This window comes from Colwellia meonggei (genome assembly GCF_057537295.1).
On the sequence record NZ_BAAJLZ010000001.1, the window covers coordinates 1 to 115,343 of the forward strand.

Annotated in this window: 114 protein-coding genes (1 of these 114 running past the window's edge); 74 read left to right on the forward strand and 40 right to left on the reverse strand. The window is 38.1% G+C overall.

Features of this window, described 5'->3' with window-relative positions; all coding sequences use genetic code 11:
• The first annotated feature begins 418 nt into the window (after window positions 1-418).
• Window positions 419-964: a gamma carbonic anhydrase family protein gene (locus AC27E9_RS00005; RefSeq protein WP_487126195.1), complete on the forward strand. Its 546-nt coding sequence runs from the start codon at window positions 419-421 to the stop codon at window positions 962-964.
• Between the two features lie 9 nt (window positions 965-973).
• On the opposite strand, the gene AC27E9_RS00010 is transcribed toward AC27E9_RS00005, so the two are convergent.
• From AC27E9_RS00010 to AC27E9_RS00035, 6 genes are all read right to left on the reverse strand, one after another.
• Window positions 974-1,207 carry a hypothetical protein gene (locus AC27E9_RS00010; protein WP_487126196.1) on the reverse strand — a complete coding sequence of 78 codons (234 nt, stop codon included), beginning with the start codon at window positions 1,205-1,207 and terminating at the stop codon, window positions 974-976.
• A 13-nt stretch (window positions 1,208-1,220) separates the two neighbouring features.
• The gene (aroE, locus tag AC27E9_RS00015) at window positions 1,221-2,039 is read right to left on the reverse strand and encodes a shikimate dehydrogenase (RefSeq protein WP_487126197.1); all 819 of its coding nucleotides are present in this window, start codon (window positions 2,037-2,039) and stop codon (window positions 1,221-1,223) included.
• Window positions 2,040-2,155: 116 nt separating this feature from the next.
• Window positions 2,156-2,833, reverse strand: coding sequence for an OmpW/AlkL family protein (locus tag AC27E9_RS00020; RefSeq protein ID WP_487126198.1), 678 nt, complete (start codon window positions 2,831-2,833; stop codon window positions 2,156-2,158).
• Window positions 2,834-3,077: 244 nt separating this feature from the next.
• Window positions 3,078-3,986 carry an oxygen-dependent coproporphyrinogen oxidase gene (hemF, locus tag AC27E9_RS00025; RefSeq protein WP_487126199.1) on the reverse strand — a complete coding sequence of 303 codons (909 nt, stop codon included), beginning with the start codon at window positions 3,984-3,986 and terminating at the stop codon, window positions 3,078-3,080.
• A complete protein-coding gene (tsaC, locus tag AC27E9_RS00030) occupies window positions 3,983-4,528 on the reverse strand; it encodes an L-threonylcarbamoyladenylate synthase type 1 TsaC (protein WP_487126200.1) in 546 nt (181 codons plus the stop codon). The genes hemF and tsaC overlap by 4 nt, the downstream gene beginning before the upstream one ends.
• 134 nt (window positions 4,529-4,662) lie before the next feature.
• Entirely contained in the window at window positions 4,663-6,294 is a 1,632-nt protein-coding gene (locus tag AC27E9_RS00035) for an acyl-CoA synthetase (protein ID WP_487126201.1), read from the reverse strand.
• 318 nt (window positions 6,295-6,612) lie between these two features.
• Here AC27E9_RS00035 and purE point away from each other — a divergent pair, with 318 nt between their 5' ends.
• Both purE and AC27E9_RS00045 read left to right on the forward strand, forming a co-directional pair.
• Window positions 6,613-7,095: a 5-(carboxyamino)imidazole ribonucleotide mutase gene (purE, locus tag AC27E9_RS00040; RefSeq protein WP_487128237.1), complete on the forward strand. Its 483-nt coding sequence runs from the start codon at window positions 6,613-6,615 to the stop codon at window positions 7,093-7,095.
• 13 nt (window positions 7,096-7,108) lie between these two features.
• Window positions 7,109-8,266 (forward strand): 5-(carboxyamino)imidazole ribonucleotide synthase, encoded by a 1,158-nt coding sequence (locus tag AC27E9_RS00045; RefSeq protein WP_487126202.1) that lies wholly within the window; start codon window positions 7,109-7,111, stop codon window positions 8,264-8,266.
• 48 nt (window positions 8,267-8,314) lie between these two features.
• Here AC27E9_RS00045 and AC27E9_RS00050 read toward each other — a convergent pair whose 3' ends face one another.
• The 4 genes from AC27E9_RS00050 to AC27E9_RS00065 form a co-directional block, all read right to left on the reverse strand.
• Entirely contained in the window at window positions 8,315-8,872 is a 558-nt protein-coding gene (locus tag AC27E9_RS00050) for a DNA topoisomerase family protein (protein WP_487126203.1), read from the reverse strand.
• A gap of 304 nt (window positions 8,873-9,176) precedes the next feature.
• Window positions 9,177-9,650 carry a DUF494 family protein gene (locus AC27E9_RS00055; protein ID WP_487126204.1) on the reverse strand — a complete coding sequence of 158 codons (474 nt, stop codon included), beginning with the start codon at window positions 9,648-9,650 and terminating at the stop codon, window positions 9,177-9,179.
• 11 nt (window positions 9,651-9,661) lie between these two features.
• Complete coding sequence (dprA, locus tag AC27E9_RS00060; protein ID WP_487126205.1) at window positions 9,662-10,783, reverse strand: DNA-processing protein DprA; 1,122 nt, start codon at window positions 10,781-10,783, stop codon at window positions 9,662-9,664.
• Between the two features lie 32 nt (window positions 10,784-10,815).
• Window positions 10,816-11,901, reverse strand: coding sequence for a LysM peptidoglycan-binding domain-containing protein (locus AC27E9_RS00065; RefSeq protein WP_487126206.1), 1,086 nt, complete (start codon window positions 11,899-11,901; stop codon window positions 10,816-10,818).
• A gap of 116 nt (window positions 11,902-12,017) precedes the next feature.
• Here AC27E9_RS00065 and def point away from each other — a divergent pair, with 116 nt between their 5' ends.
• The 4 genes from def to trkA are packed head-to-tail and all read left to right on the forward strand — an operon-like array spanning window position 12,018 to window position 16,273.
• Window positions 12,018-12,533 carry a peptide deformylase gene (gene def, locus AC27E9_RS00070; RefSeq protein WP_487126207.1) on the forward strand — a complete coding sequence of 172 codons (516 nt, stop codon included), beginning with the start codon at window positions 12,018-12,020 and terminating at the stop codon, window positions 12,531-12,533.
• Window positions 12,534-12,572: 39 nt separating this feature from the next.
• Window positions 12,573-13,574 carry a methionyl-tRNA formyltransferase gene (fmt, locus tag AC27E9_RS00075; protein ID WP_487126208.1) on the forward strand — a complete coding sequence of 334 codons (1,002 nt, stop codon included), beginning with the start codon at window positions 12,573-12,575 and terminating at the stop codon, window positions 13,572-13,574.
• A gap of 2 nt (window positions 13,575-13,576) precedes the next feature.
• Window positions 13,577-14,878, forward strand: a complete 1,302-nt coding sequence (gene rsmB / locus AC27E9_RS00080; protein WP_487126209.1) for a 16S rRNA (cytosine(967)-C(5))-methyltransferase RsmB — start codon at window positions 13,577-13,579, stop codon at window positions 14,876-14,878.
• A gap of 15 nt (window positions 14,879-14,893) precedes the next feature.
• A complete protein-coding gene (gene trkA, locus AC27E9_RS00085; protein ID WP_487126210.1) occupies window positions 14,894-16,273 on the forward strand; it encodes a Trk system potassium transporter TrkA in 1,380 nt (459 codons plus the stop codon).
• 25 nt (window positions 16,274-16,298) lie between these two features.
• On the opposite strand, the gene AC27E9_RS00090 is transcribed toward trkA, so the two are convergent.
• The 4 genes from AC27E9_RS00090 to AC27E9_RS00105 form a co-directional block, all read right to left on the reverse strand.
• A complete protein-coding gene (locus AC27E9_RS00090; protein ID WP_487126211.1) occupies window positions 16,299-17,765 on the reverse strand; it encodes a TrkH family potassium uptake protein in 1,467 nt (488 codons plus the stop codon).
• A 29-nt stretch (window positions 17,766-17,794) separates the two neighbouring features.
• On the reverse strand, window positions 17,795-18,412 hold the full coding sequence (locus tag AC27E9_RS00095; RefSeq protein WP_487126212.1) for a YigZ family protein: 618 nt from the start codon (window positions 18,410-18,412) through the stop codon (window positions 17,795-17,797).
• A gap of 11 nt (window positions 18,413-18,423) precedes the next feature.
• Window positions 18,424-19,743, reverse strand: coding sequence for a Xaa-Pro dipeptidase (gene pepQ, locus AC27E9_RS00100; protein WP_487126213.1), 1,320 nt, complete (start codon window positions 19,741-19,743; stop codon window positions 18,424-18,426).
• A 62-nt stretch (window positions 19,744-19,805) separates the two neighbouring features.
• Window positions 19,806-21,740, reverse strand: coding sequence for a transglycosylase SLT domain-containing protein (locus AC27E9_RS00105; RefSeq protein ID WP_487126214.1), 1,935 nt, complete (start codon window positions 21,738-21,740; stop codon window positions 19,806-19,808).
• Between the two features lie 252 nt (window positions 21,741-21,992).
• Between AC27E9_RS00105 and tusA the strand changes: the two genes are divergently transcribed.
• Window positions 21,993-22,241, forward strand: a complete 249-nt coding sequence (tusA, locus tag AC27E9_RS00110) for a sulfurtransferase TusA (protein ID WP_487126215.1) — start codon at window positions 21,993-21,995, stop codon at window positions 22,239-22,241.
• Between the two features lie 74 nt (window positions 22,242-22,315).
• Here tusA and glyS read toward each other — a convergent pair whose 3' ends face one another.
• From glyS to dnaA, 6 genes are all read right to left on the reverse strand, one after another.
• Entirely contained in the window at window positions 22,316-24,382 is a 2,067-nt protein-coding gene (gene glyS, locus AC27E9_RS00115) for a glycine--tRNA ligase subunit beta (protein WP_487126216.1), read from the reverse strand.
• Window positions 24,382-25,317 (reverse strand): glycine--tRNA ligase subunit alpha, encoded by a 936-nt coding sequence (gene glyQ, locus AC27E9_RS00120; protein WP_487126217.1) that lies wholly within the window; start codon window positions 25,315-25,317, stop codon window positions 24,382-24,384. The genes glyS and glyQ overlap by 1 nt, the downstream gene beginning before the upstream one ends.
• 175 nt (window positions 25,318-25,492) lie before the next feature.
• A complete protein-coding gene (gyrB, locus tag AC27E9_RS00125) occupies window positions 25,493-27,937 on the reverse strand; it encodes a DNA topoisomerase (ATP-hydrolyzing) subunit B (protein ID WP_487126218.1) in 2,445 nt (814 codons plus the stop codon).
• Between the two features lie 10 nt (window positions 27,938-27,947).
• The gene (gene recF, locus AC27E9_RS00130; RefSeq protein WP_487126219.1) at window positions 27,948-29,042 is read right to left on the reverse strand and encodes a DNA replication/repair protein RecF; all 1,095 of its coding nucleotides are present in this window, start codon (window positions 29,040-29,042) and stop codon (window positions 27,948-27,950) included.
• Complete coding sequence (dnaN, locus tag AC27E9_RS00135; RefSeq protein ID WP_487126220.1) at window positions 29,042-30,145, reverse strand: DNA polymerase III subunit beta; 1,104 nt, start codon at window positions 30,143-30,145, stop codon at window positions 29,042-29,044. Before dnaN ends, recF begins: the two co-directional genes overlap by 1 nt.
• A 28-nt stretch (window positions 30,146-30,173) precedes the next feature.
• Window positions 30,174-31,535 (reverse strand): chromosomal replication initiator protein DnaA, encoded by a 1,362-nt coding sequence (gene dnaA, locus AC27E9_RS00140; protein WP_487126221.1) that lies wholly within the window; start codon window positions 31,533-31,535, stop codon window positions 30,174-30,176.
• Between the two features lie 478 nt (window positions 31,536-32,013).
• Here dnaA and rpmH point away from each other — a divergent pair, with 478 nt between their 5' ends.
• From rpmH to AC27E9_RS00235, 19 genes are all read left to right on the forward strand, one after another.
• A complete protein-coding gene (gene rpmH, locus AC27E9_RS00145) occupies window positions 32,014-32,148 on the forward strand; it encodes a 50S ribosomal protein L34 (RefSeq protein WP_033080930.1) in 135 nt (44 codons plus the stop codon).
• A gap of 41 nt (window positions 32,149-32,189) precedes the next feature.
• Complete coding sequence (rnpA, locus tag AC27E9_RS00150) at window positions 32,190-32,546, forward strand: ribonuclease P protein component (protein WP_487126222.1); 357 nt, start codon at window positions 32,190-32,192, stop codon at window positions 32,544-32,546.
• Window positions 32,513-32,761 carry a membrane protein insertion efficiency factor YidD gene (gene yidD / locus AC27E9_RS00155; protein ID WP_487126223.1) on the forward strand — a complete coding sequence of 83 codons (249 nt, stop codon included), beginning with the start codon at window positions 32,513-32,515 and terminating at the stop codon, window positions 32,759-32,761. Before rnpA ends, yidD begins: the two co-directional genes overlap by 34 nt.
• Before the next feature lie 6 nt (window positions 32,762-32,767).
• Entirely contained in the window at window positions 32,768-34,396 is a 1,629-nt protein-coding gene (yidC, locus tag AC27E9_RS00160) for a membrane protein insertase YidC (protein WP_487126224.1), read from the forward strand.
• Window positions 34,397-34,649: 253 nt separating this feature from the next.
• Entirely contained in the window at window positions 34,650-36,035 is a 1,386-nt protein-coding gene (gene mnmE / locus AC27E9_RS00165; RefSeq protein WP_487126225.1) for a tRNA uridine-5-carboxymethylaminomethyl(34) synthesis GTPase MnmE, read from the forward strand.
• Between the two features lie 51 nt (window positions 36,036-36,086).
• Complete coding sequence (gene mioC, locus AC27E9_RS00170; RefSeq protein WP_487126226.1) at window positions 36,087-36,530, forward strand: FMN-binding protein MioC; 444 nt, start codon at window positions 36,087-36,089, stop codon at window positions 36,528-36,530.
• Window positions 36,531-36,941: 411 nt separating this feature from the next.
• The gene (gene mnmG / locus AC27E9_RS00175; protein ID WP_487126227.1) at window positions 36,942-38,831 is read left to right on the forward strand and encodes a tRNA uridine-5-carboxymethylaminomethyl(34) synthesis enzyme MnmG; all 1,890 of its coding nucleotides are present in this window, start codon (window positions 36,942-36,944) and stop codon (window positions 38,829-38,831) included.
• Window positions 38,832-38,862: 31 nt separating this feature from the next.
• Window positions 38,863-39,489, forward strand: coding sequence for a 16S rRNA (guanine(527)-N(7))-methyltransferase RsmG (gene rsmG / locus AC27E9_RS00180; RefSeq protein ID WP_487126228.1), 627 nt, complete (start codon window positions 38,863-38,865; stop codon window positions 39,487-39,489).
• Window positions 39,490-39,529: 40 nt separating this feature from the next.
• On the forward strand, window positions 39,530-40,348 hold the full coding sequence (locus AC27E9_RS00185) for a ParA family protein (protein ID WP_487126229.1): 819 nt from the start codon (window positions 39,530-39,532) through the stop codon (window positions 40,346-40,348).
• Window positions 40,345-41,235 carry a ParB/RepB/Spo0J family partition protein gene (locus tag AC27E9_RS00190; RefSeq protein WP_487126230.1) on the forward strand — a complete coding sequence of 297 codons (891 nt, stop codon included), beginning with the start codon at window positions 40,345-40,347 and terminating at the stop codon, window positions 41,233-41,235. Before AC27E9_RS00185 ends, AC27E9_RS00190 begins: the two co-directional genes overlap by 4 nt.
• A 326-nt stretch (window positions 41,236-41,561) precedes the next feature.
• Complete coding sequence (locus tag AC27E9_RS00195) at window positions 41,562-41,954, forward strand: ATP synthase subunit I (RefSeq protein ID WP_487126231.1); 393 nt, start codon at window positions 41,562-41,564, stop codon at window positions 41,952-41,954.
• Window positions 41,955-41,985: 31 nt separating this feature from the next.
• Complete coding sequence (gene atpB, locus AC27E9_RS00200; protein ID WP_487126232.1) at window positions 41,986-42,756, forward strand: F0F1 ATP synthase subunit A; 771 nt, start codon at window positions 41,986-41,988, stop codon at window positions 42,754-42,756.
• Window positions 42,757-42,865: 109 nt separating this feature from the next.
• On the forward strand, window positions 42,866-43,102 hold the full coding sequence (gene atpE, locus AC27E9_RS00205) for a F0F1 ATP synthase subunit C (protein WP_074496250.1): 237 nt from the start codon (window positions 42,866-42,868) through the stop codon (window positions 43,100-43,102).
• Between the two features lie 50 nt (window positions 43,103-43,152).
• A complete protein-coding gene (gene atpF / locus AC27E9_RS00210) occupies window positions 43,153-43,623 on the forward strand; it encodes a F0F1 ATP synthase subunit B (RefSeq protein ID WP_487078058.1) in 471 nt (156 codons plus the stop codon).
• Window positions 43,624-43,637: 14 nt separating this feature from the next.
• On the forward strand, window positions 43,638-44,171 hold the full coding sequence (gene atpH / locus AC27E9_RS00215; protein WP_487126233.1) for a F0F1 ATP synthase subunit delta: 534 nt from the start codon (window positions 43,638-43,640) through the stop codon (window positions 44,169-44,171).
• 13 nt (window positions 44,172-44,184) lie between these two features.
• Entirely contained in the window at window positions 44,185-45,726 is a 1,542-nt protein-coding gene (gene atpA / locus AC27E9_RS00220) for a F0F1 ATP synthase subunit alpha (RefSeq protein WP_487126234.1), read from the forward strand.
• Between the two features lie 28 nt (window positions 45,727-45,754).
• Window positions 45,755-46,615, forward strand: coding sequence for a F0F1 ATP synthase subunit gamma (gene atpG, locus AC27E9_RS00225; RefSeq protein ID WP_487126235.1), 861 nt, complete (start codon window positions 45,755-45,757; stop codon window positions 46,613-46,615).
• A 57-nt stretch (window positions 46,616-46,672) separates the two neighbouring features.
• Window positions 46,673-48,058 carry a F0F1 ATP synthase subunit beta gene (gene atpD, locus AC27E9_RS00230; protein ID WP_487126236.1) on the forward strand — a complete coding sequence of 462 codons (1,386 nt, stop codon included), beginning with the start codon at window positions 46,673-46,675 and terminating at the stop codon, window positions 48,056-48,058.
• Window positions 48,059-48,113: 55 nt separating this feature from the next.
• On the forward strand, window positions 48,114-48,533 hold the full coding sequence (locus AC27E9_RS00235) for a F0F1 ATP synthase subunit epsilon (RefSeq protein ID WP_487126237.1): 420 nt from the start codon (window positions 48,114-48,116) through the stop codon (window positions 48,531-48,533).
• A 93-nt stretch (window positions 48,534-48,626) separates the two neighbouring features.
• On the opposite strand, the gene AC27E9_RS00240 is transcribed toward AC27E9_RS00235, so the two are convergent.
• Window positions 48,627-48,875: an HP1242/YdcH family protein gene (locus AC27E9_RS00240; RefSeq protein ID WP_487126238.1), complete on the reverse strand. Its 249-nt coding sequence runs from the start codon at window positions 48,873-48,875 to the stop codon at window positions 48,627-48,629.
• An 11-nt stretch (window positions 48,876-48,886) separates the two neighbouring features.
• Window positions 48,887-49,198, reverse strand: a complete 312-nt coding sequence (locus tag AC27E9_RS00245; RefSeq protein ID WP_487126239.1) for a TraR/DksA family transcriptional regulator — start codon at window positions 49,196-49,198, stop codon at window positions 48,887-48,889.
• A gap of 202 nt (window positions 49,199-49,400) precedes the next feature.
• On the opposite strand from AC27E9_RS00245, the gene AC27E9_RS00250 reads away from it, so the two are divergent.
• The 5 genes from AC27E9_RS00250 (at window position 49,401) to AC27E9_RS00270 (ending at window position 53,013) form a co-directional block, all read left to right on the forward strand.
• Window positions 49,401-49,958 (forward strand): cytochrome b, encoded by a 558-nt coding sequence (locus AC27E9_RS00250; protein ID WP_487126240.1) that lies wholly within the window; start codon window positions 49,401-49,403, stop codon window positions 49,956-49,958.
• A 41-nt stretch (window positions 49,959-49,999) separates the two neighbouring features.
• Window positions 50,000-50,560, forward strand: coding sequence for a YceI family protein (locus AC27E9_RS00255; protein WP_487126241.1), 561 nt, complete (start codon window positions 50,000-50,002; stop codon window positions 50,558-50,560).
• Window positions 50,561-50,744: 184 nt separating this feature from the next.
• Complete coding sequence (locus AC27E9_RS00260; protein WP_487126242.1) at window positions 50,745-51,293, forward strand: RNA polymerase sigma factor; 549 nt, start codon at window positions 50,745-50,747, stop codon at window positions 51,291-51,293.
• Entirely contained in the window at window positions 51,290-52,135 is an 846-nt protein-coding gene (locus tag AC27E9_RS00265; RefSeq protein ID WP_487126243.1) for a hypothetical protein, read from the forward strand. The genes AC27E9_RS00260 and AC27E9_RS00265 overlap by 4 nt, the downstream gene beginning before the upstream one ends.
• Before the next feature lie 23 nt (window positions 52,136-52,158).
• Window positions 52,159-53,013 (forward strand): DUF4097 family beta strand repeat-containing protein, encoded by an 855-nt coding sequence (locus AC27E9_RS00270; RefSeq protein WP_487126244.1) that lies wholly within the window; start codon window positions 52,159-52,161, stop codon window positions 53,011-53,013.
• 121 nt (window positions 53,014-53,134) lie between these two features.
• Here AC27E9_RS00270 and AC27E9_RS00275 read toward each other — a convergent pair whose 3' ends face one another.
• Window positions 53,135-55,426: a S9 family peptidase gene (locus AC27E9_RS00275; protein ID WP_487126245.1), complete on the reverse strand. Its 2,292-nt coding sequence runs from the start codon at window positions 55,424-55,426 to the stop codon at window positions 53,135-53,137.
• 283 nt (window positions 55,427-55,709) lie between these two features.
• On the opposite strand from AC27E9_RS00275, the gene AC27E9_RS00280 reads away from it, so the two are divergent.
• Together AC27E9_RS00280 and AC27E9_RS00285 are read left to right on the forward strand one after the other, a co-directional pair.
• On the forward strand, window positions 55,710-56,213 hold the full coding sequence (locus tag AC27E9_RS00280; protein ID WP_487126246.1) for an AMP-binding enzyme: 504 nt from the start codon (window positions 55,710-55,712) through the stop codon (window positions 56,211-56,213).
• A 130-nt stretch (window positions 56,214-56,343) separates the two neighbouring features.
• Window positions 56,344-57,378 (forward strand): DcaP family trimeric outer membrane transporter, encoded by a 1,035-nt coding sequence (locus tag AC27E9_RS00285; protein WP_487126247.1) that lies wholly within the window; start codon window positions 56,344-56,346, stop codon window positions 57,376-57,378.
• Between the two features lie 228 nt (window positions 57,379-57,606).
• Here the strand turns inward: AC27E9_RS00285 and AC27E9_RS00290 are convergent, their stop codons facing one another.
• Together AC27E9_RS00290 and AC27E9_RS00295 are read right to left on the reverse strand one after the other, a co-directional pair.
• Window positions 57,607-58,221 (reverse strand): LysE family translocator, encoded by a 615-nt coding sequence (locus tag AC27E9_RS00290; protein WP_487126248.1) that lies wholly within the window; start codon window positions 58,219-58,221, stop codon window positions 57,607-57,609.
• 197 nt (window positions 58,222-58,418) lie between these two features.
• Complete coding sequence (locus AC27E9_RS00295) at window positions 58,419-60,743, reverse strand: Tex family protein (RefSeq protein ID WP_487126249.1); 2,325 nt, start codon at window positions 60,741-60,743, stop codon at window positions 58,419-58,421.
• Window positions 60,744-60,952: 209 nt separating this feature from the next.
• Between AC27E9_RS00295 and glmU the strand changes: the two genes are divergently transcribed.
• The 5 genes from glmU to AC27E9_RS00320 all read left to right on the forward strand — a co-directional run bounded on the left by glmU (window position 60,953) and on the right by AC27E9_RS00320 (window position 67,581).
• Window positions 60,953-62,314 carry a bifunctional UDP-N-acetylglucosamine diphosphorylase/glucosamine-1-phosphate N-acetyltransferase GlmU gene (gene glmU, locus AC27E9_RS00300; protein WP_487126250.1) on the forward strand — a complete coding sequence of 454 codons (1,362 nt, stop codon included), beginning with the start codon at window positions 60,953-60,955 and terminating at the stop codon, window positions 62,312-62,314.
• 218 nt (window positions 62,315-62,532) lie between these two features.
• The gene (locus AC27E9_RS00305; RefSeq protein WP_487126251.1) at window positions 62,533-63,294 is read left to right on the forward strand and encodes a DeoR/GlpR family DNA-binding transcription regulator; all 762 of its coding nucleotides are present in this window, start codon (window positions 62,533-62,535) and stop codon (window positions 63,292-63,294) included.
• 15 nt (window positions 63,295-63,309) lie between these two features.
• Window positions 63,310-65,142, forward strand: a complete 1,833-nt coding sequence (gene glmS / locus AC27E9_RS00310; protein ID WP_487126252.1) for a glutamine--fructose-6-phosphate transaminase (isomerizing) — start codon at window positions 63,310-63,312, stop codon at window positions 65,140-65,142.
• A gap of 335 nt (window positions 65,143-65,477) precedes the next feature.
• Complete coding sequence (locus tag AC27E9_RS00315) at window positions 65,478-66,863, forward strand: tetratricopeptide repeat protein (RefSeq protein ID WP_487126253.1); 1,386 nt, start codon at window positions 65,478-65,480, stop codon at window positions 66,861-66,863.
• Window positions 66,864-66,981: 118 nt separating this feature from the next.
• Window positions 66,982-67,581: a CCXG family PEP-CTERM protein gene (locus AC27E9_RS00320; RefSeq protein WP_487126254.1), complete on the forward strand. Its 600-nt coding sequence runs from the start codon at window positions 66,982-66,984 to the stop codon at window positions 67,579-67,581.
• Between the two features lie 100 nt (window positions 67,582-67,681).
• Here AC27E9_RS00320 and AC27E9_RS00325 read toward each other — a convergent pair whose 3' ends face one another.
• A complete protein-coding gene (locus tag AC27E9_RS00325) occupies window positions 67,682-68,575 on the reverse strand; it encodes a LysR family transcriptional regulator (protein WP_487126255.1) in 894 nt (297 codons plus the stop codon).
• 95 nt (window positions 68,576-68,670) lie between these two features.
• Here AC27E9_RS00325 and AC27E9_RS00330 point away from each other — a divergent pair, with 95 nt between their 5' ends.
• From AC27E9_RS00330 to AC27E9_RS00340, 3 genes are all read left to right on the forward strand, one after another.
• Complete coding sequence (locus AC27E9_RS00330) at window positions 68,671-69,270, forward strand: short chain dehydrogenase (protein WP_487126256.1); 600 nt, start codon at window positions 68,671-68,673, stop codon at window positions 69,268-69,270.
• Window positions 69,271-69,526: 256 nt separating this feature from the next.
• Entirely contained in the window at window positions 69,527-70,756 is a 1,230-nt protein-coding gene (locus AC27E9_RS00335; protein WP_487126257.1) for a hypothetical protein, read from the forward strand.
• Window positions 70,757-70,861: 105 nt separating this feature from the next.
• Window positions 70,862-71,662 (forward strand): hypothetical protein, encoded by an 801-nt coding sequence (locus tag AC27E9_RS00340; RefSeq protein ID WP_487126258.1) that lies wholly within the window; start codon window positions 70,862-70,864, stop codon window positions 71,660-71,662.
• A 109-nt stretch (window positions 71,663-71,771) separates the two neighbouring features.
• Here the strand turns inward: AC27E9_RS00340 and AC27E9_RS00345 are convergent, their stop codons facing one another.
• Entirely contained in the window at window positions 71,772-73,745 is a 1,974-nt protein-coding gene (locus AC27E9_RS00345) for an LTA synthase family protein (RefSeq protein WP_487126259.1), read from the reverse strand.
• Window positions 73,733-74,107: a diacylglycerol kinase gene (locus AC27E9_RS00350; RefSeq protein WP_487126260.1), complete on the reverse strand. Its 375-nt coding sequence runs from the start codon at window positions 74,105-74,107 to the stop codon at window positions 73,733-73,735. The genes AC27E9_RS00345 and AC27E9_RS00350 overlap by 13 nt, the downstream gene beginning before the upstream one ends.
• A gap of 217 nt (window positions 74,108-74,324) precedes the next feature.
• On the opposite strand from AC27E9_RS00350, the gene AC27E9_RS00355 reads away from it, so the two are divergent.
• From AC27E9_RS00355 to AC27E9_RS00370, 4 genes are all read left to right on the forward strand, one after another.
• Window positions 74,325-75,011, forward strand: coding sequence for a response regulator transcription factor (locus tag AC27E9_RS00355; protein ID WP_487126261.1), 687 nt, complete (start codon window positions 74,325-74,327; stop codon window positions 75,009-75,011).
• Complete coding sequence (locus tag AC27E9_RS00360) at window positions 75,004-76,368, forward strand: sensor histidine kinase (RefSeq protein WP_487126262.1); 1,365 nt, start codon at window positions 75,004-75,006, stop codon at window positions 76,366-76,368. Before AC27E9_RS00355 ends, AC27E9_RS00360 begins: the two co-directional genes overlap by 8 nt.
• A gap of 95 nt (window positions 76,369-76,463) precedes the next feature.
• Window positions 76,464-77,066 carry a hypothetical protein gene (locus AC27E9_RS00365; protein WP_487126263.1) on the forward strand — a complete coding sequence of 201 codons (603 nt, stop codon included), beginning with the start codon at window positions 76,464-76,466 and terminating at the stop codon, window positions 77,064-77,066.
• Window positions 77,067-77,098: 32 nt separating this feature from the next.
• Window positions 77,099-77,491: a hypothetical protein gene (locus AC27E9_RS00370; RefSeq protein WP_487126264.1), complete on the forward strand. Its 393-nt coding sequence runs from the start codon at window positions 77,099-77,101 to the stop codon at window positions 77,489-77,491.
• 153 nt (window positions 77,492-77,644) lie between these two features.
• On the opposite strand, the gene AC27E9_RS00375 is transcribed toward AC27E9_RS00370, so the two are convergent.
• The gene (locus AC27E9_RS00375) at window positions 77,645-78,463 is read right to left on the reverse strand and encodes a hypothetical protein (protein WP_487126265.1); all 819 of its coding nucleotides are present in this window, start codon (window positions 78,461-78,463) and stop codon (window positions 77,645-77,647) included.
• A complete protein-coding gene (locus AC27E9_RS00380; protein WP_487126266.1) occupies window positions 78,456-79,175 on the reverse strand; it encodes a 4'-phosphopantetheinyl transferase family protein in 720 nt (239 codons plus the stop codon). The genes AC27E9_RS00375 and AC27E9_RS00380 overlap by 8 nt, the downstream gene beginning before the upstream one ends.
• A 159-nt stretch (window positions 79,176-79,334) precedes the next feature.
• Here AC27E9_RS00380 and AC27E9_RS00385 point away from each other — a divergent pair, with 159 nt between their 5' ends.
• The 19 genes from AC27E9_RS00385 to AC27E9_RS00475 all read left to right on the forward strand — a co-directional run bounded on the left by AC27E9_RS00385 (window position 79,335) and on the right by AC27E9_RS00475 (window position 95,845).
• Complete coding sequence (locus AC27E9_RS00385) at window positions 79,335-80,069, forward strand: beta-ketoacyl synthase chain length factor (protein ID WP_487126267.1); 735 nt, start codon at window positions 79,335-79,337, stop codon at window positions 80,067-80,069.
• Entirely contained in the window at window positions 80,062-80,835 is a 774-nt protein-coding gene (locus AC27E9_RS00390; protein WP_487126268.1) for a lysophospholipid acyltransferase family protein, read from the forward strand. Before AC27E9_RS00385 ends, AC27E9_RS00390 begins: the two co-directional genes overlap by 8 nt.
• Complete coding sequence (locus AC27E9_RS00395; RefSeq protein ID WP_487126269.1) at window positions 80,828-81,085, forward strand: phosphopantetheine-binding protein; 258 nt, start codon at window positions 80,828-80,830, stop codon at window positions 81,083-81,085. Before AC27E9_RS00390 ends, AC27E9_RS00395 begins: the two co-directional genes overlap by 8 nt.
• A gap of 22 nt (window positions 81,086-81,107) precedes the next feature.
• Window positions 81,108-81,356: an acyl carrier protein gene (locus AC27E9_RS00400; protein WP_487126270.1), complete on the forward strand. Its 249-nt coding sequence runs from the start codon at window positions 81,108-81,110 to the stop codon at window positions 81,354-81,356.
• 41 nt (window positions 81,357-81,397) lie between these two features.
• Window positions 81,398-81,967 carry a COG4648 family protein gene (locus AC27E9_RS00405; protein WP_487128239.1) on the forward strand — a complete coding sequence of 190 codons (570 nt, stop codon included), beginning with the start codon at window positions 81,398-81,400 and terminating at the stop codon, window positions 81,965-81,967.
• Window positions 81,968-82,037: 70 nt separating this feature from the next.
• Window positions 82,038-83,330, forward strand: a complete 1,293-nt coding sequence (locus tag AC27E9_RS00410; RefSeq protein WP_487126271.1) for an AMP-binding protein — start codon at window positions 82,038-82,040, stop codon at window positions 83,328-83,330.
• On the forward strand, window positions 83,323-83,703 hold the full coding sequence (locus AC27E9_RS00415; RefSeq protein ID WP_487126272.1) for an ApeI family dehydratase: 381 nt from the start codon (window positions 83,323-83,325) through the stop codon (window positions 83,701-83,703). The genes AC27E9_RS00410 and AC27E9_RS00415 overlap by 8 nt, the downstream gene beginning before the upstream one ends.
• The gene (locus tag AC27E9_RS00420; RefSeq protein ID WP_487126273.1) at window positions 83,703-84,434 is read left to right on the forward strand and encodes a glycosyltransferase family 2 protein; all 732 of its coding nucleotides are present in this window, start codon (window positions 83,703-83,705) and stop codon (window positions 84,432-84,434) included. Before AC27E9_RS00415 ends, AC27E9_RS00420 begins: the two co-directional genes overlap by 1 nt.
• A gap of 4 nt (window positions 84,435-84,438) precedes the next feature.
• Window positions 84,439-85,416: a lysophospholipid acyltransferase family protein gene (locus AC27E9_RS00425; protein ID WP_487126274.1), complete on the forward strand. Its 978-nt coding sequence runs from the start codon at window positions 84,439-84,441 to the stop codon at window positions 85,414-85,416.
• A gap of 5 nt (window positions 85,417-85,421) precedes the next feature.
• Entirely contained in the window at window positions 85,422-86,969 is a 1,548-nt protein-coding gene (locus AC27E9_RS00430; RefSeq protein WP_487126275.1) for an HAL/PAL/TAL family ammonia-lyase, read from the forward strand.
• Entirely contained in the window at window positions 86,962-87,405 is a 444-nt protein-coding gene (locus AC27E9_RS00435) for an acyl-CoA thioesterase (protein ID WP_487126276.1), read from the forward strand. Before AC27E9_RS00430 ends, AC27E9_RS00435 begins: the two co-directional genes overlap by 8 nt.
• Window positions 87,392-88,030 (forward strand): LolA-like protein, encoded by a 639-nt coding sequence (locus AC27E9_RS00440; protein ID WP_487126277.1) that lies wholly within the window; start codon window positions 87,392-87,394, stop codon window positions 88,028-88,030. The genes AC27E9_RS00435 and AC27E9_RS00440 overlap by 14 nt, the downstream gene beginning before the upstream one ends.
• A complete protein-coding gene (locus AC27E9_RS00445) occupies window positions 88,014-90,317 on the forward strand; it encodes an MMPL family transporter (RefSeq protein WP_487126278.1) in 2,304 nt (767 codons plus the stop codon). The genes AC27E9_RS00440 and AC27E9_RS00445 overlap by 17 nt, the downstream gene beginning before the upstream one ends.
• A 38-nt stretch (window positions 90,318-90,355) precedes the next feature.
• Window positions 90,356-91,621, forward strand: coding sequence for an NAD(P)/FAD-dependent oxidoreductase (locus AC27E9_RS00450; RefSeq protein ID WP_487126279.1), 1,266 nt, complete (start codon window positions 90,356-90,358; stop codon window positions 91,619-91,621).
• Window positions 91,590-92,216 carry a DUF3261 domain-containing protein gene (locus tag AC27E9_RS00455; RefSeq protein WP_487126280.1) on the forward strand — a complete coding sequence of 209 codons (627 nt, stop codon included), beginning with the start codon at window positions 91,590-91,592 and terminating at the stop codon, window positions 92,214-92,216. The genes AC27E9_RS00450 and AC27E9_RS00455 overlap by 32 nt, the downstream gene beginning before the upstream one ends.
• Window positions 92,213-93,388 (forward strand): beta-ketoacyl-ACP synthase, encoded by a 1,176-nt coding sequence (locus AC27E9_RS00460; RefSeq protein WP_487126281.1) that lies wholly within the window; start codon window positions 92,213-92,215, stop codon window positions 93,386-93,388. Before AC27E9_RS00455 ends, AC27E9_RS00460 begins: the two co-directional genes overlap by 4 nt.
• Window positions 93,381-93,842, forward strand: a complete 462-nt coding sequence (locus AC27E9_RS00465; protein ID WP_487126282.1) for a hotdog family protein — start codon at window positions 93,381-93,383, stop codon at window positions 93,840-93,842. The genes AC27E9_RS00460 and AC27E9_RS00465 overlap by 8 nt, the downstream gene beginning before the upstream one ends.
• Before the next feature lie 36 nt (window positions 93,843-93,878).
• Window positions 93,879-94,619: a 3-oxoacyl-ACP reductase FabG gene (gene fabG, locus AC27E9_RS00470; RefSeq protein WP_487126283.1), complete on the forward strand. Its 741-nt coding sequence runs from the start codon at window positions 93,879-93,881 to the stop codon at window positions 94,617-94,619.
• Window positions 94,619-95,845, forward strand: a complete 1,227-nt coding sequence (locus AC27E9_RS00475; RefSeq protein WP_487126284.1) for a beta-ketoacyl-ACP synthase — start codon at window positions 94,619-94,621, stop codon at window positions 95,843-95,845. The genes fabG and AC27E9_RS00475 overlap by 1 nt, the downstream gene beginning before the upstream one ends.
• 1 nt (window position 95,846) lies before the next feature.
• On the opposite strand, the gene AC27E9_RS00480 is transcribed toward AC27E9_RS00475, so the two are convergent.
• The 8 genes from AC27E9_RS00480 to AC27E9_RS00515 all read right to left on the reverse strand — a co-directional run bounded on the left by AC27E9_RS00480 (window position 95,847) and on the right by AC27E9_RS00515 (window position 102,338).
• On the reverse strand, window positions 95,847-96,374 hold the full coding sequence (locus AC27E9_RS00480; protein WP_487126285.1) for a PepSY domain-containing protein: 528 nt from the start codon (window positions 96,372-96,374) through the stop codon (window positions 95,847-95,849).
• 50 nt (window positions 96,375-96,424) lie between these two features.
• Window positions 96,425-98,377 carry a TonB-dependent receptor plug domain-containing protein gene (locus tag AC27E9_RS00485; RefSeq protein WP_487126286.1) on the reverse strand — a complete coding sequence of 651 codons (1,953 nt, stop codon included), beginning with the start codon at window positions 98,375-98,377 and terminating at the stop codon, window positions 96,425-96,427.
• 10 nt (window positions 98,378-98,387) lie between these two features.
• A complete protein-coding gene (locus tag AC27E9_RS00490; protein ID WP_487126287.1) occupies window positions 98,388-98,786 on the reverse strand; it encodes a QcrA and Rieske domain-containing protein in 399 nt (132 codons plus the stop codon).
• Window positions 98,787-98,791: 5 nt separating this feature from the next.
• Complete coding sequence (locus AC27E9_RS00495; RefSeq protein WP_487126288.1) at window positions 98,792-99,277, reverse strand: hypothetical protein; 486 nt, start codon at window positions 99,275-99,277, stop codon at window positions 98,792-98,794.
• Between the two features lie 10 nt (window positions 99,278-99,287).
• A complete protein-coding gene (locus tag AC27E9_RS00500) occupies window positions 99,288-100,142 on the reverse strand; it encodes an FAD:protein FMN transferase (protein ID WP_487128241.1) in 855 nt (284 codons plus the stop codon).
• Window positions 100,143-100,162: 20 nt separating this feature from the next.
• Complete coding sequence (locus tag AC27E9_RS00505; RefSeq protein WP_487126289.1) at window positions 100,163-100,714, reverse strand: FMN-binding protein; 552 nt, start codon at window positions 100,712-100,714, stop codon at window positions 100,163-100,165.
• Window positions 100,715-100,813: 99 nt separating this feature from the next.
• Window positions 100,814-101,800, reverse strand: coding sequence for a DUF6662 family protein (locus AC27E9_RS00510; RefSeq protein WP_487126290.1), 987 nt, complete (start codon window positions 101,798-101,800; stop codon window positions 100,814-100,816).
• 187 nt (window positions 101,801-101,987) lie between these two features.
• On the reverse strand, window positions 101,988-102,338 hold the full coding sequence (locus AC27E9_RS00515) for a hypothetical protein (RefSeq protein WP_487126291.1): 351 nt from the start codon (window positions 102,336-102,338) through the stop codon (window positions 101,988-101,990).
• Between the two features lie 153 nt (window positions 102,339-102,491).
• Between AC27E9_RS00515 and AC27E9_RS00520 the strand changes: the two genes are divergently transcribed.
• From AC27E9_RS00520 to AC27E9_RS00545, 6 genes are all read left to right on the forward strand, one after another.
• Window positions 102,492-103,259: a SapC family protein gene (locus tag AC27E9_RS00520; protein WP_487126292.1), complete on the forward strand. Its 768-nt coding sequence runs from the start codon at window positions 102,492-102,494 to the stop codon at window positions 103,257-103,259.
• Between the two features lie 196 nt (window positions 103,260-103,455).
• Window positions 103,456-104,085 (forward strand): helix-turn-helix transcriptional regulator, encoded by a 630-nt coding sequence (locus AC27E9_RS00525; RefSeq protein ID WP_487126293.1) that lies wholly within the window; start codon window positions 103,456-103,458, stop codon window positions 104,083-104,085.
• A 109-nt stretch (window positions 104,086-104,194) separates the two neighbouring features.
• Entirely contained in the window at window positions 104,195-105,985 is a 1,791-nt protein-coding gene (locus AC27E9_RS00530; RefSeq protein ID WP_487126294.1) for a coiled-coil domain-containing protein, read from the forward strand.
• A 45-nt stretch (window positions 105,986-106,030) separates the two neighbouring features.
• Window positions 106,031-106,645 carry a YjaG family protein gene (locus AC27E9_RS00535; RefSeq protein ID WP_487126295.1) on the forward strand — a complete coding sequence of 205 codons (615 nt, stop codon included), beginning with the start codon at window positions 106,031-106,033 and terminating at the stop codon, window positions 106,643-106,645.
• A 38-nt stretch (window positions 106,646-106,683) separates the two neighbouring features.
• Window positions 106,684-107,931, forward strand: coding sequence for a sensor histidine kinase (locus tag AC27E9_RS00540; RefSeq protein WP_487126296.1), 1,248 nt, complete (start codon window positions 106,684-106,686; stop codon window positions 107,929-107,931).
• 8 nt (window positions 107,932-107,939) lie between these two features.
• A complete protein-coding gene (locus AC27E9_RS00545; RefSeq protein WP_487126297.1) occupies window positions 107,940-108,470 on the forward strand; it encodes a response regulator transcription factor in 531 nt (176 codons plus the stop codon).
• Window positions 108,471-108,531: 61 nt separating this feature from the next.
• Here AC27E9_RS00545 and AC27E9_RS00550 read toward each other — a convergent pair whose 3' ends face one another.
• Complete coding sequence (locus AC27E9_RS00550) at window positions 108,532-110,589, reverse strand: TonB-dependent receptor (RefSeq protein ID WP_487126298.1); 2,058 nt, start codon at window positions 110,587-110,589, stop codon at window positions 108,532-108,534.
• A gap of 426 nt (window positions 110,590-111,015) precedes the next feature.
• Here AC27E9_RS00550 and AC27E9_RS00555 point away from each other — a divergent pair, with 426 nt between their 5' ends.
• Window positions 111,016-111,978, forward strand: coding sequence for an adenosylmethionine decarboxylase (locus tag AC27E9_RS00555; protein WP_487126299.1), 963 nt, complete (start codon window positions 111,016-111,018; stop codon window positions 111,976-111,978).
• An 88-nt stretch (window positions 111,979-112,066) separates the two neighbouring features.
• Window positions 112,067-113,665, forward strand: coding sequence for a serine hydrolase (locus tag AC27E9_RS00560; RefSeq protein ID WP_487126300.1), 1,599 nt, complete (start codon window positions 112,067-112,069; stop codon window positions 113,663-113,665).
• Window positions 113,666-113,749: 84 nt separating this feature from the next.
• Here AC27E9_RS00560 and rsmD read toward each other — a convergent pair whose 3' ends face one another.
• Window positions 113,750-114,340: a 16S rRNA (guanine(966)-N(2))-methyltransferase RsmD gene (gene rsmD / locus AC27E9_RS00565; protein WP_487126301.1), complete on the reverse strand. Its 591-nt coding sequence runs from the start codon at window positions 114,338-114,340 to the stop codon at window positions 113,750-113,752.
• A gap of 150 nt (window positions 114,341-114,490) precedes the next feature.
• Here rsmD and ftsY point away from each other — a divergent pair, with 150 nt between their 5' ends.
• On the forward strand, window positions 114,491-115,343 hold the 5' portion of the coding sequence (gene ftsY / locus AC27E9_RS00570) for a signal recognition particle-docking protein FtsY (RefSeq protein ID WP_487126302.1). The gene runs 407 nt beyond the window's last position; only the first 853 of its 1,260 coding nucleotides appear in the window; its start codon is at window positions 114,491-114,493; its stop codon lies off the right edge, out of view.

The following is a 115,343-nucleotide window of genomic DNA, read 5'->3' on the forward strand; positions in this document are numbered from 1 at the left end:
ACCCGAAGCGAGATGCGCATTCTACGCAACCGTGTTTTAAAGTCAACATTTTTTTTCGTTTTTTTGAACTTTCTTTGCAGAAGGTTCAAAACCCTACTTTGAAACGTTAAGTTAACCAAACTGGCCAAAACCACCTGAGATAACCCTTTAAAACAAGCTTCTTGGGTTGCCCCGAAGAAGTGGAGCGCATTTTAGAGATTTTTGGCGTCCCGTCAACAGCTAAACGCATTTAATTTACAGAAAACTGTTTGTTTGAAGATTTATTAATCAAAGCGAGTACTATATGAGCTTTCGGATCATATATAACGATAATTAACGGCTATTTGATAGGTGAAACTATATTTTATTAGCAACAAGTTTTCTGCTTAAATTCAGTTTTGCTATTATACCAATATCATTTATCTATTATTTTACCTTTATGTATAAAAACGATTTACGTAGTTATCGCGGTATTACCCCTAAATTTACAAAAACTGTCTATATTGACGACTCTTCGGTATTAGTTGGTGACATTACGATTGGAGAACATTCAAGTATTTGGCCTCTTGTTGCTGCTAGAGGTGATGTCAACACTATTACTATAGGTGAAAATACTAACATTCAAGATGGCACAGTACTGCATGTTACAAGGAAGTCTACCAATAACCCTAAGGGTAACCCACTTATCATTGGGGATAATGTAACGATCGGGCATAAATGTATGTTACATGGCTGTGAACTCGGCAATAGGATTTTAGTTGGGATGAGCGCTATTATTATGGATGGTGCAATTATCGAAGATGACGTATTTATTGGTGCAGGTAGTTTAGTGCCGCCTAATAAAGTATTAAAGAGTGGATATTTATATGTCGGCAACCCTGTAAAACAAGTAAGAGAGTTAAAAGAGAGTGAGGCTAACTTCCTTCAACAGTCTGCAATTAATTATGTTGAATTGAAAGATGAGTATTTAGCGGAGAACTACTAATGAGTATTTTTATCTCATATTAATATGAATCTCATTTCCCTCTGGTTCGTTTTTTTCGAGCCAGAGCTCTGCCACCTCTTCTAAATCGTATTTTAAACAACTATCAATTGAAGCTAATTGCTTTAATTGCATTGAATGGAAATAAATGGTTATTCTTTGTCCTGAAATTTGACCAGTAAAAGACCAGGCTTCATGCTGTTGACTAAAAGTTAAATCATCATTAAATAAAATAGCTTGGTTCATAATGCAACTCTCTTTAGTTGTTATTTAGCTCTGCTCTTAACGTAGTTAAAACCGGTTCAACATCGGGACGTTCATTCGTCCATAAGTAAAAGCTTTCCGCCGCCTGCCCAACCAACATACCTAAGCCATCAAGTACATGCTCAACACCTAACTGCTTTGCCTGTTTTAAAAATGTTGTTGGTTCTTTACCATAAACCATATCATAACAGGTATTCGCACTTGCCAATGTTTGTGATGATATGGGTAAACTTGCACCTGAAAGCCCTGCTGATGTTGCATTAATTATAACATCAAAGCTTAAATATTCAGTTTCTTCAAAGGTAAGTGCCCTTACGTCGAACTTAGGATATTGGTCAGCAATATTCTTCGCTTTACTTAACGTTCTATTGGCAATGGTTAATGATTGCGGAGCTTGCTCAATTAGCGCTTGTACAACACCTTTAGCTGCACCACCAGCTCCCAATAGTAAAATTTTACTATCAGATAATTGAACATTATGCCTAAGTAAGTCGTTCACTAGGCCTAAACCATCAGTTGTATCACCGTAAATAACACCTTGAGAAAATATTAAGGTATTGACTGCCCCGGCAAGTTTAGCTTTTTTACTGAGCTGATCACACAAAGCAAAAGCTTGTTCTTTAAAAGGTGCTGTAACATTGGCACCTTTACCATTATTAGCAATTAAGTTTTGAACCGCTAAATCAAACTTATCTAATTCGACTAATTCACTTTGGTAATTCATTGATTGCCTCGTTTGTATAGCAAATTGTTGATGAATAGATGGGGATTTTGATTGGGTAATAGGATTACCGAAAACGCGAAATTGATCCATAAGTTTACTGGCTTGAATGTTTAAATGTAGACTAACTCAGTTATGAAAAGATGAAAACAAAAAAGCAGTAACTAAATTACTGCTTTTTATATCATTAATATCTGGCTAAGAATTTATTAAAATTTGTAGCCTAACATTAGTGAATAAACCATAGGGTCAACATTAACTTCCGCTTTACCTATATTGTTACCGCCAACATCGAATGTTGCGTCAGAGTCAATATCAATATAACGAATTGATGCATTTAACGACCATTTATCATCTAAGTGATAATCAGCGCCAACTTGCGCCGATAAGCCAAATGAACCGTCTAGTTCTAAGTTGCTTAAACCTAAAGACTTAGGTGCAGCAGCAAATTCTTCATCAAAGAAAACCGTATAGTTAATACCAACACCAACATAAGGCTTAAGTGCTGAGTTCGTGTCGAAATAATATAAAGCACTTAACGTAGGCGGTAAGTGAGATACCTCACCTAAATTTGCGCCATCAACACCTAAAACAGCATTAGGGTCTTGAATGGTAATATCGTGCGTAAAAGGTGTAGCAGCTAAAAGCTCTACTGCCCAGTTGCTATCGTAGAAATAAACAAAGTTCAAACCTAACTGAGTATTGTCATCAACAGTTAGTGTCATTGTTGAATCAGCACCCGCTAACATAATGTTAGATTTGCCACTATCAGGCGTGATGTTCGTTGCACCACCACGAACAATAAAATCGCCAGCTTGGTTAGCTAAAGCAAGTGGAGATAATGTAAGAGCGGAAAGAATTAATCCATTAATTACTGAAGTTTTCATGAGCGCATTACCTTTTGTTAAATATAAAGAATATTGGATTTCGTTAATGAGGTAATTTTACGCCTGCGAATTAATAGAGTAATTGATCTAGCGCAAGGTTTGTGAGAAACCGCAAAATAATTGTGGTTTTATATTGAAAATAATAAAAAACGCTTAGGTTTTGTGACTAAACGCACAAACAACAACTTAAAATAAAGGCTTTTTATTTTTTGCATTGCTTGTACGTTATAAGAATACAGCGAGGTTATGACAACCAATCTTGGGGCACTAGGTAATCTTGTAATTTCTCTTCTTCACTACCCGCTTGCGCTTGAAAGTTATACTCCCAACGTGCCAATGGTGGCATTGACATTAAAATTGACTCTGTTCTACCCCCTGACTGCAAGCCAAACAAGGTACCACGGTCAAACACTAAGTTAAATTCAACATAGCGACCGCGACGATATAACTGAAATTGGCGATGATTTTCAGTAAATGGCGTATCTTTACGTTTCTCAATTAAAGGCACATAGGCATCGATAAAACCGGTACCGACTGCTTTCATGTAAGAAAAACACTCATCAAATGACCATTTATTTAAATCATCGAAAAATAAGCCGCCAACACCACGAGTTTCGTTACGGTGCTTTAAGTAGAAATATTCATCACACCATGTTTTATGCGCTGGATAAACCTCATCACCAAATGGCTGGCAAATATCTTTAGCAGTTTGGTGCCAATGCACCACATCCTCTTTAAACGGATAAAAAGGTGTAAGGTCAAAACCACCGCCAAACCACCATACTGGAGCTTCACCTTCTTTTTCAGCGATGAAAAAGCGTACATTGGCGTGTGAAGTTGGAATAAATGGATTTTTTGGATGAATAACTAATGACACCCCACAAGCTTGCCATTTTCGCCCGGCTAATTCAGGACGATGCGCTGTAGCAGATGGTGGTAGCTTATCGCCTGAAACTACTGAAAAATTTACTCCACCTTGTTCGATAACATTACCATTTGTTAAAACACGTGTTCTGCCACCGCCACCTTCTGCACGTTGCCAATTATCTTCAACAAATTTACCACCGCCATCAGCAGCTTCAAGTGAGGTACAAATTTGATCTTGTAATGATTTCAGAAATTCGATGACAACGTTAATGTCTATAGTACTCATGAGCGAATGATTTCCCCGGAAAGTGCATCAATAATAGTTGAAGGCTGATCAAAGCCTAAGGTGTTACCTTTAATAATAAAATCAATCTTATCAGACAATTCACTCGAAATATCTTGCCACGCTTTAGCCGGCTCACCGCCACTTAAATTAGCGCTAGTGGAAACTATTGGCTTATTAGCCGCTTTACATAAAGCGACAACATCAGGCTGACTAGTAACACGAACAGCAATAGAATCAAACTTTCCAGATAATAAAGGAGATAACTGTGATGCTTTGCCAACTAGTTGAGTGATACCATCAGGCCAACGGGATAATATCAAAGCACGTTTATCTTGCGGTATTTTAGAGTCTTCAATATAAGGGAGTAATTGCGAATAATTTCCTGCCAGCAAAATCAAGCCTTTATCCACTGGGCGGTTTTTTATCGCCAAGAGCTTCTCTATCGCCTCATCATTATCAGGGTCACACCCTAAGCCAAATACGGCCTCTGTTGGATAGGCTAAAATACCACCTTGTTGGAATGCTTCTAACGCTGTTGTCATTGAATTCTATTTTCGCTAATAAGTAAAAAGATAACTTATCGGGGATTATACGTTTTTAAACGAAAAACAACATAATTAGTAAAAAAAAACGGTAACAGCTGTAAGCAATTACCGTTTTAATAAATGTTAAAGCTCTAAACTTCGAACAGCTCTTTAATTTTTTGTCGTAATACAAATTTTTGTACTTTACCTGTAGACGTTTTAGGTAATTCACTAAAGATAATAGTTTTAGGTACTTTAAAACCCGCCATATGCGCTCGACAATGTTCAATAACGTCTTGCTCTGATAACTGCTGATCTCTTTTTAGCCCAACAAATGCACAAGGAGTTTCTCCCCATTTTTCATCTTTTTTTGCAACCACTGCCGCTTCTAGAATTGCTGGATGTTTATATAGCACCCCTTCTACTTCTACAGAAGAAATATTCTCACCACCAGAAATAATGATATCTTTTGAGCGGTCGCGTATCTCAATATAGCCATCAGGGTGTTTAACTGCTAAGTCGCCAGAATGAAACCAACCATGGGCAAATGCTTCATAAGTTGCTTTATCATTTTTCAAATACCCTTTCATAGTGGTGTTACCGCGAAACATAATTTCCCCTATGGTTTCGCCATCAGCTCGCACAGGCTCCATGGTATCAGGGTTAAGTACATCGACCTCCTCTTGAGTTGGGTAGCGAACGCCTTGTCGAGCTTTTAGTGCTGCTCGTTCATCTGCACTCTTGTTGTCCCACTCATCTTTCCATTCGCTAACAACACAAGGTCCATAAACTTCTGTTAATCCATAACTTTGAGTGATTTCTATACCTAGCTTTTCTATTCCTTTTATTACCGCAGCAGGAGGTGGAGCACCAGCAGTCATCGCTTTAATATTGTTAGGTAATTGGCTTAGAAGTTGTTGCTCAGCATTAAGAATCATATTGAGTACAATTGGCGCACCACAAAAATGGGAAACCTTATTTTCAATCATCGAATTAACAATAGCCCCTACTTCGACCTGCCTTAAACAAACTTGTGTGCCGCCAACCGCCACTATCGTCCAAGGAAAACACCAACCGTTGCAATGAAATAAGGGTAATGTCCATAAATAAACGGTTTTATTATCCGTCGGCCAAATAAAGTTATGACCAATTGCATTCAAGTACGCACCGCGATGTGAGTACACCACACCTTTAGGATTTCCAGTTGTGCCCGAAGTATAATTAAGTGCTAATGCTTGCCATTCATCATGAATTAGTGAACCTTGGAAGTTTTCATCACCTTGGTTTAATAATTCTTGATACTCAATATCACCCAAATGTTCACCGCCCGGGCCTTCAACATCGTCAATATCAATCACTAACGGCTTTCGTTTTGATATCGCCAATGCTTGCTTAATAACACCAGAAAACGCTGTATCAGTAAGCAGAACATCACATTCTCCATGATCGAGAATAAATGCAATATTCTCTGCATCAAGACGGATGTTTATAGCATTTAGTACAGCACCCGTTAACGGCACTCCGTAATGAGCATCAAGAAAGGCTGGTATATTGGCCGCCATGATACTCACTGTTTGCCCGGGTTTTACACCATGTTTTATAAGGCCTGATGCTAAACGGCGTACATTTTTACGGTATTCATCGTAAGTAATTTTTTGTTTACCATGAATAATTGCAATTTTTTCAGGGTAAACATCAGCAGTTCGATTCAAAAAATTGATTGGTGTCAGTGGTTGGCTATTGGCAGCAACCTTATCTAAACCTTGGTTATATATATTATTCATCACTTTTCCTCATGGTAACAATGGCGCTTTTGGCTTATGTATTAATTGAGTTGCCGGCCACTTAAACCTTTATCTCTTGATGACGTAGCTTCAAGTGATACAGGTATATTCATACTGACAGTTTACCTAATTATTATTTTTAACCTATGCGTCTTTAGTCTATTATCGACTAAAGTATAAACAGCCGTGACAGCTGTTTTTTTAAACACATTTTTCAGAGAATGTTTCCGTATTGCGGGAAACATAGGTATAATGCGCGGCTTATTTTTTGAGGTTCAATGCCTCATATTTAGTAACTAATTATCAAGGTGAAAAATGATGAAAGTGGGTATTATCATGGGGTCAAAATCAGATTGGCCAACAATGAAGCATGCGACAGATATGCTAGATTTACTTAACGTTGCCTATGAAACAAAAGTTGTTTCAGCCCACCGCACTCCACACTTATTAGCTGAATATGCTGAAGGCGCAAAAGATCGCGGCATCAAAGTAATTATTGCTGGCGCAGGCGGCGCGGCGCACTTGCCTGGCATGGCTGCGGCTTTCACTCCATTACCTGTTTTAGGCGTTCCTGTGCAATCAAAAGCACTAAGTGGCCAAGACTCATTACTATCGATTGTACAAATGCCAAAAGGGATTGCTGTTGGTACATTGGCCATCGGCACAGCTGGTGCCGCTAATGCTGGCTTACTTGCCGCGCAAATACTAGCCACTCACGATCAAGAAATTATGACTAATATTGAGAAGTTTAGAAAAGAGCAAACTGAGAATATTTTAAATAACCCTAACCCAGCAGAGTAGGTGTAAATATTTCATGAAGAAAGTATTGGTATTAGGTGCAGGTCAATTAGCTCGCATGATGGATTTAGCGGGTTCACCACTAAATATGGATGTAAAAGCATTTGATGTGCGCACAAATAATGTTGTTCATCCAATTACACCTGAGCATAAATACGGTGATTTAGCTCAAGGCATAGCTAATGCTGACGTTATTACGGCTGAGTTTGAACATGTCGCACATGATGTTCTTGCGCAATGCCAAGCTTCAGGAAAATTACTACCAAATAGCCAAGCAATTAAAGTGGGTGGTGACCGTCGCTTAGAGAAAGCTTTACTTGAGTCAAGCAATGTTGCTAACGCCAAGCATGTCATCATTGAAAATAAAGCTGATTTTGAGCGTGCATTAACTCAGTTGGAATTGCCGCTTATTTTTAAAAGTGCGCTTGAAGGTTATGACGGTAAAGGCCAATGGCGCTTGAAGTCTACAGAACAAGCAGAAGCTATTTGGCAGGAAATGTCGGCATTTATTGACGCAGCAACATCTTCGGTACCGCAAGGTATTGTCGCGGAGCAAATGGTGCCTTTTGATCGCGAAGTATCTCTTGTCGGTGCTCGTAATATCCATGGTGAAATTTCTGTTTATCCGTTAACAGAAAATCATCATACCAATGGTGTATTAAGTGTTTCGGTGGCAGCACCAATTAATGACGCGCTACAAGCACAAGCGAGTCAAGCATTTAAGAAAATGGCTGAAGCGTTAGATTATGTAGGTATATTAGCGATTGAGTTTTTCCAAGTTGGCGAACAATTGCTGGTAAATGAAATAGCCCCTCGTGTTCATAACTCAGGCCATTGGACACAGCAAGGCGCTGATACCTGCCAGTTTGAAAATCACTTACGAGCGATTTCAGGCTTACCATTGGGCAGCACAAAACTCATTCGTCCAACCGCTATGGTTAATATTTTAGGTGAAGATACTTTACCTGTTGAAACATTAGCAATTCCAAGTTTAAGTGTTCATTGGTATGCCAAAGAGAAACGTGCTGGTAGAAAAATGGGCCACATAAACATTAGTGGTGATACTGAGTTGGTGCTGGCTCAACGATTAACTCAACTAGCACAACTATTAAATCAACAAGCTTTCCCAGATTTAGCCGAGTTTGCTAGTAAATACTTAGCAAAGGTGAGTTAATATCTCGACAAGTTATGATTTTAAAAAGCGAGTTTTATCTCGCTTTTTTTATGTTTGAAAATGACCGCACTTCTTTTGGGCGCATTGTAGTTTTTCGCCAGCAGCCATATTTCGCTTTAACAACAAGCCGAAGTTACATTTTTGACATTGTCCTTCAACGGGTTGGTGATTAACGGCATATTTGCATTTAGGGTAAGCGTCACAGGCATAAAAGCTTTTACCAAAACGGCTTTGTCGTTCAACTAACTGCCCAGTATTACAACTAGGACAAGTAATATCAGCGCTGGCATTTCCTTCTTCATGTTCGATATGATGGCACTCAGGAAAGTTAGTACAGCCAATAAACATACCATAACGCCCTTGTTTAACCGCCAGCTCATTACCACACTCAGGGCACTCACTGCCGACTAGCACTTTATCTTCAACGCGTTCATGTTCAACAACTGGGCGAGTATATTGGCAATTAGGATAATTTACACAGCCCCAAAAAGCGCCTGACTTACTATGCTTTATCGCTAGTTCGCTGCCACATTCAGGGCAAACTTCATAAGCTTTTTCTAGCGCGTGTTCATGGCGTGAAAATAAGGTTTTTTCCGAATTAGACATAGCGAATGCACCTAAACAATTAGGTGCATATTATGACATAGTTTAATCGGGTCTGTTGGCCTTTCGAGATTAGATTTTGTTCAAACTAAATATTTTTTATTCAAGGAGTGAGCAATGTAGCATGGTTATTCCATGTAAATTGCGAACAACGCAGAAGAAATGGCCTTTAGTTGAACCCAAAAGGCTGCGTTTTTTGTCATTTATATTTCGTTATTGCTTTATCATGTGGAATAACCACATATCAATCGCAATGCCTTACCTAAATACCAATAAGTTGCTGCAAACTTAGGCGCTATAAACCAGTTTAATGTAGAGGCCCATCTTGTTCATCAAAGATTAAATCTTCCATTTGTGAATAAGCGGTTTCTTGGCCAGGAACATTGAATAAAACCATCAGTACCACCCACTTTAAATCATCAATTGAGAAGAACTTGGTGTCTAATTCCATCACTCGATCAATCACCATTTCTCGGGTCGTAAAGTCGAGCAAATTAACTTGCTCTAAAAACATTAAAAAGCCTCGACATTCCACATCAAGAATTTGGTTCTCTTCCGCAGTATAAATACGAACTGAGCGGTTGCCAACACGGGTTAAATAAGGGTAAGTTTCGGTATCTTGCAAGGCAGCAAGCTTTTCTAACCAGGCTAATGCTTTATAAATTTCATCTTGGTGAAATCCAGCGCGGGTTAATTCATCAGTAAGCACATCATGATCAACCATGACTTCGGCTTCACTATGAATATAGTTTTCAAAAAGGTACATCAAGATATCAAACATAACTAGCCCCTCTATAATTTAAGGTAGCCTCCTGGCACCGCAGACACCAGACCTCTAAGCTCAAGTACTGTTAATCGAGTTAGCACTACATCTATGGGTAGTTTACTTCGAGAAACCACCATATCTACGGGAGTGGTTTCATATCCCACACTAGCTAACATTGGATCGTTACACAAGTCCTGTTTTTCACTTTTTACAGTTGAGTTATCTTTCTCTTTGTTTCTACTTAAGTTTAGACTATCTAAAGAAAAATTTTGCAGCTCTTCTACTATATCGTTAAATTCCTCAACAAGTTTAGCGCCTTGTTTAATTAACCAATGACACCCTTTCGCCTGTTGATTATAAATAGAACTTGGCACGGCAAACACTTCTCTGTCCTGCTCTAAAGCACATCGTGCAGTGATTAGAGAGCCACTTTTTAACGACGCTTCAACAACCAATACACCTAAACTTAAACCACTGATTAAGCGATTACGTTTTGGAAAATGACCAGGCTTCGGAGCAACACCTGGAAAAAACTCACTAAGAATAAGACCGTTATTTTGCAAAATATCTTTTTGTAATTTTTTATGTCGTGCTGGATATGTTATGTCTAATCCTGTCGCAACTACTGCTATTGTATAACCTCCTGATTGCAATGCACTACGATGTGCATAAGCATCAATTCCTAATGCCATACCACTGGTGATAACAAAATGTTCGGCCAGTTTTTCGCTAAGTTGTAGTGCTGATTCTCGCCCTGCCTTGCTCGCATTGCGACTGCCAACAATAGCAATTTGAGGCTGATTTAATAGCGCTAGATTACCACGGGCGAAGAGCACTAATGGCGGATCATAAATCTGCTTTAATAATTTGGGGTATTGCTCGTCATCAAATGGAATAGTCTCAATTTGATAACGAGCACTGTCAGCGATTATTTTATTAATTTTTTGCCAGTTTGGCTGGGTTATTGCGATAATTTGCGGTTTAGTTAAACCTGATGATGAGAAGTCAGCCGTTTTGTCAAATAAGTTTACTAAACCAAACTTATCAACTAAAAGTAGTTTTTTAGGAGTCGCTAGCCGTGGAATAAGCTTCACAGCTAGCCAATAATGAACAGGAGTTAACGCTTCTGCATTGTTTCTGTCGGCCACTTGCTTCTCCTTAAGAGTGGCTTAAAAATAAATTACGGTGCAGTTACTCCATCAAGCACGCGTAATGGCTTTTCTGAGCTTAAAATTAGCGCCATACTAACCTTGTCGTAAACCTTAAATACCATAACTCTCCCGATAGGTTCAGCAGGTATGTCATAGTCTAAATGGTTAGCACTCGACATACGATTCCAACGGGAACTATCGCTAGTATATTGAGGGCCATTATCAGTTTCAACTACCGAAGGGCCTTTACGATTTACCGTTAATACATCACCTGTTCGCACATTCTGCTCTTTGCCTTTATTGATCATAACAATATCGTATTTGGCAAACTCTCTTAGCTCAATGGCTGAGCTTACAATTAAACCTTGTGATGTATTGCCAGCGCGCATAGTAAAAATTGATGGATATTGTTGATCATTGTTAACAGGAGCAACATAAGCACCGGAACGAATTTCGCGTTTTGCACCATCCACATAAATAGTACCCGGCTGTTTTGCACTCATATTGCCACTACGTATTGCTTTACCTGTACCAACAAGCCTTACGTTATAACCTAAAACATCACTACTTTCTGGATCAACAATCGCAGAGCCTTTGTGATACATGGCATAGCTTTGCCCAACAACTAAATCACTATTTACATAAACTTTAAAGCCATCAATACTTGATTTATGACCTTCATCACTGCCAATAACATAAGGTAGCAAAGCTAGTTCTTCTTCATTTTTAACACTGTCGTAGTGAATAAATGGTGCAATAACTTCTAGCGGTATAGTACTAACAGGGTTTTGATCTTTTAATTGCTTACGAATTATTGGTGACCATTTCAATTCTGGTTTGCCTTTAACCAGCATTGGTTGGCCTTGGGCATCAAAAACCAAACGCAATTCATCACCCGGATAAATTAAATGAGGGTTATTAATTTCGGGGTTAAGGCGCCACAATTTCGGCCACAGCCATGGTTGTTTAAGGAAAATTCCAGAAATATCCCACAAAGTATCACCTTTCTTCACAATATAAGATTTCGGTGCATTGGGGTTTAAAGTTAGCTCATCGGCCAATAATGCTACTGACATAGCGAGGCCAAGTATTAATGAAATAGTTCTTATTAGCATGTTAATCTGCCTATTCTTATAGGTTTTATCCTAAACCACTATGATTAATTTTAATTAATGGCTAAAATTGAAACATAACACTCTATGCGACTTTTCGCGAATTCTTTTGAAAAATTATGGCTATTTTACCTGTATTACGATTTCCTGATGAGAGATTAAGAACAAAAGCACAACCTGTAACTGAAGTGAATGATGAAATTCGCACTATTATCAGTGACATGTTTGAAACTATGTATGCTGAAAACGGTGTCGGTTTGGCAGCAACCCAAGTTGATATTCATCAACGCATTGTGGTGATTGATGTTTCAGAAAACAAAGAACACCCATATGTATTAATTAACCCTGAAATTGTTCGCAAAAGCGATGACACCTTAATCAACGAAGAAGGTTGTTTATCAGTACCCGGTTGTTATGCGAAAGTTGATCGCAGTGTTGATGTTACAGTTAAAGCATTAGATGAGAACGGTAAAGAGTTTTCATTAGATGGTGAAGAGCTTCTAGCTATTTGTATTCAGCATGAACTCGATCATTTAAACGGTATTTTATTTGTTGATTACCTATCGCCACTGAAACGCCAACGCATTAAAAAGAAACTGGAAAAAGAAGCGCGCTTAGATAAAGCCAATGCTTAAACTCCATAACTAAGATTAACACGTATCCAGGAAATGCCCTTGTCGAACGCTTTAGCTACACCCTTAAATATTATTTTTGCCGGTACACCTGATTTTGCTGCCCAGCATTTAGCCGCATTAATTCAATCTCAGCACAACATTGTTGCCGTTTATTGCCCACCAGACAAACCTGCCGGTCGCGGCAAAAAGCTAACGGCATGCGCCACTAAAGTACTGGCCTTGGAGCATGGAATTCCAGTAGAGCAACCAGAAAACTTTAAAGCAGAAACCACGCAAGCAACACTAGCCAGCTATCAAGCCGATGTTATGGTGGTTGTAGCCTATGGTTTATTGTTGCCAACGGTAATTTTAGAAACACCACGATTAGGCTGTATTAATGTTCATGGCTCAATTTTGCCTAAATGGCGTGGCGCTGCTCCTATTCAGCGCTCGTTAGAAGCTGGCGACAAAGAAACGGGTGTCACCATTATGCAAATGGATAAAGGCTTAGACACCGGCGATATGATATTAACGTCGACATGTGAAATTACCATTAAAGACACTAGTGCCAGCTTATACGAAAAGCTTGCTAAATTAGGTCCTGTGGCCTTACTCGACACCTTAACCTTAATGGCTACAGGTGATTACCCACGCCAACCACAAGATAATCATTTAGCAACACACGCTGCTAAACTTGATAAAGCGGAAGCAGAACTTAATTGGCGATTACCTGCACAAGAGTTAGATCGTAAAGTTCGTGCCTACATCCCATGGCCTGTTGCACAATTTACTTTTAGTGAGAGCAACAAACAACATCGCATTCGAGTTTGGCAAGCAAGTGCGATTGAAATGAAACATAACCAAGCCCATGGTGAAATTATTAGTGCTGACAAGCAAGGTATTTTAGTGGCTACGACTGACGGCGCACTGCGTCTTGAAGTTATTCAGCTTCCGGGTAAAAAAGCTTTAGCTGTGGCTGATATTTTGAATGGTAAGGCACATTGGTTCGCCGCTGGCCTTTCTATTAATGGTGTTAATACCGAAACACAAGAGCAAAGCTAACTATGGCAGCAAACTTAAGAGCATTAGCAGCTCGTTGTACCTTTGCTGTTGTTGATAAAGGCCGCAGTTTAGCTGATGAGTTGCCACAACAGTTGGCAAAAATTGAAGGTAAAGACAAAGGCCTATTACAAGAACTATGCTACGGCGTACTGAGGCACTTGCCAGAACTTGAGAACGACGTACGCGAATTTATTAAAAAGCCACTAACCGGTAAGCAACGTGTTGGTCACTTTTTAATGTTAGTGGGCGTTTACCAAATAAAATATACCCGTATTCCTGATCATGCTGCGTTTAATGAAACTGTTTCCGCATGTAAGCCACTAAAGTGTGATCACTTAAAAGGACTTATCAATGGTGTATTAAGAAACTTTCAGCGCCAGCAAGCAAGCGATGACTCATCTACTAGTAAAGAACTACCCAACGCTATAACTTATAACCACCCTTCTTGGTTTATTAAAAAAGTAAAGACAGCGTATCCAGAAGCCTGGCAGAGTGTGTTAAACGCCAATATGCAGCGCCCGCCAATGTGGCTTAGAGTGAATCAGCTCCATCATACGTTGGAAGAATATTTAATATTACTGGCTGCAGAAAATATTGAATATACTTTAGTGGATAAAAAATCATCAGCAATTCGTTTAACTGAAGCTGTTGACGTTAATAAATTACCTGGTTTTCAACAAGGCTGGGTATCTATTCAAGATGGCGCAGCACAACAAGCTGCACGACTACTTGACTGCCAGCCTCAAGACAATGTGCTTGATTGCTGCGCTGCTCCGGGCGGAAAAACCTGTCATATTCTCGAGTACAGTCCCAAAATAAAAGCGATGACCGCAATCGATATTGAAGTATCAAGGCTAGTAAGAGTAAATGAGAATTTAGAACGTTTACAGTTAACAGCCAATGTTATTGCTGCTGATGCGGCAACACCTGAAAAGTGGTGGGACGGACAATTATATGATCGTATTTTGCTGGATGCCCCCTGTTCTGGCACCGGTGTAATTCGCCGACACCCTGACATTAAGTGGTTACGAAAAAGCCAAGATATCGATGTATTAACTGACTTACAGCAAGATATCTTAAAAAATATATGGTCATTATTAAAACCTGGTGGTACTTTGCTATATGCAACATGCAGTATATTACCGGAAGAAAATAGCCAACAAGTTCAGCGTTTTATTGAGAAAAATTCAGATGCCGAGTTAATTTCGATTACTGACAATGCAACAGAGATTGGCTGGCAGATATTACCGAATGATAATTCGATGGATGGGTTTTACTACGCAAAACTCATTAAAAAACAATAATAAAAGCTATTAAAAATGAAAATAATAATTATTGGTGCAGGACAAGTTGGTGGCACATTGGCGGAGAACTTAGTCGGTGAACAAAACGACATCACGCTAATCGACACGAACAGTGAAACCTTACGTGAACTGCAAGATAAAATGGACTTGCAAGTTGTCACGGGACAAGGCTCTCACCCTGACGTATTGAAACAAGCTGGCGCAGAAGACGCTGAGCTTGTTATTGCCGTAACAAGTGATGACGCAACCAATATGATCGCTTGCCAAATTTGTTATTCATTGTTTAATACCGCAAATAAAATTGCCCGTATTCGTTCAGGTAAAATTTTAAAATATCAAAAAGAATTATTTCAAAATAAAAATATTCCTGTCGATCACATTATTGCCCCTGAGCAACTAGTTACCCGAGATATTGCTCGTTTAATTGATTATCCAGGCGCACTACAGGTATTAGAGTTTGCTAAAGGCAAAGTCAGCTTAGTTGCGGTAAAAGCCTATTATGGTGGTTTATTAGTTGGTCATGCGCTATCAACGTTACGTGAACACATACCTAATATTGATACCCGGGTTGCCGCTATTTACCGTAACGGCCGACCTATTCGTCCTTTAGGCACGACGGTCATTGAAGCCGATGATGAAGTATTCTTTATTGCAGCAACTATACATATTCGTGCGGTAATGAATGAGTTACAAAAGCTAGAAGCGCCATATCAAAAAATCATGATCGCTGGTGGTGGTAATATAGGTGCTGGTTTAGCGCGTTTATTAGAAAAGAATCATCAAGTTAAACTTATTGAGCATTCTGCAAAACGTGCGGCATATTTAGCTTCAGAGCTAAATGATACCTTAGTATTTACTGGTGACTCTTCTGATCAAGAACTGTTGATGGAAGAACATATTGATCAATTTGATGTCTTTATTGCCGTAACCAACGACGATGAAGCCAATATTATGTCATCATTGCTCGCCAAACGCTTAGGTGTTCGCAAAGCTATGGTGTTAATACAGCGTAGTGCCTATATTGATTTAGTGCATGGTAGTAATATTGATATTGCAGTATCACCGCAGCATGCCACCATTTCAGCATTATTAACGCATGTTCGCCGAGGTAATATCGATAATGTTTATAGTTTACGTGGCGGCGCCGCAGAAGCGATAGAAATAGTCGCCAAAGGTGATGAAAAATCGTCTAAGGTCATTGGCAAAACCATTCAAGAAATAAAATTGCCACCGGGTACAACAATTGGCGCGATTGTTCGTAACGAAGAAGTGCTAATTGCTCATTCTAATACACGGATTGAAGCTGAAGACCATGTTGTGCTGTTTCTAGTCAATAAACGCTATATCAATGATGTAGAAAGTTTATTCCAATTAGACCCACTTGCCTTCTTCTAACATTAAAAAGCTTAAGTAAATACGTTTAAGTGCGCCAGAATGCTGGTGTGAATAACACCAGTAAAGTAAATATCTCTAAACGACCAAACAACATAGCAACAACCAATACCCATTTACTGAAATCATTTATGTCAGCAAAATTTGCGGCTACTTGCCCCAACCCTGGGCCTAAATTATTCAAACATGCTGCTACCGCAGTAAAGGCTGAGATATCTTCCATGCCTGCGGCAAGTAACAGCAACATACAAATAACAAAAACAGCAGCATACGCAGAAAAGAAACCCCAAATGGCTTCAACAACACGGTTAGGCAGTGCTTTTTTCCCTAACTTAATAGTAAACACAGCTTTTGGGTGTACAAGTTTATTAAGTTCTCGTATACCTTGTAAATAAAGTAACAGCACACGAATCACCTTCATACCGCCACCTGTACTGCCGGCACAACCACCAATAAAACTAGAAAATATCAATAAAATAGGTAACAAAGTTGGCCAATTAGAAAATGCCACTTCCCCTGACGAAGTTGCAGCAAAACCAGCGGTAGTACTGATTGATACTGCATGAAATATGGCTTGCTCAAAGTTATCAAAGCCAGATTGATAAACATTAAAGCTCATAAGCACGGTAAAACACACTAAAGTAAGTACTAACTGAATACCCAAAAAGGCCTTAAATTCAGAGTCATAAAAATAGCTACGCAAGGAACGGCTATTTACTACCGCAAAATGTAAAGCAAAGTTCACTCCGGCAACAATCAGGAAAAACACACAAATAAAGTTAATTAGTGGGCTATTAAAATACCCCATACTTAAGTCATGCGTTGAGAAACCACCGATGGCAATGGTTGAAAACGAATGACAAATAGCATCAAATAAATTCATCCCTGCCGCCCAGTAGCTTAGTGCGCAGGCAATAGTTAATGTCACATAAATTAACCATAAGTGTTTAGCCGTATCAGCAATCCGGGGCGTCATTTTCGAGTCTTTCACTGGACCAGGGGTTTCCGCTCGATACAATTGCATACCACCTATACCTAACATAGGTAATATTGCCACCGCGAGTACGATTATCCCCATACCACCAAGCCATTGCAGCTGTTGTCGATACCACAACACCGCATGCGGTAAGCCGTCTATTTGGGTAAGTATGGTGGCCCCCGTTGTTGTTAGGCCAGAAAATGATTCAAAAAAAGCATCAGCAACTGATAGATTTGGCTCGTCAAGCAATAAGAGCGGTACTGCTGAGAAGCTAGCCAATACCGTCCAAAATAATACAACAATTAGAAAACCTTCTCGTGCTCTTAAATCACCTTTCTCTGCTCGGTTTGGGTACCAAGATAACAAACCAGCAAAAAGGCAAAAAACAAAAGCCATTAAAAATGAAACGCCACCACCATCGCGGTAGATCATAGAAATAAATGCAGGCGGCAACATAGTCACGCTTAACAACGCAACTAACAGTCCAAGTATTCGAATTATATTTTTAATTTGCACAGCGGTTTATTATTATTTTCAGTTAATGATTATGGTGTAATCGCTTTTAATTGTAGTTGACCTGACGACAATGTTTGTAAATGCTGTTGAAAGTCTTCAAGCTTCTCTTCGGGTAACGCAAGCGTTAGATGTACATTTTCATTGTAGTCTTGCTGGATAACTTCTCCACCTAACTGCTCAAGAAAGTATAAAACATCATTCACTTGTGTATATTGACACGCTAAAGTTTTGCGCACCATAGGAATTTTCAGTTTTGTCGGTAAAAGCGCTAGTGCTTGCTTAACACTACCACCATAAGCACGCTGTAAGCCTCCAGGCCCTAACTTAGTACCACCAAAATAACGAACAACCACGGCACATAGCTCGCCAATACCACTACCCATCAACATAGTTAACATAGGTTTTCCAGCAGTACCTGATGGCTCACCATCATCAGAAAATCCATATAACTGGCTATTTTCTGATCGACCAGCAATAAAAGCATAACAATGATGATTTGCTTGTGGGTGTAAGGCTTGTAATTCTTTAATAAACGCCTTTGCATGTTCGGCACTACTACAAGGAGTTAAATAGCAGATAAAGCGACTGCGAGTCACTATCGATTCATCGATAATCTCGTCAGCCGCAATGATATATGGTGTTGCCACAGTGAAATAGTTTACGTTAATTCAAGATCGCGAGTCATGTTCTCGTTATGCGATTGATGAACAATAATATTATCTTCAATACGAATACCACCAAAGGCACGCATAGGTTCAATGTTTTGCCAGTTAACCATGTCAGCATGAGCTGATTGTTTTAAATCAGCAAGTAGTGAGTCGATAAAATATAAACCAGGTTCTATGGTAAATACTTGGTTTGCTTCAATAACACGTGAGGTCCTTAAAAAAGCATGTTGTTCTGGCGTATTAACATGTGTGCCACGTTCATCTGCCATAAAACCACCAACATCGTGAACCTGTAAACCAAGATGATGACCTAAACCATGTGGGAAGAAGGTAGAAATAATACCTGCTTCTACAGCCGTATCGGCATCAACATTAATAAAATCAAATTCACGTAACACTTTGCCTATTTCACGGTAAGTCGCAATATGTAAATCAACATAGCTAACACCTGGTTTTAAGCCATTCACAGCATTAAGCATGAGTTGGTCCATGCGGGCAATTAACTCAGCAAACTTATCACGCTTAAACGAATAGGTTCTGGTAATATCTGACGCATAACCATGGAAGTTGGCACCAGCATCAATTAAAAACGAATGATGAGCTTGAGGAACACCACGCTCTAAAGCGGTATAATGAAGTATCGAAGTATTTTCATTTAACGCAACAATATTGCCGTATGGCGTTTCACTTTCAACATGTTGAGTTGCTTTTAAATAAGCTTGTTGTATATCGTACTCAGAGGCACCGGCAAAAAATGCGGCTTTTGCTGCCTTATGGCCAGCAACGGCAATAATATTCGATTGGCGCATACACTCTTGCTCATACGATGTTTTATATGCACGATGAAAGTGTAAGTAATTAATTAATGGTTCTGGATTTATTTGTTCAAAACCTAACGCTTTCGCCACTTCAATATGAGCACCAATATAGGCAAAACCTTTTTTGTCGTATGGTAATAATTTATCGACTTCACTTGGGCTTTTCAGAATTTTAATATCAAAAAATTCATTCCAGTAATCTTCTGTTAATGGAATAACTTTATGCCAAAAATCTACTGGTTGATAATAAATTAAAGTGGGTTTGTCACTGCCATTAATGATTAACCAACAGTTAGGAATATCAACCAAAGGTAACCAAGCTTTAAAGTGAGGATTAACACGAAATGGATAGCTGTTATCATCTAAAAAGGCTTTAATTTCTTGGCCTGAATGAATAATTACGCCGTCTAAGTTATCTCTTGATAAAGCAGTTTTCGCTCTTGCTTGTAGCTCAGCTACGTGAGCTGGATAGTGTTTGGCTAACATGTTCATTTAATTTATCTCTGTATTTCTATTGCTATATTATAACGCTATTAGTGGCTTACTGATGATATTTATTTATTGCTGATATTCATGGCAATAATTTGATCAAATAATGACTCATCTAAACCAACCTTTTGTTGATATATCTGCTGATATGCTAAAACACTTTTGACATATTCACGTGTTTCTTTAAATGGAATAGTTTCTATCCAAACATCGGCAGGTAATGGCTTGCTGTCTTTTAACCAGTTCTTTACGCGATAAGGGCCTGCGTTATACGCGGCTGTTGCCAGAATTTGGTTACCGTCATGTCGGTCTAGTAAGTTACGTAGGTATTTAGTACCCAACTTAATATTACGTTTAGCATCGAATAACTCTCTGTTAGAAACTTTTTTGCGCGCTAATTGTTTTGCCGTGCCAGGCATAACTTGCATTAAACCTTTGGCACCCGCTGACGAGTTAGCATCAGACATAAACGAGCTTTCACGGCGAGTAATAGCAAATGCCCAAGCTGGATTAATTTTTTGGTGGCCGGCATAACGTTTAATTTCTTTTTCAAAGCCTAACGGAAAGCGCAAATTAACGTCATCAAGATAACCGACATTTGCTAAGGTAAAAATAGCGCGATCATACCAGTGCTGCTCATTCGCTACTTTGGATGCGACGAGCTTATCACGGTTATCTAATTTCGATAGCCAATAATTCCACTCTTTACGAGCATGATGGAAACGACCAATGGCAAATAACTCAAATGCCCTTTTCGCTGCCGGACTCTTTAGAATTAGTGCCTTTTCCTGCTCGGTTATTTTTAGCGGCTTATTTTGAAAGTTAGCTGGCTTCTTTAAATAACTTGCCGCTAGGAAACCATAATAGTGACGACTTTTTGCCAATTCATTTAATTGTTTGTTACCTGCTTCAACTTCATCAGTTTCCAGTAAACTGCGGCTATACCAATATTGCCATTGTAGACTTTCATGTGCCGTTTTCGGTAATTTTAACAACTTAGTCTTAATATTCTGCCAGTTTTGTTCTCGTAATAGGTCAGTAATATACCATTGCGTTAAATTACTGCTAAAAGACTTCTCGTCAACTTTATCTAACCAAGCATGAGCTTGAGGGTGATTCTTACTCGCTAAAGCTAAGGCAAATTTTTGTGTTATTTGTTGATGCTGCTTATCAGTAAAAGGTAATAAGGTTTTAGCAGCTTCATAGGTATCAAGCGCTTGCTTTGGTGAACGCCAAATTAAGCGTTTAAGGCCATAGGAGACAATAGTGGCAGCCTTCTCCGATTTATTCTTAAACTTTGATAGTTGCTTAACATAACTCGGGTCACGCCTTACTTTATGCCACAACTTAGCTAAATATTGCTCTTTTGCCGGTAATAGCTTAGTTAAATAAGGAATCAATGTATGTTTACCGCCGTCAGCAGCGAGTGCTATACGTTGCCAAACAAGATCTGAAGTTCGATAGCCGGCCTTTTGCCACTGTTTAAAAAGCGGATCACAAACTTTTGGCTGTGACTTTCCAGCTAGCCATAGTTGTGTAACCTTAGGTAAAACTCTTGACGGTGCTACGCCTGTTTGTAATTGAAAGCGATAATTAAGGCAAGTTAATTCAACATTACTTGTTGGCTTAAAGTAGCTTTGAAAAAGTATAGCTTTTTTACGTTTGGCTAAATAGTTAAGCCACTTTTTTCGTAGCGGCCAATCTAAAGGTGTTCCCTCGTACTCATTGAGAAACTCTGCTATCTCAGTTGCCGATGATAGCCTCATTTTGCTCATCAAACGTTTTTGATCTAAATAAGGCTGCAGTGGATAGTAATGTAGCTGGTTATATAAATTTTGATAAGTGGAAGATTTAGCGTTCCATATTTGTTTCTCAGCTTGTAAAAAGGTTTTTCGCTGCAAATTTTCGTCACTTGCTTGCGATAAAGAGCTAGTAAGAATACTACTGAGTAAAACGGCTTTTGCATATTTAGTGATATAAGCAAAACGGATTAGCGGCATTAGTTAACCTTGGAAAAAAGATGCATGCTTCAATTATTCATTCCTACCAAAACAAAGCAAGTTTAATCAAAAATAATTGTTAAAATAGTTGTAAATATTGATATTAATGAGTCAGCTGTTAATTAAGTACGAGAAATTACACAATTAAAGTTGCGTCATTTAAATGAACAGATAAACTTGGCGCAATATTACAGGCAGAAATAGCAATATAGCTTTCCACATAAAAGCAGTATTAGCTAAATTAGGTGAACAATGAACTCAACTTCATTACCCGAAACAGATCATGAATTAGACGCCATTGGCCTTCGCTGTCCAGAGCCAGTGATGATGCTACGACAAAAAATTAGAAAAATTGAAGCTGGAGAAACCTTATTGGTTACTGCCGATGATCCATCAACAGCGCGTGATATTCCAAGTTTTTGCCGCTTTATGGAGCATCAACTTATAGAACAGCAAACCAATGAAATGCCCTTTCAATACATTATTAAAAAAGGTTTGTAAGGTACGAGAGAGCTAGAAACAAAAAAGGAATGCAAATGCATTCCTTTTTACTTTTAAATCAAAATATTCACTTTTTATTGTAATAAAGAAATATCAGCAATGGCAAAAAAGCTATTACGAATTTCGCTTAACAAAGTTAAACGGTTAGTTTTTACTTGTTCATCGTCTGCCATAACCATTACATTATCAAAAAAGTTATCAATTGGCTGTTTAAGTGTCGCCAGCTCAGTTAATGCGCTTTGATAATCTTTATTTGCCATAAGTGGTAATACTTTAACTTTTACATCTGAAAAGATAGACGCGAGTTCTTTTTCCGCATCTTCTGTTGCTAATGTAACGTTAAATTCAGTGAATAATTCACCTTTAAATTTAACTAAAATATTACCAACACGCTTATTCGCTGCCGCCAATGTTGCCGACTCTTCTAGTGTTTTAAAGTGAGCTACCGCATGAATACGTTTATCAAAATCCAATGGCGCTGACGGCGCATTAGCCAACACAGCTAAAATAACATCAATAGCAATGTTTTGATCTTGATAATAAGCACGATAACGCCCTAGAACGAACTCTATAACTTGTTGTTCAACATTTTGGTTAGATAACTTATCTTGGTATAACTCAACACTTTTTGCAATTAGCTCAGCAATATCAAGGTTAAGTTGTTTCTCGATAATAATACGAATTAAACCAATAGCAGCGCGGCGAAGTGCAAATGGGTCTTTATCACCTTTTGGTGGCTGATTAATACCAAAAATCCCCACTAATGAGTCGATTTTATCAGCTATCGCCACTGCACAACCTATTGTTTGCTCTGGTAAAGCATCACCAGCATAACGAGGGCGATATTGGTCTTCTAATGCTTGCGCCACAGCTTCAGGTTCACCGTCATGTTGGGCGTAGTATTTACCCATAGTACCCTGTACTTGTGGAAACTCTAGCACCATATCAGACAGTAAATCTGTTTTACTTAATAAGCCAGCACGATACGCTAGCGCTTTATCATCACCAATTTTCTCAGCAACAAACTCACTTAAACTCGCAATTCGTTCCGACTTAGCTTTTACAGTTCCTAGCTGTTTTTGGAATAAAACTGACTCTAAGCTCGACAACCTAGACTCAAGTGATTGTTTTTTATCTGTTTTAAAGAAAAATTCAGCATCAGCTAAGCGTGGACGAATAACTTTTTCGTTGCCTTTTATAACCTGACTTGGATCTTTGCTGGCTATATTTGACACAAAAATGAATTTATTCAATAAGTTACCTTCAGTATCAGTAACAGGAAAGTACTTTTGGTGATCTTTCATTGAATAAATAAGCGGTTCTGCAGGTACATTAAGGAAATCTTCGTCAAAGCTGCCAACTAAAACAACTGGCCACTCTACAATAGATGTAACTTCATCAAGCAATTCTTCATCAGGTAAAGCAACGCCACCAAGCTCTTTGGCGGCTACGTTAATTTGTTCAAGAATGGTTTGCTTACGTTCTTGGTAATCAACAACAACATGAGCTTCACGCAAAATAGACTCATAATTGTCAGCATGATTAATTGCCACTAAACCATGGTGATGAAAACGATGCCCTGTTACTAAGTTATTAGCAGCAACATTCAATGTTTCACCGGCGATAATTTGACCGCCATAAAGCATAGTCAATGTATGCACAGGACGAATAAACTGTGTTCTACCTGTACCCCAGCGCATTGGTTTAGGCACAGGCAACTTACTAACTGCTTGGTTAACCATATCAGGAATAAGCTGTTCAATATGCTTACCTGTTTCAACAGTTTTGTGTAATAACCATTCACCTTTATCAGTAACTAAGCGTTCTGCGTCAGCAACGGTGATTCCGTTTGAGCGTGCCCAACCTTCAGCTGCTCTACTAGGATTACCGTCAGCATCAAAAGCTACGTTAACTGCTGGACCACGTTTTTCAATTGCTTTGTCAGCTTGACTAGCGACTAAACCTTCAACTTTAACAGCCAAACGTCTCGGTGTAGCAAACCATTGAATGTCACTATATGACAATTTAGCAGTATCTAGCTGTAGCTTAATTTGTTCAAAGAAAGTCGTTGCTAAAGTTTTAAGGGATTTTGGTGGTAACTCTTCAGTACCTAATTCAATTAATAACGTTTCAGTTGTCATTATGATTGTCCCTCTGCTGAACTACCATTAGCATTATTGTTTTTACAAAGAGGGAAACCAAGTTCTTCTCTTTTCGCATAATATGCTTCCGCACAAGCTTTCGATAACGCTCTTACTCGTAAGATATAACGTTGACGTTCGGTAACGGAAATAGCATGACGTGCATCTAATAAGTTAAATGCATGCGAAGCTTTCATTACTTGCTCGTATGCTGGCAATGCTAACCCTTCTGCAATTAATTTTTCACTCACCGCTTCACATTGGTCAAAGGTTTTAAATAAATCATCAACATCAGCATGTTCAAAGTTATATGTCGATTGCTCAACTTCATTTTGATGGAAAACATCGCGATATAAAACTTTACCCATAGGGCCATCAGTCCAAACGAGGTCGTAAATACTATCAACATTTTGGATATACATAGCTAAGCGCTCTAAACCGTATGTGATCTCACCAGTTACCGGAGCACATTCTAGTCCACCAACTTGCTGGAAATATGTAAATTGAGTAATTTCCATGCCGTTTAGCCAAATTTCCCAACCAAGACCCCAAGCACCTAATGTTGGTGATTCCCAGTTATCTTCAACAAAACGAATATCATGAACAAGCGGGTCAATGCCCATCTCTTTTAACGAGTTAAGGTATAACTCTTGGATATTGTCAGGTGATGGTTTTAACATAACCTGGAACTGATAGTAGTGTTGTAATCTATTTGGGTTCTCACCATAACGACCATCTGTCGGACGACGACATGGCTGAACATAAGCGCTGCTCATTGGCTCAGGACCAATAGAGCGTAAAAATGTCATAGGATGAAAGGTACCAGCCCCTACTTCTAAATCTAATGGCTGAACAATGACACAGCCCTGGCGTGACCAATAATCTTGCAATTGCAATATTAGTCCTTGAAAGGTCTTTATATTAAACGTACTCATGAGAATCCGAATCTTTAGTTATATTTGTCAAATAAGGCTAATTATACCTACTGTCACTTTATTAGCCTAGTGTCCTTGTCTAGATGTTTGAATTTTATTCAAAACTATTTACAAGGTTAGAAACAAAAAATGCCCGATTAGATGACCGGGCATTTTTTATTGATGCGTTTAGCAACTAAACATCTAAGTTAGCCACTTTAAGAGCATTGTCTTCAATGAAGTTTCTACGAGGCTCAACATGATCACCCATTAAGGTATTAAATAATTGATCAGCCGCAATAGCATCTTCGATAGTTACTTGTAGCATTCTACGTGTTTCAGGGTCCATTGTGGTTTCCCATAATTGATCAGGATTCATTTCACCTAACCCTTTATAGCGTTGAATGTATTGGCCACGTTTTGATTCTGCCATTAACCAATTTAATGCTTCTTCAAAGTCAGTTACAGGTTTAACTTTTTCACCACGTTTAACATAAGCCCCTTCTTCCATTAGGCCATTAATTGCTTTGTTTAAACCTTGAATTGATTCAAACTCTTTTGAATCAATAAATTCATAACCACAATCGTATACGGTATCAATACCATGCTTTCTAACATTAAAGCTTGGGTAATAGATATTACGCTCTTGATCATGAATAACATTAACAGTGTAAATAGAACCATTACCATCTTGCTCTTCTAACTGCTTAAGTATGCTTGCAGTCCAAGACTCTACATTTTCTTTCTTAGCAAAGTCGGCAGCATCTATAGTTTCACCGTAAATCATTTTCTCTAAAATATCAGCAGGAATTAAACGTGAAACACGCTTAATAGTTTCATGCGTCTTACGGAATTGATTTACTAATTGCTCTAATGGTACACCAGATAAAGCAGGTGCTGATTCATTAACATGAACTTCAGCATTCTCTAATGCCAATGTAGTTAAGTATTCTGTTAGGCCTTCATCATCTTTAATATATCTCTCTTGCTTACCTTTTTTCACTTTATATAGTGGTGGTTGTGCAATGTAGATATAGCCGCGTTCCATAATTTCTGGCATTTGACGATAAAAGAAAGTTAGTAATAAAGTACGGATATGAGAACCATCGACATCGGCATCGGTCATGATGATGATGCTGTGGTAACGTAATTTTTCTGGATTATATTCGTCTCGACCAATGCCACAACCTAATGCTGTAATTAAAGTGCCAACTTCTTGAGAAGATATCATCTTGTCAAAGCGTGCTTTTTCAACATTAAGAATTTTACCTTTTAATGGTAAAATAGCTTGGTTTTTACGGTTTCGCCCCTGCTTGGCTGAGCCGCCAGCTGAGTCCCCTTCCACAATATATAGTTCAGATAGTGCAGGATCTTTTTCCTGACAATCAGCAAGTTTACCCGGTAAACCAGCGATATCTAAAGCGCCTTTACGTCGAGTCATTTCTCTTGCTTTACGAGCCGCTTCACGGGCACGAGCAGCGTCGACTATTTTCATTATAATAGTACGAGCTACCGCAGGCTTTTCTAATAAGTACTCACCTAACTTTTCACCCATAGCTTGTTCTACAGCAGTTTTAACTTCAGAAGAAACAAGTTTATCTTTTGTTTGTGAAGAGAATTTTGGATCAGGTACTTTAACTGATATTACTGCTGTTAAGCCTTCACGCGCATCATCACCTGAAGCACTCGTTTCAGTATTACCACCTTTCTTAGTTTTGTTCAGCCCTTCTTTAACCATGTAACTATTTAGTGTACGAGTTAACGCCGTTCTAAAACCACTTAAGTGAGTACCACCATCACGCTGTGGAATGTTATTAGTAAAACAATGAATGCTTTCTTGGAAACCATCGTTCCATTGCATTGCAACTTCAACCACAATGCCATCTTCACGCTCTAAATCGAAATAGAATATCTCTTCATTAACCGGTGTTTTATTGGTATTAAGGTAATCAACAAATGCTTGAATACCACCTTCAAAATGGAAGTGATCTTCTTTTCCTTCTTCGCGCTCATCAATAAGTCTAATTGAAACACCTGAGTTTAAGAATGATAACTCACGAATACGCTTAACAAGTAAATCATAGTGAAATAAAACATCAGAGAAAGTTTCTTCACTTGGCCAAAACCTTACTTCTGTACCAGTTTTATCACTTTCACCTACTACTTTAAGCGGCTCTTCTGGTTCACCTGCATGGTAAACCTGCTCGTAAAGCTTACCTTCTCTGCGAATATTTAGTTTAAGTTTACTACTTAAGGCATTTACCACGGAAATACCAACACCGTGTAAACCACCAGAAACTTTATAACCTGAATCTTCACCACCAAATTTACCACCAGCATGTAGTACAGTCATAATAACTTCAGCTGCAGAAACACCTTCATCTGGGTGAATTTCTGTTGGTATTCCTCGTCCATCATCTTTTACAGACACAGAACCATCTAGGTGGATTTTAACAATAATATCACTACAGTGACCTGCAAGAGCTTCATCAATCGAGTTATCCAACACCTCAAATACCATGTGATGCAAACCTGTGCCATCATCGGTATCACCTATATACATCCCTGGTCTTTTGCGAACTGCATCTAGGCCTTTTAGTACTTTAATACTAGCCGAGTCATATTCATTTTCTATTGTCATAGCTTATAGCCTACTCACTCATTACTGATAGTTTGCCATGTTTCACGTGAAACATTCTGTAGTTTTTTTCTAGTGGAACTAACTGTTCCACTGCTGTTTTATCAATTGCTGTTACGATAACTTGGCAATCTATCGCCGCTATTGCATTATTTAATAATGCTCTAGAATTGCTATCTAATTCAGCACCAACATCATCTATTAATAAAATTGGTTTTACTCGATTAACTCTTTCAATTAATTTTGCTTGTGCAAAAGTTAATGCCAGTAAAAACAACTTCTGTTGACCACGTGATAATTGATTATCTAATGACGTGCCATTTAAAACAAAACGAACATCAAATTTTTGTGCTCCAAATAAACTATACCCAGTTGACAATTCTTTTTCTCGATATTGGCTTAATACATCGAGTAAGTTTTTCTTCGAATTCCATCCTTGCAAGTATTGAATCACTATATCATCAGATACAGACGGTAACATGGTTTTTAACCAAAAACTTAACTCTTTAGTCAACTCTTCAACATAGTCAGATCTTAAATCTGCAATTTGTTGCGAGCGCTCAGCAAAAACCTCACTCCAGTACTCTAAGGTTTTTAAATCCGCCTTATTTCTTAAACAGGCATTGCGCTGTTTTAGCACTCTAGAAAACTCTCGCCAATGTTCAGAAAAGGAATGTTTCACGTGAAACAATCCTAAATCTATAAATCGACGCCTTTGCTTAGGACCACCAAAAAACAATTTGAAACTTTCTGGAGTAATTACCTGCACAGCAACGTTTTTAGCAAGCGAAGAAAGTTTTGCTTGTTTTTCTCCGTCAATTCTTATTTCTGTATTACCTAAGCTAGAGTCAAATGTTTTACGAACGCCTAACTGGCAGTCTTTATCCGTTTTAGCACTAACCGTAAATGCAAATTTTTCATGCTGAAGTAAATTGTCTACCTTGGCACTACGAAACGACTTACCGTGTCCTAAATAAAAAATAGCTTCCAATAAACTACTTTTACCACTGCCGTTATCACCAATAATAAAATTTACATCTGCATGAAAATTTACTGATACACTTTCTATATTACGAAAATCTTGTACAAATAATTTACCAATAGCCATTACAATCGCATTGGCATTACTACATATAAAGCTTCGCCTGACTCTCCACCTTCAATAACAACACTACTGTTGGCATCAGCTAGAGTAAATTTAACATCGGATTCTTTAATAGCATTTAAAACGTCTAATACATAACTCACGTTAAAACCAATTTCGACTTCTTCGTAAGGGAAATCAATTTCAATAACTTCTTCTGCTTGCTCTTGCTCTGGGTTATTAGCCGTTATTTTCAATTCAGTGGCAGCAAAGTTTAGGCGAACACCTTTAAACTTTTCATTCGACAATATTGAAGCGCGAGAAAGTACTTGCCTTAACTCGTCCTTATTTGCATTAAGAATTTTATCGCCATTTCGAGGTAACACCCTACGATAGTCAGGGAAACGACCATCAACAAGTTTACTGGTAAATGAAAATTCACTGTCAATTATGCGAACATGATTAGAACCCAAAAATACCTGCACGCTTTCATCAACAGGATCAAGTAAACGAATAATTTCTAAAATACCTTTACGCGGTACAATTACTTGTCGAGAAGGTAGCTCAAGATCTTCATTAGAAATTTTACATATAGCTAAACGATGACCATCTGTAGCAACAGAGCGAATCTCCTTTCCTTCTGTTTCTATCGACATACCATTTAGGTAATAGCGAACGTCTTGGTTTGCCATTGAAAAATGTGTACTTTCAATTAAGCGCAATAACTCTGACTTTAATAGCTTAAATTCTACGTCTCCCTGCCATTGTTCAATATTAGGGAAGTCACTCGCTGGCAACGTTGAAAGGGAGTATTTACTACGACCAGTACTAATTTTTATAATATCGTTATCAGATTCAAACGTCAGTGTTGAATCGTCCGGTAAACTTTTACAAATATCTAAAAGTTTACGTGCTGGAATGGTAACTTTTCCGTCTTCAGCATGATTGTCAATTGACGCATACGCAACCATTTCTAGCTCTAAATCCGTGGCGGTTAGGGTAAGTGATTGCCCACTTACATCAAAAAGAATATTACCTAAAATAGGTAGTGTACTTTTTCTTTCAACAGCGCCTGAAACCAACAATAAAGGTTTCAGAAGTAATTCTCTATTTAATGAAAATTTCATTTTTGACCCACTTTTAACTTACTTATTATTATGATGACAATGTTCTGGTTAAATTTGAATAATCTTCTTTTATATCATGTGACTCTTCACGCAAATCTTTTACCTTCCGACAAGCATGCAATACTGTTGTATGATCTCTACCACCAAAAGCATCACCTATTTCAGGCAAACTATGGTTAGTTAACTCTTTAGATAATGCCATTGCAATTTGACGAGGTCTAGCAACAGATCTATTTCTTCTTTTAGAAAGTAAATCAGCAACTTTTATTTTATAGTATTCCGCTACTGTACGTTGAATATTATCAATAGTAACTAGCTTGTCTTGTAAAGCCAATAAATCTCGAAGTGCCTCACGAACAAAATCAATAGTAATGGCGCGACCAGTAAAATTAGCATTGGCGATAACGCGATTTAATGCCCCTTCAAGCTCTCGTACATTAGAGCGTAAACGTTTAGCAATAAAAAATGCTACTTCATCAGCCAAGTTGATATGACTCTCTTCAGCTTTACGCTTCAATATCGCTACACGTGTTTCTAATTCAGGAGGCTCTATGGCAATAGTAAGGCCCCAACCAAAGCGAGATTTTAGTCGATCTTCAACATCAACCTCTTTAGGGTAACGATCACTGGTCAAAATGATTTGTTGATTACCTTCTAGTAAGGCATTAAAAGTGTGGAAGAACTCTTCTTGTGTTCGATCTTTACCGGCAAAGAATTGAATATCATCAATAAGCAAAGCATCAACCGAGCGATAATATTGCTTAAACTTTTCCATGGCATTGTTCTGCAACGCTCTTACCATGTCTTGAACAAAGCGTTCGGAATGCATGTAAGCAATTTTAGCATTTGGTTTATTCAGTAAAATACCATTACCAACCGCATGCAATAAATGGGTTTTGCCTAAACCAGTACCGCCATAAATAAATAATGGGTTATATGCTGCACCTGGGTTATCCGCAACCTGTGATGCTGCCGCACGGGCTAGCTGATTTGATTTACCTTCAACAAAGTTATCGAAAGTATATTTTACTCTGACATTTGTTGTTTTTGGCAAGTTACTTTCAGGAGCACTAGCCTCTTTGCTTGCAGCTTTAGGATTAGGTTGCACCTGGCTAATACTATCTTGAATATTTGTTGCTTGATCGGGAATGCTACCAACATCAAAACGCAATAAAGGTGGATTAGCGCTATCATGCATACCAACTAATTCGTTAATACGATTAACATATTTATCTCTGACCCAATCTAAAACAAACCTATTAGGCGCGTATAAGGTCATAATATTATCAGTAACCACACATTGCAGTGGACGAATCCACATACTAAATTGCTGTGCGGGTAATTCTTCTTGAAGAACAGACAAACATTTTTGCCAAAGTGAATGATCCAACAACTGACTCCTGATAATAACTATGCTTCCTGCATTATTTAGTCGCAAAAAATAACATGAAAAAAATAATAGAGAAAAAGATAATAATTTTTATATTGGCACTATTATCACTATAGTTATCCACAACATCAATATTGACTTTTCAATAAAGCCATTTTATTTTCATTTTTTTTTCACAAACTCAATAAACTCAAACCTTGCACCCATTTTTAATAGCAAAAAAATGCTAAAAAAATTTAAATATACGATTTAATTATGATCAGTTAAATGAAATGATCCTTAGCATTTTTCAATATTTTGTTATAAAACTGTGGATACTTTTTCGATCAGTACGATCCGTTAACGATCTTTTTAAAATAGCTAAAGAATAAACATTGACAAAGCTTGCTTCTCTATATAGAATTTCGCCTCATTTTTAGACCCAGTGTGCTCATGAAGGCTGTTTTGCCAGGGCAACAACAACAGACGGATTAGCGTAATGAAAAGAACATTTCAACCTAGTGTATTAAAGCGTAAGCGCAACCATGGCTTCCGTGCTCGCATGGCTACGAAAAACGGTCGTGCTGTAATTGCACGTCGTCGTGCTAAAGGCCGCGCAAGCCTTAGTGCTTAATTTTTTAACTCGTAGTTTAAGTTAAAAAATTGGTAACCAACATGGTTACTTATGAATTTAATCGGGAGTCTCGTCTTTTGACTCCCGGTCAATTTCAAGCTGTATTCTCAAAACCTCTTCGTTTTGGCTCTAGCCATATCACGATTCTCATCACACCAAATTCTGATAATAATAATCGCTTAGGTCTAGCCATAGCTAAAAAGCGGGTAAAACTTGCTGTTCAACGAAATCGTATTAAACGACAAATTCGTGAAAGTTTCCGTTTAAATCAACACAATCTCCCCCATATAGATATAGTTGTTATGGTAAAATCGGGAACTGACAAACTCGAAAATAAAGAAATTAATCAGCAATTGGAAAAAATATGGCGAAAAATAATTCAGCGCCACAAAAAATAGCAATTACTTTTGTAAAAGCTTACCAGCGTTGGCTTAGTCCACTGCTTGGCCCCAATTGTCGATTTGATCCAACTTGTTCATTTTATGCTATTGAAGCAATTAATCGCTTCGGTGTGATAAAAGGTTGTTGGTTAGCAGGCAAACGTATACTAAAATGCCATCCATTAAATGCGGGAGGACATGATCCCGTGCCACTATCAAAAAAAGAGAAATAAGACATTATGGAATCTCAACGCGGTTTTCTTTTTATTGCGCTTATGGTTGTTACCTATTTGCTATTTAATCAATGGCAAATGGACAATGCTCCTGTAATTGAGCAACCAGCAGTAACTCAACAAGCAACCACAACATCAAGTAACGGCGATTTTGTTCCTGAGTCTTCAGCGACAGCATCACCTATTAATAATGAAACAACAACCGCTTCTGCAACAATAATTTCTATTACAAGCGATGTCTTGGCATTAAAAATTGATACCAATGGCGGCGACATTATTGAAGCCAAACTTTTAAAGTTTGATACCGAACAAGGCAATGGCGTTCCATTTACTATTTTACGTAGTGATATTAACCGTTATGTTGCTCAAAGTGGATTAACTGGTGCACAAGGTTTAGATAGAGTAATTCAAGGCCGCCCTGTTTATCAAACCTCAGCAACCGCTTATCAAACTTCTGCTGACTCACCTTTAATGGTTGACTTAACCTATATTGATAGTGATGCATTATCAGTAACCAAACGTTTTACATTCAATCATGACAGCTATGCTATTAACGTTGAATACATCATTAAAAACAATGCCAGTACACCTGCTAGCGTGCAAATGTATGGTCAATTAAAGCAAACAACATTAATTGATACCTCAAGTGGTTTAATTCCAACTTATAAAGGTACTGCATATTCAACTACCGAAGATGTTTACGAAAAATATGACTTCGATGATATTGAAGAGAAAAACCTAAATGTATCAACACAAGGTGGCTGGGTGGCTATGCTACAACACTACTTTGTGTCTTCTTGGGTACCTGAGAAATCAGCTACCAACCAACTTTATAGCCTTTACTCTGCGAATAAAGATGCCATTATCGGCTTCAAAGCACCTGCAATCACTGTAGAGCCAAATAGTACAGCAACAACGGCTGCAACATTTTATGTCGGCCCTAAAGATCAAGATGTATTAGAAAGTATCGAAGAGAACTTAGATTTAACGATTGATTACGGTTTCTTATTTATGATCAGCCAACCTTTATTCTGGTTGCTAATCAAAATTCAGTCAGTTGTTGCTAACTGGGGTGTTGCTATCATCATCATCACCTTGATTGTTAAAGGTGGTATGTACCCATTAACAAAAGCACAATACACATCAATGGCTAAAATGCGTAATTTACAGCCGAAAATGACGCAGCTTAAAGAACGTTTTGGTGACGACAGACAAAAAATGTCACAAGCTATGATGGAACTATATCGTAAAGAAAAAGTAAACCCAGCCGGCGGTTGTTTGCCATTACTTATTCAAATGCCGATTTTCCTAGCACTTTACTGGGTATTTTTAGAAAGTGTTGAACTTCGCCATGCGCCATTTATGTTGTGGATTCAAGATCTTTCAGCACAAGATCCTTTCTATATTTTACCTGTGCTAATGGGTATCAGTATGTTCATAATGCAAAAAATGCAACCTATGACAGTACAAGACCCAATGCAGCAAAAAATAATGCAATACATGCCAGTTATGTTTACCGTATTCTTTTTCTGGTTCCCATCAGGTCTAGTATTATACTGGTTAGTGAGTAACATTATTTCTATCGTGCAAATGAAAATTATTTTCTCAGGCATGGAAAAAGCAAAATCTAACTAATAGCTTTTGCTAATGAAACTAAAAGGTAGCTACGGCTACCTTTTTTATGTTCAGGATGAACGATATGTCATGATCACATGGATGTGAATGAATGACGATTGTCTGCAATTCAGTAATTTTCATTATATTCCCCTCTGCTTTTACCATCTCATTAGCGATTAAATTCGACAAAAATTAACTGTTCATTTCCAGCCAGTACGTAACGGTTTATAATATCGACAATTAAAAAATTAACGTTAATTGAGATTTCGATATGACCAAGCAAGCATTTTCATCTAGCCAAAAAGAAACCATAGCTGCACAAGCGACAGCACCAGGACGCGGTGGCGTCGGTATTATTAGGGTTTCAGGGCCAGAAGTTGAAAATGTTGCTAAAGCCATTTTAGGAAAATTGCCAGAGCTTAGAAAAGCAGAATATTTAACGTTTAAAGATCAACAAGGCCAAGCGCTAGATCAAGGTATAGCTATTTATTTTAAAGGACCAAATTCTTTCACGGGCGAAGATATTCTTGAACTACAAGGACACGGCGGCCCAGTATTACTCGACATGCTACTAAAAGAAATACTCGCCCTACCTAACATCCGTATGGCAGGTCCCGGTGAATTTAGTGAACAAGCCTTTCTAAACGATAAGCTCGATTTAACACAAGCAGAAGCAATTGCTGACTTAATTAACTCAAGCTCAGAGCAAGCCGCACGTTGCGCATTACACTCTCTACAAGGTGACTTTTCAAAACTCGTACATCAAATGGTTAATGACACCATACATTTGCGTATGTATGTTGAAGCTGCAATAGACTTCCCAGAAGAAGAAATAGACTTTCTTGCGGACGAAAAAGTCGTTAACGACCTAAAAGCCATTATTGCGCAAGTGGCAGAAGTGAAAAATAAAGCCCAGCAAGGCAGCATAATTCGTGAAGGTATGCGGGTTGTTATCGCGGGTCGTCCAAATGCCGGTAAATCAAGTTTATTAAACGCGTTAAGTGGCAAAGAAAGCGCGATTGTAACGGATATTGAAGGAACCACCCGTGATGTTCTATCAGAGCAAATTCATATTGATGGCATGCCACTGCACATAATTGACACTGCTGGTTTACGTGAAAGTGCTGATAAAGTTGAACAAATTGGTATAGAGCGCGCCTGGCAGGAAATACATCAAGCTGATCGAGTTTTGCTTATGGTTGACTCGTCAAATGACACTAGCATAGATCCAAAAACTGTTTGGCCAGAGTTTTTTGAAAAACTTCCAGAAAACATTGGTTTAACAATCATTAGAAATAAAGCCGACATTAGCCAAGCCAACACGGGTTACAGCGAAATAAACGGTACGCCTACCGTTACCTTGTCAGCTAAAACCAACGCAGGTGTAAATGCATTAACAGAGCACTTAAAGCACATTATGGGCTATCAAGGCAGTACTGAGGGCGGCTTTATGGCGCGTCGACGCCATCTTGTTGCGCTAGAGCAAGCCCACCAACACTTAATCATAGGTTTAGAACAATTAGAGTCTTATGTAGCCGGAGAAATACTGGCGGAAGAATTAAGATTCTGCCAAGAAGAGCTTAATAAAATAACCGGTGAATTTACTAATGATGATCTTCTAAGCCAAATTTTTTCATCATTTTGTATCGGTAAATAAACTTAAAAATCCCTTATTTTTTCAAATTAAATAACATATATGGAGCAATAAATGAGCTCATTTCAAATTATCGTTGGCAGCATGTTGGGCGGTTCAGAATACGTTGCAGAAGCCTGTGAAGAGACATTATCCGAACTTGGTCACGATGTAGAACTACATTTCCAACCAAATTTCGCTGAAATAAAGCACGAAAATCAAACTTGGTTAGTGTGTACCTCAACTCATGGTGCCGGTGACTATCCTGACAACATTCAAGCTTTTGTCTCGGATCTTGAAAATAGCGATCAAGATCTATCCTCAGTTAAGTTTTTAACGATCGGTATCGGTGACTCTAGCTATGATACTTTTTGCTTCGCAGCAAAAAACATAAATAAACTACTATTATCAAAAGGTTGCCAAGAATCATTATCATTAATGACACTTGATATGAGTGAAGATATCGATCCAGAAGAGCAATCACAACAGTGGTTAACTGTGAATAAAGATCATCTATAAGGCAATTACCCATAAGTTATTCACAGAAACTGTTGTAAAAATATAGATATGTGCATAACTTTGGGTAAAAGCTATTAATTTTCTATTATTATTCAGTAGACATAATTAACACTAAAAACATATGTGGATAACTAGCTCTTTTGATCAAAGCTTATAAGTTAATTGATCAAGGTTTGATCACAAGGTTTATCATTAACTAATATATTGTTTTATATATTGAAAAAGCACTTATCAACAGAAAAAGAGGATCCTAATAAGTAATAATAACAAGATCTATTTAAAGATCTTTATATATTATCTAATGATCGAGCTAAGATCTTTTAAGTGATTTGATCATTCCCCTACGTGAAAAAAAGCGTTAAAATACCGCTCTTAATTTTTCAAGATGAATCGAACTAGGGTCAATAATTTATGTGGTATCAAGAGTCTTATGACGTAATTGTTGTTGGTGGTGGTCATGCTGGTACAGAAGCATCACTGGCTGCAGCACGTATGGGGTGTAAAACTCTACTGCTGACTCATAACATTGATACACTAGGACAAATGTCTTGTAATCCAGCCATAGGTGGCATTGGTAAAGGACATTTAGTTAAAGAGATTGACGCACTAGGTGGCTTAATGGCTACCGCAGCTGATCATGCTGCAATCCAGTTTAGAACACTTAATGCGAGTAAAGGCCCTGCCGTTCGTGCAACACGTATTCAAGCTGATCGTAGTTTATACCGAAACTTTGTTCGTCACTTCTTAGAAAACCAAGAAAACCTAACGATATTTCAGCAACCTTGTGATGATCTTATTCTTGAAAATGACAAGATCGTCGGTGTTTCTACACAAATGGGCTTAAAGTTTAAAGCTAAAAGCGTTGTTTTAACGGTTGGAACTTTCCTTGCTGGACAAATTCATATTGGCTTGAATAATTATCAAGGTGGCCGAGCGGGTGATCCGGCAAGTGTTAATTTAGCGGCACGTTTACGTGATATGCCATTTAGAATGGATCGCTTGAAAACAGGCACTCCACCACGCTTAGACGCTAGAACACTTGATTTTTCTGTGATGGAAGAGCAACCAGGTGACGATCCTCGTCCAGTATTTTCATTTATGGGATCAGGTGAAGATCACCCTGAGCAAATTTCATGTTTTATTACCCACACCAATAAAAAAACTCATGAAATTATTCAATCAGGTTTAGATAGATCACCAATGTACACAGGCGTTATTGAAGGTGTAGGTCCAAGATATTGTCCATCAATTGAAGATAAAATACATCGTTTTGCTGAAAAAGACAGTCACCAAATTTTTGTTGAGCCAGAAGGTTTAACAACCCACGAAATTTATCCCAATGGCATTTCAACCAGCTTACCGTTTGATGTGCAAATGGATCTTGTCCGCTCGATCAAAGGTTTTCAAAATGCCCATATTACTCGCCCAGGTTATGCGATTGAATATGACTTTTTTGATCCGCGAGATTTAAAACAAACCCTTGAAAGCAAATTCATTGAGAATTTATATTTTGCTGGGCAAATTAACGGTACTACTGGTTATGAAGAAGCCGGTGCACAAGGTTTAATTGCAGCGACAAATGCCGCTGCTCGTGTTCAAGGTAAAGAAGAATTAGTTCTAACACGTGATCAAGCCTATATGGGCGTACTCGTTGACGATCTAGCAACATTAGGTACCAAAGAACCTTATCGTATGTTTACGTCTCGTGCGGAATACCGCTTATTATTGCGTGAAGACAATGCCGATATTCGTTTAACGGAGAAAGGTCGCGAACTTGGTTTAGTAGACGATCAACGTTGGCAACGTTTTAATGAAAAAATGGAAAATATTGAGCTTGAACGTCAACGTCTACGATCTGTGTGGGTACAAAAAGATCATAGTGCCGCAGCAGAAGTGAATACTTTGCTTAAAACTCCGTTGAGTCGTGAAAATAGCTTGGAAGATCTTGTCCGTCGACCTGAAGTTAAATATGGCGAATTAATGTCAATTGAAGGTTTAGGTCCAAAATTAGCTGACAAACAAGCAGCTGAGCAGGTTGAAATTCAAATAAAGTACGCAGGCTATATTGATCGTCAGCTAGATGATATTGCCAAAAAGAAACGTCATGAAAATACACAGATCCCTAGTGACTTCGATTTTACGCAAATTTCAGGGCTGTCGAATGAAGTTGTCGCTAAGCTAACAGACGCTCGTCCTGAAACTATTGGTAAAGCTTCTCGTATTTCTGGTATTACTCCTGCTGCAATTTCGTTATTATTAGTCTATCTGAAAAAACATGGTTTATTACGCAAAAGCGCATAATAAACCAGCATATTAATTAAGATTTAGCCTAATGACATTATCTGATCAGCTAGTTGCTTTGATAAAAGAAACTTCACTTGAAGTTTCTGATCAGCAAGTAGCATTACTTATCCAATATGTTGAATTATTGCATAAGTGGAATAAAGCTTATAATTTAACCTCAATTCGTGATCCAAAGGATATGGTTATTAAGCATATTATGGATAGCTTAATGGTTGGCCCACTACTAAATGGCCAATCATTTATTGATGTAGGTACTGGCCCTGGCCTACCTGGAATTCCACTTGCTATCTTGTATCCTGAACGTAATTTTGTATTATTAGACAGCTTAGGCAAAAGAGTTACGTTTTTACGACAAGTGGTTTTTCAATTAAAACTTGAAAATGTAACGCCAGTGAAAGCCCGTGTAGAGCAATATCAACCAGAAACACCATTTGACGGTGTGTTAAGTCGCGCGTTCTCGTCATTACTTGATATGGTGACTTGGTGTGATCATCTTGTTAGTGTTGAACATGGTCGTTTTTTAGCCTTAAAAGGTATTTACCCTAACGATGAAGTGGCAGCGTTACCAAGCAATATTAGTGTTGCAAAAAGTCACATTATTGCCGTTCCTCGATTAGAAGGTGAACGTCATTTGATTGAATTGGTTAAATCATAAATAATAATAAGCTTTTGATCAGAAAGTATTTGAGGATCTTGTGGGAAAAATAATTGCGGTTGCAAATCAAAAAGGTGGTGTTGGCAAAACAACAACCTCAGTCAATTTAGCTGCTTCACTTGCGGCAACAAAGCGCAAAGTATTATTGATTGATCTTGATCCTCAAGGCAATGCCACTATGGGCAGCGGAATTGATAAATATGAAGTTCCAGCAACTTGTTTTGAGTTACTTATTGAAGAACGTCCTTTCGAGCAAGTTGTTTGTAAAAATACCGCAGGTGTTTACGATCTTATCGCGGCTAATAGTGATGTAACGGCTGCTGAAATTAAGTTGATGGAAGTTTATTCTCGCGAACATAGATTGAAAAATGCTTTATCGAAAGTAAGAAAAGATTACGATTTTATTATTATTGATTGTCCACCATCTTTAAATATGCTGACAGTCAATGCTATGACTGCAGCTGACTCTGTTTTAGTGCCAATGCAATGTGAATATTATGCACTAGAAGGTTTAACAGCGCTAATGGATACCATTTCCCAACTTACTTCTGTGGTTAATGGAAAGCTTCATATTGAAGGTATTTTACGTACCATGTACGACCCGCGTAATCGTTTAGCTAACGATGTTTCAGAGCAATTAAAGCGTCATTTTGGCGACAAAGTTTATCGTACCGTTATTCCACGTAATGTTCGCTTAGCAGAAGCGCCAAGTTTCGGTGCCCCAGCAATGTATTACGATAAATCGTCAACTGGTGCAAAAGCATATCTTGCATTGGCCGGTGAAATATTACGACGCGCAGAACAAAATAAACAAACAAAACCGCAAGCAACAACCGAGCAAGAGCAAGGAACATTATGAGTCAAAGTAAACGCAGAGGTCTAGGTCGCGGTCTTGATGCTTTATTAACAACACCAGCAAGCAATACTTCTGAAGAAGCAACTAGTAAGACTGACGTTGCTAACAAAGATACTGAATTGCAAAATTTACCGATTGAGCAATTACACCCAGGAAAGTATCAGCCTCGTAAAGATATGTCGGCAGAAGCACTTGATGACTTATCGAATTCAATTAAATCACAAGGTATTATTCAACCTATTGTTGTGCGTCCAATAAGTGAACACAGCTATGAAATTATTGCCGGTGAACGACGTTGGCGCGCAGCACAAATAGCTGAACTTGATATGGTTCCTTGTTTAATTAAACAAGTGCCTGACGAAGCAGCTGTCGCTATTGCTTTAATTGAAAACATTCAGCGTGAAGATCTTAATGCCATGGAAGAGGCTATTGCGCTTGAACGACTATTGATTGAATTTGAATTAACGCATCAAGAAGTGGCTGATGCGGTTGGTAAGTCTCGAACAACGGTTACCAATTTATTACGTTTGAATAACTTAAATAGTGAAGTAAAAACCTTATTAGAGCATGGTGATATTGAAATGGGTCATGCCCGTGCATTACTTGCTCTGGATAGTGATATTCAAACTAACACTGCTCGCGTTGTTGTTGCAAAAGAGCTGACGGTACGTGAGACAGAAGCACTGATTAAAAAGGTTCAACAACCACCTAAAGAACCAAAAGAAAAAGTAATTGATCCAAATACTAAAATGTTAGAGCAAAATTTATCTGAAAAATTAGGTTCACAAGTTGCGATAAATCACAATAAAAAAGGTAAAGGTAAGTTGGTGATTTCATATAGTGACTTATCTGAATTAGACGGTATTGTTTCTCGCTTTAATTCGTTTTAAATAGGCAATAAAATGTCGAATATCATTAGGTAATGTAACTATTGTCGTTGCCTAATGTATTTTAGTTTACACATTCAAATGATTTTCAAAATATCAGCCTTATCTTTTCCCATCTAAGTGATAAAAAGCGAAAGTTTTCACAATCGATTATACATTAGTCGTATTTTGTTCGTTTACCGTTACATTTCGCACATTATCTGGGCAATGAGCGCCCTCTTTTGTTGCATTAGCGCTGTAATTCAGTATACTTGCGTCGGCTTTTTAAAGAGTAAATTTCAACTTTAAAAAACTGTAAGAATTACGAAATTTATCGTATGGAGTTTCTGGTGAGTTTATACATTCACAATGAGTTAGCTAAACCAGGAAGAAAGTTTGCTTTTATGCAAGTTTTGGTCGCAATAATATTCGTTTTAGCTTGCAGTGTAGCAACATATTTTATTTGGGGATTATCTTTCGCATACTCAGTATTAGCGGGTGGAGCGATAAGTATAATCCCTAATTTTGTCTTTGCTCATAAAGCATTTAAATATGCAGGAGCAAGAGCCTCTAGAAAGGTTTTAGATTCCTTTTACAGTGGCGTAAAAATGAAATTAGTATTAACGGCCGTTTTGTTTGCGCTAGCCTTCAAATTTTTAGCGATAGAGCCATTAGCTTTTTTCAGCAGTTTTTGTTTAGTAGTGGCATTGCCATTAGTAACACCCTTTTTTTTGAAACATTAAAATTTAAACTTTAATCATTAGGAACTTTAATATGTCATCAAGTGCTGAAGTAACCAGCCAAGAATATATTAAGCACCATTTAACCAATTTATCAGTCGGCGAAGGTTTTTGGACTTTTCACATTGATACTTTGGGTTGGTCAATATTCTTAGGTTTGGTCTTTTTAACTATCTTCCGGTCTGTTGCAAAAAAAGCAGAAACCGGTGTACCAGGAAAGCTGCAATGTGCAGTTGAAATGATTGTTGAGTTTGTTGACGATAGTGTAAAAAGTACCTTTCACGGTAAAAACCCTGTTATCGCGCCATTAGCTTTAACTATTTTTGTTTGGGTATTGCTGATGAACGCTATGGACTGGGTACCAGTAGACTTAATTCCAAAAGCATTTGAGCTGGTTGGTGTTAACTACATGAAAGCCGTTCCTACTACAGATATTAATATGACACTAGCACTTGCTCTAGGTGTGTTCTGGTTAATTATTTACTATTCAATTAAGGTTAAAGGCATCAGTGGTTTTATCAAAGAATTAACTACACAGCCTTTTGGACATTGGACTTTATACCCAGTGAACTTCTTACTTGAAACAGTTACCTTATTAGCTCGTCCATTATCATTAGCATTACGTCTATTTGGTAACTTATATGCTGGTGAGTTGATATTTATACTGATTGCGACAGTTGGTGTATTCCAATTGCCAATGCACTTTGTATGGGCTGCATTCCACTTGTTGGTTATCCCTTTACAAGCATTTATTTTTATGACGCTAACAATTGTTTATTTAAGCTTAGCTCACGAAGATCACTAACTTTTCGGGATTAAGTTAGTACGGCATAAGCCGGCCCGAAGGGTTTAGGGCAGGAAGCCCGAAGAAAAATTTTAACTTTAAACTTTACTTTAAATAATCGGAGATAAAAATGGAAAACTTAGGTTTACTATATGTAGCTGCAGCTTTATTGATCGGCTTAGGCGCTTTAGGTACAGCTATCGGTTTTGGTTTATTAGGTGGTAAATTCTTAGAATCTGCTGCTCGTCAACCTGAACTAGCACCACAACTTCAAGTTAAGATGTTCATCGTAGCAGGTCTTATCGATGCGATTGCAATCATCGGTGTTGCAATGGGTCTATACATCCTATTCGTTAAAATCGGCTAATTAAGTAATTAAGTCTTTTTTAACTGTAATATTTAATAGGAGGTACACAAATGAACGTTAATGCCACTTTTATCGGTGAAATGATCGCATTTGTCGTATTTGTAATATTTTGTATGAAGTACGTATGGCCACCAATTATTGGTGCTATCGAAGCTCGTCAAGCAACTATTGCTGATGGACTTGCTGCTTCTGACCGTGCTGCTAAAGATCTTGAGCTTGCTCAGGAAAAAGCCACGGCTCAACTTAAAGATGCAAAAGCGCAAGCAGCTGAAATTGTAGAAGCTGCTAAAAAGCGTGAAACGCAAATAGTTGAAGAAGCTGCTGCTAAAGCTCAAGCTGAGAAAGAAAAAATCTTAGCCTCAGGCCATGCAGAAATAGAAACGGAACGTAACCAAGCGAAAGAAGAACTACGCCAACAAGTAGCGGTTCTTGCAGTAGCTGGTGCTGAGAAAATTCTCGAGCGTTCAATTGATGCCGCTGCACACAGCGATATCTTAGATAAACTTGTAGCTGAACTTTAAGAGGGAATAGAGCTATGTCTGAATTGACAACCGTCGCTCGTCCCTACGCTAAAGCAGCGTTTGATTTTGCTATTGAAGCAAATGCCGTTGATAACTGGTTATCAATGTTAGTATTTGCCGCTGAAGTTTCTGAAAATGAAACTATGACTAGCTACCTATCAGGTGGTGCGTCAGTTGAGCAAGCCACAGAACTTTTCTTAAAAGTTTGTGACGACCAACTCAATGGCAATGCCCAAAACCTAATTAAGGTGATGGCTGAAAATCAACGTTTGTTGGTGCTACCACAAGTTCTTTCTCAATTTAGCGAATTAAAAGCTGAATATGAAAAAGAAATTAACGTGGATGTAACGTCTGCTGTTGAATTAGCAGCGGAACAAGTAACTACATTAAGCGCCGCGCTTGAAAAGCGTTTGGCTCGAAAAGTAAAGCTCAATTGTGTTGTAGACGCAAACGTAGTTTCTGGCTTATTAATTAAAGCTGGTGACATGGTAATAGATGGTTCAGTACGAGGTAAATTGAACCGCTTAGCAACAACAATGCAATCTTAACGGGGAACAGAGCATGCAACTGAATTCCACTGAAATCGCTGAACTGATCAAAAATCGTATTGAACAGTTTGACGTAGTTAGTGAAGCTCGTAACGAAGGTACTATCGTTTCTGTAACAGACGGTATCATTCGTATCCATGGCCTTGCCGATGTAATGCAAGGTGAAATGATCGAACTTCCTGGCAACCGCTTCGCTATCGCGTTGAACCTAGACCGTGATTCGGTAGGTGCGGTAGTAATGGGTCCTTATGCGGATCTAGCTGAAGGCGTAAAAGTTAAAGGTACTGGCCGTATTTTGGAAGTACCAGTAGGACGTGGCCTTTTAGGTCGTGTTGTAAACACTCTAGGTGAGCCTATTGACGGAAAAGGACCTATCGACAACGATGGTTTCGCTCCTGTTGAAGTAGTAGCACCAGGTGTTATCGATCGTAAATCAGTTGATGAACCAGTACAAACTGGTATCAAATCAATTGACTCTATGATTCCAATCGGTCGTGGTCAACGTGAACTTATCATTGGTGACCGCCAAATCGGTAAATCAGCGATCGCACTAGATGCAATTATTAACCAGAAAAACACTGGTATTAAGTGTGTATATGTAGCAATCGGTCAGAAAGCTTCTACTGTTGCGAACTTAGTTCGTTCATTAGAAGAGCACGGCGCGTTAGGTAATACTATCGTTGTTGTTGCTTCTGCTTCTGAAGCTGCTGCACTACAGTACTTATCAGCTTACTCTGGTTGTACTATGGGTGAATACTTCCGTGATCGCGGTGAAGATGCACTAATCGTATATGATGATTTGTCTAAGCAAGCAGTTGCTTACCGTCAAATCTCATTGCTTTTACGTCGTCCGCCAGGTCGTGAAGCATACCCAGGTGACGTTTTCTATCTTCACAGTCGTTTACTAGAACGTGCTGCTCGTGTAAACGAAGCATACGTTGAAAAGTTCACTAACGGTGAAGTTAAAGGTAAAACAGGTTCATTAACTGCCTTACCAATTATTGAAACTCAAGCTGGTGACGTATCTGCATTCGTTCCAACTAACGTAATCTCAATTACCGATGGTCAGATCTTCTTAGAATCTAACCTATTTAACTCAGGTATTCGTCCTGCTGTTAACGCTGGTATTTCTGTATCACGTGTTGGTGGTGCTGCTCAGACTAAAATCATCAAGAAACTTGGTGGTGGTATTCGTTTAGCACTTGCACAGTACGCCGAGCTTGCAGCCTTTGCTCAATTCGCTTCAGACTTAGACGATGCTACTCGTGCTCAATTAGAGCATGGTCAACGTGTAACTGAATTGATGAAGCAAAAACAATACAGCCCATTGTCAATTGCTGAAACAGCAGTATCGTTATTTGCCGCAGAAAAAGGCTTTTTAAACGATGTTGAAATCAACAAAGTTGTTGATTTTGAAGAAGCATTACGTTCATACGTAAACAATGAACACGCTGAGTTGATGGCTACTATCAACGAAAAAGGCGACTATAACAAAGATATCGAGTCTGGTTTAGCGAAAGCGATTGAAGCTTTCAAAGCTACCCAAACTTGGTAATTAGTTAACCTTTTCGCGGAGAATAGTCATGGCTGGTGGTAAAGAGATTAAATCAAAGATTGGAAGTGTACAAAATACACAGAAAATCACCAGCGCGATGGAAATGGTTGCAGCTAGTAAAATGCGCAGAGCGCAAGATAGCATGGCTGCTTCTCGTCCATACGCTGAAAATATGCGAAATGTGATCGGTCACATCGCGCTTGGTAATTTAGAATATCGTCATCCTTATATGGAAGAACGTGAAGCTAAGCGTGTAGGCTATATCGTTGTCTCAACAGACCGTGGTTTGTGTGGCGGCTTAAATATTAACTTATTTAAGCAAGTACTTGCTGATGCTGGTAAACAGCAAGCAGCGGGCGCCGAAGTTGAATTTGCTGTAGTTGGCTCTAAAGCCACAGCATTTTTTAACAATATGGGTGCTAAAGTCGTCTCACAAGTTTCAGGTTTAGGTGATAATCCGTCACTTACCGATTTAATTGGTAGTGTACGTGTTATGTTAAACGCCTATGATAATGGTGAGATTGATAGATTGTTTATTGTGTACAACAAATTTGTTAACACAATGACGCAACAGCCAACGATTGATCAACTTTTACCTTTGCCTAAGTCAGATGATGACGCTATTAAGCATCGCTGGGACTTTATATACGAACCTGATGCTCAAGCATTGCTTGATCAATTATTAGTTCGTTATACAGAGTCGCAAGTATATCAAGGTGTAGTTGAAAATCTCGCATGTGAACAAGCCGCTCGTATGGTTGCAATGAAAGCTGCAACTGATAATGCTGGCGACTTAATCGATGATTTACAATTGGTATATAACAAAGCTCGTCAAGCAAGTATTACTCAAGAGTTGAGTGAAATTTGTGCCGGCGCAGCAGCGGTATAAGCAAAGGTTCTTGATTTATTTTATTAGTAAATAAGAGCACAGATTAGAGGATTAAACATGAGTACAGGTAAAGTCGTCCAAATCATTGGCGCAGTTGTGGATGTAGAATTCCCACAAGATGCTGTACCTCAGGTATATGACGCATTAAATGTAACTGAAGGTGACCTTTCAGGCTTAGTACTAGAAGTACAACAGCAATTAGGTGGTGGCGTTGTACGTGCTATCGCTATGGGTTCATCAGACGGTTTGCGTCGTGGTCTGACAGTAGTAAACACAGGTGATAACATCCAAGTTCCAGTAGGTACTGCAACTTTGGGTCGCATCATGAACGTATTGGGTGAGCCTATCGATGAAGCTGGCCCAATCGGCGAAGAAGAGAAGTGGTCAATTCACCGTGAAGCTCCAGCATACGCTGAGCAAGCGATGTCTAACGAACTTCTTGAAACTGGTATCAAAGTAATCGACTTGGTATGTCCATTCGCTAAGGGTGGTAAAGTTGGTTTATTCGGTGGTGCTGGTGTTGGTAAAACCGTAAACATGATGGAACTTATTCGTAACATCGCGATCGAGCATAGCGGCTACTCAGTATTTGCTGGTGTAGGTGAGCGTACTCGTGAAGGTAACGATTTCTACCATGAAATGAACGATTCTAACGTACTTGATAAAGTATCGTTAGTTTACGGCCAAATGAACGAGCCTCCAGGAAACCGTCTTCGTGTTGCGATGACTGGTTTGACTATGGCTGAAAAATTCCGTGACGAAGGTCGTGACGTATTATTTTTCGTAGATAACATCTACCGTTATACACTTGCGGGTACTGAAGTATCAGCATTGTTAGGTCGTATGCCATCAGCGGTAGGTTACCAACCTACACTTGCTGAAGAAATGGGTGTTCTTCAAGAGCGTATTACCTCTACGAAGAAAGGTTCAATCACTTCAATCCAAGCGGTATACGTACCAGCGGATGATTTGACCGATCCATCTCCAGCAACTACCTTTGCTCACTTAGATGCAACAGTTGTACTATCTCGTGATATTGCATCACAAGGTATCTACCCAGCAATTGATCCACTTGACTCAACTTCACGTCAATTAGATCCATTAGTTGTTGGTGCTGAGCATTATGAAACGGCTCGTGGTGTTCAATCAACACTACAACGTTACAAAGAACTTAAAGATATCATCGCCATTCTAGGTATGGACGAGTTATCTGAAGAAGACAAGCAAACTGTTGATCGCGCACGTAAGATCCAACGTTTCTTATCTCAACCGTTCTTCGTTGCTGAAGTATTCACAGGTTCTCCTGGTAAGTACGTATCACTTAAAGACACTATTAGTGGCTTTAAAGGTATTCTTGCTGGTGAATTTGATGACTTACCAGAGCAAGCTTTCTACATGGTTGGTTCTATTGAAGAAGCAGCTGAAAAAGCTAAAAACATGTAATGAAGGCTGGCGGCTAACTGCTTTTAAGTAGACAGTCGCCAATTAGGAGGTCAACATGGCAATACTTTCTGTAAATCTTAATGTGGTAAGTGCTGAAGAAGAGTTATTTTCTGGTAGCATTGAATCATTACAGATCACAGGTAGCGAAGGTGAATTAGGTATTATGCCTGGTCACGCACCTTTGCTGACCTCACTAAAACCTGGTATGGCTAGAATCGTTAAGAAAGGTGGCGTTGAAGAAGTTATCTACCTTTCTGGCGGTATGCTTGAAGTTCAGCCGAATAACGTAACTGTACTAGCGGATATCGCAGTACGTGGCGGTGATTTGGATGAACAAGCTGCTGAAGAAGCTAAACAACGTGCTGAAGAGAAGTTAAACGCTCACGGCGACGGTGTTGATTATGCTGAAGCTGCTGCTGAGTTAGCACGTGCTGTTGCACAATTACGTGTTATTCAAGCGACAAGCAAAAAGTAACAAGCTATATAGAAATTACACTAAGTTTTAGTGACAAAAAAAGCGACTTTTACTTCGGTAATTAGTCGCTTTTTTATTGCCTAATTTCGCGTGTTACGCTGGTATTTGTGTTTTTTTAAGCATGTTAAATAACTCGTCTTTAAGGTGCAGCCTTGCTAATTTCTTTGTCTCTAAATATTCATCAGAGGTTGTTTCAACTCCCACTTCAATACGATGCACCTCTTGATCTAACTCGTGGTACTCTTTGAATAATCGAGCAAAATGAGCGTCAGACATTTTTAAGTGACGAATTTCTCGTTCAAACTCAGGGAATTCATGGTGTAAGTCGTGTTTCTCTAGCATTTTTATTGCTCCTATTTAGCACAATTAATACAGGTATCGATATAAGGTAATATACGCAATCGTTCAGGTTTTATAGGCGCTGTGCATTGGCTACAAAGTCCATATTCATCCTTTTCAAAACGGCTGATGGCTTGCGTTACAAGATCAAGCTCTATTTTTGCCTCGTGATGAATTTCATTAAGTACTTCATTATTTTCGTTTTCACTGGTTTGTTCTGAAAAGTCTTGTGAACGCCCTTTTTTAAAGTCTGCTTCTATTGCGTTAATGCGTTGTTTCAACTCCACTTTCTTCTCTAATAAATTATCTAAGATTGCTTTGTTCATTTGCATTTCTCCTTTGGCTTAATTTCATTTTATGCCTCTGCTTTGACATTGTGTTGATCTAGCGCAATAACTAGTTCGAGTTTTCTAACTTGTTTTGGCAAGGTTTTTAAAGTGCATGAATTGCGACAAAGTGCGCATATTTGCTAGGTTTATTACCGTTGAATAGGTAAACTCTTTAAATCGCGTGCAGTTGAGAAAGAAAATGATTCGCAATAAACTCATATGGAAGAATAACCAGAATCGATACGGGCTCATTAGCAAGTCGTTACATTGGCTTTCAGCCATTGCCGTTTTTGGTTTGTTTGGCCTAGGTTATTGGATGGTTGATCTTGATTACTACAGTCAGTGGTATCAACAAGCACCACATTGGCATGAAAGTATTGGAATATTATTGTTATTTGCTACCGGTTTTAGGTTAGCTTGGCGCTATATAGCAGGCTCTCCTGACACCATAGCGTCGCATAGTAATATTGAGAAGAAAGCGGCAAAAGTGGCAATATTCTTTTTATATATAGCTTTAATTGTTGTATTACTATCAGGATATTTAATTACTAGCGCTGATGGCAAAGCTATCGCTATTTTTGATTGGTTTACGTTTACTGCTCTGCAGTTGCCGATTGATAACCAAGAAGATGTTGCTGGTACGGTACATTACTATTTAGCATATGGTGTGTTAATTCTAGCATTACTCCATGCATTCGCTGCTTTAAAACATCATTTTATTGATAAAGACACTACGCTTATGCGTATGATTAAATAAACATAATTTATTAAAAATAATAAGTAAATTAAGGAAAGGAAATGAAGAAATTACTTCTTGCAAGCGCCCTGCTAACAGCAAGCGCATTAATGCCAGCATTCGCTGCAGATTACGTTATCGATACTAAAGGTGCTCATGCATCAATTAACTTTAAAACGAGCCATATGGGTTTTAGCGTTTTAACGGGTCGCTTTAATAAATTTTCAGGTAACTTTTCTTATGATAAAGATAATGTATCTGCTTCGAAAATCTCGGTAACAATTGACACTTCAAGTTTTGACTCTAATCACGCCAAGCGTGATAAGCATGTCCGTTCAGATGACTTTCTAGATGTTAGCAAATATGCACAAGCAACATTTGTAAGCACAAAAGTAGAAGATAAAGGAAATGGTAAATTAGCTATCATCGGTGATTTTACTATGCATGGTGTAACTAAGCCTTTAGTTATCGACGCTGTTAAAGTTGGTGAAGGTAAAGATCCGTGGGGTGGTTACCGTGCAGGCTTTAATGGTACTGCTTCTATTTCTATGGGTGATTTTGGCTTTAAAAAAGATTTTGGTAAAGTTGATTTAGAGCTACACATTGAGGGTATTCGTAAATAGCACGAATAAACCAAAGATCGAAAATAATTAAGGGCGTTAAGCCCTTTTTTTATAGCTATAAGAAATTAATTAAAAAGTTTATAAACCTTTTAATAAATATCAGGTATTAATAATTATAACAAAAAATAAATAACATCAAATTCACCCAGAGCGATTGGGGTGATGATGGGAAACAAAATCAGCGATGGTGAATGAAAAGGACATAATGCTGCAAGTGCAGGCAGGACAGCTAGATAAACTCGCTATTCTGTACGAAAACAACAAGGTTAAGTTGTTTAACTATTTTCGGAAAAAGGGTAACAATCAAGCGCAAAGTGAAGACTTGGTGCAAGAAACCTTTATGAAGATATTGGCATATCGCAGCAGTTTTAATGGTTCTAGTACTTTTAGTAGCTGGATGTATGGTATTGCTAGAAATACCGCAGCCGATATTTATCGCAAAAATAAAGGCAATGTTGAGCATGAAGATATCGACGAACATGAAGTACCGTCTGAGCACTGTACAACAGAGCAAGCGGTCTCGGTGCAGCAACAAGATATGTTTGATCAATCTCTCGCGAATATTTCAGCCGAACATAGAGAAATAATTATTTTAAGCCGCTTTCAGCAACTTAATTATCATGAAATATCGGCGTTACTTGACTGTAATTTGAATACGCTAAAGTCAAAAATGCGAAATGCGATAAGTAAGTTACATCAGCAATACAGTAAGTTATCAGGTGAGGCACAATGATTAATCATCAAACTATTATTGATTGGAAACTAGCAACGCTTAATGGCGATATTAGCTCAGAATTAGTGCTTACTAACGAAATGCAGTTGTATTTGGATAAACACCCTGAGTTGTTAACCGAGTTGGCGTTTATTGATGCATTTTGGCAACAAGGCAAGTACGAAATGCCGACAAGTGAAATGGATAAGCGCTTTTATCAAATGCTTTCACAAGCGCAAGCGGCGCAAAAAAATATCGTTACAGATGCTAAGCCGGTAGCTAAAGGTAAGTCAGGAATATTAGCGAAACTAGGCGAACTTTTTACTGTTGCCCCTGTTAAGCCGTTTGCTCGAGTAGCTGCGTTAGCTCTAGTGTTTATTATTGGTTTTAATGCTAACGACAATAATAGCCAACCGGAACAATTAAGTGCGGATGTGGGCTTGTCGAAGTTACAGCAAGAAGTTTCATCATTAAGCACCATGCTTGCCTTATCTATGTTAGAAAAATCATCAGCGGCTGAACGTCTTACTGGCGTTGCTTACAGTCAGGAAACAGGTTTAACCAACCCCATTTTGATGAAAGCCTTAATGACTACCCTAGCAAATGATCGCTCATCCGCGGTTAAGTTAGCCATTATCAATACCTTTAGCACTTTGTCAGATATTACAGAGTATGAGCCAACATTATTAACGCTTATTGAAAACGAACAAAATACCTTAGTAAAAATTGAATTATCGAGTTTGCTACTTAATGTTGGTAGCCAACAAACTCAGTCTCAGTTAATTAGGCAGTTAAATGCCAGTACGTTAAGTCCTGATATGGCTGAATTTTTAAAGAAAGTTAACGCTATTACCCATATTTAATAAAATTTATTGGAGTCATTATTATGAATAAACTTACCTCAGTATTAGCCGTATTATTACTGCCGGCGTTAATGCAAAACGCATATGCTCTTGAGCGAACTTATAGTTTGCCTTTGTCAAACCCTGAGCAACCGGCAAGCTTAAGTGCTGAAATACATACAGGAGCTATTTGGATTGAGGGTTACGATGGCACTGAAGTGAAAGTTACAGCGAAGGTTGAAGAATTTAACGATGCCGATCATCATAAACCTCATCGTCAGAATGGAAATTACCAACGGGTTAATAAAAGTAAGCCACGATCATCTGAAGGATTGAAGTCAGTTAAAAATAATATGCTGCAGCTTTCTATTGAAGAAGAAGATAATGAAATTGATATTTCAAGCGAATATAGCACGCAAAAAGTTGTTCTACGTATTGAGGTTCCTAAAAATACCAGTTTAGATATCGAGCTATATCAAGGTGGTGATATCGAAATTAATAATATCGCTGGCGCAATAGAGGTTTCAGCCTTTAAAGGCAGCATTATTGCTAATGGCGTTTCCGGCCCTATGGTGGCTGAAACTCATAGTACAGATATTGTTGTCGCTTTTGATAAATTAGCACAAGAAAATCCAACGTCGTTAACCACCCATAGTGGCAATATCGATATTAGTGTCGGAAAAGAAACGGCAGCGAAAATTAACGTACAAAACTATAAAGGTGAAATACTTTCGGGTCTTGCCACTGAGTTTGTGACCACGGAAGATGCAACACGGGAAAACAAAGGTGGTAAGCAGAAAATAGTGATAGGCGGCATGATGAGTGCCAGTGTTAATGGTGGCGGCCAAGATATTACCTTAGCAACTTATAGTGGTAATGTTTACGTGCGTAGTAAATAAATCATTGATGATATTTTATGTACGATCACAAATATTAAATACTTAGTAATACCTTATTTTTTCTAATAAAAATGCCAGCATTCGTAACGACTACTGGCATTTTTTTTGCCACCAATTAAAGCTATTTACTAAAACTAAACTCTTTAGGCGGCGTTACGGCTTGTAAGTGTTCAACAAAGTAATCCCAACGTTTACGCATCATGTATGGTTCTCTTGCGAAGCCATGGCCACGATTTGGTAGCATTAGCATGTCAAAATCTTTGTTGGCTTTAATAAGGGCTTCTACAACAACTAATGTGTTGTAAGGCGGTACGTTAGTATCTGTTGTGCCATGCGCAATTAATAACTTGCCTTTTAAGTTTTCAACAACTAATTGGTTTGCTTGGCTGTCGTAGTTTGTCGTGCCGTCTTCATTTTTAACTAATACGCCATGGTATTTTTCGCCCCATTCATCGGCATAGTTTCGGTTATCGTGATTACCCGCTTGTGACACGGCAACAGAGTAGAAGTCAGGATATGTCAATAATGCGCGTGTTGAAGCAAAACCACCACCAGAGTGACCCCAAATACCGACGCGAGAGCTATCAATCCAACTATGCTGTTTTGCTAATTGTTTAATAGCAGCAACTTGGTCAGGAATACCGCTATCACCCATGTTTTGATAGTAAAACTCGTGGAAACTCTTCGAACGCCCTGGTGTACCTAGTGCGTCAATCTCAATCACAATAAAACCCAGCTCGGCAATAGCTTGGTTATCACCACGAGCCGTTTTAAAGTCACGACCACGAATACTGCCTACTTGTGGTCCTGGGTATAAATAATTTACTACAGGGTAAGATTTGCTAGCGTCAAAATCGCTAGGCTTATATAGCAAGCCGTAAATATCTTGTTCACCATTACGGTCTTTAACTATAAATGGTGTAGGAGCTTGCCAGCCGGTTGCGGTAAGCTTGCTAATGTCCATTTGTTCAACAACGAAACCAGATTTATCTTGAGTGCTGCGAATAAAACTAACTTCCGCTTGATTTGGTGTTGATACTCTATCTAAAAAGTATTCAGCATTTTTACTTAAAGTAATGCGGTGATGCTTTTTCTCTGGAGTTAGTAAAGTTAAGTTTGAGCCGTCTTTATTGATGCTATAAAGATAATGAAAGTAAGGATCACTCCCCTCTTTGCCAGCACCTGTAAAAATAAGTTTGCCGGTGTTTTGATCGACATTTAGTAGTTCAAGTACAGTCCAATCACCTTGGGTAATTTGGTTTTTTATTTCCCCTGTCTTCGCATCAATAAGGTACAAATGTCCCCAGTTTGAGCGTTGTGAAAACCAAATGATTTCATTGCTTTTATCAAGGTACTTCCAGCTAATGCCGCTAACACCAGATTCGAAAAAGCTTTGCTCTATTTCGGTAAATATGGTTTTAACTTTGCCAGTATCGGCATCGGCGATTTTTAATGTTGCCTTTTTGTGGTCACGCGTTGATGAAACAAAGGCAAAATGTTGACTATCAGTTGACCAGTCAACATCAAGTAGGCTGCCATCGCGACCAGCAACATGGTCGGTAATGGTTGATCTATGATCATCAGCAGGCATTGCAAGTGGAGTAACTACGGCACTTTCAACGTCAATCACAACTCGGTGAATTTTGAAAATATTTTCATCACCAGGTAATGGGTATTTCCACACATCAATTTTGGGGTGACCAACTTCCGTTGACACTATCCCCATTTCACCTACTTTGCGGCCATCATGTTTAAATGTAGTTAACTTTTTAGAATCAGGTGACCATTTTACAACTGGTTTTTCACTTCGGATCCATCCTGCATTGTTGGTGGCGTAACCGAAATCTTTAATACCATCTGTGGTTAACTGCTTTTCGCTATTGTCCTGTAAATTTCTTAACCATAAATTATGTTGTTTTATAAATACTGCCTGTTTGCCGTTTGGTGCAACTAGTTCGTTTTTCTTAATAGCATTTTTACTTTGCTTACATAGGTAGTTTTCAATATTACATTGATAATGCTTACCTTTTACTTTCACAGCTATTTGCGTTTCACTGATAAGGTCAAAGCTGCTAAAAGGTAGTTTTTTTTTATTAACTTCTTGCTCCGTAACGCGGGCAAGTGCTTCGGAAAGTTTTTGGTGATCGAACGCCAATTTCTTTTGTTTGCTTTTAGCGTCAAGAATAAAAAACTGTTCGCCCTGCAATGTGTGGCTGCGATATAGCAACTGTTCGTTATGGCCCCAGTGTGGGTAATCTACGGTACCTGTAACTAATTTATCCGTAAACTTACTTAATTGATGTTCAGCTTTTTGATACTTTTCAATATCAAGGGTTTTATTATTCGCACTAGCTACCGTTGCTAAGCAAGCTAATAGCATAGTTGAGGTGACAATTTTCATTTTAGCAATCATGCATAACCTTTTATTTATCAGCGATAAAAATTCAATTTTTAGCATTCTAACACTTCTTTTGAGTTCTTCGTTGTACTATTCGACTAAGTGATTAACACCTGCGGTAATTAACAACATAACCCTCTTTAACAGCTATTTTTTTGCTGCTTTAGACTAAAGTCTACCCGGATTTTACAGCAATGTAGACTTAGGTCTAATTTCTAAATTTTTACTTACTCTCTAGTGTTAACAGCACAGTTAATATATTTGCATAGTTTTCGAACAGCCAAGCATAAAAGAGCAGATGATGAGTAAATTAGCGAACACTTTAGTGAGCAAAATTGGACAACAACTTCAGTTATCGTGGCTGCAGTCATCTTCTGGCGAATGGTTCTATTTTTTTGACGCAGATACTGTTGATGGTCAGTCACAAGAAAGCATTGATTCTGATTATATCTGGTTAGTATCTCAGGCAGAAAATACGCACAACGTTAGCGGTTATCGAATTGAAAATCATATTTTGGAAACTTTGATTGAGCAATTAGCTGCTGTTGAGCATGTTGCTGTATTTGGTGTGCCTCACGAGCATAAAGGTAATGGCCTACACGTTTATGCGCAACTTAATCGTGGAAACATTCATTCGGCAAAGGTATCACAAGCGATCAATGCAAAACTAGCAGGTTGTTACGGAGAATTTGCTCTACCAGAAGCGATCACTTTTGTTGATGAGTTGCCGCACTTAGTAAATAAATCGCTATGCAGACAAAGATTAAAAACACAGGTAATGAATAGCTATTGTGCAGCTTAAAAGCACAACAAAAAGGTACGATTTTCAGCAAAAAAATAATAAATGAAAACGTTAATTAAATAATTAAAACGATAAAAACCAGAGTATTGATGTTGTTGCTCTAAGGTAAATAACACATGGGGAAAGTAAAATGTTGAATAAGAAAAAGCTTTTATTAGCGTCAGGTTTGTTAGCAATGGCTGGCGGTGCAAATGCTGGTTATGAAATTAAGTTGTCTGATAAAGACACCATTACCTTTGGTGGCTATATTAAACTCGATACTCGCTACGTTGACGGTAATATCAACAGTATCACTAAAGATTACTGGGTAGGTGCAGGTAATGTTGGTGACATCTCACAGTTTAGTTTCCGTGCCACTGAGTCTCGTTTTAATACTAAATATGTTCATGGTGATGTTACTGGTTTTATCGAAATGGATTTTCATGGTGGTGGTGGTAATGAAATTGTTTCAAATTCATCAAATCCAAGAATTCGTCACGCATTTATTAAATATAAAAATATCCTAGTCGGTCAAACATGGTCAACCTTTGTTAATACTAGTGCTTTGGCAGAAGCAGCTGATTTCGGTGGTACGTTAAATGCCGCAGCCTTTATTCGACAGGGGCAAATTCGTTACAGCCAAGGAAACTTTCAAGTAGCGATTGAGAACCCTGAGTCAGATAAAGGGGACCCAAGCCAAGATTCAGTGCCAGACGTTATCGCTAAATATACCTTTAAAGGGGACTGGGGTAACGTTTCGGTTGCTGGTTTAGCACGTCAGTTAAATACCGTGGGTGGCAACACTGAATCAGCTTTTGGTTACGGTGTTGCAGGTAGAATTAAAACATTTGGTAAAGATGACTTTCGTTTTCAATACCATGGTGGAGAAACAGGCCGTTACGTAGGTGTAGTAGCCGCACGTGATTTAGTCGGTGAAGAAGTTGAAGAAACAACATCATACTCTGTTGCTTACCGTCACTTCTGGACAGATGATATTCGTAGTACCGCATTTTATGGTAAAACCACCACAGAAGTTGCGGATGCAGACAGAAGACATTGGGGTGTAAATATCTTTAAAAATTACACTAAAGAACTTTCATTTGGTTTCGAAGTAGGTAACTTTGAATCAGCGGACCAAAATGCAGATTCTGATTACGTTCAACTTTCTGCTAAGTACGTGCTTTAGTTTACATTAGGGGTAATATGCTAAGTTCATATTGCTCTATAGCGTTTTGCGTTAGTTAACCTCCCAACCGAGGTTTTTTTGGGGAAGCATTAGCTTCCCTTTTTTTATATTCAGACCGTTCAAAGTCATCCATGGCTTCACGGCATTAGTACTTCCCTGTACGTCGATGAATGGTATGTCGTGATCACATGGTGGTTCGTAGCTGTCGATGTACCTCGGTAGGTATACTTAGTTAGCAGCAAGTGCTGCGGCAAAGCCAACGAATATACTGCCAGTTGTTTTTCCTACCCAGCGTTGGCTAACGGAAGATAAGAAATATTGGCGAAAGCGAAAGGCAACTAAAACATAAACAGAGGTAAAAATAAAAGCATTACATAAACTGGTGCCAGCAAGTAATAAAAACTGTGGTAAAACCGCATACTCTGGTTGGATAAACTGTGGAAATAATGCTGAGAAAAACACTAAAGCTTTTGGGTTGCTTAATCCTAGTAATAAGCTCTGTTTATATAACGCTCTTTTTTGTGGTGTTATCGCCCCTTTATCGGTAAAAGACCAGCTGCCCTTATTACGCCAAATAGCGATACCAATATAAATTAGGTAAGCAGCACCTACATATTTAATGATAGTAAATGCAAGATCAGAAGCCATTAAAATAAGCCCTAAACCTGATGCAGATATTAGCGCTAAAATCATCACCGCGCTAACGTGGCCTAAAACGCCGGCTAATGCCTTTTTTCGACCAAAATTAATGCCATTACTGGCCGCTAAAATAACAGATGGTCCAATACTGATAGAAGCAAGAAGTGAAATACTAAAATAGAGAGAGTAACTGCTGAGATCCATAAAACGGCTGTTAATACTGTGCTGATGATTTAAAGGCCGCCATAGTAACGAGTTGTGCCAAAAGTACAAGTTATAGAATGTAATGGTGGTGAGTTATTTGATAGTAATCACTTTATAGCAAACTAAAACCCGCAATATGACTATTGCGAATTTTTAGTTTAACTTTTTAATTTACTTATCAGCACTGCATGCCAGTGTTATTTTTTTAATTTAGCAAAAGCATCAGCAAAGGCGTTACCCATGGCTGCATTGTTGGCTGGCTTAGCTTGCTGTGGTTTTGATGGACGCTTATTTTTATTGTTATGAGGTGCTGCTTTTGACGCTTTTTCAGTAGCTTGAGCTTTAGGCTGTTTTGGTGTTTCATCTAAGCGCATGGTTAAGCTAATACGCTTACGTTGAGGGTCAACTTCGGTTACTTTAACCTTAACAACATCGCCAGCTTTTACTATTTCATGTGGATCGCTAACAAACTTATTCGTTAATGATGATATATGCACTAGGCCGTCTTGGTGAACGCCAACATCAACAAAAGCGCCGAAGTTAGCGACATTAGAAATAACGCCTTCTAAAATCATGCCCACTTTTAAATCGGCTATTGTATTTACCCCTTCTTTAAAAGTCGCCGTTTTAAACTCAGGTCGAGGGTCTCGTCCCGGCTTTTCTAATTCATTAATAATACCCTTAACGGTAATTTCACCAAAATTCTCGTCAGTGAATGTCTCAATGTTAATGGCGTTAAGCACAGCTTTATTACCAATCAATTCATTAATATTTTGAGTTGTTTGAGCTAATATTTGCTCAACAATTGCATAGGTTTCTGGGTGAACACCTGAACAGTCAAGCGGATTATTACCGTTTGTGATACGCAAGAAACCAGCAGCTTGTTCAAATGCTTTTGGACCAAGGCGAGCAACTTTTTTAAGTTCATTACGGTTGTTGAAACGACCATTTTCATTACGGTAATTAACGACATTATTTGCCATGGTTTTATTCAAACCTGACACTCTAGCAAGCAATGGCGCGGAAGCACTATTTAAATCAACGCCAACAGCGTTAACACAATCTTCAATAACATTGTCTAAGGTAAGGCTAAGCTGGCTTTGGCTAACATCATGTTGGTATTGACCAACGCCAATGGCTTTGGGATCAATTTTAACCAGCTCTGCTAATGGGTCTTGTAAGCGACGAGCAATAGAAACCGCACCACGTATTGAAACATCCAATTCCGGAAATTCATTAGCGGCTAATTCTGATGCGGAATAAACCGAAGCACCTGCTTCGCTCACGATCACTTTTGTTGGCTTGTTATTTTCTATTTTGCTGATTACTTCAGCGACTAATTTGTCACTTTCACGTGAGCCAGTGCCATTACCAATGGCAATAAGTTCTACTTTATGTTGTTGGCAAAGGTTGACTATAGTGCGTAGTGATTTATCCCAATGATTCTGTGGTGCGTGTGGGAAAATAGTTGCGGTTTGCAGCAATTTTCCTGTTGCGTCTACAATAGCAATTTTACACCCTGTTCGCATGCCAGGATCTAGGCCTAAAGTTGTTTTTGCGCCAGCAGGCGCTGCCATAAGCAAATCGTTCAAGTTACGTGAAAATACTTTTATTGCTTCTATTTCTGCTTGTTCACGCAATGAACCCAATAACTCAGTTTCTAAGCTTTGGCTGAGTTTAACTTTCCAAGTTGAATTGACCACTTTGGTTAAGAACTGTGCGGCAGCTTGCCCGGTTAAACGCAAATTAAAATGTTCGGTAATCAGTTGCTGGGCACTTGAAAATGAACCATCTTGCTGTGGATCAGCGTCAATACTTAGTGAAAGTAAACCGTCATTTCGGCCGCGCAACATAGCTAGCATTCGATGTGAAGGTACAGTTCTTAGTAATTCTGAATGCTCAAAATAGTCGCGATATTTCCCCGCTTCTGCGGTTTTTCCTTTGATTACTTTACTGCACAAGTGCGCTTGTTTTAGTAAATGGCGGCGTAATTTCTGAATTAGGTTGGCATCTTCAGCAAAGCGCTCAACTAAAATAAAGTGTGCACCTTCAAGTACAGCTTTCTCGTCAGCAAAACCCTGCTCTTTATTGATAAATGCACTAGCTTCTTGCTCTGGGTTTGTTTGCCAATTGTTATAAATTTTATTGGCTAATGGCTCAAGCCCAGCGGTAATGGCGATTTGCCCTTTGGTTTTTCTTTTTGGCTTAAACGGTAAGTATAAGTCTTCAAGACGAGTTTTATTGTCGGCATTATTAAGCTCAGTATTTAGTGCTGGCGTTAATTTTCCTTGCTGCTCAATATTGGCAGTAATAACTTTTCTACGTGCCGCTAAATCTCTTAAATAAGTTAGGCGCTGTGCTAAGTGGCGTAAATGGTTGTCATCAAGGCCTTGCGTTGCTTCTTTACGATAACGAGCAATAAAAGGAACTGTTGCCCCTTCATCTAATAAATTTATCGCAGTCGTTATTTGGCTGGTTTGTACCGCAAGTTCTTTAGCAATTTGCTCAGCAATGGGTGTCATTTAGCTGTGTTCCTAATTCTTTAACAAGTGAGAGAATATCTGGCGCACAGTATATACCTAAACCTAAGGTATATGCGATATACAAGCAGCTGTAGTTGCTATAAAAATAAGATAATTTTCATTCATATAATTTTAATAGTGCCGTGGTTAAAATAGCGCTACAATGCTGGCGTCTATCGTTTAATTTAATAAAAATAACCGGAAATTTTATGGCTCTCTCTGTTGTTATCTTAGCTGCGGGTAAAGGTACTCGTATGCGTTCTGCTTTACCAAAAGTTCTTCACCCTGTTGCTGAAAAGCCTATGGTTGCTCATGTTATTGATGCCGCGCGCCAAGTTTCGGCTGAAAATACTTATGTGGTTTACGGCTTTGGTGGTGATATTTTAAAGAGTAAAATTACCGGCGACGATTTAACCTTTGTCGAACAAAAAGAACAATTAGGTACGGGTCACGCTGTCGATATGGCGTCACCATTTTTAAGCGATGATGAAGATGTTTTAGTACTTTACGGTGACGTGCCTTTAACGAAAGTAAGCACATTACAACGTTTAATTGCCGCAAAACCAGATAATGGTATGGCTTTACTTACTGTACACTTAGCAAACCCTACAGGTTATGGCCGTATTATACGTGATGCAGACAATACCGTTGTTGGCATTGTTGAGCAAAAAGATGCTAACGCGGAACAATTATTAGTTAACGAGGCGAATACCGGTATTTTGTTAGCAAATGGCGGTGATTTAAAACGTTGGTTATCAAACTTATCTAGTGACAATGCGCAAGGTGAATATTATTTAACTGATATTATTGCTGCGTGTCATCAAGAAGGTAAAACAATAGCAACTGCTCACCCAGACAGTGAAATTGAAGTTGAAGGTGCCAATAACCGTGTTCAACTTGCAGGGTTAGAGCGTGCATATCAATTACGTAAGGCTGAAGAACTTATGATAGCTGGTGCGAGTTTACGCGACCCTAACCGTATCGACATTCGTGGTAATGTTAATGTTGGTCAAGAAGTAGTAATTGATATTAACTGTATTTTTGAAGGCGATGTTGAAATTGCAGATAACGTAGTTATTGGCGCTAACTGTATTCTAAAAAACTGTCGCATTGGTGCTGGCGCGGAAATAAAGCCGAACTCTATTATAGAAGATGCTGTTATTGGTGAAGTAGCATCTGTTGGGCCATTTGCTCGTATTCGCCCAGGTTCAGAATTAAAACGTGATGCTCATGTTGGCAACTTTGTTGAAATGAAAAAATCAACGTTAGGTGAAGGTGCTAAAGCGGGTCATTTAACTTATTTAGGTGATGCTGAAGTAGGCGCTAAAGCTAATATTGGTGCGGGTACTATTACGTGTAATTATGACGGCGTTAATAAATCAAAAACTGTTATTGGTGCTGGCGCTTTCATTGGTTCAAACGCATCATTAGTTGCCCCTGTAACTATCGGCGATATGGCAACAACAGCCGCAGGCTCAGTTATTGTTAAAAATGTTGATGATAATGAGCTTAGCGTTGCTCGTGGTAAGCAACGAAATATTGCTGGCTGGAAACGTCCAACGAAAAAGTAGCACGAATAACTGTCGCTAAAATAGATGCACTCACTTAATCATGAGTGCATTTTTGTTTTTAGTCGCTGACGTTTGTCATATAAAAGTAACATTGTGCTGCTAAATACATTAAAAATGCTTTTAGTGGTCGTAATTATGATTAAATATTGTTTTTATTTTCAGCTTTTGTTCTAATAGCTAAGTTTTAAATCGAAACTTTTAAGAGTCAAACGAAAGAAATGTCAAAACGAAATACGCAACAACGTCGTCATACCATTATTGCAGAGTTAGGTAATTTAGGTGAAGTAAGTGTTGATAGCCTTGCTAAAAAGTTTGATACCTCAGAAGTTACAATTCGTAAAGACCTAGCGGTATTGGAAAATAGTGGTTTATTGTTACGTCGTTATGGTGGTGCTGTGCCATTGCCAAATGAAATTATTGAGCCAAAAACTGAAAAAGTTTCGAAACGAAAGGTTTTGATTGCTAAAACAGCTGCGTCACTTATTCGCGATCATAATCGCATTATTCTTGATAGTGGTAGCACAACATCAGCTTTGGTACGTGAGCTTAGTGCGAAACAAGGTTTAGTTGTGATGACCAATTCATTAGCAATTGCATCAGACCTACACGCTTTAGAAAATGAGCCAACATTGTTGATGACCGGTGGTACGTGGGATCCCCATTCTGAATCATTCCAAGGGCAAGTTGCAGAAAACGTTTTGCGCTCGTATGATTTTGATCAGTTATTTATTGGTGCTGATGGTATTGATATGGCGCGTGGCACTACAACATTCAATGAACTTCTAGGTTTAAGCCGTGTTATGGCAGAAGTTTCACGTGAAGTTATTGTGATGTTAGACTCAGAAAAACTGAACAGAAAAATACCGAATTTAGAGTTACCTTGGAACAAAATTCATACGTTAATTACAGATGCTGATATGCCTGAAAACGTACGAAATGAAATTATAAAGCAAGGTGTTAACCTTGTTATTGCCAGTTAAAAAAGGACAGGAAATATGTGTGGAATTGTAGGTGCAGTAGCACAGCGTGATGTAGCAGACATCTTAGTTGAAGGTCTTAAACGATTAGAATATCGTGGTTATGACTCTGCAGGTGTTGCAATTATTGATAACGACAACCAGCTAAAACGTGCTCGTCGTTTAGGTAAAGTGCAAGAACTTGCTGATGCTTTGCACGCCAACCCATTAGCAGGCGGCACAGGTATTGCGCATACTCGCTGGGCAACGCATGGTGCACCAAGTGAAATTAATGCTCACCCACATGTATCTTCAGAAACTATTGCAGTAGTACATAATGGTATTATTGAAAATCATGAAGAACTTCGTACTCGCTTACAAGGCTTAGGTTACGAATTCGTTTCAGAAACGGATACTGAAGTTATTGCGCACTTGGTTCACCATGAACTTAAATCAGCCGAGAGCTTACTTGCTGCTGTGCAAACCACAGTTAAACAATTAGAAGGTGCTTACGGCACTGTAGTTGTTGATACGCGCGACAAAGATCGTGTCGTCGTTGCTCGCTCAGGTAGCCCATTAGTTGTTGGTTACGGAGTTGGTGAAAACTTTATCGCCTCTGATATGTTGGCACTATTGCCTGTTACTCGTAAATTTTCATTCTTAGAAGAAGGTGATGTCGCTGAAGTAACTCGTTTTGAAGTGAATATTTTTGATATCGATGGCAACGCTGTTGTGCGCGAAGCAAAAGAATCAGAAGTAAGTCATGATACTGGTGACAAAGGCGAATACCGCCACTACATGTTGAAAGAAACTTACGAGCAACCAACGGCCATTCGCAATACTTTAGAAGGTCGTTTATTAGGTAATGCACTAGACACGCAAACTTTTGGTGATGGTGCTGATGATATTTTTAAAGAAATTGAACATGTGCAAATCATTGCTTGTGGTACAAGTTACCATTCTGGCATGGTGGCTCGCTACTGGTTAGAAGCTCTTGCGGGTGTTTCATGTAATATTGAAATTGCTAGTGAGTTTAGATATCGCCAATCACATGTTCCTAAAAACGCGCTATTAGTTACAATTTCACAATCAGGTGAAACTGCAGATACCTTAGCGGCATTACGTCTAGCAAAAAAATTAGGCTACCGCGCTAGTTTAACGATTTGTAATGTTGCCGGTTCTTCATTGGTTCGAGAGTCTGACCTTGCCTTTATGACTAAAGCCGGCGCAGAAATTGGTGTAGCATCAACCAAAGCTTTCACAACACAATTAGTTGGTTTGCTAATGATGACCTTAGCGATAGGTCAACATCACGGCATGTCAGAGCAAAAACAAAATGAAATAGCTCAATCACTAATGACCTTGCCAAATAAACTTGAAGAAGTGTTAGCACTAGCAAGCTCAATTGAAGATTTAGCAGAAGACTTTGCCGACAAGCATCATGCATTATTCCTTGGTCGTGGTGATCAGTACCCTATCGCGATGGAAGGTGCATTAAAGTTAAAAGAAATCTCTTATATTCATGCGGAAGCGTATGCTGCTGGTGAACTTAAACATGGCCCGCTAGCGTTAATTGATGCTGAAATGCCGGTTATTGTTGTAGCACCACAAAACGATTTAATTGAAAAGTTAAAATCAAATGTTGAAGAAGTACGTGCACGTGGCGGCTTAATGTATGTATTTGCTGACTCAAACGCTAACTTTAGCAGCGATGAAACTATGAAAGTAATTGAAGTGCCGGTTTGTGATGACTTAATAGCACCAATTGTTTATACCTTGCCATTACAGTTGTTGTCTTACTATGTTGCTATAATTAAAGGTACTGACGTTGACCAACCTCGTAACCTAGCGAAATCAGTTACGGTTGAGTAATGTAATAATTAATAATTTTTAGGTTTGTGAGAGAGTAATAAATTACTCTCCTACAAGGTTGAGCACATGTCTTAAAATTTAAATTATCAATTTAATAAAAGCAGCTTATAAGGCTGCTTTTTTATTATTTTAAGTTTGAGCGATTACTTAACATGTTATGCCTTTATTAGTTCCTTGGAATAATAAAGACACCCACTCTGTTAATACCTTTGTTAAACGATAACGCTGAATAAGAAATACAGTAGTAGCTTTTCTTGCAGTAAGTTAGGAAATCTGTAGTATTTACTAACTTAATTTATTGGTTTAATTAATAAAATATTAGGAGAGTAGTACTAGTGAATAAGTTTGTTTTTGGCGTTATCTTCGTTGGACTAGTGCTATGTGGCACAAACTCCGCTGTAGCCAATAATTTATCAGCCGCTCAATTAGCTTACTTTGAAAAAGAGGCGAAGCTAGACGATAAAATAGCGTTCGAACTCGCTCATGTCTATTTAAATGGCTCTCAAGGCGTGACCAAAAATCCTGAAAAAGCTGTCAATTTGTTTAAGAAATTGGCTGATAACTATAGCGAAGATGGAATTAAGGTGAAGTCTGCTTATATCTTGGGTGTTCTGTATATGGGACAGCAAGAACATGTAGTAGATCATCAACAAGCAGAGCATTATTTTAAGATAGCGGCAGAGGGAGCAACTAAAGATTCATTGACCGATGCGCCATATCACTTTGCTATGTTAACGAAAAACGATAAGGCATATATCGAGTTTTTGGAAAAATCAGCGTTACTTGGTTATGTGCCTGCAATGGTGCAATTGGTGACTGCTTATAGTGAAAAAAAACGCGTAAAAACGAATGATAATGCTTTGGTTAAGTGGCTTAGAATGGCCGCTGATGAAGATCATATAGAGGCACAAAATTTACTCGGTAATATGTACTTTAGTGGTGACATAGTTTATCAAGATTATGAGCGAGCTTATTATTATTTGATTAGAGCTGCCGAGCATAGAAACCCTGAAGCTCAATCAAAATTGGGGCTAATATATAAATTAGGGCTTGGAACAAAAGTTGATTTAGTAAAAGCACAAAAATGGTTTGAGCTAAGTTATAAAACAGGCAATGTAATTGCTGGAGAAAATTTGGCTGGGCTTCTGTTATCTTCTGAAAAGCAGGAGGAAGTTAAAAGAGGTTTATCAATATTGGAAAGTGTTGCGAAATTAGGTTCTAAATCTGCTGCACAGAAAGTAGTGTCAATTTATCAAGAAGGAAAGCTGGTTAAGAAAAATGCTGAACAGTTAGCGTTTTGGCAACAACAGTATCAAAACAATAAAGATGATCATTCTGAAGTAATTGGTCTAAATAAAATAGAGCAAGGAGAGGAGAAAGTTTATAAAGCTTCTTCAAAAGCTGTTAGCTTTCATGCTAAAGGTTGGCAGTTTCTAAAAGATAAAGATTATAACAAAGCTATTCCTCTATTAAAGCAGGCTGCACTTCTTGATTTACCCGTTGCACAGCTTGATTTAGCTATTGCTTTAATTCAACAAGCACAATACCTTGAAGATGAAGCTTTATATTTAAAGGCTTTTGCTTGGGTAAAAATTGCTGCTAATAACCAACAAGAGCGCGCAGGTGAACTGTTATCAGAAATGCAAAATGCTTTTGATACGCGAATGTTACAGAAAGCTCTATCACAATATCGAGATATTAAAGGCCAAATTGCCAAATAAGAGAAATTTTCACTGAAATCTTTATTTTATACGTGGACAGTTCGGCCATATTTTTAGTGTCACCGACCATGTAGCATTACCTCACACTCAGTAATATTGAATGCATGAGAGGTGTAACATGGTTAAATTTATCACTACTGTTTTTATTTTCATTTCTTTGATGGTGAGCCAAAGCTCATACGCTAGTTTAATTTCTTTCGATACTAAGAGCTTAAGTGGAGAGCAATTAACAGGTGACTTACAATCTTCATGGCTTGCAAATTCAAATGAGGTAAGGTCACGTGAGCTTGAAAAATTTGAGCTTATTGATATTGGCCGAAATACGATTGGTCATTTAAGCATTGATTTCAACGTAGCAAAACAAGGGTTTTGGAGTTTTGATTTTGGCTTAGATGCTGGCTATGGTGCTGAATTGTTTATCGATGGTAACCTTTTAGTGAATAGAAGTGATAACCTTTGGTGGACTAGAAATTGGCAGCACTCAGATGTATTTAGTATCGATACATACGATTTTTCCATAGGCGCTCACACCATTGATGTATTTTTTGCTGAGAATTGTTGTGATGGCTTAAGCACCGTGCGATTTACTAATCACGCGACACAAGAAACGTCTATTTTGTCATCAGATTCATTGAAAGCAGCATCGGTTTCAGAGCCTAAAACAGTCGCAATATTTGCTTTAGGTGCATTGGGGTTCATGTTACGTCGTAAATTTTAAATTTAATTTGATAGCAAATAACCTGATTCTTGATCATAAAAAAGCAGTAGATGAAAATTTGCTGCTTATTTGTAACCAATAACATGCGAATATTTTTACCTTAATTTTTGTTTTCCAGTAAATAGTTGATTAATGCCTTAAGTGTTGAGTTCGCTAATTTATTAGCTGGAAATACCAGTGAAACGGGCGACGGTTTAAATTCAAATGCTTTTAAAACGGGAACAAGTTGCCCTTTATCTAAATAGGATTGCATTAAAAATGTTGGTAGCAGTGCAATACCATGACCATCGGCGGCAAGCCTTGCTGTTACTTCGCCATCATTCGCTTCTATAAAAGCCGAAACAGCAACAAGCTGCTCTTTATCGTTTTCCATATAACGCCATCTACCAGGTAGGCGATTTGAACTGTCTAGAATGCATTGGTGATTTATCAGTTCGTTGGGGTGTGCAGGTTCACCAAATTGTTTTAAATACTGAGGGCTGGCAACAAAATGAACGTTGACCGTAGAGTATTTTCTCGCAATTAAATTTGAGTCAGGCAATTCACCAACCCTAATACTTAAATCAATACCCTCTTCAACCATATTGACGAAGCGATTAACAAACATCCATGACACTTTTACATCAGGATGTTGTTTAACAAATTCACTGGTACTTTCAAGTACGCCAAGCTCGCTTGAGCCTAACGGTGCTGAAATTCGTATATTACCGGCAATTTTTTGCTGGCGCTCATGAGCAATGTTATCTAACTCATCAATGCGGCTAACAATGTCTTTAAAGCGCTCAATATAGAATACACCTTCAGCAGTTAAGTGCATTGATCTTGTAGTGCGATACAGTAATTGACAATCATAATGCGACTCGATATCTGACACTTGGCGACTGATTGCAGAGGTGACAATATTGAGCTCTCTTGCAACCGCACTGAAACTGCCTTTTTCTGCCACCATAACAAAAGTGTTCATAGCCTTGAGTAGATCTATTTTTCTTTTCATGAGAATAATCATTTCTCTTTGTGATTATTTTTCTTATTTAACAGTTTAAATATACTGGTTTCAAGCTCAATTACACAATTCACTTGGAGAGAATCATGAAAATTTTACTTATTGGCGCTAGCGGCACAATTGGTCAAGCAGTAGCAAAGGCACTTAATAATGAGCATACCGTTATTGGAGCTAACTACTCTGGCGGTGATGTTAATGTTGATATTGGCGATAAAGCTTCTATTGAAGCCATGTTCGAAAAAGTTGGTAAAGTTGACGCTATTGTATCAACTGCTGGCCTCGCTAACTTTGCCCCTTTGCATGAATTAACGGATGCTGACTATGCGCTTGCACTTAATAATAAGCTTATGGGCCAAATTAATTTAATGCGCTTGGGGCAAGGTTACCTTAACGAGAATGGCTCTATTACTGTTACATCAGGAGTTTTAGCACAAGAGCCTATGCAAGGTAGTGGCGTGATTAGCATGGCCAACGGGGCGTTAGAGAGCTTTGTAAAAGCCGCATCATTAGAGTTAGAAGGGATACGTTTTAATGCTGTTTCACCAATATTTGTTAAAGAAACTATGGCTATGATGGGTATGGATACCGAAAGTGGACTATCAGCAGCAGATACAGCTAAAGCTTATGTTGCAGCTGTAACCGGTAATATGAAAGGTGAGACGTTAGCGGCAACAACATTTGCCTAAACTCTAATCTATATAATAGGACAAGCCCTTTGTTGAGCATGTGTTGTTATTTTTATAGCAAAGGAGAAAGTAAGCAATTGTAAGCACTAATTTAATCTTTAGTATTCAAGCTATTACTAACAACATTGTTGTTTTAAGTTATTTGTTTTTGCAGAATAATTTAATTTTTGTGCGATAGCCTTACTTAGCCTTACAAACATTAAGCTTATGTTTTTATAAACTGCCTTTAATTAACGTCAACTAAAGGCAGTTTAACATGAGATTTAAGAATTTAATTACCTGTACTATTTTAGCTAGTACCCTTATGGCATGTGGTGGTAGTTCTAAAAAAGTGACTTCCGCACCGATTCCAACTCCAGCCCCTGTGCCAACACCTTCGCCAGCACCAAACGAGTTAGGTATATCTGCAGTGCCTGAAGCGCTTAAAGGCACCTACACAGCTGCATTAAAGTTTGATCGCTATACCAAGGTGGCAACACCTAATGGCGGCGCTATTCATATTGTTGCTCAAAATGGCATCTTAGAAAGTCAAATTGTACGTTCTCGTAATATATTGCAGCACTATTTAACTGATTATCCTGGTTCAATGTATGGTGCAGATAAAAGTGCCGTAGCGAATAAAATGGCAGAAAATAATGCCGTATTATTATTATTGAATGGAGTTGATGACGGCACAAATGCCGCTGCAGAGCTTGATGGCCAGCCCCTCTATTATGGAGAGATGCAAGTTGAAGGGCATGATTGGTATGTTAACCAGAATTACGAACATCGTGATGCTTCGTACGAAGAGATTCTTCATATGGTGCACGATTACGGTATTGGTGTTGACCAAGGCCCTTCTTTTATTGGCGCTTTACCTGAATACCAAGCCGAAATTCGCGCAGCACAAATTACTGCTTTATCGGGAAAACTTTGGGCATGGCCTGCTGAGCAAGCGAGCTGGATTGCCGAATTAACAGCAGAGAATAGTTTGTCGCAAGAATATTTAGCTTCAGTCATCGACACTTATTACGGCCTTTGGGGAGCTTATGACAACCCATACGGAATGTGGGGAATGTATATTGCTAAAGGCCGTGCAGACCTCGCAACAAAAGACCCAGAAGGTGCAGCTATTATGGATAATAAATTCTTTCATCCATACCTGACTTATAACGCCCGTATTGACGAAAGCTTTGCCGGTGATTTTAGCCTAGTTTTTAATGACGAGGTCAAATATAGTCATCACTCACAATACCTCAAAGATATTACTTTAACGGGGACGAATGATAGTAATGTCATTGTTAATCAACGAGATAATAACATTACCGGTAATGCAGGTGCTAATTTGGTCACTTTCTCTGGCTCATCAGAAGAATACAAAATAACAAAAGAGAATGATGTAGTGACAGTGCAAGACCTTCAAGATAATCGCGACGGCACTAACACCTTAACTGCCATTGAAAAAATAGCGTTTACAGACGTAACCCTTGAAACTTCGAATTTATAAGCAACGCTAAAAATAATGCAAAAAAGGTTTCTACTAATAAATAGTATTAGTTGCGAGGCCTTTTTCATTTTTAGAACTTAAATCCTAACAAGGTAAGGATTAAATATGGAAATTGAATCACTGCAAGCACACATTCCTACAGAGATATTAGGTAGCCGTTCGTCAGATATTAAAGCGACAACGGCCGAAGATGAAGTCAATCAATCTCAAACATTACAATCATCAAACAAGCAAGCTTCGCAATCAGTGAATGTTTCCTCAATGGCAAGCTTAATGCAAGCGTTAGATGCTACTTCAGATAGTATTGACCTTATTCTGGAACAAAAATTAACGACTAAGCAAAGTGAGGCATTAAGTGATATTCACAACAAACTTGATGCGCTATTTGAAAATGATAACTTATCAGCGACACAAGAAAAATCAGCAGCTGTGTTATTTGAACAAGCCGATAACATTTATCTGTCAGCAACTGAAAAGTTAACGGGCAGTGAGCATAAACAAATAGATAAATTATCTGAAAAAATGAATCAGTTAACGGAGCAGCTTTCCCAACTAGAGCAAGTTAACTCAGAAAAACCACCAACTTTCTCGGTACAAACAGGCCAAACAAGTGAAATGTTTTCGGGAAGTGTGTCAGCCGGTGGCAGTAATAAGGTTGAACAGGCAAATAGTGGAGGAGGCTCAAGCTCAACTAAGAAAAAATTAACGGTTGCCGAATTAAATGCTCTGTCGGTAACAGAGTTAAATAAGTTACAGCCGAATCAACTGAAAAAGCTGAATGCTAAGCAACTGAATAAATTGAATGCAAGTTTGCTCAACACACTTGCTTTACCTCAACTAAAGATGCTCTCCGGTAGTAATGTTGAAAAACTTAATCAAAGTCAGCGAGATAAATTAGTAAGTTAATCTTTATTCGAATTACTGCGCGAGGTAATAAAAAATACCAACAAGTTAATTTGTTGGTATTTTTCTATATTGATTTAAGATTTCAAAAATATTCTCAAGACCTCAGTGACTATTGATACCACCCTTTGTGGTAAGCTTTACTACCAAATATAACACTAGCTTTAGCGGCATTTGTTAGAACATCATCTACAGGTTTTTCAATGAATTTTCGGTCTTTATAGTCAAAATTCATGGCTGATTTTTCTGGCTGTAAAATTGTAACCGAATCATGCGTCATAAAAGCAAAGTTTTTGTCGTATTGCATCATGGCTCGTTGTTTATGTTTAGGAACATGTTTTGTCATATCATGACCCAGCATTGGAGTCTCGCCACTAGCGCCAATAAGAGAAAGCAGTGTTGGTGCAATGTCAATATGGCTAGTTAAGCGTAGGTCATTTCTTGGGGAAATATCATCACCTAAAATTACCCCTGGTATTCTAAAATGCTCAATGGGTACTAAACTTGCTCCTGCAACTCTAGAATCGTGGTCGGCAATAACAATGAATACGGTATCTTGCCAATAATTAGATTTCTTGGCTCTAGCAAAAAATTGTCCAAGTGCAAAGTCAGCATATTTTACCGCATTGTTGCGGGTATTCTTTTCACTATCATACAGTTCAATTTTATTATCAGGAAATTCGTAAGGGCTATGGTTCGAACTGGTGAAAATTAAACTGAAGAATGGTTTGTCAGACGCAGCAAGTGCTGTTAATTCTCTATCGGCTTGGGTAAATAAGTCTTCATCAGAAGCGCCCCACGAACCTTCAAAACCTATATTGTCAAAATCATCTGAATCGACGATTTCTTGAAAGCCATTGCCGAGAAAAAAGCTTTTCATATTGTCAAAGTGACTTTCACCGCCATAAATAAATTGGGTGTGGTAGCCCTGCTTTGCAAGGAAGTCGGCAATAGTGAAGAAGTTCTTTTGTGATTTATCTAATTTAACAACTGCACGTGCTGGTGTTGGTGTAAAGCCGGTGATCACAGCTTCTATTCCTCGTACTGAACGAGTACCAGTGGCATAGAGCTGATTAAAGTTCCAACCTTGTTGCATTAATTTGTCTAAGTTTGGTGTCAGTGGCAGGCCACCTAAGCTACCAACATAACGAGCCCCTAAACTTTCTTGTAAAACAATAACAAGGTTTTTAGCTTTACCAACATAACTGGCTTGTTTATAAGATGATGAAGGTTGCTGCAGTTTGGTAAAAGAAGCTTTTTCATTTAGGGTCAACGATTGTACGGTATCAATAACTTGTTGATCTGACATTTTTCCGTAGTACTGCTCGCTCGATTTATCATTTGCCATTTGTAATGCGGCATAAATAGCTGAATAACTAGAGTTTAATGTCAGGTCATTGAGTAAATGATCTGTGGAGAACGACATCATAGCTGGGTTGATTGGACGATGACCAAGGGTAGAGCGAGCCCCAATAAATAGTAATAAAATTAACATTATTGTTGAAATAGATTTTATCAATAAGGTTAATTTCTTCGACTTTTCATGCATATTATCTAGAGATTTATGTGTTGCGATGAAAGTTATAGTTAATGCTACTGTGCTAAGCAGTATCTCTAACTTGTAACCTGTCCATAACATAGAGAACACTTCTTTAGGGTAAATTAGATACTCAATAAATAGGCGGTTTGGACGTAAATCGTATTCTAAAATGAAGGTTGGTGTCAGTACCTCCATGTAGACTAAAAGCATCATCATGGCCGTTAGCCAGAAACGAACGAAAATATTTAATATTGTTGTACCTCGGCCAACAAAAAGTACTAATGCTGTTAGCAATACGGGAATAATGAGTAAATAACTGATTGAGGAAATATCAATACGTAGACCATTGGTAAATATCGTCAGCCAATTATCAAAGCTTTGTACTCTGTCACTTTGCCATGCCATTAAGAGAACACGGCTTACAGACAATAGAATGAGAGCAAAAAAAGCAAAGCGCACTAATAGCCAATAAGGTTGTATGGTGCGGCGAACGATACTTAGCGGGGATATGAAAGCAGGCTGAGGTGCAGCAATTATAGATTCCATAATATAACCCCCCATGTTGCAATGGCGATGGTAAAACTGATCAATACAGCAGCAGAGCCAAGATCTTTCGCTAGCCCTGATAATTGGTGATATTCAAAACCTATGCGGTCGACAACTGATTCAATTGCGGTATTTAGGGTTTCCGCAAATAAAACAAAAAGTAATGAAATAACTAGTGCTAAGTGCTCTAATGGAGATACTTCTAAAATTAAACTTAGTGGTATCAATATCATGATTAATAGCAGCTCTTGTTTGAAAGCTGCTTCGTATTTACTCATCCAAACTAAGCCTTTATAGGTGTTGTTGAATGCTGATAAAACTCGGGTTATTCCTTGTTTTTTTATTTGATAACTGGGTTGCATTAGTTTTGCTCCGCATTGGCTATGTAAAAGAGGAGCTTGAATTTAATGTCTTTCTCAATTACAAATAGCTAGAATTTTGAGGCAGAGTAGCAAGTTGAAATACCTTACAAAGTAAGACTCTGTAAGTGTTGTTTTTGCTATGTAAGCGTATGTAAGAAACCCTTATATTCAGGAACTTTTAGCAGTAGAATCGGTCACCAAGCTTAAGTGAGGTTTTATGAGTAAAATGAAAATTCTAATTGTTGAAGATGATGCCGAAATATCTCGTTTAACCGCTATGTATTTAGAGGCTGAAGGTTATGAAAGTAAGATAATTAATGATGGTAGTGACGCATTAGCAGCAATTAAAAGCTATCATCCTGATCTAGTTATTCTTGATTTGATGTTACCCGGTTTAAATGGCTTAGAAATATGCAAAAGAGCTCGCTTATTTTACCGAGCACCTATTCTTGTTTTAACGGCAAGTGATGATGATGTTAGTGAAGTGAGCCTTTTAAAATTAGGTGCTGACGATTTTCTAAGCAAGCCATTGAAGCCACATATTTTAGTGGCGAGAATTGAAGCGTTAATTAGGCGTTCACAGACATCAAATGTTGACATAACGAATGAGAAACACAGTAAGTTACATATTAATGCTGCAACTCGTGAAGTGTTTTTAGCGGGTGAGTTATTAAATTTAACAGGATCAGAATATGAAATGTTAAATTTACTTGAACAAAATATTGGTATACCGGTTTCACGTGATGATTGCTGTAAAGCACTACGTGGTATTGATTATGACTTTAATGATCGTTCTATCGATATGCGAATATCTATGCTTAGAAAGAAATTAAACGACGATAAAATGCCTTACAAAATAATTACTACAGTGCGAAATAAAGGCTATATGTTACTTAATGGCTAACCCTACTCTACTCTCTCCATCATTTTTCACTCGTCTGTACTTAAGTATATTATTTGCGGTTGTCTTTAGTTTTGCTCTTACTCAGTATTTTGTTGAAGGTATGATGGAGCAGGATTCGATTAATGATTTTGTACGAGACTCTACTTATATTTCGAATGAAATTCGTCGGCAAATTGACGTAAATAAAGTACAGAAGCCGCTTGAATATAACTTTAATTTACCCCTTTCAGCCGATTTTGATATCCGCTGGTTGCCAGAAAATGAAATCGACTACTGTCAGCAGTGTGAATATTTGGGTAGTTTTTTAGATGTTGATACTTATGAATTGGCGGATGATGCTGGTATGCTCGCCGTTCATTCATATCCGCAGTTTCAAGCTAAGCTATTGATTGCAGATAATATGCAGTCACCTCATCATGAAGGCGATAATGCAGAGATTATTGAAAGCTTCACTGGTTTAGATGTAGCGGAAGCGGTTTTTATATTTTTTGTACTGATTTTATTATTAATTATTTCAATTACCATTTATTGGCCAGTACGGCAGCTACAAAAACAAATTAATGCCTTAGTTACGACAACAAAAACTTTTGGTGCTGGTGAATTAGATACTCGAGCGAATGAGCAACTCACCAAGCCGTTAAATAAATTAGCTTATAGTTTTAATTCTATGGCAAGTGCAATTGCTGATACCGTGCAAGAAAACCAAATTTTCGCCCAAGCTGTGCCACATGAAGTACGAACGCCATTAAGCCGAATTCAGTTAGCTGCGGGCTTATTAAGAAAAGGTTGCGAGAATGAAATACATATTGCTTTGCTTGATAATATTGATACCTACATTGACGATATCGATGAACTGATCAGCCAAGTTGTCGCATTTTCCAAGCTAAATGCTACGGTTGATGATGATGAAAGTGATTACTACCAAAGCATAGAGTTTGCTGCATTTATCTCGTCACGCGTACAAGCGTTATCTAGCGAAACTGGTATCGAAATTGAACTCGACATAGATGCTCAATTAGAAATAACCACCAACCCAGTTTATTTGCGTTTATTACTTGATAACTTGATAAAAAATGCCTTAAGCCACGGAAAAGCGTCAATTAAAATATCGGTTCAGCTAATTCAAAACCAAATTGAAATTAATGTTATTGACGATGGCCCTGGTATTCCTGAAGAATTTCAAGAAACTATTTTCTTTCCGTTTGCCCGTTTAGATAAAAGCCGTAGCAGAAAAACCGGTGGTTTAGGCTTAGGCTTAGCAATTGCGAAGTCTGCTTCTAAACGCATGAAAGGCGATTTATCGGTGAAAAATGTTCCGAATGGTGGCGCACAATTTATTTGTCGTTTTTTAAGTTGATGCTTTTTAGTGAAAAATCATCAGGTAGCTGTAATCTAAATAAGAAAATATGATATATTTGTTGATGGAAAAATAATAAATTATTAGGGAAAATTATGTTTAAAAATCTTTTTGTTAGCGCAATATTTTTGCTGTTATTAAGTGGTTGTCAGTCAACATTAATGGAGCCTGTTACTGAGCAAGTACAAACCAATGCTCAAGCTGGTAATGCGCAAGTTATCTTTATGCGTTCAGCATTTGTAGGCCAAGCAATTCAAGCATCAGTTTATGATGTTACTTCTGGCACACCTAAATTTATTGGTATTGTTTCAAATGATACTAAAGTTAGCTATATGGCGTCGCCTGGTGAGCATATGTTTATGGTAGTTGGAGAAAGTGCTGATTTCTTAAAAGCTAATGTTGCTGAAGGGAAAACCTATTACTCTGTTGTAACACCGCGTATGGGGTTTTGGAAAGCACGTTTTTCTATGCATCCAGTGCGAAATGACGATACTGCAAAATTTAAGTATGGTTCAAAAGACTTTAACGAAATGTTAGCTGATAGTAAGTTTGTTAAAAGTGGTCCTAAAGCTGAACAGTGGGCAGTTAAAAATGCCAATAGTATCAGTTCTAAGATGAATGAATACCTTCCTGAATGGAAACTAAAGGCTGCTGAAAAGCAACAAGCTGCGACGATTGAAGTCATGGATCACATGTAGGTCAACTTGTCGGTATTAATAAGGAATTTAAAATGAAAAAAATCTACTTTTTAGCGGCAGTTGTTGCATTGGTTGCACTGACTGGGTGTAAGTCGACTATCCCTGTACCACAGTATGTCGATCAACCTGTCGCCCAATATGGCGATACAAAGAGCACAGTAAAAGATGTAGAGCGGTCAATTATTAGAGCTGCAGCATCTTTAGGTTGGAAAACTAAGGTAAAGTCAGAAGGGGAAATTCTTGCGACATTAGATATTCGTAAACATCAATTAGTCGTGTTAATTAAACATGATGACAAGAATTTAACCGTTGAATATCAAAGTTCACTGAATTTAAAATATGACGGTGAAAAAATTCATCGTCAATACGCAAATTGGGTAACAAATTTATTAAGAGCAATTGATGTTCAAAATGTGACTAAGTAATTAATTTTTGCTCTTAATCTTAAAGCCATAAATATTATTTATGGCTTTTTTATGTTCAGGAAGAACTGTATACTGCGGTCACATGGATGTGAAAGAGCGTATAAATTAAGGCAACGAAATGTCATCTCTGCATTGTTGTGTAGAATGATTTTTTCACCACTTTGTTAGCTTGTCATTATTGAGTTTATCGCTTAGTTCTATATCTTCATCTGATAATATGGGTATCTGATTACTCTTATAAGCATCAATATAGAAAAATGTTGGCCAAGCATGCGGCGCATAAGGATGTTTGTTTTTTAATCGAATATCAGTAACATCAAACGTATAAGCATGCTTTAAGTTTTGGTTACTGCCTGGTACTGTATCTTGAGTATCAATATAGCTATCGCTAAAATCTGCACAACTGCCAAAATTATTAACACCATATTGCCAAAATAACCCTGAGTATATTGCTACGGGATCAAGGTAAGTACTTTGAACCCTGATCATTGGTTTTATCTGTTTTAACTTTTCACACAAGCCATAGATAACAAATGATCCACAGCTGTGCCCTATTAGGTGAATTACTTTAATATTGGGCAACTTCGCTACCTTGTTTGCAAGCTGTTCGCCAATGTTTCTTCCTGTTACTGAGCATACTAAGGCATTATCCGAATATGGCTGCCAAGATAAACTAACTTGTGCTTTTTGAAACTTAGCAAGTTGTTGGACATTGGTGTTTTTAATCGTATTTTGTAGCCGGTTACTCCAGCTTTTTGGATTGTCTTTCACGCCATGAACTGATAATGATAGGTATTCCGTCTTTGGGTTAACAGTGATGGAAGTTATTTGGCTAAAGTCTCTTGGCCAATGGGCATATAACTGAAAGCCTACAGAGAATATGATAAATGGAATACCAGGGATGATGACCGCAAGCCACCAAAATAACTTGAGCCAAATATTCGAGCGATAAGTCTCTAATAGTTTATTCATAGTTTAATTGTAGTTTCTCATCAAAGTTAATTAGATTTATAGGTTGCGGCTTAATCCGTGCCGTTTGCACAATGGCTAATGCAAATTGCTGATATTGAAAACTTATGTGATGAAAGCGAGATAACTGCTGGGTAGTCTTTTGCTTTAGTACTTCTAAAATAGTTTTTTTTGTGATTTTTGCTAAAGCTTCTTTAAGTGCCCAATATTGATAAAACTGCTCTTTGCTACCTTCAAGTAAAGTACTTAATTCATCAGGATGAAAGTAAGCTTTAATTAGTGCTTGGGTATCTCTATGTTGATTTTGAAATTCAATATCGATACCAATATCAATGTTAGCTCGGGTGATAGCAAAGAAAATGAAACCTTTTGAATGGGCTAGAGATATATTAACGGCTACAGTTGAATTATGATACATAGCGTTTAATTGCACTGATTTCTGATCAAAACTGAGTTGTAGGTCTTTATATGGGATATTTAAGTATTGTGAAATAAATGACTTTATTAGGAATCTACTAGCAATATATTCTTTTTTAGCAGTAATTTTTTTTCTTTTAGCGATAACTATTTTCTCATCACGATGAAGGAGTTCTTCTATTAAAAGAGCAATTCTACTCTCACAAATATTGTTGGCGTTAAACACAGCATAGTAAGGTAATGTTAAATCTTTTATTTTGGTATTCTTTGCAAAAGGGTTTAAAAATTCATTATGCAATTGAAATATTCCCGTAAAGTAAATTATGCCGATGTTAGAAGATAATTTGCTGATATATTTTTTATTAAAACAACTGTTTTAATTGCTTTGTTGGCCCCTATTGTATAACATTTCTCGCTACTTTTTACTGCTTAGTTTTTCATGTGTTGGGAATTTACAATGGATATCAAAATACGCCACTTAAGTGTTTGGTATGCTCACTGTGATGAACTTTCTATTGAACAAGCTGTAAACTCAGATGAAACAGAGTTAAATTGGCCTAAATTAGCTTTTGTTCCAGCGATGCAGCGCCGTCGCTTAAGTCCATTTGCAAAAATGGCACTAAAAGTTGCTAATGACTCGATAATTGACGTTGTTCAAGACTTACCAATTGTTTTTTCTAGTCGACACGGTGATCTGCCGAAAACATCTACACTTTTAGCTGATTTAGCTGATAAGAACGCCATATCACCAACAGCATTTGGTTTGTCTGTCCATAATGCCATACCAAGCTTATTTAGTATTTTAACCAACAATAAGCAGGCGATAAACGCCATTTCTGCAGGACAAGATAGTTTTATGATGGCGTTGGTTGATGCTTATGCTCGGCTGAAATCAGGTTTAGCAGATGAAATTCTTTTTATTCATGCTGATCAGAAGCTGCCAGAAACCTACCTTGGTTTTCAAGATGAGCAGCAGTTATCGCATGCTATCTCTATGGTGGTTTCTTTGCCTGAACACGAACAGAAAACTGAGGGAGCACAAAGTATTCGTTTTTCCTTTAAGCAATTTTCTAATACCGTGATTGATAGCATGCCATTGTCATTATTGTTTTCACAGTGGTATCGCAGCACACAACAACAAATTTTGCTGGCAAGTAACAACTATCAATGGGCGTTAGAGAAAAATGCTTAACCAATTCAATTATTTTTGGCGTGTTATTGCTACAGGCGTCTGCTTTTCTCTTTTCGGTCTCGGCGGCTTATTGCTCTCGCTTTTTGTTTTTCCTCTTCAGCGTTTGGTTATTTCCGATAAAAAATCGCAAAAGCGAGTGGCTAGAAAAACGGTTCATTACACCTTTAAATTTTTTATTGGTTTTATGGGATTTGTTGGTATTTTTAAGTTTAATTTGCAGCAAGCCCAGCAGCTAAAATCACTGAACGGTCATTTAATTATGGCAAATCACCCATCTTTGATTGACGTAGTTGTCTTGATATCAATGATCCCTAATGCCGATTGTATTGTTAAAACACATCTATTCAAAAATGTATTTCTAAAGGGAGTGGTGAACAACACCGGTTACATCAGTAATGCAGATCCTGAGGGGCTATTGGAAGATTGTGAGTCGTCATTAAGAGAAGGTAATAATTTAATTATTTTTCCCCAAGGTACTAGAACTAAATTAGACGATGAACTGCATTTTCAGCGCGGCGCGGCCAATATTGCGATAAGATGCCAGGCAAATGTTACCTCAGTTTTGTTAAAGGTCATACCTTCAACATTAACAAAGAATGTCCCTTGGTATAGAATACCGAAATCAAAAGCACATTTCTCTGCAATGGTCGTGGACCACTCGCCTATTTTGCCAGAAAATAATGTTATACAAACCTCCAAAGATGTTCGGCAATACAATCGAGATTTGGAAAATTTTTTTAGAGAGGAACTCAGTAAATATGGGTGATTTAAAAGTAGAATTAAAGCAATTAATTATTGAAACCTTGGACTTAGAGGATATTGAAATTGCTGATATTCAAGATGATGAAGCGTTATTTATTGATGGTTTAGGTTTAGATAGTATTGATGCGCTAGAACTAGGTTTAGCGATTAAGAAAAATTATGATGTTAAGATAGATGCTAATTCTGAAGAAACTAAGCAGCATTTTTCATCGATAAATGCTTTGTGTGAATTTGTAAGTAAAGCAAAAGCGTAAATAGGTTGTAAAGGAAATCGATATGCAATCAAAAGAAGAAATATTTTCAACACTGTTAGAAATTATTCGCGATGATTTTGAAGTTGATGAAGCAGACATTGAGCTAGAAGCAAATTTATATGAAGATTTGGATCTTGATAGTATTGATGCGGTAGATTTGGTGGTTAAACTAAGAGCGATCACCGGTAAGAAAATTGACCCTGAAACGTTTAAAAAAGTGCGCACGGTCGAAGATGTGGTTGTTGAGGTTGAAAAACTGGTTATCAGTTAGTGAAACTTTTTATAACAGCGATTACAACGGGGATACTATTGATGTATCCCTTTGCGGTTTATATTGGCCTAAATAATATTGCACCAAGCTATTTAGCGATTATTTTAATTGTTTTAGTTTTACTGCGTATTGTACTTGTTAGGGCTCGTTTGGAAAAATTGCCATGGATGTTACCTGCATCATTGTTGGGGATTTTGGCGATAGGCACAAGTGTCATTACTGATAGCTCATTAGGCTTTAAACTTTACCCGTTAGCGGTTAACTTTTCGATGTTAGTCGTTTTTGCCTATTCATATTATAAACAGCCAACTGTTATTGAGACTTTTGCTCGCTTGAATGAAAAAAATATGTCTGCACCAGCTATTAAATATACAGCAAAGGTTACATTAGTTTGGTGCCTATTCTTTATCATTAATGGCTTGATTTCACTATATACTGCGCTTTTTACGACGTTAGATACTTGGATGATTTACAATGGTTTTCTATCCTATGTATTGATGGCAACCTTAATGTTAGTCGAGTATTTAGTGCGTTTAAAAGTTAAAAAGCAACATCGTTTGCAGGCTGAGCAAGCCTCAGAAAGTTTGAAGAGTTCGACTATCAATGAATGATAAATGCTTTTATCAAAATGGCGAGTTCATCACCTTTAAAAAGTTTTGTCAGTGTGTTTCGAGAACTCGAATGGCTGTTCGAAAGATATCTGGAAATAAGGTTTTGCTATTCGATGCTGACAGTTACCAGTTCTCTGTATGGTTATTTGCGCTTATTTTTGAAAAAAAACAGGTGTTATTGCCTCCTAATGCGCAAGCAGGCACTTTATCACAACTTGCTCAAGAGTGTGACGCAACAGCAGGCACACTTGAGTTAGCAGGCAAAAAACAAATAGTAGTTTCAAATACAGATATAGCTATTGATGAAGTTGAGTATACCCGTGAGCAATTTTTCAGTTTATTTACTGGTGAGATAACGTTTTTTACCTCGGGCTCTACGGGACATGCGAAAGCTATTCGTAAAAGTTGTCGGCAATTAATGTTAGAGGTTGGTACTTTACAGCGCGAATTTTCAATTTTATTTGAACCCACCAACTTTATTGTTAGCACTGTGTCCCATCAACATATTTATGGCTTGTTATTTAAAGTGCTATTGCCGCTATCTCTAGGTAAAAATATTGTTAATCAGACTTTTGAGTATCCTGAGCATATCTGTCGTTTATTCGAGGAACTACGCGCTTCAAATAAATTGAAGCAAAAAAGTAGTTTGCTATTAATTTCGAGTCCCGCTCATTTGCAACGTTTAGTGCATGACAATGTTTTAGTGGTCAATTCAAAGTATTTTGCTGGTATTTTTAGTTCGGGAGGAATGCTTGCACTGGAAAGTAGTCAAACCTTATTGCGACAGATGAAAATATCGCCTACAGAAGTTTATGGTAGTACCGAGACTGGTGGAATTGCTTGGCGTTGTGGTCAAGCGTCAGATTCTGAACCATGGCAAGTATTTCCAAATATTAAAATACAAGTGTCTGATGAAGGCCAACGTTTAGAAATATTCTCTCCATATGTTGATGAGCAGCCTTATATAACAGATGATTGCGTTGAATTACTTGATACTCAGAGTTTTCTGTTAAAAGGGCGTGTTGATCGAACCGTTAAAATAGAAGAAAAACGAGTTAACTTAACACATATTGAGCGACATTTGGTTGAACACCCATTAGTTGTAGAAGCACGCATTATCGTGATCAACAATAAATCGGTTAGCATAAGAAAAATATTAGCGGCGGTGCTCATTTTAACGGATAAAGGGCAAGCGAGTTTAAATAACAGAGGAAAGTTGGCACTGAATAATATTTTAAAATTGCATTTGCTTACAGATGTTGAGCGTATTTGCTTACCAAAAAAGTGGCGATATTTGTCTGAATATCCGTATAATTCGCAGGGAAAATTAGTATTGAGTGATTTGGAGAAGCTGTTTGACTAATGTTGCACATGTGAATAACGACTTAGTAAATGTTTGGCCTGAAGTATTAATTGAGTACATTGAAGATAGCCAAGTTGAGTTACAGTTATATATTCCCACCGACTTAGATTACTTTAATGGCCACTTTCCTGAAGCGCCAATTTTAGCAGGTGTAGTGCAACTGCACTGGGCAGTTGAATATAGCAAACAGAAGTTTTCGTTAGCTGAGCGTGATATTAAAAATATTGAAGTACTAAAATTTCAAGTTGTGATCATTCCTGGACAAAAATTGAATTTAACTCTGACAAAAAAATCACCAAATAAAATTCTCTTTTCTTATACCTCAGAAAAAGGGCAACACGCCTCAGGTCGCATCGTTTTTGAGGATATTTAGTGAACTATTGTATTGTTATTCCAAACTTTAATCACACCATTTTCTTGGATGAATTAGTGTCAAAATTAGTAAAGTTTAATTTACCTATTATTATGGTAAATGATGCTAGTCATGCACAAGCAACAGCGTTATTCCGAGATTTAGCATTGAAGTATCCGCTTTTAACTGTGATCGAACATCAAATTAATCAGGGTAAAGGCGGCGCAGTTCAAACTGGTTTGCTTGCGGCATTTAAACAAGGCTATAGCCATGCATTGCAAGTAGATGCTGATGGACAGCATAATTTAGATGATGTTGAAAAACTGCTCGCTGAATCAAAGCGTTTTCCTGATGCTCTTATTAGCGGTAAACCTGTCTACGATGAGTCTATCCCTAGGTCTCGATATTACGCGCGTAACATTACCCACTTCTGGGTTTGGATCGAAACCTTATCTTTTAAAATAAAAGATACCATGTGTGGTTATCGTGTTTATCCTTTGGCTACCACTGTTGGTTTACTGCAGCAGCAGAAACTAGGTAAGCGGATGGACTTCGATATTGAAGTAATGGTAAGGCTGTTTTGGAAAAATATTGAATTTAAGTTTATTGATACCGCAGTTGATTACCCAGAACATGGTGTTTCTCACTTTAGAGCGCTAGAAGATAATTTATTGATATCATGGATGCATACACGCTTATTTTTCGGTATGTTGCCGCGTATTCCGCAATTACTTTTAAGAAAGCTTAAATAGTCTCATGGCTGCAACTAAACATTGGTCAAAAATGCAAGAACGCGGCACGTATTTAGGGATACAAGTGCTACTTTTTATTTATCGATTATTCGGTCGAAAAGTGCTTTCTTTTTTCCTTTATCCTGTGGTTGCGTATTTGTATTTTACCGGTGGTGCTAGTAAGCAGGCATCGAAAGAATATTGGCAGCAAATTTTTTCTGTTAAAAAATCTACTAAGCGTTTTACACACCGTGTTGGTGTAGCGCACTTTTATAGTTTCGCACAAAGTGCTTTTGATAAAATAGATGCTTGGATGGGGCGTGTAACGCCCGAAGACATCATTTACAGCCAAGAACACCCTATTGCGGAGTTACAAGAAAAGCAGCAAGGTGCAGTGTTTATAGGTTCTCATTTAGGCAACTTGGAAGTTTGCCGTGCCCTTGGTCATGGTCGATATCAAACACGTATAAATGTGCTAGTTTTTACTCATCACGCTGTTGAATTTAATAAGGTGATGAAAAAAATTAATGCTAATTCTAATGTCGATTTGATTCAGGCAACTCATGTTGGTGCTGACTTAGCTATATTGCTTAAAGAACGTATTGATAACGGTGAAATATTAGTGATTGCTGGTGATCGTACTAGCGTAACTTCACAAGGCAGAGTTATCTATAGCCCATTTTTAGGTAAACCAGCACCCTTTTCACAAGGTGCATTTATACTGGCATCTATATTAGATTGTCCGGTATATTTTTTATTTTGTCTCAAAGAAAAAGCGCATTACCGTGTAATATTCGAGCATGTCGCAGATAGTTTGAAGTTTTCTCGTAAAAATAGGCAAGAGTCTTTGGCTGCAGTCGTTAATAAATATGCACAACGGTTAGAATATTATTGCTTAGCATACCCTTTTCAATGGTTTAATTTTTTCGACTTCTGGCGAAATGATCAGGATGTTGTTCGCAATGTAAATGAACCAAACTCAACAAATGAAAAATTGGAGTAGTCACAGTGCCAACAAGTAACAGCACTATTAAATTTGGTGAAGCACGCCTAAAAATAGAAGATATAGTTGATATTGCCAAAGACGATATTGATGTTGAGTTAAGTCAGTCTGTTGATTTTAGTCATAAAATTGATTCAGGTGTGAATTTTCTTGATACGCTTTTAAAAGAAGATGGCGTAATTTATGGAGTTACAACGGGTTACGGTGATTCTGTTACCGTGAATGTTCCATTGAGTTTAGTGCCTGAATTACCTTTGCATTTAACCCGGTTTCATGGGTGTGGTTTGGGTGAAATGTTTAGCTCATTTGAAGGGCGAGCCATTTTAGCAACACGTTTAGCATCGCTATCACAAGGCTATTCTGGTGTAAGTTGGCCATTATTAGAGCTGCTCAAAGCATTTTTACAACATGATATTGTGCCTGTGATCCCTCAAGAGGGCTCTGTAGGTGCTAGTGGTGATTTAACGCCGTTATCTTATATTGCAGGTGCGTTAGTTGGTGAACGCGATGTTTACTATCGTGGCGAAATCAAAAATAGTCTTGAAGTCATGCAAGGTTTAAATTTAACACCGATAACACTTAGACCTAAAGAAGGTTTAGCAATCATGAATGGTACAGCGGTAATGACCGCTATTGCTTGTTTAGCGTATGACCGTTCACAGTATTTAGCTAAACTCGCTACGAGAATTACGGCATTATCAAGTTTGGCTTTGAAAGGAAACAGTCATCATTTTGATGATATTTTGTTTTCAGTAAAACCTCACCCAGGTCAGCAGCAAATTGCTACTTGGATCCGTAATGATTTGAATCACGTTGACCACCCTCGTAATGCAGACCGTTTACAAGACAGATATTCTATTCGTTGTGCGCCGCATGTCATTGGTGTATTGCAAGACTCATTACCTTGGTTCCGTCAAATGATAGAAAATGAGTTAAATTCAGCCAATGATAACCCTATCATTGATGGCCCTGGTGAGCATGTTTTACATGGTGGTCACTTCTATGGTGGACATATTGCTATGGTGATGGATTCGTTAAAAACCGCTGTAGCCAATTTAGCCGATTTAGCTGATCGCCAAATAGCATCCTTGGTTGATACTCGTTATAACAATGGTTTACCATCTAATTTATCCATGAGTGATGGCGCTCGACGGTACATAAATCACGGGTTTAAAGCCGTGCAAATCGGTGCTTCAGCGTACACAGCAGAGTCGCTAAAGCAGACGATGCCAGCCAGTGTCTTTTCGCGCTCAACAGAGTGCCATAATCAAGATAAAGTTAGTATGGGTACTATTGCTGCCCGTGATGCAATGCGGGTGTTACAGTTAACCGAGCAGGTATTGGCAAGTACATTACTTGCTGCAGTGCAAGGTGTTCGAATTCGTATTGCGAATAATGAGCTTGATCACGACACATTGCCGCTGCCCGTGATGGAAATGTATGATGATATTTGTCAGTTTTTTGAGCCGCTATTAGATGATCGGCCGTTAGATAAATTGCTGCGTTTTACGGTTGATGCGATTCAAACACAACGTTGGAATTTATATGACTAAACAAGTGTTTTTATCAGCAGAAGTTATTATTGACGTGCCATTTCATGACTGTGATCCTATGCAGGTGGTTTGGCATGGTAATTATGCGCGCTACTTTGAAGTGGCGCGTTGCGAACTATTGCGTAAAATATCGTACGATTATTTAGATATGCAAGCATCAGGTTATATGTGGCCGATTGTTGATATGCGCACTAAATATATTGGTTCTGCTGTTTTTACTCAAAAAATTATTGTAAGGGCAGAACTTATTGAGTACGAATCACGGTTGAAAATTAATTATGTTATCTGTTGTGCAAGAACAGGAACTAAATTAACGAAAGGTAATACGGTGCAAGTTGCTGTCGATATTACCACACAAGAAATGCAGTATGTATCACCGCAAGTATTGGTGAATAAAATAAAACAACTGAATGAAAATACTCATGAAAGCACTTAATCGTAGCTCAGTCATGTTAAGAGTCTTATTATTTCTAATGGTATTTCTTAGTTACAAAATACTAGCCAATGAAGCTAACAATGTAACGGAAGGTATGTTGGAGTTTAGTGTTATTCCTGTAGCTTCAGGCAGTTTTGTTCAGCGTAAATACTTTAAAGTGTTAAAGCAGCCAATTAAGTCAGATGGGGAATTGCATTTTGATGTTAATCTAGGCTTGCTATGGCAAACGAATACTCCCTTATACTCAGCGTTAATTTTAAAAAATAATAGTGTTTATTCAGAAGATGGTCACAATCCACCTAAAAAGCTTAAAGGAGCAAGTAATTTAAGTTTGATGTTACTGAGTATTCTCTCGGGCGATCGTGTGCAAATCGATGCAAACTTTATTGTGACAAATAGCGAAATACAAGGGTGTGTAATGTTAACACCTAAACAAGTACAGCTGTCTAAGGTGATGCAAGCGATTGAATTATGCCAAAAACAATCTAATGAAGACACCGAACTTGCTTTAAACCATATTGGACGCATTATTTTGCGAGAACATAGTGGCAATAGGACGGAAATTGATGTCAAATTAACTGCAATATCAGCATTGCCAGAGACTGTTCGTGTTCGTTTTAACTAAGTTTCAAAAATTATACTGGCTACAATTACTTATCGTATTATTGCTAGGCGTATACATTATTTTTTGGGGTAAATGGCAAGTTGAAACTAACTTGTTATCAATTTTCCCTAAAAGTGCTCAACATCAAAGTTTTAAAACGGCAGAACATGCGTTATTTCAGCAAAAATCTCAACAGTTGGTGGTGTTGCTTTCAGGTGATAATGCAATAGCGGCATATCGGAAATTAAGAATAGATATTTCTGAAATTTCACAGGTGGTAGAGTTGCGTACACCTGAACCCGCATTGGCCGACATTGCTAGTTTTTATTCTCCTTATAAGTACAATTTCCTGCCACAGTCGTATTTAAATAATATAGCTAATGGGCAAATGTTAACCCAATTAGCTAATAATCAACTTATTCAGCTTGCCAATCCTTTTGTTAGTGAAACTATTGCAACTGCTCCTCGACTTAATTTGGCCATATACCTTCAGGATGCACTGTCCAAGCTTAGTGACGTTGAATTCCATCAAGGAATTGCCACGATAAGTGTGCAGAAACAGCAGTATTTAATTATGCGTCTACAATTATCGCTAGATGGCTTTGATCTCGATGCTAGCCAGGCAATGGTGGCCAAATTAACAGAGGCTTTTAGTCACATTAATACTGATTTCGAAGTTGATATCAATTATTCAGGTATTCTTTTTCATACTGCTGAATCAACTGCTCAAGCAAAAAATGAAATTTCTAGTTTTGGTGTTCTTTCTATTGTTGCTGTTATTTTTTTGATCATTTTAGTTTTTCGTTCGTTACTCCCGATAACAGCAGCGTTAGTTGTATTATCAGTTGCCAGTTTTTATGGCTTTATCGCTATTTTATGGTTTTTTAATAGTTTGCACTTATTAACATTAATTTTTGCTGTAACGTTAATTGGAGTCGTCGTAGATTATTGCTTTCATGCTTTTGTTTATGCTGATAATCAGGATATTAGTGTAGATGGTAATCAAAAGCCTTCTATCGCTAAGCCCCTAATATTGGGTTTTCTAACGACCGCAATGGGATATATTGTATTAATTTATTCGCCATTGTCACTATTGAGCCAAGTGGCGGTTTTTATGATTTTTGGTTTGTTTGGAGCGTTAATTACTGTGTTGATGCTACTTCCATATTTAGATCGCGCCGTTTATGTCAAAAAATCAACTATTGCCATGAACTTTAGCCAATATGGTGTGGTGCTTTTTAGCAAAGTGCGAAACTATAATTATGCAATCTCAATTGCTTTACTATGTATAGTGACGTTGTTTTTTTTCGTTACGCCACTGCAATTTAATGATGATGTTAGACTTTTGAATTCGAGCCCAAATTGGTTACTTGCACAAGAAGTTAAAACGGCAGAAATACTATCATACAGAGACTCAGAACGGGTTATTGTAAAAGCTGAATCGGTGCAAGCATTGTTGGAGACGCAGGAAAAGATAGTAGGTCAACTGCATAAAACTCAACCAGAAATTCATGTAAAAGGTTTACATGAACTATTACCTTCAATTAAACAGCAACAACAGCATTATGAGTTGTTAAAAGGTGCAGATAAATTAGGATATTTTAATGGGGCTCTGGCCATTACAGGGCTAACAGATCCGATCGAAAAATTTCAGCCATTAGAATATAGCGTTTTTGCCCAAGGTCCATTAGCTTTTATTGGTCAGTTTTATATCGCTGAATACAAAACAGGTAGTGGTTTATTGACTAAAAATGAGTATGCAGCCTGGCTCGAGTTAACAGAAGAAAGATTATCAGCTGAAAATTTAGTATGGCTTGAAAATAATGTTAGTGCTTCAGTTTATGATCCAGCAAAAGAGGTTAGTACAGCGCTTTCAGAGTATCGGCAAGGTATTTTAATCTTACTTGCCAGCGCATTTATTGTTGTAATAGTCATCTTGATTATTAAATATGGAATAACAGCTGGATTTTTATCGGCAATAGCAACAATAGGGAGTGCCCTATTATCGTTGATTATTACTCAAGTAATTGCCCAACACCTGAATATCTTTAACCTACTTGCTGTTTTATTGATTCTTGCATTAGCAATCGATTATGTCATTTTTTATCAAGAACGTGGCCTACAGGCCAAAACGTTTCTTGCTATAAGTTTGTCTGCTTTATCATCTGCTGCTGTTTTTGGCATTCTGGTATTTAGTGCCACACCCGCTGTAAGCAGCTTTGGTCTTACAGTGATGATTGGAATAGCCAGTATTTTTATTTTAGCGCCTATGTCTGTAGTCAGACACAAGAGCAAGTTGACTGATTAACTCTGCAATTTGGTAAGTTATAACTTTAGGGAAAATTAATGGAAACTACGTCACCAACACAACAGATCATTGAGCAATATGATGTGGTTATTATTGGAGCTGGACCTTCAGGTACTGTTGCCGCTTCTTTGCTTGCTACTGCTGGAATATCAGTGCTGGTTTTGGAAAAACAATATTTTCCTCGTTTCTCTATTGGTGAGAGTTTGTTACCTCAATGTATGGAGTTTTTAAAAGAAGCGGGGCTGGAACAGGCGTTAGATAAATACGCTAAAGAGTTTGGTTTTCAGTTTAAAAATGGCGCAGCATTTCATAAAAACGGTAAAAATTCATCATTTGATTTCACTGAAAAGTTTAGTGTCGGGCGCGGTACAACTTATCAAGTAAAACGAGGACTTTTTGATAAATTGTTGGCAGATGAAACTGAAAAGAAAGGTGTAAGTATACGTTATGGTCACCAAGTAAATGCCGTTGTTTCATTGGAACCTGAAGTATGTCTCGACGTTCACGATGAAAGCGATAATCCGTATCAAGTGCAAGCGAAATTTTTATTAGATGCCAGTGGTTTTGGACGGGTTTTACCTCGGTTGCTTAATTTAGAGTTGCCATCAGACTTTCCGATTAGGCATAGTTACTTTAGTCACTTTAAAGATGGCATTGATTGTGCCGAATTTGACCGTGATAAAATACTTATTACGGTGAATCCAAATTATAGTGATGTTTGGTATTGGTTAATCCCATTCTCTGATGGAACGGCAAGTATTGGTGTTGTTGGCTTACCAGAGCGATTTGATGAATCATTATCTGCTATTGATACATTGCAAGAGTTCATCTCACAGGATGAAAACCTGCAGCGACTTTTACAAAATGCAACACCATTGCAAGAGGCACGAGTTATTAAAGGATATTCTGCTGATGTTACGACATTATGCGGGAAAAATTTTGCCTTATTAGGTAATGCAGGCGAGTTTTTAGATCCGGTATTTTCTTCAGGTGTCACTATCGCAATGAAATCTGCTTCTTTAGCCGCACCTTTAGTGAAAAAACAATTACAGGGCGATACTGTTAATTGGGAAGTTGAATATGCACAGCCTTTGAAATTTGGTGTAGATACTTTCCGTTGCTTTGTCGAAGGTTGGTATAACGAAAGTTTTCAAAATGTTGTTTATCATGACCGCCATGATGATTCTGTGCGTCGAATGATAAGTTCGATATTGGCCGGGTATGCATGGGATGAACAAAACCCTTATGTTGCCAAAAGTGTCAGGCGATTGAATGTTTTGGCAGAAGTGTGCCAAGCAGGGTAGTAAATTGAAGTATCTTACGCAAAAGCTATTGCTGTTATTACTGGCCTATTTCATTGCTGGTTGTAGTGCCTTGCCTGATGACAAAGCATTATATTTAACTAAAAGCATGGGGTTAGTATTAACGGTACCGCCAACAGAAAAAGTTGGTGCTATAGATAGCCACCTAGTTGAAATTACCACTAAAGGTGAGATCCATCGTTTTATTGCCCAAGTTGAATATCGTAGTAATGAAATTGCTATGGCAGCAGTTTCACCATCAGGCGTTCCTTTATTTGATTTTACATGGTTTAGTAATAAAACGACGGAAATCAATCAATATGTATCATTACCGTTTGTTGATATTCGCTTTATTATTGCTGATATGCAACTCTGTCATTGGCCAATAAATATCATTCAAAGTTCATTATTAGGAAGCAATGTTCGCGCCGTTCAAGTAGACGATGCAAATGATAAAGGGGCTATTTGGCAGAGAACAATTTGGGACAAAGATCAAATTATTATTAAGATTGATAAACTTAAAGGCAGTTATCAATTAGAAAATGTTATGCGAGATTATAGTATTCGGCTAGTCAATTTAAATAAGGAAAGTGAGTGAGTATTTGCTTAAAAGAATTTGGCGTTATTTGTGCGCTTGGTCATGATAAGCAAGAAGTCCTAACGGCTTTGTTTTCTGACGAAAAGCAATTTTTGTCACTCGATAGTGAATTACCCATAGAAGAGCCCCAATATGTCGGTCGAGTTCAGCTACCTAAAAATAACGAAGCTATTGAGCAAATTTCGACTAACAACAATAAATTGGCTTACATTGCTTATCAGCAAATTGCAGAGACTTTAGAGCCTCTATCGATAAAATATGGCCAGCATCGTATTGCTGTGGTTATTGGTACCAGTACTGCAAGTATTTATGAAGGCGAGTTAGCAAGAGAGCAATTAACTAGACAAGGGCAGTTTCCAAAAGACTTTCAATATGAAGTGCAAGAAATGTCAGCACCAGCAACTTATATTGCTAAACTAGCTAACGCCAAGGGACCAGTATATGGCATTTCAACAGCTTGTTCTTCCAGTGGTAAGGCTTTGGTAAGTGCAAAAACTTTACTGGAAAATGACTTGGCTGATGTGGTTATTGCGGGTGGAGTTGATAGCTTAACACAGCTGACAACTAATGGTTTTAAATCTCTAGAATCGATAAGTAAAAATGTTTGTCAGCCGTTTCAAGAATATAGAGATGGGATTAATATTGGCGAAGCCGCCGCCCTGTTTGTTATGACTAAAGATAGTGATGGTATTCAATTACTGGGTGCAGGTGAAACCTCTGATGCTTATCATATCTCTGCACCTTCACCTGATGGTGCTGGCGCAGCTAAAGCGATGGCACATGCTATTGAAGATGCAAAAATTAATGCTAACCAAATAGATTATGTAAATTTACATGGTACTGGCACGATTAAAAACGATGAAATGGAAGCGTTAGCAATGGCGTCGGTCTGCGGAAAACAAGTTTATTGTAGTTCAACTAAGCATTTGACTGGCCATACGCTTGGCGCTGCGGGTGCACTAGAGTTAGGGCTTTGCTGGTTATTGTTGAGTGATGATAATATTGACAGGCGGTTGCCTGCAAACTGTCGCGGTAGTGATATTGATGAAAAAATGCCTTCAATAAAATTGAGCCAAGGTGAAAAGCTAGCTAAGTTGCAATATTGCCTAAGTAATTCTTTTGCTTTTGGGGGGAATAATTTTAGTGCCGTGATTGGGAAGATTTATGAATAACTACGCTATAACGCAGGTTTTACCTCATCAAGTGCCAATGATACTAATTGATTCGCTGGAGTATTACGATGAGGATACTTGTCGTTGTAAGGTTGAAATTAATCCTGCAAGTCCATTTTATGATGAGTTCAAGCACGGCGTCCCAAGTTATATTGGTAGTGAATATATGGCACAGGCTATTGCCGCATTTGCTGGTGCGCATGCACTAGATAAACAAGACGATGTGCAAATAGGCTTTTTATTAGGTTCAAGGAAATATAAGACATTTCAACCATATTTTAAGGTCAATGAAGCCTTAACTATCACCATTAAAGAGCTATACCGTGAAGACTCAGGCTTAAGAGTTTTTGAGTGTGAAATATTAAGTATTAAAAGTGAAGTACTGGCACAAGCAAATATCAATGTATTTCAACCGAAAGATCCAGATGCATTTATTCAAGAAAGCTACGCATAAAATACTTAAGTACAAGATAAATTATAAAAGTGAAAAATGACCATGACAAAAGATATTAAAAGAATTTTAGTTACAGGCTCGAGCCGAGGGTTAGGCAAAGCAATTGCAATCAAGCTTGCACAAGATGGTTTTGATATCGCAGTACATTGTCGTAGCGGCATAGATGCTGCAAAGGATACACAAGAACAAATTATCGCACTTGGCCGTAATGCAAGTTTGCTACAGTTTGATGTTTGCGATCAAAAAGCGGCAAAACAAGCCATTGAAAATGATATGGCTGAAAATGGCGTATATTATGGTGTTGTTTGTAATGCAGGTATAACTAAAGATATGGCGTTTCCTGCCATGGAAAGTGAAGATTGGAGTAGTGTTGTTAATACTGCATTAGATGGCTTTTATAATGTTATACATCCAGTGGTTATGCCAATGGTGAGGGCAAAAAACGGTGGTCGTATTGTCACTATGGCATCGGTGTCAGGTATAGCTGGCAATAGAGGTCAAGTGAATTACAGTGCAGCTAAAGGTGGCGTTATAGCAGCAACGAAAGCATTATCACTTGAGTTAGCAAAACGAAAAATTACCGTGAATTGTGTCGCTCCTGGTTTGATTGATACCGACATGACGCAAGACTTGCCTCTAGACGAAGTGAAAAAAATGATCCCATTAAGGCGAGTAGGTAAGCCAGAAGAAGTTGCTGCAACGGTATCATTTCTAGTTTCAGATGGAGCAGCTTATATTACAAGGCAAGTGATTTCAGTAAATGGTGGGATAGTCTAATGAAACGAGTTGTAGTTACTGGAATGTCTGCTATAACAGCATTGGGAGACGATTGGCCAACGTTCAGAGCCGCGTTGGAACAAGGTGAAAATGCGGTAGAGGTCATGCCACAATGGCAGAAATTAGATGGCCTGAATACCTGTTTGGGCGCACCTGTAAAGCATTTTGAAAAACCAGCTCACTATAAGCGAAAAATGATCCGTTCAATGGGGCGTGTTTCATTGATGGCAACCCGTGCAACAGAACTAGCGCTTGAACAAGCAAACTTGTTAACAGATGCAGCTCTTACTGATGGTAGCACAGGTGTATCATACGGCTCATCTATTGGTTCCACATCACCCTTAGTTGCTTTTGGTAATATGATGGAAAACGATACAATGGAAGGCGTCACAGCGACCAGCTATATACAAATGATGTCACATACTGCCCCTGTTAATATTGGCGTTTTTTTTGGCGCTAAAGGTCGGGTAATTACGACTAGCTCTGCTTGCACATCGGGTTCGCAAGGAATTGGCTATGCCTATGAAGCTATTAAGTTTGGTAAACAGAAGGCGATGATCGCTGGCGGTGCAGAAGAACTTTGCGTTACAGAGGCAGCAGTATTTGACACTTTATATGCAACTAGTACTAAAAATGAGCAACCTAAATTAACGCCAAAACCATTTGATAAAGAGCGTGATGGTTTGGTGATTGGTGAAGGGGCTTGTACTTTGATTTTAGAAGAACTCGAGCATGCAAAAGCGCGAGGCGCTAACATACTTGCTGAGATTGTTGGTTTTGGTTCAAACTCTGATGGTAAGCATGTAACCCAGCCTACTGCTGAAACCATGAGAATAGCAATAGAATTGTCACTTGAAGATGCTTGCATAGCTGCAGACTCAATCGGTTATGTGAATGCGCACGGCACCGCGACTGATAAAGGTGATATTGCTGAATCGAATGCGACAGCTAATGTTTTTGGAAAGGTGCCACTGAGCTCATTAAAAAGTTATCTAGGTCATACTCTTGGTGCATGTGGTAGCATTGAAGCATGGGCTTGTATCAATATGATGAAAGATAACTGGTTTGCTCCGACATTAAATTTAGATAATGTTGATGAGCAATGTGGCGATCTAGACTATATTGTTGAGCGAGGTCGACATATCGAAACAGACTATGTGATGAGCAATAACTTTGCTTTTGGCGGTATTAATACCTCATTAATATTTAAGCGCTGGCAAGATTAGTTTAGCTATAGCTTTTAATACGCTGACGGTTTTCATAGCGTTTATAGTAAGGTAGAAAAAATAAAATAATGCCGGTTATTGAAATAAGAAGTAGTGCAATAGATAGTGGCAGTGTAAACCATAAATTTGCGTTGTCTTTCCAGTAAGTAAAGTCATGTAATTGTTCTATAAAATCTGAGCGGCGATAAGCGGTTTTAAGCACCTCTCCGGTAGTGGCATCAATTTGAATTTCCCATTCAGATTTTGCTCTTACCTTTATAATGCCCTTGCCAGGGCGAACGTCTAATCTGTCAATTGCTTGCCAAGAGTCAATACCTGCTTCAGGAACAGATTTGGCAATGATTAATACTTGTTCAAAGCTGATACTTGGTTGATTTTTAACACTGCCCTTAGCACTGGCAGGTTGAATATACGACACTTCTTTTTTTAGTAACAATAGTACGCCAGTCACCAATATCACTAAAAATGGTAGCGCAATAATAATACTGGCCCATTTATGGGTGCTGCGGTTGATTCGATTAAAATTCATCTGTTACTCGTAAGTTAACTTAGCGTGGTTTACGGCAAGTAATATTGTAATTAAAACTGCCAAGTACCGCTAATATTAATACTTCTTTCCGGTTGATAAGCTGCATCTTCATCTCGTGATGTTTTATAGAGGTTATTGGTTAAATTGATGACCGATATGCCCAATGTTAGGTGCTTGTTAACTTGGTAATCAATTTGAGTATGCCAAACTAACTCGCTTTTTTGAGCAAGCTCCGACGGACCGACATCTTGTTGTGAAAATTGGTAACTTAATTGCTGGCGAATATTAAAACTGTCATTCTGCCAGTTGAGTGACCATTTTAATGCTTTTGGAATGCCGTCATCAATGACATTATTATTTTCATCGCGACCTTGTTGCCATTGAAAGCCAATGCTTGACTGCCAATGAGGATTGATTTGCCAACTATTTGTTAGTTCAAAACCTTGTATTTTAACTTTTTGGTTATTTCTATAATAACGTACACTATCTTGCGTATATCGTTCAATAAAATCGTCAATAGTATAGTGATAACTATTGAAGGTTATTGCTATATTTTTATTGATGTTATGAGCGATTGATAACTGCCAGCCAAGGCTCGTTTCAGCTTTTAACTCGCTATTACCTTGTGTATTGCCTCGTGGTGTTTCACCAGAAAAAAATAGTTCACTGACGGTTGGAAAACGAAAGGCATTCGCAACTTGCAAACTCAAGTTTGTTTTTGGGGAAAATAGATAACTAAAGTGAGTGGACAAGGAAAGGAAGTTGTCGCTTTTTTCTTGCTGGTATTGCTTGAGGGTGATGGTGTCGTATCTTGCACCTGTCGATATAGTTAGGTTATTAAAATACCAATCATGCAAGGTGTAAATAGCAAAAGTATCTTCGTCGGCATTAATCATATCTTTTTGCCAAACTAGCTCATTGTTCGCAGTGTATTCTTGCTCACTAATTTCAATATTATGACGGCCAAGCCATTCAGCGCCAATTACTGTATTGTCGACAAGCCATGAAGCATAAGCACCAAAGGTATCAGACTGATAACTTGTTAGATTTTTACGAGTAATATTTTGTTTGTCATCTAAGCGAGCAATATCAGTTTGCCATTGCTGGTTATGTTGATAGAGTTTTAGCTTCCAAGCTTGTGCAACTGAAAATTCTATTTGCGATAATAAATGGTCGTCCTGTGGGTAATTGCTAATACGTTTATTTGGAAAAGTAATTGCGCTCTTACCTATGTCGCTCCCTTGACTTAAAATTGCCGAGGCGAAAATATCTATATTGCGCCAGTTTGTTGTACCTGAAAGTGTTGCTGCCTTTTGCTGATATGAAGTATTTAGTGGTGTTGCATTACTGCCACTTGCTGAGTTAGCGTTATCAGCTTGGCGCTGCACTAAACTAGCGTTTATCTGCTCGCCAACAAAATTACCTGATATATGCCGTGCATTATTTTGTTGCTGCGCGGAAAAACTGATCGTAGAGTTTTGATGAGTTTGAGTCGAAATGCTGACCACTCCACCCATAGCATCTGAACCATATAGTGTTGATTGTGGTCCTTTTTGAATATAAACCTCAGAAATTAACTCAGCAGGGATAAAAGAAATTGAATTGCCTGCCCTTCTGTCAGTGATAATGGGAATACCATCAACTTCAGTTTTTATGCGCGCTCGGCTAAAACCTCTAATATTGTAACTTTGAAACAGGCCACCTTGGCCATTGAGATTCACGCCATCACTTTGCGATATAAGATCGGCAACAGTATGTTGTGCATTAATAATTTGCTCTGGATAAATCAAGATATTATCGCTGGTTCGAACATCATTAAGTGACTTTATTGTTTTTGAATATGAAACCAGCATTCTCTCTGTGGGTTGCAAATCAGATGTATTAAATTCTGGTTTTGTCACAGCCGTTAAGGAGTTTTCAGGTTGCTGTGCAGAGGCTGCTAGCGCCAATAACAACAGTAAAAAACTGCCAATTTGAAGTGATTTAAATAAATAGTTGAGCACAGTATGAAACTTATTCTGATAACTGAATATAAACAAATTGCTGGTCGGTACTCGTAATATAACTTACTAAGTTTTCTTCAGCAGGGCCTTTCGTTACTTGTCCTCGCTTATCAAAACGAGCGCCATGGCAGGGACAAATAAAACCATTTTCATTAGGTGTGACAGCGCATCCTCGGTGGCTGCAAATTAATTGTGAAGCGGCGAAGTTATTATTATCAAGTTTCACAATGCCAATGGAGTAATCTTTATGTGCAATGGTAACGGTTGTTTTCGTGTTAAATAGTGTTTTCTCAACAACTAATGTATTACCCTGACGTGTTGATTGCACGTGCTGTATTGTACTTTTACAGGCAGATAATAAACATGCACTTGCTAAACAGGCCGTTTTTAAAAATTCACGACGTTTCATAATGGCTACTGTGCTCGATGTTTTAGTTTTTTGTGGTTATATTTTTGCTTGTGCTTTCGGCCTTTTCTCGCCATCTTGATATGGAAAAATAATAGGCTTGGTAGTATTAAACCAACGACAGCGTGGGAATTGCCAAGTAAAGTATGCCAGTCTTCAGCAACTAAGTAATATAAGCTATATGCAGATAATAGGGAAAAAACGATAAAACTTAATAGCGTTATGCCCGATTTTTTTGCTTTGCCCAATGTCCAAGTTTTTGAAACGTGTGAGGTGAAAATACTGCCTAAAGCCATTAACATTAAAAATGCTGCTAAGCCATGTAACTGTAGAAATGGGTATTGTAAAAAGTGTGATTCTGGACCAAAGTCGCCCTCAACCATGGCAAAGTTTCGTAATAGCCAGAACCCTGTACCGCTAAACACACTTAGGCTTAAAAAACCGTAAAATAAATAACGATATTTTTTGGCTATTTTCCGGCTGACATTGGACATTAATTTTACTCTAGTTTATTTGGCGGCTAAAGCCGAATCTATTGGTGATTATTGCGCTTGCACCGTAACGTTTTAGTATTGGTTTTGCATCTTTATACTTCATAAGTGCGACAACTTTAGTTAAGGCATCAGCTTGCATTGTGTTGTCAGCAAATACTGAAATACAACCTTTAATGGTGTTGTAGCGCTGAGTTTTAGGGTGAAAGTATTGTGAGCCTTGTGCTTGGTAATAACTGCCACTACTTGCTAATGCAGTATTGCGTAATGTTAATGCTTTTAATGCACTTGGGCGACGAGCGTACTTAATTGACACTTGTTGATTTTTCCAGTCAATAACCCGCATATCACCTCCAGCATTAACGTAACCAGAAATATTTTCAGGTAACTTTGCAATCGCTTGGTCAACGGCATAACCTTTTGCAATACCACCTAAATCAAAAACTACCGGTTTGGTACTACAAATGCTGTTTCCTTGGAGACTAACATCAGAAAAACTACCAAAGGCTGCTGAACTAGAATGCGGGATATCAAGGTGATTAGGTAAGTGCTTGTCTATCATTAACTTTGATGCAATTGAAATATCATAAACACCAGCTGATGCGAGGTGAATTTCATGGGCAAATGCTAATACAGTGGCAAGATCATCCGAAAGTACTTTAGTTGTATTTGGCGCTGAAATTAGCGCCATGTTGAGCTGTGACAATTCACTATCTTTTCGATGAAAATTTAACGCTTGTTGCACTCGCTCTATTTCTTTAAAAGCAATATTTGCACTAGCAATTAAAGCTTTTTCAGGTAGCCTTGCCTGTAAGCTTATTTCAATAAAAGTGCCTAATAGCGGTTGGCAACGTTTAATTTGATGCATTGTCACAGTAGTACTTAACTTTACAGTGCTATTTTACTGAGCACGCTCGACCAAGTGTGATTTAGTCTATTGATGCCATCAGTGACATGGCGGCATGATAATGTTGCACCAGAAATGTTTTTTATTTGCTTATCAAGTTTGAGAAATTCACTACTGTCTTTACCATGAAATTGCGCGCGCCATTTAGGGTGCATAATTTGATCGCCATAAGTTTCACGGTACGTTAATACTTCAATACCCATAACTTTCCCGTCAGCGCTGATAGCAACTGCTAAATCGATATTTTCATGTTTACCAATAACTTGGTCAACTATAAACCAGCCACCGTCTTCCGATCGCCAGCTGTTAATATGATGATTACGGACACGAATGTCTGATAAGTCTTCAATTAAATCGGCTTGCTGCTCGGTTAAGTCAACAGGGGCTGGCGTGAGCTTTTGCTCCGGCCATAATATTTTTTGTGCTTGCTCGATAGTTAAATAGCTTTTCGCAAAAGACACTTGAATTGGCAGGGCAAAACTTACTGCTGTAGCTACTAAACCCTTTAAAAATCGTCTACGTAACATACTCATGATAATAAATTACTTATGGTTAATATAAATGCAAAAGGCTTACAGTCCATTTATTGGAATCTGTAAGCCTTATCGAATTAAGCTAACTGCTTAATATTATTAGAATTCGTAACCGTATGATAAACCAATATGCATTTTCTCATGCTCATCCCAGTTACGGCCGTTACGAACATCAGCATGCTCTGAACCGCCACCACTGATTTGCCATAGTACACCAGCAGTTACCCACCACTTCTGCTCAGCAAAATGTAATGTTGGCCCGAAATAGTTCCCACGCTGATGCTGGCTACCAATGCGGAAGTCACTTAAATCAAAGTTGGTTTTCTTTAAACCAACAGTGTAGCCATCGGCATCGAATCCGTCTTCAGTATTGCCTTTTTCTGCCTTGTCTTGTGGGTTTAAGTAATCTGACTGATGTCTGAACTCTAAACCAACAAACCATTGTGGTGCGAAACGGTAAGAAATAGCGGCTGCAATATCTACAGCAAATTCATCTTCTACAACAGTGCCTGACTTTCTGCGTTCAAATTCAGTTTTAATATTTAGCACTGTTACCACAGTGTCATCTAAAAAGTCTTTTTGGAAAAATAAGGTACCAACAAATGAGTCTTGATCGATATCAGCACCATCTAAACGATATTTGTCACGACGCTCATATGCTAAACCGTATGAGAAGCCAAAAGCATCTTTATATGGGCTTAATACATTGTATTTCATTGCTAGTTCATAACCGGCAAATTGGGTATCGCTAAACTTACCTGTGCCGTCGCCTGCTTCACACATTGGACATGGTGCACCATCTTCTTCTGAACCTACATCGTAGTCGTGGTTAAAAATAATCGCTTCAACAGCAACCGTTAAACTATCCGTTACACCGTATTCAACTTCTGGGCGAATATCATGAAAAGTGTAATGATCACCCGCGTTTTTATCTAAACGAATGGTGTCAGCAATTTTGAATTCGTAACTGCCAGCAGGCCTGGTATCAGTACCTTTAGCGTAAACCCATAGGTTTTCGCCTGCAGATGCAGTAAAAGTGGCTGCAGATATTGCTGCCGCCATGATGGTGTTGAAGTTCAGTTTCATGTTTTATAAAGCCTAAATGTATCTGAGAGAGATGATTTTGTTATTTCGGCATTATAATTTGTTAAAAAAAGTAACGCAACTGATAATTGTTATCATTTGCGCTACTATTTGTAGTTTGGTTCAATGAAAAAGATTATTGTTGTAGCGAAACATGGGGTTGATGGATATGCTCGATTGCTCGGACTAGCTAATAAGCACGATAACTTCTATAGCTAGGGTGAGTTTCTAAATAATCACACCAGGTACTGAAATTTTGGTAATTGTAACGTTTGTCGGTTGCCGTTATCCAAGGAGAGCTTGATTTGGCGCGCAATTGAAATTTTTCTTTAAAGCCATCAATAGCAACATAACAAGCTAATGATTCAAATGTATCATTTCTAATCTTTACCTGAGTAAAGCCAGTAGCAAGTTTGTTAAATGTTACAGTTATTTTGGGCTTTCCCCAGCTTAACGGACTGAAGATAAGTAAAAGAACAGATAAGTAGTTTAAAATTTTCATATTTAACTTGTTGTTATATTTGAGCTTGTAAGTATTCATTTAACAAAATACCAACATTGTAGTAAATAATATTGAGATTATTTCAATTATACCATTGAAAGCGTTATTAGGTGTCTCCATAACTATTATCAACAACAGAAAAGTGTCAAAAACGACAACGACTAAAGACGCAGTATAAAAGAGAATTTATTCATGGCTAACATTACTCCAATTAAAAAAGAAACTCATCAAAACGTTAAAATTTCAGCACAACGTGATTTATCACATGTTGCAAACCAGCATATTGCGCCTATAACTGCGCCTGAATTTTCACAAGCTGCAACTAGCTACCCAATTGTATTAGTAAAAGATCAAGGTTCTGAGCGCTACCGTAGTGTTGTGATGCTTGGCTTAGAAGCTGGTGAAAACCTTTTTCATACTAAAGATTTATGGAATGCAGTTTACATCCCGCAAAGTATTGCTATGGCACCTTTCTCATTAGGATTAGATCCTGAAAAAGAAAAAACACTAACTGCATGTGTGGATTTAGACAATAAATTTGTTGGTGAAGACAAAGAACACGAATTGTTTGATGCCGAAGGCAATGACAGCGAATTTTTTAAAGGTGTTCAAGACTCGCTAGGTCGTTTGTACGATAATGAAGTTATGAACGAGAAGTTCATTAAAGAATTACTTGATAATGAATTATTGATGGAATTAGAGCTGAACGTAAACTTTGCAGCCGGTGAAACTAAGAAACTTGTTGGCTTATATGGTATCGACGAGAAGAAACTTCAAACATTAAGCGATGATAAAGTGCTAGATTTCCATAAGCGTGGCTTATTTATTCCGATTCATGCAATGTTAGGTGCTACTGGCCAAGTTAATCGTTTAGCACAATTACGTAACCAAAGTGAATCTGCAGCAAAAATAAATGCTATTCGTTTTACAGCAGTAACAGCTGAAGAAGCTAAAGCATAGTAGTTAACCCTACTAAACTTTGAAAAAAGAGCCTTAAGGCTCTTTTTTTGTTTCTAACCTCAAAAACTATAGTTGCGTGACAGTTACTTTTAATACTATTTCTATGCAATACATTGAACTTAGTGTTTAAAATTATTATGTTTATTACCTTAAACGCCTTACAGAACTAAAAAACAATCGATTAGGTGATGCAAATATGGCACAAATGAAAAATGTTGATACCATTTTAGCTAAGTTAAAAAACCAAGGTGCGATGACTTCTGGTGAATTGGCAAAAGAATTGGCGATGACCAGTATGGGGGCGCGCCAACACTTACTGCGCTTAGAAGAGAAAACACTAGTAAATCATTTTTTGCAAAAAGCGGATGTTGGCCGGCCAAAGCAAATGTGGCAACTTACTGAACTCGGGCATAAACGCTTCCCAGATCGGCATGCCGATCTTACTTTGCATCTAATAGAATCTGTCAGTGAAATTTTTGGTGAGCAAGGTTTAGAGCAAGTTATTTTGCAGCGTGAAAAACAAATGCTTGAAAAGTATCAGGCTGCGTTAACCTTATGTAATAGCTTAGTCAGTAAGGTTGAAACCTTAGCGTTGATGCGCTCTCAAGAGGGCTACATGGCAAGTGTAGAAAAAGTTGATAGTAGCGAATACTTGTTAATTGAAAGTCATTGCCCGATATGTGCAGCGGCACGAGAATGTCAAAATTTTTGTCGCTCTGAATTGACCATTTTCCAACAGTGTTTAGGTGAAAATTATAGCGTCGAAAGAAGTGAGTATTTACTTACCGGTGATCGTCGTTGTGCTTATAGAATTAAAAAACGTTAGCAAGCTAATTTTGTGGCATAGTAATTAAGCATGAATAAAAATTAAACGTCTGCTAGGATAATTTTGGGTGTTATGTTTATTTTGATCTAGGGTTAGGGATTTTTACCATATGAGTGAACAGAAAAAACTGCCAAGTGAATTAGAAGATAATATTCAAAGTATCGCAGGTGATATTTATCTACAAATAGAAGATAAAATTACAGAGTTAATTACTAGTTATAGTGAAAACCTAAAGTTAAGCCCTGAATTAGTTGAAAAACACCCCAGCGTTCAACAATTAAAAGCAGAAAATCAACAATTAAAAAAAACTGCTGATGATAGTAAAGTTGCTCATGATGTCTTAATTAAAGAGCATATTGAGCACAATAATAAATTACAAAAACAGCTTGAAGCGCAGCATCAAGAGCTTGAGAATCATGCCAAGCTTAATAGTGCTAAGCTCACGGATACTGAACAAGTACTTAAAGAGAAACTTCAGGAAAATTCGCTACTAAGTGAGCAAGTTGCAAAGCTTACAACTGATAACAACGACCACCAAGGCAATTTAGATAAACTTCAAATAAACAATTCGATGCTATCTAAAGAGCTATCTACGGCACAAACTGAGCATACCAACCTAGTTAAAACTGACAAAGCAAAAGCTGCAACAATTACCGTACAAAACCAGCAAATCTCTGATCTACAACTAAAGCATGAGCAAGTCGCAAGCGAACTGGAATTATTAAAGGCGCAACAAGAACAAAGCCAGATAAACAGCGATGAACAACTAAGTAGTGAGCAAAAGCAAACCGAGCATTTGATTAAGCAGAGCCAGCAGCTTGAAAGCCAACTGAAGCAAGAAAATGAAAAAGTAGCAGAATTGCAAAGTAAAAATACCGAATTAGTTAATGATATAAATGCGCAAAAAAAAGCCAATGAAAATCAAACACAAAAAATAGAAAAGTTAACTGACAATTGTCAGAATTTATCGGTTACAAACCAAGAATTACAAACGCAAATCACACAATTAACAACTGAAAATTCTGCCTTCGATACACAAAATGAAGTAGATCAAAAGCAGCTGAAAATAGCACAAAAAGAAATTACTAAGCTTGAAAGTGATATTGCCGCGTGTGAAAAAGATAATGCTAAACAGTTAGCGGAAAACAAAACTTTAATAACGCAGGTTCAGCAAAGTGAAGAACAGTATCAAAAAGACGTAAAAAAAGTACAAATAGAGCACCAAGAAGTGGTGGAAAAATTTGAGCAGGAAATCGCTAAAAACAGCGAAAATGAGCAAGACTTAAAGCAAGAACTATTAGTTATAGAGCAAGAGCTTGCACAGCAAGTTGCTGACAATAAAGGATTAACGACTCAAGCCAAGCAAAGCAGCGAACAGCACCAACAAGATCTTAAAAAGTTACAGATAAATCATCAGCAAGTGACCGCAGAATTTAATCAGAGTATTGAAGATAAAAATACCGCACTAACGAAATTACAACAACAGACTGATCGTCAAGAAAAGCGATTGGAAGAAAAAATTAACCAGCAGAAAGTGACGCTCGAAAACCAAGCGAATGAGCTAACGCATAGCAAATCTGAACATCAAAAATTAAGCGATGAACATCATAGTATTGTTAATAAGTTAGCGGATATGGAACACCATTTAACAAAGTTAACACAACAGCTGGAAACAGAAAAATCTACAGCAATTAAAAATCGTCATATGGTGCAGGAAAGTAAAGGTAAGCAAGAACTTGAATACAATAAAGCCCGTGAAACTATAAAATATTTACGTGATGAAAATACTGATTTAAATCATAAACTTGAGCAACAAGTGAATGAATTGGAAGATAAGTTAACAGAATATCGCTTACGGTTTGAATATGCGCAGAAGCAGTTAACGAAAATGACTAAATAAGGTTATAATAGCGAACTACTCTTTCGACAGATAACGAGACTCGACGTGGCGATTCATCTACCTTTGAAAAATTTAAGCCAATGGCAACAAGTGGCATTTTGTGCGGCATTATTGGAACGCATGTTACCTAATTACCAAATGTTTGCGCAGCATGCAGAGTTTGGCGATTATAAGGTGCTGAGAAACCAGTTAGATCTTATTTGGCAATGGCTAGATAAAGATAGCCGCTGTAAAATTAATTACGATGCACAAATTGCCAAGCTAGAAGAGCAAGTACCCGATCCTGAATCATTTGACTTTTTTGGTGTATTTCCTGCCTTAGACAGCGCAATGGCATTAATGTCTTTGTTTCAATCGATGCAAGATAAGCAAAATAGTGCTTTTGAAAACATCGGCAAGTTGTCAGAAAATAGTGTTAGTTATTATGTTGAATTGAGTTTGGCACAAGCAATGGACGAACAAACGCCAGATGAAGAGGAGCTGATCATTTCTCCGCAACAAATCGATGAACACCCTTTAATGGAATGGGAAAAAGCAACACAAAATGAGTTGTTTGATTTCCTTAAAAATGCCAGTGAAAACAAAGCCTCTTGCAAACAAGCTAAAGCGTTAGTATTAGAAGAAGGTTTGTCAAATTTAGGTATAGAAATTAACTCTTAGAACCGCCCTCTTTCACCTAAAAATTTTTACGAGTCACTATGCCATCAGTTAACTACCAAACGATGACCATTATTGAACGATTGTTTTTATTAAGAACTATCGCGATTGCTATTCAGTTATTTACTGTACTAATTGTCTATTTTGTTATGTCGCTGCAAATAGCGCTGATGCCGTTAGTCGTTGTAATAATTGTAGAAAGTGTTTTTCATGCGGTGAGTATATTAGTTTTTCGTAAACGCAGTGCTGGTAATTTAGCGATAGTTTTTCAACTGGTTGCAGATGTAATATTTTTAACGGTTTTACTATCATTAAGTGGTGGCGCAACTAATGCCTTTGTGTCACTGCTACTTTTACCAATTGTTATTGCTGCGGTTAGCTTACCAGCACGTTATTTATTATTTATTTCACTATCAGCGGTAGCGTCTTACAGTGTGCTGTTGTTAACAATGCCAGAACATACTATGCATCATATGGATATGAGCAACCATTTTATTGGTATGTGGGCAAACTTCCTACTATCAGTTTTAGTGGTAACCTTTGTAGTTGGCGCTATGGCACGGGTGATAACTAATCGTGAAAGAGCTATTGCCTTACAGCGTGAAGATCAATTAAAGAGTGAGCAGCTATTAGCACTAGGTGTTGCATCGGCACAAGTAACTCACCAGGTCGCAACACCATTGGCCAATATTCAATTGCTTTACGAGGAGCTTGCGGAAGACTATCCGGAACACGAGGCAGTGATGGCAATGGCGCAGCCATTAAGTCAGTGCACTAGTCAGTTGGGGTACTTTCGTTCTTTAGCGACATCAATTCGTGAAAATAAAAAAGCGCGCTTGTCTATTAATGAGCTAATTGAGCAATTAGTTGATCAAATGCATTTTCATTTTCCAGAGCAGCAACTTGATATTATTCAATCAGAGCCTATTGATGCGACAATAGAGTCTGATGCCATGTTGTTACCTGCACTGCTCAATTTGGTGCAAAATGCTATTCGAGCAAACCAAGAAAACAAACAAAGTAAGATAACCTTGACGGTATGTGTCATAGAAAATTCATTAATTTTGAAATTAAGAGATTTTGGCTTAGGCATTGAAGCGAGTATGAATCAAGCGCAACGTGCTGTGCTTGGGGAACAAATGGTCAACAGCAAATCAGGCTTAGGTATGGCAGTATTTTTATCTAATTCTACCTTTCATCGCCTAGGTGGAAAATTACAGTTGAAAAACCATAGTGAGCAAGGCTGTATTGCTCTAGTTAATTTACCGTTACTTGCCTGTAAGGAGTAAAGTGAACCGTGAAAAAGTTGCTAATTATAGAAGATGACGTTTCATTTGCTGCTACTTTAGCTAGACGGATGGCGAAGCATGATTTTAGTTGTCAGCAAGTACATCAAGCAGATCAAGCGTTGCATGCCTGCTTGCAACAAAAGCCAGACTGTATTTTATTAGATATGAAATTGGCATCGGAAAATGGTCTTACTTTAATAAAGCCAATTCGTGCAGCATTACCTATGGTTAGGTTAGTCCTGCTAACGGGGTTTGCTAGTGTGACGACGGCTGTTCAAGCGATGCGTTTAGGTGCTGATGATTACTTAGCAAAACCCGTTAATACGCAAATGTTATTAAGCGCTTTAAATACTGAAACTATACTAGAGCCCGCAGTCAGCTTAGATGTTGATACTATGTCAGCAGAGCGTGTTGAGTGGGAGCATATTAACCAAGTACTGAACAGTAATAGCGGCAATGTGTCAGCTACTGCGAGACAGCTTGGTATGCACCGACGTACTTTACAAAGAAAGTTGCAAAAAAAACCAGTATCAAAATGATACTGGCTCTATCAACACCAAAATATTGTTGATGGCAGGGTGGCGCCATCAAAAATAGCGGTTAAAACTGGTAATCCATTGCTAGATAAACATTTCGACCCATAGCGGAAATTTTATCTCCAACTGCAATGTCACTGCCATTAGCACGATTAACTCCGCCAAGGTGATCACTATATTGTTTATCTAATAAATTGTTGGCACCTAAACGAACTACCAATCCACTGCTAACAAAGTAATCTATTTGCCAATCAACAATAGCGTAGCCAGCCGAAGCTTTTTCATTGTTCAGCTCAGATACTTTATTTTGTGAACTGTATGCATGAATTGCTAAATTACTTTGCCAATTTTTATATTGATAGTTTAGGTTAATACGAGTATTTAATGGTGATATACGGTAAAGATCATCATTTATGTCATCACGCTCACCACGAACATAGCTAACAATACCTGATAATTTAAATTGTTCATTTAAACGATAATGCCAATTCATATCCGCACCGTATAGCGTTGCATCAATATTGGTGAACGTTAATGGGCTGTCATCTCCCATCATGCCTGCAACCATTTTAACTCGCATGTCAGTTGATGGTGTACCCTGAATATAGTCGGAAACTTTTTGATAAAATACTTGTGGTGCAATAGCGAAGTCACCATTGTCGTATGAAATACCGGCATTAATTTGATATGCCGTTTCATTATCTAAATTGATGTTACCAACATATGTTTTACCATCAGCTAGGCCACCTGTTGCCTGCATTGGTACCCACAAGTAACGCTCTTGGTAACTTGCAGCGCGCTGCTTAACTGCGACTGAATAATTAACGGTTGTGGTATTGGTCCATTGATATTCACTGCTTAGTGCTAAGTCAAATGTGGTATCTGATACACTGCGATCAGCATCGTTAAATTCATCTTGTAGGGCTTTAATATTTGGATTCATCATTGCCATTGAATGAGATATTTCATCCGCATCAGCGCTATTGCTTTTAATTCTAAGTCCTAACGTATGAGAAAACTTTTCGCTGCTTGGTGTCCATTCAGCGAAAATAGAATGGCGTGCATCTTTAACATTATTAAAGTTTTTAATTTCAAACATCATATTTTCAGGATTAGTGATCACAGAATTGTGTTCAGCGTCAAAGCCTTCAAAGCCAAACAGCCAATCTCCCTGACTGAGTAATAGTTTATAGTCTAATGATTGTGCGTCAGCAGTATTGTAGCGGTACATAGCCATATTCATGTTGTCGCGTTGGCTAAAGTTATCCATGCCATGTGTGGCATCTTGATAGCCAAGTTGCCAACTTAATTGCCAATCACTAAGTTGTAATTCACCATCAAGGTTATAGCGGTCAGAATCGATGTAATCAATATCCATAGGTAGTGCCGGCGTGCCAGAATCATTGGTTTTTGCGTGGTGCCAGGTAGCGCCAATTTGCCAATCTTTACCTTGATGACGTACATCTATACCGTACTGCTTTTTATCGTATTTTGTTGAAGAGATAATGTTGCCATCACCGTCCTCATAGTCATCACCACTTTGGTCCGTTAAATACAATAAAACACCGGTATTTTCATTGCTAATATTAATGTCACCGGCAACAGTTGATGCATCGTTAATGTCGTTGTAGCTAAGTGCTAAATCACCACTGAATGTTGAGCCAGTATCGACTTCTGCTTTTTTAAGGTTAACTTCAACAGCACCGCCAAGGGTATCAATACCACTGCGCACCGGAGCAATTCCTCGGTAAACCGATACAGATTCAACCATAATCGGGTTGATGTAAGTTAACGGTGCATCCATGGCGTTAGGTCCAGCGCTAACAATTTGCTGACCACCAATAGTTTTGGCAATGCGTTCACCGAACATGCCCCGATATTGAGCAATACCAGTAATAGGACCGTTTTTATTAATATTTGCTCCAGGAACGGTTTTTAGCCAATCAGCAACATCGGGCATCACTAAGTTGCCTTCCGCTAGTGCCGTTTCAGAATGCGTTAACTTTGGTGCCTCTATTGTAATCACCTCAATACTATTATTATTGAGATCATCAGCGAAGGAATTTACGGCGCTAACGGATAAAACAACTGTGAGTGCTTGGGAGATTTTTGAGATTTTCATTACGACATCCTGAACCTAGAAATTAACTAACCAAATGATTTTTACTGAAGTTTTTTATAAAAACAAAGCTAGATGGGCAGAGTGCGACATTATGTCGCACTCTGATTTGACACAGATCAATTTAACCGAGAGAGCAGGAAAAAATATAAGAAAATAGCGGACAAATTATTGCTATTCATTGTGAGAAATAGAGTTAAATACAACTGAAATATTGGCCCTTTTCTAGTGATTCATATTGTTAAAAAAACGTCAGCACTACTGTTATCGATGCTACTTTAATATTGCTAAAACATTGACGAATTGACAGTAAATAAATAATCTAAGCGGTTCATTTTAAACACTGAATATTTAATGCCAATAAGTCGGTAATGCTCAGTGTTAGCCGCATACAAATGTATGGGCGTTAAATAGGCTGAGGATAATTATTTGTTTTTTGAAGGTTCGGAAAAAAAAGCGACCATTATTGTTGAGCGCGACCAGCTTTCCTTGTTAACTGATATTGCCGACGAATTTTGGCAACAACTGGTGCAATGTGCTGATGCACATATTTTATCATCGATTGAAAATATGCACTGCAAAGCTTTTTTGTTGTCGGAATCAAGCTTATTTGTTTGGCATGACCGTTTATTAATTATTACTTGTGGTAACACAAGATTAGTACGTTCGGTTGAGTATTTTATTCAACAAATGGGTGTCGATTGTATTGCTCAGGTTAGCTATCAACGCAAGAACGAATACTTTGCTCATGCGCAACCGAGCACTTTTGGTGATGATATTAAGCTCTTAGCACGACATGTTACAGGTAAGGCGCATCGTTTCGGTGAACTTGATAGTCATCATAATTATATTTTTCATCAACAAAATGATTTTCAAGCGCTTGAAAGTGATAAAACTTATGAGCTGTTGGCTTATCAAATAGGTGAAATAGCATCAAAAAAACTCACCAGTAGTGATTTAACTGCGGCAGAAATAAGAGCATTTTTACAGTTAGAAGAATTGTTTATCGATTTTGTATTTGATGACTTTGTTTTTAAACCTTTCGGTTATTCGATTAATGCCATTAAAGATAAGCAATATTTTACCATCCATGTTACACCGCAAGAACATAGTAGTTACGTTAGTATTGAGTCGAATATTAATTTAATTGCATTAGCACCAATGTTTTTAAAAATACTGGCGCCAAAATCTTTTGATTTATTGAGTTTTAATGAATTTGAATTTAGTGATCTAGCTAGTGATTACATACCAGAGAATTATGTAGCAACATCTTTGGTTCAGCAGCATTTGAGCAATAACTATTTCGTTTGTTTTGCCAATTATATATTGCCACAACAACACTTTATGCAAGCTAAGGCGCTTGATTCGGTTGAGCAAAGTCACGCATTGTAAATACTTTTGTTTCATGACGTGCCGAATATTAATAGTATTTTCGACGACAAATAAAAATAAGCGCAGGTTTGCGCGATAAGGAATATAAATGAGATTAGCTTATTCATGGTTGTGCATTAGTACACTATTTTTATCAACGCTTACGCTAGCCAATGCTGCGAACAACGAGCCAAGTAATGAGGTTGTTCGTATTGAGCAATCAGTGGTTCAGGCAATGGAGGCTTTTCAGGTTCCTGGCATTGCCGTTGCCATTATTAAAGATGATCAAGTGGTATTAAGTAAAGGCTTTGGTGTGTTAAAACACGGTAGTGCAGAAAAGGTGACAGCTGATACCTTGTTTGGCGTGGCGTCAAATACCAAAGCAATGACCGCCGCTTTATTGGCTCAATTGGTTGATGAAGGTAAGTTAACGTGGCAAACAAAAATTATTGATATTATTCCTGAATTTCAGATGCCAGATGCTTATGTTACTCGTGAATTTACCATTATAGATCTACTATCACACAATAGTGGTTTAGGTTTAGGTGCTGGTGATTTAATGATTTGGCCGGAAACTACATTAACTAACCAAGATGTGATTAAAGGTTTAAAGCATTTGCCACAAGTGTCTAGTTTTCGCAGTGAATTTGCTTATGACAACTTAATGTATGTGATTGCTGGTGAAATTATTGCCAAAATTACGGGTAAGCCGTGGCAAGAAAATATTCAAACAAGAATCTTTGATAAATTGGGTATGCAAAATACTCGTGCAAAGTTTTCGTTAATTCCTTCAGAAAATAAAAATGTTGCACGTGCCCATGTACCACTTGATGGTGAATTACATGTGGTTGGTGGAAACTTTTTAGAAAAATTTTCTTCGGCAGGTTCAGTAGCATCAAGTGTTAATGACATGTCGTTGTGGTTAAAAGCGCAGCTAAATCGAGGACTGTATGGCCAAGATGGTGATAAAGAGTTAAGACTATTCAGTGAAAAACAAAGTCGTGCTATGTGGCAAGCTCGTACATTATTACCTGTACCGCAAAGTGCTACAGACCAAGATAAAACTCATTTTACTGCTTATGCGTTAGGTTGGTTTGTAAAAGATTACCATGGCGTTAAAGTGATACAACATACTGGTGGTATTTTAGGTATGGTGTCAAAAGTGGTTATGGTACCAGAAGAAAATCTTGCTATGGTTATTTTAACGAATCAGCAGTCAGGTTTTGCTTTTAATGCATTATCGCAGCAAATACTTAATGAATTTTTGGCGTTACCTGAAAAAAATTGGGTTGAGCATTATGAGAGCAAATTGAAAGATTATAATGCAGCGAGAAAAGAACAACAGGCAGAGGCTGCAGCGAGCGTTGATAAAAACTCTACACCTTCGCTAGCACTTAGCGATTATGCACAAACTTATGTTGATAATTGGTATGGTGAAATAGATATTGCATTAGAAAATAATCGACTTGTGATGCAATTTGGCAACACCCCTGCCCTACGTGGTTCTCTTGAGCATTACCAACATAATACTTTTATTGTTCGTTGGGATGATAGAACACTTGAAGCAGATGCTTACGTTAATTTTAACTTAAATCCTGATGGCAGTATTAACTACGTTACTATGGAAGCGGTATCTTGGGCGACAGATTTTAGTTTTGATTTTCATGACTTGAAGTTATTGCCAAAACCGGCTTCAACAGTGCACTGATAATTTGTTTGTAATAAAAATAAATTTTGCTGGATAAAAAAGAGGCTAACGCCTCTTTTTTATTACTATTTCTTATGTGTAAATTTATATCGAATTATTTTGATAAAGTCGGTAAACCACTTGTCCTGCTGCTTTCTCTTTAAGTAACTGCCAGTGGCTTGGCATCACTTGATTATTGTTATCGTTTTCCATTTCAACATAGATTAATGCGTTTTCTGTTAGCCCCTGCGGTGAAATAGCGTCTGCTGCCTGTTGAGCCAAGCCCTTTCTAAATGGCGGATCGATGAATACTAATGAATAGGCTTGTTGGTTTTGTTGTAGAAAATTAATGGCATTAGTTGAAAGCACATCAACATTATCGGCTTTTAATAATGCTCTATTATCTTTCAATTGCTGAGCAGCTCCTTTGTTGAGTTCAATAAAGGTGACAGATTTAGCCCCACGCGAAAGTGCCTCGAAACCTAAGCCACCGGAGCCAGCAAAACAATCTAGGCAGGTTGCGTCTTGTATGTAAGGCATGAGCCAATTAAAAACGGTTTCCTTGACCCTATCTGTTGTTGGACGTAGACCGTCAGCCATCAATACTGGTAGCTTTCGACCACGATGTTGACCGGCAATAATGCGAATACTGCCTTTTGCAGCACTTTTGTTTGATTGTTTTTTGAGTTTGCTCATAACTTCAACAGCTTTTGTTTTTTGTCGGCAGGTAAGGTGATACTATATCGACAATTTTATCCTTGTTTGGTAGCGAATACCAACTGAACTCATGAATAAGCCATTCTTAAAGGGTTGTTTTATTCATTAAATTAGCGCTGTAATAGATTTATGTCGAAGAAAAAAGGTATGTTTTCCTGGTTAGGTCTTGGGAAGAAAGAAAAAGTTACTGAAGAAGAGTCAGTAGTAGAAAATACGCAAGGTATCGAATCGAGTGATACTGTTGATGAAAATGTAGTGGCCAGTGATGTTGAGTCAGGGCAAGAACATGCCTCAAATTTACATGATAATACTTGCCAAGACTCTCCAGTTGAACAAACTGTTGCAGAGCCAGAGCCAGAGCCAGAGCCAGAGCCAGAGCCAGAGCCAGAGCCAGAGCCAGAGCCAGAGCCAGAGCCAGAGCCAGAGCCAGAGCCAGAGCCAGAGCCAGAGCCAGAGCCAGAGGTGAAACTTGGCTTTTTTGCAAGATTAAAGCAAGGCTTAACCAAAACCCGTCAGAATCTAGGCGGCGGAATATTCAGTTTATTCCGTGGTAAAAAAATTGATGAAGAACTATTTGAAGAGTTAGAAACACATTTGCTATTAGCAGATGTGGGTGTTGAAACCACCACTAAAATTATTGACTCACTAACCGAATCAGCATCACGTAACCAATTGAAAGATGCAGAAGCACTTTATGATTTATTAAAAGCTGAATTGAAAAAGGTTATCGAACCTGTCAGCAAACCTTTAGTTATTAAATCAGAAAATGGCCCATACGTTATTTTAATGGTGGGTGTGAATGGTGTCGGTAAAACTACGACTATAGGTAAGCTGGCAAAACAGTTTCAGGCGGAAGGCAAGTCGGTGATGTTAGCCGCAGGTGATACTTTCCGTGCTGCTGCCGTTGAGCAGTTGCAAGTTTGGGGCGAACGTAATGATATTCCGGTTGTTGCGCAGCACACTGGTGCTGATAGTGCGTCAG

Coding starts and splice junctions, on each gene's coding strand:
- AC27E9_RS00190 (WP_487126230.1), top strand. CDS start 40,345: ATGAGTCAAAGTAAACGCAGAGGTCTAGGTCGCGGTCTTGATGCTTTA.
- AC27E9_RS00450 (WP_487126279.1), top strand. CDS start 90,356: ATGGAAACTACGTCACCAACACAACAGATCATTGAGCAATATGATGTG.
- AC27E9_RS00270 (WP_487126244.1), top strand. CDS start 52,159: ATGAATAAACTTACCTCAGTATTAGCCGTATTATTACTGCCGGCGTTA.
- AC27E9_RS00010 (WP_487126196.1), bottom strand. CDS start 1,207: ATGAACCAAGCTATTTTATTTAATGATGATTTAACTTTTAGTCAACAG.
- atpF (WP_487078058.1), top strand. CDS start 43,153: ATGAACGTTAATGCCACTTTTATCGGTGAAATGATCGCATTTGTCGTA.
- pepQ (WP_487126213.1), bottom strand. CDS start 19,743: ATGAACATGTTAGCCAAACACTATCCAGCTCACGTAGCTGAGCTACAA.
- AC27E9_RS00395 (WP_487126269.1), top strand. CDS start 80,828: ATGGGTGATTTAAAAGTAGAATTAAAGCAATTAATTATTGAAACCTTG.
- trkA (WP_487126210.1), top strand. CDS start 14,894: ATGAAAATAATAATTATTGGTGCAGGACAAGTTGGTGGCACATTGGCG.
- AC27E9_RS00510 (WP_487126290.1), bottom strand. CDS start 101,800: ATGAAACTGAACTTCAACACCATCATGGCGGCAGCAATATCTGCAGCC.
- purE (WP_487128237.1), top strand. CDS start 6,613: ATGAAAGTGGGTATTATCATGGGGTCAAAATCAGATTGGCCAACAATG.
- atpH (WP_487126233.1), top strand. CDS start 43,638: ATGTCTGAATTGACAACCGTCGCTCGTCCCTACGCTAAAGCAGCGTTT.
- atpE (WP_074496250.1), top strand. CDS start 42,866: ATGGAAAACTTAGGTTTACTATATGTAGCTGCAGCTTTATTGATCGGC.
- AC27E9_RS00410 (WP_487126271.1), top strand. CDS start 82,038: ATGGCTGTTCGAAAGATATCTGGAAATAAGGTTTTGCTATTCGATGCT.
- AC27E9_RS00530 (WP_487126294.1), top strand. CDS start 104,195: ATGAGTGAACAGAAAAAACTGCCAAGTGAATTAGAAGATAATATTCAA.
- mnmG (WP_487126227.1), top strand. CDS start 36,942: ATGTGGTATCAAGAGTCTTATGACGTAATTGTTGTTGGTGGTGGTCAT.
- AC27E9_RS00020 (WP_487126198.1), bottom strand. CDS start 2,833: ATGAAAACTTCAGTAATTAATGGATTAATTCTTTCCGCTCTTACATTA.
- AC27E9_RS00375 (WP_487126265.1), bottom strand. CDS start 78,463: ATGAATAAACTATTAGAGACTTATCGCTCGAATATTTGGCTCAAGTTA.
- AC27E9_RS00055 (WP_487126204.1), bottom strand. CDS start 9,650: ATGTTTGATATCTTGATGTACCTTTTTGAAAACTATATTCATAGTGAA.
- AC27E9_RS00560 (WP_487126300.1), top strand. CDS start 112,067: ATGAGATTAGCTTATTCATGGTTGTGCATTAGTACACTATTTTTATCA.
- AC27E9_RS00250 (WP_487126240.1), top strand. CDS start 49,401: ATGATTCGCAATAAACTCATATGGAAGAATAACCAGAATCGATACGGG.
- AC27E9_RS00285 (WP_487126247.1), top strand. CDS start 56,344: ATGTTGAATAAGAAAAAGCTTTTATTAGCGTCAGGTTTGTTAGCAATG.
- AC27E9_RS00305 (WP_487126251.1), top strand. CDS start 62,533: ATGTCAAAACGAAATACGCAACAACGTCGTCATACCATTATTGCAGAG.
- AC27E9_RS00465 (WP_487126282.1), top strand. CDS start 93,381: ATGAATAACTACGCTATAACGCAGGTTTTACCTCATCAAGTGCCAATG.
- glyQ (WP_487126217.1), bottom strand. CDS start 25,317: ATGAGTACGTTTAATATAAAGACCTTTCAAGGACTAATATTGCAATTG.
- rnpA (WP_487126222.1), top strand. CDS start 32,190: ATGGTTACTTATGAATTTAATCGGGAGTCTCGTCTTTTGACTCCCGGT.
- AC27E9_RS00505 (WP_487126289.1), bottom strand. CDS start 100,714: ATGAGTATGTTACGTAGACGATTTTTAAAGGGTTTAGTAGCTACAGCA.
- recF (WP_487126219.1), bottom strand. CDS start 29,042: ATGGCTATTGGTAAATTATTTGTACAAGATTTTCGTAATATAGAAAGT.
- AC27E9_RS00035 (WP_487126201.1), bottom strand. CDS start 6,294: ATGAATAATATATATAACCAAGGTTTAGATAAGGTTGCTGCCAATAGC.
- AC27E9_RS00045 (WP_487126202.1), top strand. CDS start 7,109: ATGAAGAAAGTATTGGTATTAGGTGCAGGTCAATTAGCTCGCATGATG.
- fabG (WP_487126283.1), top strand. CDS start 93,879: ATGACCATGACAAAAGATATTAAAAGAATTTTAGTTACAGGCTCGAGC.
- rsmD (WP_487126301.1), bottom strand. CDS start 114,340: ATGAGCAAACTCAAAAAACAATCAAACAAAAGTGCTGCAAAAGGCAGT.
- AC27E9_RS00255 (WP_487126241.1), top strand. CDS start 50,000: ATGAAGAAATTACTTCTTGCAAGCGCCCTGCTAACAGCAAGCGCATTA.
- AC27E9_RS00295 (WP_487126249.1), bottom strand. CDS start 60,743: ATGACACCCATTGCTGAGCAAATTGCTAAAGAACTTGCGGTACAAACC.
- AC27E9_RS00265 (WP_487126243.1), top strand. CDS start 51,290: ATGATTAATCATCAAACTATTATTGATTGGAAACTAGCAACGCTTAAT.
- glmU (WP_487126250.1), top strand. CDS start 60,953: ATGGCTCTCTCTGTTGTTATCTTAGCTGCGGGTAAAGGTACTCGTATG.
- AC27E9_RS00400 (WP_487126270.1), top strand. CDS start 81,108: ATGCAATCAAAAGAAGAAATATTTTCAACACTGTTAGAAATTATTCGC.
- tsaC (WP_487126200.1), bottom strand. CDS start 4,528: ATGACAACAGCGTTAGAAGCATTCCAACAAGGTGGTATTTTAGCCTAT.
- AC27E9_RS00365 (WP_487126263.1), top strand. CDS start 76,464: ATGTTTAAAAATCTTTTTGTTAGCGCAATATTTTTGCTGTTATTAAGT.
- glmS (WP_487126252.1), top strand. CDS start 63,310: ATGTGTGGAATTGTAGGTGCAGTAGCACAGCGTGATGTAGCAGACATC.
- AC27E9_RS00515 (WP_487126291.1), bottom strand. CDS start 102,338: ATGAATACTTACAAGCTCAAATATAACAACAAGTTAAATATGAAAATT.
- AC27E9_RS00500 (WP_487128241.1), bottom strand. CDS start 100,142: ATGCATCAAATTAAACGTTGCCAACCGCTATTAGGCACTTTTATTGAA.
- AC27E9_RS00425 (WP_487126274.1), top strand. CDS start 84,439: ATGGCTGCAACTAAACATTGGTCAAAAATGCAAGAACGCGGCACGTAT.
- hemF (WP_487126199.1), bottom strand. CDS start 3,986: ATGAGTACTATAGACATTAACGTTGTCATCGAATTTCTGAAATCATTA.
- AC27E9_RS00440 (WP_487126277.1), top strand. CDS start 87,392: ATGAAAGCACTTAATCGTAGCTCAGTCATGTTAAGAGTCTTATTATTT.
- AC27E9_RS00065 (WP_487126206.1), bottom strand. CDS start 11,901: ATGCTAATAAGAACTATTTCATTAATACTTGGCCTCGCTATGTCAGTA.
- yidD (WP_487126223.1), top strand. CDS start 32,513: ATGGCGAAAAATAATTCAGCGCCACAAAAAATAGCAATTACTTTTGTA.
- AC27E9_RS00105 (WP_487126214.1), bottom strand. CDS start 21,740: ATGCCGCTAATCCGTTTTGCTTATATCACTAAATATGCAAAAGCCGTT.
- aroE (WP_487126197.1), bottom strand. CDS start 2,039: ATGGATCAATTTCGCGTTTTCGGTAATCCTATTACCCAATCAAAATCC.
- AC27E9_RS00335 (WP_487126257.1), top strand. CDS start 69,527: ATGAGATTTAAGAATTTAATTACCTGTACTATTTTAGCTAGTACCCTT.
- AC27E9_RS00520 (WP_487126292.1), top strand. CDS start 102,492: ATGGCTAACATTACTCCAATTAAAAAAGAAACTCATCAAAACGTTAAA.
- yidC (WP_487126224.1), top strand. CDS start 32,768: ATGGAATCTCAACGCGGTTTTCTTTTTATTGCGCTTATGGTTGTTACC.
- rsmB (WP_487126209.1), top strand. CDS start 13,577: ATGGCAGCAAACTTAAGAGCATTAGCAGCTCGTTGTACCTTTGCTGTT.
- AC27E9_RS00350 (WP_487126260.1), bottom strand. CDS start 74,107: ATGCAACCCAGTTATCAAATAAAAAAACAAGGAATAACCCGAGTTTTA.
- AC27E9_RS00435 (WP_487126276.1), top strand. CDS start 86,962: ATGACTAAACAAGTGTTTTTATCAGCAGAAGTTATTATTGACGTGCCA.
- AC27E9_RS00540 (WP_487126296.1), top strand. CDS start 106,684: ATGCCATCAGTTAACTACCAAACGATGACCATTATTGAACGATTGTTT.
- AC27E9_RS00525 (WP_487126293.1), top strand. CDS start 103,456: ATGGCACAAATGAAAAATGTTGATACCATTTTAGCTAAGTTAAAAAAC.
- mnmE (WP_487126225.1), top strand. CDS start 34,650: ATGACCAAGCAAGCATTTTCATCTAGCCAAAAAGAAACCATAGCTGCA.
- def (WP_487126207.1), top strand. CDS start 12,018: ATGGCTATTTTACCTGTATTACGATTTCCTGATGAGAGATTAAGAACA.
- dnaN (WP_487126220.1), bottom strand. CDS start 30,145: ATGAAATTTTCATTAAATAGAGAATTACTTCTGAAACCTTTATTGTTG.
- rpmH (WP_033080930.1), top strand. CDS start 32,014: ATGAAAAGAACATTTCAACCTAGTGTATTAAAGCGTAAGCGCAACCAT.
- AC27E9_RS00455 (WP_487126280.1), top strand. CDS start 91,590: ATGTTTTGGCAGAAGTGTGCCAAGCAGGGTAGTAAATTGAAGTATCTT.
- AC27E9_RS00290 (WP_487126248.1), bottom strand. CDS start 58,221: ATGGATCTCAGCAGTTACTCTCTCTATTTTAGTATTTCACTTCTTGCT.
- AC27E9_RS00245 (WP_487126239.1), bottom strand. CDS start 49,198: ATGAACAAAGCAATCTTAGATAATTTATTAGAGAAGAAAGTGGAGTTG.
- atpD (WP_487126236.1), top strand. CDS start 46,673: ATGAGTACAGGTAAAGTCGTCCAAATCATTGGCGCAGTTGTGGATGTA.
- AC27E9_RS00480 (WP_487126285.1), bottom strand. CDS start 96,374: ATGAATTTTAATCGAATCAACCGCAGCACCCATAAATGGGCCAGTATT.
- AC27E9_RS00370 (WP_487126264.1), top strand. CDS start 77,099: ATGAAAAAAATCTACTTTTTAGCGGCAGTTGTTGCATTGGTTGCACTG.
- AC27E9_RS00385 (WP_487126267.1), top strand. CDS start 79,335: ATGGATATCAAAATACGCCACTTAAGTGTTTGGTATGCTCACTGTGAT.
- AC27E9_RS00345 (WP_487126259.1), bottom strand. CDS start 73,745: ATGGAATCTATAATTGCTGCACCTCAGCCTGCTTTCATATCCCCGCTA.
- AC27E9_RS00280 (WP_487126246.1), top strand. CDS start 55,710: ATGATGAGTAAATTAGCGAACACTTTAGTGAGCAAAATTGGACAACAA.
- AC27E9_RS00330 (WP_487126256.1), top strand. CDS start 68,671: ATGAAAATTTTACTTATTGGCGCTAGCGGCACAATTGGTCAAGCAGTA.
- AC27E9_RS00260 (WP_487126242.1), top strand. CDS start 50,745: ATGGTGAATGAAAAGGACATAATGCTGCAAGTGCAGGCAGGACAGCTA.
- rsmG (WP_487126228.1), top strand. CDS start 38,863: ATGACATTATCTGATCAGCTAGTTGCTTTGATAAAAGAAACTTCACTT.
- AC27E9_RS00325 (WP_487126255.1), bottom strand. CDS start 68,575: ATGAAAAGAAAAATAGATCTACTCAAGGCTATGAACACTTTTGTTATG.
- AC27E9_RS00405 (WP_487128239.1), top strand. CDS start 81,398: ATGTATCCCTTTGCGGTTTATATTGGCCTAAATAATATTGCACCAAGC.
- tusA (WP_487126215.1), top strand. CDS start 21,993: ATGAACTCAACTTCATTACCCGAAACAGATCATGAATTAGACGCCATT.
- atpG (WP_487126235.1), top strand. CDS start 45,755: ATGGCTGGTGGTAAAGAGATTAAATCAAAGATTGGAAGTGTACAAAAT.
- AC27E9_RS00495 (WP_487126288.1), bottom strand. CDS start 99,277: ATGTCCAATGTCAGCCGGAAAATAGCCAAAAAATATCGTTATTTATTT.
- AC27E9_RS00240 (WP_487126238.1), bottom strand. CDS start 48,875: ATGCTAGAGAAACACGACTTACACCATGAATTCCCTGAGTTTGAACGA.
- atpB (WP_487126232.1), top strand. CDS start 41,986: ATGTCATCAAGTGCTGAAGTAACCAGCCAAGAATATATTAAGCACCAT.
- mioC (WP_487126226.1), top strand. CDS start 36,087: ATGAGCTCATTTCAAATTATCGTTGGCAGCATGTTGGGCGGTTCAGAA.
- AC27E9_RS00340 (WP_487126258.1), top strand. CDS start 70,862: ATGGAAATTGAATCACTGCAAGCACACATTCCTACAGAGATATTAGGT.
- glyS (WP_487126216.1), bottom strand. CDS start 24,382: ATGACAACTGAAACGTTATTAATTGAATTAGGTACTGAAGAGTTACCA.
- AC27E9_RS00320 (WP_487126254.1), top strand. CDS start 66,982: ATGGTTAAATTTATCACTACTGTTTTTATTTTCATTTCTTTGATGGTG.
- AC27E9_RS00390 (WP_487126268.1), top strand. CDS start 80,062: ATGCTTAACCAATTCAATTATTTTTGGCGTGTTATTGCTACAGGCGTC.
- AC27E9_RS00360 (WP_487126262.1), top strand. CDS start 75,004: ATGGCTAACCCTACTCTACTCTCTCCATCATTTTTCACTCGTCTGTAC.
- AC27E9_RS00355 (WP_487126261.1), top strand. CDS start 74,325: ATGAGTAAAATGAAAATTCTAATTGTTGAAGATGATGCCGAAATATCT.
- AC27E9_RS00235 (WP_487126237.1), top strand. CDS start 48,114: ATGGCAATACTTTCTGTAAATCTTAATGTGGTAAGTGCTGAAGAAGAG.
- AC27E9_RS00475 (WP_487126284.1), top strand. CDS start 94,619: ATGAAACGAGTTGTAGTTACTGGAATGTCTGCTATAACAGCATTGGGA.
- AC27E9_RS00050 (WP_487126203.1), bottom strand. CDS start 8,872: ATGTCTAATTCGGAAAAAACCTTATTTTCACGCCATGAACACGCGCTA.
- gyrB (WP_487126218.1), bottom strand. CDS start 27,937: ATGACAATAGAAAATGAATATGACTCGGCTAGTATTAAAGTACTAAAA.
- AC27E9_RS00005 (WP_487126195.1), top strand. CDS start 419: ATGTATAAAAACGATTTACGTAGTTATCGCGGTATTACCCCTAAATTT.
- AC27E9_RS00275 (WP_487126245.1), bottom strand. CDS start 55,426: ATGATTGCTAAAATGAAAATTGTCACCTCAACTATGCTATTAGCTTGC.
- AC27E9_RS00550 (WP_487126298.1), bottom strand. CDS start 110,589: ATGAAAATCTCAAAAATCTCCCAAGCACTCACAGTTGTTTTATCCGTT.
- AC27E9_RS00490 (WP_487126287.1), bottom strand. CDS start 98,786: ATGAAACGTCGTGAATTTTTAAAAACGGCCTGTTTAGCAAGTGCATGT.
- atpA (WP_487126234.1), top strand. CDS start 44,185: ATGCAACTGAATTCCACTGAAATCGCTGAACTGATCAAAAATCGTATT.